At 64.4% G+C, this 110699-nt stretch carries 115 protein-coding genes (1 of these 115 running past the window's edge); 52 read left to right on the top strand and 63 right to left on the bottom strand.

Annotation, left to right across the window (positions count from 1 at the left end; translation table 11 throughout):
• The 3 genes from ASD86_RS10285 to ASD86_RS10275 all read right to left on the bottom strand — a co-directional run.
• A protein-coding gene (locus ASD86_RS10285; protein ID WP_056110690.1) for an SDR family oxidoreductase crosses the window boundary here: on the bottom strand, positions 1 to 357 show its 5' end (the start). The gene continues 447 nt to the left of window position 1, outside the view; the window shows 357 of its 804 coding nt (coding positions 1–357); its start codon is at positions 355 to 357; its stop codon lies beyond the left edge, outside the window.
• Positions 358 to 374: 17 nt separating this feature from the next.
• Complete coding sequence (locus tag ASD86_RS10280; RefSeq protein ID WP_056110047.1) at positions 375 to 1382, bottom strand: bestrophin family ion channel; 1008 nt, start codon at positions 1380 to 1382, stop codon at positions 375 to 377.
• A 125-nt stretch (positions 1383 to 1507) separates the two neighbouring features.
• Positions 1508 to 2125 (bottom strand): glutathione S-transferase N-terminal domain-containing protein, encoded by a 618-nt coding sequence (locus tag ASD86_RS10275; protein WP_056110045.1) that lies wholly within the window; start codon positions 2123 to 2125, stop codon positions 1508 to 1510.
• 546 nt (positions 2126 to 2671) lie between these two features.
• Between ASD86_RS10275 and ASD86_RS10270 the strand changes: the two genes are divergently transcribed.
• Positions 2672 to 4357, top strand: coding sequence for an electron transfer flavoprotein-ubiquinone oxidoreductase (locus tag ASD86_RS10270; protein ID WP_056110042.1), 1686 nt, complete (start codon positions 2672 to 2674; stop codon positions 4355 to 4357).
• An 81-nt stretch (positions 4358 to 4438) separates the two neighbouring features.
• On the opposite strand, the gene ASD86_RS10265 is transcribed toward ASD86_RS10270, so the two are convergent.
• The 3 genes from ASD86_RS10265 to ASD86_RS10255 all read right to left on the bottom strand — a co-directional run bounded on the left by ASD86_RS10265 (position 4439) and on the right by ASD86_RS10255 (position 7133).
• On the bottom strand, positions 4439 to 5662 hold the full coding sequence (locus tag ASD86_RS10265) for a cytochrome b N-terminal domain-containing protein (protein WP_235567736.1): 1224 nt from the start codon (positions 5660 to 5662) through the stop codon (positions 4439 to 4441).
• A gap of 90 nt (positions 5663 to 5752) precedes the next feature.
• A complete protein-coding gene (locus ASD86_RS10260) occupies positions 5753 to 6256 on the bottom strand; it encodes an Ohr family peroxiredoxin (protein ID WP_343123604.1) in 504 nt (167 codons plus the stop codon).
• Between the two features lie 106 nt (positions 6257 to 6362).
• Complete coding sequence (locus ASD86_RS10255; protein WP_056110038.1) at positions 6363 to 7133, bottom strand: SDR family oxidoreductase; 771 nt, start codon at positions 7131 to 7133, stop codon at positions 6363 to 6365.
• Positions 7134 to 7607: 474 nt separating this feature from the next.
• Between ASD86_RS10255 and ASD86_RS10250 the strand changes: the two genes are divergently transcribed.
• A complete protein-coding gene (locus tag ASD86_RS10250) occupies positions 7608 to 8087 on the top strand; it encodes a carboxymuconolactone decarboxylase family protein (RefSeq protein WP_056110036.1) in 480 nt (159 codons plus the stop codon).
• Positions 8088 to 8158: 71 nt separating this feature from the next.
• Complete coding sequence (locus ASD86_RS10245; RefSeq protein ID WP_056110034.1) at positions 8159 to 8584, top strand: cupin domain-containing protein; 426 nt, start codon at positions 8159 to 8161, stop codon at positions 8582 to 8584.
• A gap of 380 nt (positions 8585 to 8964) precedes the next feature.
• On the opposite strand, the gene ASD86_RS10240 is transcribed toward ASD86_RS10245, so the two are convergent.
• Positions 8965 to 10035 carry an alpha/beta hydrolase gene (locus ASD86_RS10240; RefSeq protein ID WP_200957229.1) on the bottom strand — a complete coding sequence of 357 codons (1071 nt, stop codon included), beginning with the start codon at positions 10033 to 10035 and terminating at the stop codon, positions 8965 to 8967.
• 416 nt (positions 10036 to 10451) lie between these two features.
• On the opposite strand from ASD86_RS10240, the gene ASD86_RS10235 reads away from it, so the two are divergent.
• Positions 10452 to 11276: an alpha/beta hydrolase gene (locus tag ASD86_RS10235; RefSeq protein WP_056110683.1), complete on the top strand. Its 825-nt coding sequence runs from the start codon at positions 10452 to 10454 to the stop codon at positions 11274 to 11276.
• Between the two features lie 122 nt (positions 11277 to 11398).
• On the opposite strand, the gene ASD86_RS10230 is transcribed toward ASD86_RS10235, so the two are convergent.
• Complete coding sequence (locus tag ASD86_RS10230; protein ID WP_056110031.1) at positions 11399 to 12025, bottom strand: response regulator transcription factor; 627 nt, start codon at positions 12023 to 12025, stop codon at positions 11399 to 11401.
• Positions 12018 to 15071, bottom strand: coding sequence for a sensor histidine kinase (locus ASD86_RS10225; RefSeq protein ID WP_056110029.1), 3054 nt, complete (start codon positions 15069 to 15071; stop codon positions 12018 to 12020). The genes ASD86_RS10230 and ASD86_RS10225 overlap by 8 nt, the downstream gene beginning before the upstream one ends.
• Positions 15072 to 15208: 137 nt before the next feature.
• Between ASD86_RS10225 and ASD86_RS10220 the strand changes: the two genes are divergently transcribed.
• Both ASD86_RS10220 and ASD86_RS10215 read left to right on the top strand, forming a co-directional pair.
• Positions 15209 to 15604, top strand: a complete 396-nt coding sequence (locus ASD86_RS10220; RefSeq protein ID WP_056110027.1) for a hypothetical protein — start codon at positions 15209 to 15211, stop codon at positions 15602 to 15604.
• Positions 15605 to 15676: 72 nt separating this feature from the next.
• Entirely contained in the window at positions 15677 to 16720 is a 1044-nt protein-coding gene (locus ASD86_RS10215) for a LysR family transcriptional regulator (RefSeq protein ID WP_082578235.1), read from the top strand.
• 238 nt (positions 16721 to 16958) lie between these two features.
• Here ASD86_RS10215 and ASD86_RS10210 read toward each other — a convergent pair whose 3' ends face one another.
• Positions 16959 to 17714, bottom strand: a complete 756-nt coding sequence (locus tag ASD86_RS10210) for an SDR family oxidoreductase (RefSeq protein WP_056110025.1) — start codon at positions 17712 to 17714, stop codon at positions 16959 to 16961.
• Positions 17715 to 17957: 243 nt separating this feature from the next.
• Between ASD86_RS10210 and ASD86_RS10205 the strand changes: the two genes are divergently transcribed.
• A complete protein-coding gene (locus ASD86_RS10205; RefSeq protein WP_056110682.1) occupies positions 17958 to 18851 on the top strand; it encodes an AraC family transcriptional regulator in 894 nt (297 codons plus the stop codon).
• A 160-nt stretch (positions 18852 to 19011) separates the two neighbouring features.
• Here ASD86_RS10205 and ASD86_RS10200 read toward each other — a convergent pair whose 3' ends face one another.
• Entirely contained in the window at positions 19012 to 19491 is a 480-nt protein-coding gene (locus tag ASD86_RS10200; RefSeq protein ID WP_056110023.1) for an SRPBCC family protein, read from the bottom strand.
• A 156-nt stretch (positions 19492 to 19647) separates the two neighbouring features.
• Between ASD86_RS10200 and ASD86_RS10195 the strand changes: the two genes are divergently transcribed.
• Positions 19648 to 19854, top strand: a complete 207-nt coding sequence (locus tag ASD86_RS10195) for a hypothetical protein (protein ID WP_056110022.1) — start codon at positions 19648 to 19650, stop codon at positions 19852 to 19854.
• Positions 19855 to 20167: 313 nt separating this feature from the next.
• On the opposite strand, the gene ASD86_RS10190 is transcribed toward ASD86_RS10195, so the two are convergent.
• The 5 genes from ASD86_RS10190 to ASD86_RS26590 all read right to left on the bottom strand — a co-directional run bounded on the left by ASD86_RS10190 (position 20168) and on the right by ASD86_RS26590 (position 24169).
• Positions 20168 to 20716, bottom strand: a complete 549-nt coding sequence (locus ASD86_RS10190; RefSeq protein ID WP_157476434.1) for a hypothetical protein — start codon at positions 20714 to 20716, stop codon at positions 20168 to 20170.
• Positions 20717 to 21305: 589 nt separating this feature from the next.
• Positions 21306 to 21959 carry a DUF4189 domain-containing protein gene (locus ASD86_RS10180; RefSeq protein WP_157476432.1) on the bottom strand — a complete coding sequence of 218 codons (654 nt, stop codon included), beginning with the start codon at positions 21957 to 21959 and terminating at the stop codon, positions 21306 to 21308.
• Between the two features lie 386 nt (positions 21960 to 22345).
• Positions 22346 to 22792 (bottom strand): hypothetical protein, encoded by a 447-nt coding sequence (locus tag ASD86_RS10175; protein WP_157476430.1) that lies wholly within the window; start codon positions 22790 to 22792, stop codon positions 22346 to 22348.
• Positions 22793 to 23515: 723 nt separating this feature from the next.
• Entirely contained in the window at positions 23516 to 23881 is a 366-nt protein-coding gene (locus ASD86_RS10170) for a pentapeptide repeat-containing protein (protein WP_157476428.1), read from the bottom strand.
• A gap of 36 nt (positions 23882 to 23917) precedes the next feature.
• Positions 23918 to 24169, bottom strand: coding sequence for a hypothetical protein (locus tag ASD86_RS26590; RefSeq protein ID WP_157476426.1), 252 nt, complete (start codon positions 24167 to 24169; stop codon positions 23918 to 23920).
• Between the two features lie 505 nt (positions 24170 to 24674).
• Here ASD86_RS26590 and ASD86_RS10165 point away from each other — a divergent pair.
• The 3 genes from ASD86_RS10165 to ASD86_RS10155 all read left to right on the top strand — a co-directional run bounded on the left by ASD86_RS10165 (position 24675) and on the right by ASD86_RS10155 (position 26192).
• Positions 24675 to 25091 carry a hypothetical protein gene (locus ASD86_RS10165; protein ID WP_056110008.1) on the top strand — a complete coding sequence of 139 codons (417 nt, stop codon included), beginning with the start codon at positions 24675 to 24677 and terminating at the stop codon, positions 25089 to 25091.
• Between the two features lie 200 nt (positions 25092 to 25291).
• Positions 25292 to 25582, top strand: coding sequence for a hypothetical protein (locus ASD86_RS10160; protein WP_056110006.1), 291 nt, complete (start codon positions 25292 to 25294; stop codon positions 25580 to 25582).
• A 79-nt stretch (positions 25583 to 25661) separates the two neighbouring features.
• A complete protein-coding gene (locus ASD86_RS10155; protein ID WP_157476424.1) occupies positions 25662 to 26192 on the top strand; it encodes a hypothetical protein in 531 nt (176 codons plus the stop codon).
• A gap of 355 nt (positions 26193 to 26547) precedes the next feature.
• Here ASD86_RS10155 and ASD86_RS10150 read toward each other — a convergent pair whose 3' ends face one another.
• The 5 genes from ASD86_RS10150 to ASD86_RS10130 all read right to left on the bottom strand — a co-directional run bounded on the left by ASD86_RS10150 (position 26548) and on the right by ASD86_RS10130 (position 32801).
• A complete protein-coding gene (locus ASD86_RS10150; RefSeq protein WP_157476422.1) occupies positions 26548 to 27141 on the bottom strand; it encodes a hypothetical protein in 594 nt (197 codons plus the stop codon).
• Positions 27142 to 27241: 100 nt separating this feature from the next.
• Positions 27242 to 28945, bottom strand: a complete 1704-nt coding sequence (locus ASD86_RS10145) for a GAF domain-containing protein (RefSeq protein ID WP_056110001.1) — start codon at positions 28943 to 28945, stop codon at positions 27242 to 27244.
• On the bottom strand, positions 28942 to 29487 hold the full coding sequence (locus ASD86_RS10140; protein ID WP_157476420.1) for a biliverdin-producing heme oxygenase: 546 nt from the start codon (positions 29485 to 29487) through the stop codon (positions 28942 to 28944). Before ASD86_RS10140 ends, ASD86_RS10145 begins: the two co-directional genes overlap by 4 nt.
• A 657-nt stretch (positions 29488 to 30144) precedes the next feature.
• The gene (locus ASD86_RS10135) at positions 30145 to 32124 is read right to left on the bottom strand and encodes a hypothetical protein (protein ID WP_157476418.1); all 1980 of its coding nucleotides are present in this window, start codon (positions 32122 to 32124) and stop codon (positions 30145 to 30147) included.
• A 248-nt stretch (positions 32125 to 32372) separates the two neighbouring features.
• Positions 32373 to 32801 carry a hypothetical protein gene (locus ASD86_RS10130; RefSeq protein WP_056109995.1) on the bottom strand — a complete coding sequence of 143 codons (429 nt, stop codon included), beginning with the start codon at positions 32799 to 32801 and terminating at the stop codon, positions 32373 to 32375.
• Between the two features lie 424 nt (positions 32802 to 33225).
• Here ASD86_RS10130 and ASD86_RS10125 point away from each other — a divergent pair, with 424 nt between their 5' ends.
• On the top strand, positions 33226 to 33792 hold the full coding sequence (locus tag ASD86_RS10125) for a hypothetical protein (RefSeq protein WP_056109993.1): 567 nt from the start codon (positions 33226 to 33228) through the stop codon (positions 33790 to 33792).
• A 194-nt stretch (positions 33793 to 33986) separates the two neighbouring features.
• Here ASD86_RS10125 and ASD86_RS10120 read toward each other — a convergent pair whose 3' ends face one another.
• Positions 33987 to 34337 (bottom strand): DUF4844 domain-containing protein, encoded by a 351-nt coding sequence (locus tag ASD86_RS10120; RefSeq protein WP_056109991.1) that lies wholly within the window; start codon positions 34335 to 34337, stop codon positions 33987 to 33989.
• A 341-nt stretch (positions 34338 to 34678) separates the two neighbouring features.
• Positions 34679 to 35098, bottom strand: a complete 420-nt coding sequence (locus tag ASD86_RS10115; protein ID WP_056109989.1) for an H-NS histone family protein — start codon at positions 35096 to 35098, stop codon at positions 34679 to 34681.
• A gap of 415 nt (positions 35099 to 35513) precedes the next feature.
• Here ASD86_RS10115 and ASD86_RS10110 point away from each other — a divergent pair, with 415 nt between their 5' ends.
• Entirely contained in the window at positions 35514 to 36263 is a 750-nt protein-coding gene (locus tag ASD86_RS10110; protein ID WP_056109987.1) for a hypothetical protein, read from the top strand.
• 155 nt (positions 36264 to 36418) lie between these two features.
• On the opposite strand, the gene ASD86_RS10105 is transcribed toward ASD86_RS10110, so the two are convergent.
• The gene (locus tag ASD86_RS10105; RefSeq protein WP_056109986.1) at positions 36419 to 36628 is read right to left on the bottom strand and encodes a hypothetical protein; all 210 of its coding nucleotides are present in this window, start codon (positions 36626 to 36628) and stop codon (positions 36419 to 36421) included.
• A gap of 469 nt (positions 36629 to 37097) precedes the next feature.
• On the opposite strand from ASD86_RS10105, the gene ASD86_RS10100 reads away from it, so the two are divergent.
• The 3 genes from ASD86_RS10100 to ASD86_RS10090 all read left to right on the top strand — a co-directional run bounded on the left by ASD86_RS10100 (position 37098) and on the right by ASD86_RS10090 (position 43326).
• Positions 37098 to 41264 (top strand): DUF1592 domain-containing protein, encoded by a 4167-nt coding sequence (locus tag ASD86_RS10100; RefSeq protein ID WP_082578232.1) that lies wholly within the window; start codon positions 37098 to 37100, stop codon positions 41262 to 41264.
• A 2-nt stretch (positions 41265 to 41266) separates the two neighbouring features.
• A complete protein-coding gene (locus ASD86_RS10095) occupies positions 41267 to 42649 on the top strand; it encodes a DUF1552 domain-containing protein (protein ID WP_056109982.1) in 1383 nt (460 codons plus the stop codon).
• Positions 42650 to 42990: 341 nt separating this feature from the next.
• A complete protein-coding gene (locus ASD86_RS10090) occupies positions 42991 to 43326 on the top strand; it encodes a hypothetical protein (RefSeq protein WP_157476414.1) in 336 nt (111 codons plus the stop codon).
• A gap of 15 nt (positions 43327 to 43341) precedes the next feature.
• Here the strand turns inward: ASD86_RS10090 and ASD86_RS10085 are convergent, their stop codons facing one another.
• Positions 43342 to 44601 (bottom strand): hypothetical protein, encoded by a 1260-nt coding sequence (locus tag ASD86_RS10085; protein ID WP_157476412.1) that lies wholly within the window; start codon positions 44599 to 44601, stop codon positions 43342 to 43344.
• Between the two features lie 105 nt (positions 44602 to 44706).
• Positions 44707 to 45231 carry a MarR family transcriptional regulator gene (locus ASD86_RS10080; RefSeq protein ID WP_056109977.1) on the bottom strand — a complete coding sequence of 175 codons (525 nt, stop codon included), beginning with the start codon at positions 45229 to 45231 and terminating at the stop codon, positions 44707 to 44709.
• Between the two features lie 84 nt (positions 45232 to 45315).
• Between ASD86_RS10080 and ASD86_RS10075 the strand changes: the two genes are divergently transcribed.
• Complete coding sequence (locus ASD86_RS10075) at positions 45316 to 46521, top strand: serine hydrolase domain-containing protein (protein ID WP_056109975.1); 1206 nt, start codon at positions 45316 to 45318, stop codon at positions 46519 to 46521.
• 121 nt (positions 46522 to 46642) lie between these two features.
• On the opposite strand, the gene ASD86_RS10070 is transcribed toward ASD86_RS10075, so the two are convergent.
• From ASD86_RS10070 to ASD86_RS10055, 4 genes are all read right to left on the bottom strand, one after another.
• Complete coding sequence (locus ASD86_RS10070; RefSeq protein WP_056109974.1) at positions 46643 to 46837, bottom strand: hypothetical protein; 195 nt, start codon at positions 46835 to 46837, stop codon at positions 46643 to 46645.
• 173 nt (positions 46838 to 47010) lie between these two features.
• A complete protein-coding gene (locus tag ASD86_RS10065) occupies positions 47011 to 48267 on the bottom strand; it encodes an MFS transporter (protein WP_056109972.1) in 1257 nt (418 codons plus the stop codon).
• Positions 48268 to 48310: 43 nt separating this feature from the next.
• Positions 48311 to 49141, bottom strand: coding sequence for a siderophore-interacting protein (locus ASD86_RS10060; RefSeq protein WP_056109970.1), 831 nt, complete (start codon positions 49139 to 49141; stop codon positions 48311 to 48313).
• Between the two features lie 83 nt (positions 49142 to 49224).
• Positions 49225 to 49944 carry a PadR family transcriptional regulator gene (locus tag ASD86_RS10055; protein ID WP_082578231.1) on the bottom strand — a complete coding sequence of 240 codons (720 nt, stop codon included), beginning with the start codon at positions 49942 to 49944 and terminating at the stop codon, positions 49225 to 49227.
• Between the two features lie 314 nt (positions 49945 to 50258).
• Here ASD86_RS10055 and ASD86_RS10050 point away from each other — a divergent pair, with 314 nt between their 5' ends.
• The 3 genes from ASD86_RS10050 to ASD86_RS10040 all read left to right on the top strand — a co-directional run bounded on the left by ASD86_RS10050 (position 50259) and on the right by ASD86_RS10040 (position 52241).
• Complete coding sequence (locus tag ASD86_RS10050; RefSeq protein ID WP_056109968.1) at positions 50259 to 50522, top strand: hypothetical protein; 264 nt, start codon at positions 50259 to 50261, stop codon at positions 50520 to 50522.
• A 278-nt stretch (positions 50523 to 50800) separates the two neighbouring features.
• Complete coding sequence (locus ASD86_RS10045; RefSeq protein ID WP_056109965.1) at positions 50801 to 51205, top strand: hypothetical protein; 405 nt, start codon at positions 50801 to 50803, stop codon at positions 51203 to 51205.
• Between the two features lie 415 nt (positions 51206 to 51620).
• Positions 51621 to 52241, top strand: a complete 621-nt coding sequence (locus ASD86_RS10040) for a hypothetical protein (protein WP_157476410.1) — start codon at positions 51621 to 51623, stop codon at positions 52239 to 52241.
• Between the two features lie 155 nt (positions 52242 to 52396).
• Here ASD86_RS10040 and ASD86_RS25870 read toward each other — a convergent pair whose 3' ends face one another.
• The 3 genes from ASD86_RS25870 to ASD86_RS10030 form a co-directional block, all read right to left on the bottom strand.
• On the bottom strand, positions 52397 to 53005 hold the full coding sequence (locus tag ASD86_RS25870; RefSeq protein WP_082578296.1) for a barstar family protein: 609 nt from the start codon (positions 53003 to 53005) through the stop codon (positions 52397 to 52399).
• 178 nt (positions 53006 to 53183) lie between these two features.
• Positions 53184 to 53360 carry a hypothetical protein gene (locus ASD86_RS26585; RefSeq protein WP_157476408.1) on the bottom strand — a complete coding sequence of 59 codons (177 nt, stop codon included), beginning with the start codon at positions 53358 to 53360 and terminating at the stop codon, positions 53184 to 53186.
• 182 nt (positions 53361 to 53542) lie between these two features.
• Complete coding sequence (locus ASD86_RS10030; protein ID WP_056109961.1) at positions 53543 to 54160, bottom strand: TetR/AcrR family transcriptional regulator; 618 nt, start codon at positions 54158 to 54160, stop codon at positions 53543 to 53545.
• Between the two features lie 85 nt (positions 54161 to 54245).
• Between ASD86_RS10030 and ASD86_RS10025 the strand changes: the two genes are divergently transcribed.
• The 3 genes from ASD86_RS10025 to ASD86_RS10015 all read left to right on the top strand — a co-directional run bounded on the left by ASD86_RS10025 (position 54246) and on the right by ASD86_RS10015 (position 56085).
• Positions 54246 to 55415, top strand: a complete 1170-nt coding sequence (locus tag ASD86_RS10025) for an MBL fold metallo-hydrolase (RefSeq protein ID WP_082578230.1) — start codon at positions 54246 to 54248, stop codon at positions 55413 to 55415.
• A complete protein-coding gene (locus ASD86_RS10020; protein WP_056109958.1) occupies positions 55412 to 55660 on the top strand; it encodes a hypothetical protein in 249 nt (82 codons plus the stop codon). Before ASD86_RS10025 ends, ASD86_RS10020 begins: the two co-directional genes overlap by 4 nt.
• 143 nt (positions 55661 to 55803) lie before the next feature.
• Positions 55804 to 56085 carry a hypothetical protein gene (locus ASD86_RS10015; RefSeq protein WP_148650654.1) on the top strand — a complete coding sequence of 94 codons (282 nt, stop codon included), beginning with the start codon at positions 55804 to 55806 and terminating at the stop codon, positions 56083 to 56085.
• A 143-nt stretch (positions 56086 to 56228) separates the two neighbouring features.
• Here the strand turns inward: ASD86_RS10015 and ASD86_RS10010 are convergent, their stop codons facing one another.
• Positions 56229 to 56705 carry an SgcJ/EcaC family oxidoreductase gene (locus tag ASD86_RS10010; protein WP_082578229.1) on the bottom strand — a complete coding sequence of 159 codons (477 nt, stop codon included), beginning with the start codon at positions 56703 to 56705 and terminating at the stop codon, positions 56229 to 56231.
• A gap of 619 nt (positions 56706 to 57324) precedes the next feature.
• On the opposite strand from ASD86_RS10010, the gene ASD86_RS10005 reads away from it, so the two are divergent.
• From ASD86_RS10005 to ASD86_RS09995, 3 genes are all read left to right on the top strand, one after another.
• Positions 57325 to 57783 (top strand): hypothetical protein, encoded by a 459-nt coding sequence (locus ASD86_RS10005; RefSeq protein ID WP_157476406.1) that lies wholly within the window; start codon positions 57325 to 57327, stop codon positions 57781 to 57783.
• Positions 57780 to 58133, top strand: a complete 354-nt coding sequence (locus ASD86_RS10000; RefSeq protein ID WP_056109953.1) for a hypothetical protein — start codon at positions 57780 to 57782, stop codon at positions 58131 to 58133. Before ASD86_RS10005 ends, ASD86_RS10000 begins: the two co-directional genes overlap by 4 nt.
• Positions 58134 to 58377: 244 nt before the next feature.
• Positions 58378 to 58692, top strand: coding sequence for a hypothetical protein (locus tag ASD86_RS09995; protein ID WP_056109951.1), 315 nt, complete (start codon positions 58378 to 58380; stop codon positions 58690 to 58692).
• Between the two features lie 157 nt (positions 58693 to 58849).
• Here the strand turns inward: ASD86_RS09995 and ASD86_RS09990 are convergent, their stop codons facing one another.
• On the bottom strand, positions 58850 to 59857 hold the full coding sequence (locus ASD86_RS09990; protein WP_082578228.1) for a glycoside hydrolase family 16 protein: 1008 nt from the start codon (positions 59855 to 59857) through the stop codon (positions 58850 to 58852).
• A 325-nt stretch (positions 59858 to 60182) separates the two neighbouring features.
• Positions 60183 to 61349: a M23 family metallopeptidase gene (locus ASD86_RS09985; RefSeq protein ID WP_162253647.1), complete on the bottom strand. Its 1167-nt coding sequence runs from the start codon at positions 61347 to 61349 to the stop codon at positions 60183 to 60185.
• A gap of 414 nt (positions 61350 to 61763) precedes the next feature.
• Between ASD86_RS09985 and ASD86_RS09980 the strand changes: the two genes are divergently transcribed.
• Positions 61764 to 62534, top strand: coding sequence for a class I SAM-dependent methyltransferase (locus tag ASD86_RS09980; protein WP_056109947.1), 771 nt, complete (start codon positions 61764 to 61766; stop codon positions 62532 to 62534).
• Positions 62535 to 62639: 105 nt separating this feature from the next.
• Here ASD86_RS09980 and ASD86_RS09975 read toward each other — a convergent pair whose 3' ends face one another.
• Complete coding sequence (locus ASD86_RS09975) at positions 62640 to 63020, bottom strand: helix-turn-helix domain-containing protein (protein ID WP_056109945.1); 381 nt, start codon at positions 63018 to 63020, stop codon at positions 62640 to 62642.
• 123 nt (positions 63021 to 63143) lie between these two features.
• Between ASD86_RS09975 and ASD86_RS09970 the strand changes: the two genes are divergently transcribed.
• Both ASD86_RS09970 and ASD86_RS09965 read left to right on the top strand, forming a co-directional pair.
• Complete coding sequence (locus ASD86_RS09970) at positions 63144 to 63746, top strand: NAD(P)H-dependent oxidoreductase (RefSeq protein ID WP_056109943.1); 603 nt, start codon at positions 63144 to 63146, stop codon at positions 63744 to 63746.
• Between the two features lie 262 nt (positions 63747 to 64008).
• Positions 64009 to 64425, top strand: a complete 417-nt coding sequence (locus ASD86_RS09965; protein WP_056109941.1) for a nuclear transport factor 2 family protein — start codon at positions 64009 to 64011, stop codon at positions 64423 to 64425.
• An 81-nt stretch (positions 64426 to 64506) separates the two neighbouring features.
• On the opposite strand, the gene ASD86_RS09960 is transcribed toward ASD86_RS09965, so the two are convergent.
• Positions 64507 to 65379, bottom strand: coding sequence for an MBL fold metallo-hydrolase (locus ASD86_RS09960; RefSeq protein WP_056109939.1), 873 nt, complete (start codon positions 65377 to 65379; stop codon positions 64507 to 64509).
• Between the two features lie 258 nt (positions 65380 to 65637).
• Here ASD86_RS09960 and ASD86_RS09955 point away from each other — a divergent pair, with 258 nt between their 5' ends.
• The 3 genes from ASD86_RS09955 (at position 65638) to ASD86_RS09945 (ending at position 67699) form a co-directional block, all read left to right on the top strand.
• Complete coding sequence (locus ASD86_RS09955; protein ID WP_200957228.1) at positions 65638 to 66084, top strand: thioesterase family protein; 447 nt, start codon at positions 65638 to 65640, stop codon at positions 66082 to 66084.
• Positions 66085 to 66279: 195 nt separating this feature from the next.
• Positions 66280 to 66756: a hypothetical protein gene (locus ASD86_RS09950; protein WP_056109935.1), complete on the top strand. Its 477-nt coding sequence runs from the start codon at positions 66280 to 66282 to the stop codon at positions 66754 to 66756.
• Positions 66757 to 67369: 613 nt separating this feature from the next.
• Complete coding sequence (locus ASD86_RS09945) at positions 67370 to 67699, top strand: hypothetical protein (protein WP_056110679.1); 330 nt, start codon at positions 67370 to 67372, stop codon at positions 67697 to 67699.
• 33 nt (positions 67700 to 67732) lie between these two features.
• Here ASD86_RS09945 and ASD86_RS09940 read toward each other — a convergent pair whose 3' ends face one another.
• Both ASD86_RS09940 and ASD86_RS09935 read right to left on the bottom strand, forming a co-directional pair.
• A complete protein-coding gene (locus ASD86_RS09940) occupies positions 67733 to 68095 on the bottom strand; it encodes a nuclear transport factor 2 family protein (protein WP_056109933.1) in 363 nt (120 codons plus the stop codon).
• 212 nt (positions 68096 to 68307) lie between these two features.
• Positions 68308 to 68826: a helix-turn-helix transcriptional regulator gene (locus ASD86_RS09935; RefSeq protein WP_056109931.1), complete on the bottom strand. Its 519-nt coding sequence runs from the start codon at positions 68824 to 68826 to the stop codon at positions 68308 to 68310.
• 267 nt (positions 68827 to 69093) lie between these two features.
• On the opposite strand from ASD86_RS09935, the gene ASD86_RS09930 reads away from it, so the two are divergent.
• Complete coding sequence (locus tag ASD86_RS09930; RefSeq protein WP_157476402.1) at positions 69094 to 69471, top strand: hypothetical protein; 378 nt, start codon at positions 69094 to 69096, stop codon at positions 69469 to 69471.
• 210 nt (positions 69472 to 69681) lie between these two features.
• Here ASD86_RS09930 and ASD86_RS09925 read toward each other — a convergent pair whose 3' ends face one another.
• Both ASD86_RS09925 and ASD86_RS09920 read right to left on the bottom strand, forming a co-directional pair.
• Positions 69682 to 69891, bottom strand: a complete 210-nt coding sequence (locus ASD86_RS09925; protein ID WP_036105397.1) for a hypothetical protein — start codon at positions 69889 to 69891, stop codon at positions 69682 to 69684.
• Positions 69892 to 70194: 303 nt separating this feature from the next.
• On the bottom strand, positions 70195 to 70476 hold the full coding sequence (locus tag ASD86_RS09920) for a hypothetical protein (RefSeq protein WP_056109927.1): 282 nt from the start codon (positions 70474 to 70476) through the stop codon (positions 70195 to 70197).
• An 864-nt stretch (positions 70477 to 71340) separates the two neighbouring features.
• Between ASD86_RS09920 and ASD86_RS09915 the strand changes: the two genes are divergently transcribed.
• Complete coding sequence (locus ASD86_RS09915; protein WP_056109925.1) at positions 71341 to 71712, top strand: helix-turn-helix domain-containing protein; 372 nt, start codon at positions 71341 to 71343, stop codon at positions 71710 to 71712.
• 232 nt (positions 71713 to 71944) lie between these two features.
• Positions 71945 to 72241: a hypothetical protein gene (locus tag ASD86_RS09910; RefSeq protein WP_056109922.1), complete on the top strand. Its 297-nt coding sequence runs from the start codon at positions 71945 to 71947 to the stop codon at positions 72239 to 72241.
• Between the two features lie 198 nt (positions 72242 to 72439).
• Here the strand turns inward: ASD86_RS09910 and ASD86_RS09905 are convergent, their stop codons facing one another.
• The 3 genes from ASD86_RS09905 to ASD86_RS09895 form a co-directional block, all read right to left on the bottom strand.
• Complete coding sequence (locus tag ASD86_RS09905) at positions 72440 to 72736, bottom strand: hypothetical protein (protein ID WP_157476400.1); 297 nt, start codon at positions 72734 to 72736, stop codon at positions 72440 to 72442.
• Positions 72737 to 72880: 144 nt separating this feature from the next.
• Positions 72881 to 73333: a hypothetical protein gene (locus ASD86_RS09900; RefSeq protein ID WP_056109918.1), complete on the bottom strand. Its 453-nt coding sequence runs from the start codon at positions 73331 to 73333 to the stop codon at positions 72881 to 72883.
• A 252-nt stretch (positions 73334 to 73585) separates the two neighbouring features.
• Positions 73586 to 74014: a VOC family protein gene (locus ASD86_RS09895; protein ID WP_056109916.1), complete on the bottom strand. Its 429-nt coding sequence runs from the start codon at positions 74012 to 74014 to the stop codon at positions 73586 to 73588.
• Between the two features lie 147 nt (positions 74015 to 74161).
• Between ASD86_RS09895 and ASD86_RS09890 the strand changes: the two genes are divergently transcribed.
• The 3 genes from ASD86_RS09890 to ASD86_RS09880 are packed head-to-tail and all read left to right on the top strand — an operon-like array spanning position 74162 to position 77755.
• On the top strand, positions 74162 to 74566 hold the full coding sequence (locus ASD86_RS09890) for a response regulator (protein ID WP_056109914.1): 405 nt from the start codon (positions 74162 to 74164) through the stop codon (positions 74564 to 74566).
• A gap of 2 nt (positions 74567 to 74568) precedes the next feature.
• The gene (locus tag ASD86_RS09885; protein WP_235567712.1) at positions 74569 to 76089 is read left to right on the top strand and encodes an ATPase domain-containing protein; all 1521 of its coding nucleotides are present in this window, start codon (positions 74569 to 74571) and stop codon (positions 76087 to 76089) included.
• Between the two features lie 7 nt (positions 76090 to 76096).
• Positions 76097 to 77755, top strand: a complete 1659-nt coding sequence (locus ASD86_RS09880; protein WP_056109910.1) for an ATP-binding protein — start codon at positions 76097 to 76099, stop codon at positions 77753 to 77755.
• A gap of 203 nt (positions 77756 to 77958) precedes the next feature.
• Here the strand turns inward: ASD86_RS09880 and ASD86_RS09875 are convergent, their stop codons facing one another.
• Positions 77959 to 79263 carry a beta-1,3-glucanase family protein gene (locus ASD86_RS09875; RefSeq protein WP_056109907.1) on the bottom strand — a complete coding sequence of 435 codons (1305 nt, stop codon included), beginning with the start codon at positions 79261 to 79263 and terminating at the stop codon, positions 77959 to 77961.
• A 669-nt stretch (positions 79264 to 79932) separates the two neighbouring features.
• Here ASD86_RS09875 and ASD86_RS09870 point away from each other — a divergent pair.
• Positions 79933 to 81516 (top strand): Na+/H+ antiporter, encoded by a 1584-nt coding sequence (locus tag ASD86_RS09870; protein ID WP_056110677.1) that lies wholly within the window; start codon positions 79933 to 79935, stop codon positions 81514 to 81516.
• A gap of 57 nt (positions 81517 to 81573) precedes the next feature.
• The gene (locus ASD86_RS09865) at positions 81574 to 82095 is read left to right on the top strand and encodes a hypothetical protein (protein WP_056109905.1); all 522 of its coding nucleotides are present in this window, start codon (positions 81574 to 81576) and stop codon (positions 82093 to 82095) included.
• Positions 82096 to 82118: 23 nt separating this feature from the next.
• Here ASD86_RS09865 and ASD86_RS09860 read toward each other — a convergent pair whose 3' ends face one another.
• The gene (locus tag ASD86_RS09860; protein WP_056109903.1) at positions 82119 to 82667 is read right to left on the bottom strand and encodes an AAA family ATPase; all 549 of its coding nucleotides are present in this window, start codon (positions 82665 to 82667) and stop codon (positions 82119 to 82121) included.
• A 378-nt stretch (positions 82668 to 83045) separates the two neighbouring features.
• Between ASD86_RS09860 and ASD86_RS09855 the strand changes: the two genes are divergently transcribed.
• On the top strand, positions 83046 to 83717 hold the full coding sequence (locus tag ASD86_RS09855; protein ID WP_056109901.1) for a glutathione S-transferase family protein: 672 nt from the start codon (positions 83046 to 83048) through the stop codon (positions 83715 to 83717).
• A 77-nt stretch (positions 83718 to 83794) separates the two neighbouring features.
• Here ASD86_RS09855 and ASD86_RS09850 read toward each other — a convergent pair whose 3' ends face one another.
• From ASD86_RS09850 to ASD86_RS09830, 5 genes are all read right to left on the bottom strand, one after another.
• Positions 83795 to 84400, bottom strand: coding sequence for a TetR/AcrR family transcriptional regulator (locus ASD86_RS09850; protein ID WP_056109898.1), 606 nt, complete (start codon positions 84398 to 84400; stop codon positions 83795 to 83797).
• Positions 84400 to 84894: a hypothetical protein gene (locus ASD86_RS09845; protein WP_056109896.1), complete on the bottom strand. Its 495-nt coding sequence runs from the start codon at positions 84892 to 84894 to the stop codon at positions 84400 to 84402. Before ASD86_RS09845 ends, ASD86_RS09850 begins: the two co-directional genes overlap by 1 nt.
• A 370-nt stretch (positions 84895 to 85264) precedes the next feature.
• Positions 85265 to 85906, bottom strand: coding sequence for a GNAT family N-acetyltransferase (locus tag ASD86_RS09840; RefSeq protein ID WP_056109895.1), 642 nt, complete (start codon positions 85904 to 85906; stop codon positions 85265 to 85267).
• A 140-nt stretch (positions 85907 to 86046) separates the two neighbouring features.
• The gene (locus tag ASD86_RS09835; protein WP_162253646.1) at positions 86047 to 87570 is read right to left on the bottom strand and encodes an amidase; all 1524 of its coding nucleotides are present in this window, start codon (positions 87568 to 87570) and stop codon (positions 86047 to 86049) included.
• Between the two features lie 213 nt (positions 87571 to 87783).
• Positions 87784 to 88227: a GNAT family N-acetyltransferase gene (locus tag ASD86_RS09830; RefSeq protein ID WP_200957226.1), complete on the bottom strand. Its 444-nt coding sequence runs from the start codon at positions 88225 to 88227 to the stop codon at positions 87784 to 87786.
• 313 nt (positions 88228 to 88540) lie between these two features.
• On the opposite strand from ASD86_RS09830, the gene ASD86_RS09825 reads away from it, so the two are divergent.
• Positions 88541 to 88765 carry a hypothetical protein gene (locus tag ASD86_RS09825; protein ID WP_056109889.1) on the top strand — a complete coding sequence of 75 codons (225 nt, stop codon included), beginning with the start codon at positions 88541 to 88543 and terminating at the stop codon, positions 88763 to 88765.
• 184 nt (positions 88766 to 88949) lie between these two features.
• Here ASD86_RS09825 and ASD86_RS09820 read toward each other — a convergent pair whose 3' ends face one another.
• A complete protein-coding gene (locus ASD86_RS09820) occupies positions 88950 to 89897 on the bottom strand; it encodes a hypothetical protein (protein WP_235567711.1) in 948 nt (315 codons plus the stop codon).
• Positions 89898 to 89907: 10 nt separating this feature from the next.
• Positions 89908 to 90984 carry a hypothetical protein gene (locus ASD86_RS09815; RefSeq protein ID WP_056109886.1) on the bottom strand — a complete coding sequence of 359 codons (1077 nt, stop codon included), beginning with the start codon at positions 90982 to 90984 and terminating at the stop codon, positions 89908 to 89910.
• A gap of 108 nt (positions 90985 to 91092) precedes the next feature.
• Here ASD86_RS09815 and ASD86_RS09810 point away from each other — a divergent pair, with 108 nt between their 5' ends.
• The 3 genes from ASD86_RS09810 to ASD86_RS26580 all read left to right on the top strand — a co-directional run bounded on the left by ASD86_RS09810 (position 91093) and on the right by ASD86_RS26580 (position 94827).
• Positions 91093 to 92004 carry a LysR substrate-binding domain-containing protein gene (locus ASD86_RS09810; RefSeq protein WP_235567710.1) on the top strand — a complete coding sequence of 304 codons (912 nt, stop codon included), beginning with the start codon at positions 91093 to 91095 and terminating at the stop codon, positions 92002 to 92004.
• 223 nt (positions 92005 to 92227) lie between these two features.
• A complete protein-coding gene (locus ASD86_RS09805; RefSeq protein ID WP_082578223.1) occupies positions 92228 to 94456 on the top strand; it encodes a TonB-dependent siderophore receptor in 2229 nt (742 codons plus the stop codon).
• A gap of 137 nt (positions 94457 to 94593) precedes the next feature.
• On the top strand, positions 94594 to 94827 hold the full coding sequence (locus ASD86_RS26580; RefSeq protein WP_157476398.1) for a hypothetical protein: 234 nt from the start codon (positions 94594 to 94596) through the stop codon (positions 94825 to 94827).
• Between the two features lie 144 nt (positions 94828 to 94971).
• Here ASD86_RS26580 and ASD86_RS09800 read toward each other — a convergent pair whose 3' ends face one another.
• The 4 genes from ASD86_RS09800 to gcvA form a co-directional block, all read right to left on the bottom strand.
• Positions 94972 to 95184, bottom strand: a complete 213-nt coding sequence (locus tag ASD86_RS09800) for a hypothetical protein (protein WP_056109881.1) — start codon at positions 95182 to 95184, stop codon at positions 94972 to 94974.
• 302 nt (positions 95185 to 95486) lie between these two features.
• The gene (locus ASD86_RS09795) at positions 95487 to 96437 is read right to left on the bottom strand and encodes a DUF2268 domain-containing putative Zn-dependent protease (protein WP_056109878.1); all 951 of its coding nucleotides are present in this window, start codon (positions 96435 to 96437) and stop codon (positions 95487 to 95489) included.
• A gap of 137 nt (positions 96438 to 96574) precedes the next feature.
• A complete protein-coding gene (locus ASD86_RS09790) occupies positions 96575 to 97381 on the bottom strand; it encodes a thioesterase family protein (RefSeq protein ID WP_056109876.1) in 807 nt (268 codons plus the stop codon).
• A gap of 156 nt (positions 97382 to 97537) precedes the next feature.
• Entirely contained in the window at positions 97538 to 98443 is a 906-nt protein-coding gene (gene gcvA, locus ASD86_RS09785) for a transcriptional regulator GcvA (RefSeq protein WP_056109874.1), read from the bottom strand.
• A gap of 137 nt (positions 98444 to 98580) precedes the next feature.
• Here gcvA and ASD86_RS09780 point away from each other — a divergent pair, with 137 nt between their 5' ends.
• From ASD86_RS09780 to ASD86_RS09770, 3 genes are all read left to right on the top strand, one after another.
• Entirely contained in the window at positions 98581 to 99405 is an 825-nt protein-coding gene (locus ASD86_RS09780; protein WP_056109872.1) for an MBL fold metallo-hydrolase, read from the top strand.
• Positions 99402 to 100268, top strand: coding sequence for an MBL fold metallo-hydrolase (locus tag ASD86_RS09775; RefSeq protein ID WP_056109870.1), 867 nt, complete (start codon positions 99402 to 99404; stop codon positions 100266 to 100268). Before ASD86_RS09780 ends, ASD86_RS09775 begins: the two co-directional genes overlap by 4 nt.
• A gap of 201 nt (positions 100269 to 100469) precedes the next feature.
• Entirely contained in the window at positions 100470 to 102140 is a 1671-nt protein-coding gene (locus tag ASD86_RS09770) for a serine hydrolase (RefSeq protein ID WP_056109868.1), read from the top strand.
• A gap of 264 nt (positions 102141 to 102404) precedes the next feature.
• Here ASD86_RS09770 and pgm read toward each other — a convergent pair whose 3' ends face one another.
• Together pgm and ASD86_RS09760 are read right to left on the bottom strand one after the other, a co-directional pair.
• Entirely contained in the window at positions 102405 to 104051 is a 1647-nt protein-coding gene (gene pgm, locus ASD86_RS09765; protein WP_056109866.1) for a phosphoglucomutase (alpha-D-glucose-1,6-bisphosphate-dependent), read from the bottom strand.
• Between the two features lie 51 nt (positions 104052 to 104102).
• Positions 104103 to 104435 (bottom strand): helix-turn-helix transcriptional regulator, encoded by a 333-nt coding sequence (locus tag ASD86_RS09760; RefSeq protein ID WP_056109865.1) that lies wholly within the window; start codon positions 104433 to 104435, stop codon positions 104103 to 104105.
• 41 nt (positions 104436 to 104476) lie between these two features.
• Here ASD86_RS09760 and arsH point away from each other — a divergent pair, with 41 nt between their 5' ends.
• Together arsH and arsC are read left to right on the top strand one after the other, a co-directional pair.
• On the top strand, positions 104477 to 105295 hold the full coding sequence (arsH, locus tag ASD86_RS09755; RefSeq protein WP_056109863.1) for an arsenical resistance protein ArsH: 819 nt from the start codon (positions 104477 to 104479) through the stop codon (positions 105293 to 105295).
• A 23-nt stretch (positions 105296 to 105318) separates the two neighbouring features.
• A complete protein-coding gene (gene arsC / locus ASD86_RS09750) occupies positions 105319 to 105750 on the top strand; it encodes an arsenate reductase (glutaredoxin) (protein ID WP_056109861.1) in 432 nt (143 codons plus the stop codon).
• Positions 105751 to 105844: 94 nt separating this feature from the next.
• On the opposite strand, the gene ASD86_RS09745 is transcribed toward arsC, so the two are convergent.
• Positions 105845 to 106270: a nuclear transport factor 2 family protein gene (locus tag ASD86_RS09745; RefSeq protein ID WP_056109859.1), complete on the bottom strand. Its 426-nt coding sequence runs from the start codon at positions 106268 to 106270 to the stop codon at positions 105845 to 105847.
• 141 nt (positions 106271 to 106411) lie between these two features.
• On the opposite strand from ASD86_RS09745, the gene ASD86_RS09740 reads away from it, so the two are divergent.
• Positions 106412 to 106807: a bleomycin resistance family protein gene (locus ASD86_RS09740; protein ID WP_200957225.1), complete on the top strand. Its 396-nt coding sequence runs from the start codon at positions 106412 to 106414 to the stop codon at positions 106805 to 106807.
• A 23-nt stretch (positions 106808 to 106830) separates the two neighbouring features.
• Here ASD86_RS09740 and ASD86_RS09735 read toward each other — a convergent pair whose 3' ends face one another.
• The gene (locus tag ASD86_RS09735; RefSeq protein ID WP_056109854.1) at positions 106831 to 107322 is read right to left on the bottom strand and encodes a MarR family winged helix-turn-helix transcriptional regulator; all 492 of its coding nucleotides are present in this window, start codon (positions 107320 to 107322) and stop codon (positions 106831 to 106833) included.
• A 115-nt stretch (positions 107323 to 107437) separates the two neighbouring features.
• On the opposite strand from ASD86_RS09735, the gene ASD86_RS09730 reads away from it, so the two are divergent.
• Positions 107438 to 108760 (top strand): alpha/beta hydrolase, encoded by a 1323-nt coding sequence (locus ASD86_RS09730; RefSeq protein WP_056109852.1) that lies wholly within the window; start codon positions 107438 to 107440, stop codon positions 108758 to 108760.
• Positions 108761 to 108778: 18 nt separating this feature from the next.
• On the opposite strand, the gene ASD86_RS09725 is transcribed toward ASD86_RS09730, so the two are convergent.
• Positions 108779 to 110380, bottom strand: a complete 1602-nt coding sequence (locus ASD86_RS09725; protein ID WP_162253645.1) for a serine hydrolase domain-containing protein — start codon at positions 110378 to 110380, stop codon at positions 108779 to 108781.
• Positions 110381 to 110699: the final 319 nt, after the last annotated feature.

Raw genomic sequence — 110699 nt, 5'->3', positions numbered from 1 at the left:
TCTCACCAGGCTTTCCTGTATTTCCTTCGCACGGAAATACGCGCTTGTCCGCAGGCGCTGCGTTCCGACCACCGAAAGCGCCAGATGATGGGAAACGCCGGCGCGTCCGCCGGCAGCGAGCAGATTCTCAGTCGATCGTCGAAAGAAGTCCGACACCTCCGGATCGACGAATGAAGACGCATTGGACACGTCCACAACGGTGTGCACGTCCCTCAATGCTTCATTCAAGCCCTCGCCCGTAATGGTATTCACGCCGGATCTGCGGGACGCGGCAATCACCTCGTGCCCACGCAATCTCAGTCGCGCCACGAGCTTGGATCCGATGAGGCCGTTTCCACCGATTACTGCAATCTTCATGTCTTGGCCTCGCCTGATCACATCACGATAGGACTGGTCGGGCCGGCGTCGATCGGCATGCCGTTCTCGCCCAGCAACTGCCTCAGATCGATTTCGATCGACGCGCATATTTGCGAGATGGGTACATCATTCGCCCCGCCCTCGAACGGATTGGCGCTGCTCTCCCCGACCTGATCCAGCGCGGCATACATCCACGAGATCAGAACGCTCAGTGGCACCGCCAGCCAGACCATGTGACCGGCCATCACGCCGTCGACGAACTGATTCAGTCGCTCGAGCTCGCTTATTATTCCGAGCGGCAGCAGGACGCAAAGTATCCTGACGAATATCGAATTGATGATGGCGTACTGCCTCGGATACGGATAATTCTTGATCCGCTCGCTCTTTGCCTGAAGGTCCTGAAATTCCTTGAGCAGCTTCTGCAACTCGAAGAAGACATTGGCCGGAATGACCCCCGAGCCGAACATTGTCCTGAGCGCTTCGCTTTGCAGGCTGATGACCTGCGTCGCTTTGCTAGCGACCATCAGGATCCGGCCCCTTTCTTCGAGCGAAACGTATTTCGCGATCTCCGCTTCCAAGGCGCTGGATTTTTCCGGGACGCCGTATTTTTCCAGGTACTCCGCGTTGGGCTCCTTCTTGAGGGTTTCCCACGCCTTGCTGTCGCGCATCTGATAGCGCAGCGCCGTCAGCCACGCCAGATGGCGATAAACCAGGCGTCTGGAATCGTTGTCGACCGTCAACAAGTCCCTGCTCATCGTGCCCCAGACACGGCTCGTGCCGGCGATGGACGCCCAGACCTGCTGCGCTTCCCAGGTCCTGTTGTAGGTCTGGGTGCTCTTGAAGCCCGCCATGAGCGCGACTGCCGTTCCCAGCATGAACGCAACTCCCCACGGAATGGCCAGCCACTTGAGACCAACGACCTGATAGAGAACAACGAGCACGATGTTGAATGCAGTCAGTGCGTAGAGCGAGCGTCTGGTCCAGAAGATGAACTCTGCAAATTTGTATGCGCGACCGGCATGCATGACGATTGATCTCCTTCGGATGGAAGGCCCCGCTGTTGACACAGCGAAAGCGAATGAACGCGGCCGATTACCGGCGATGGCGATGCCTGGTCTTCGTAGGAAAACCGGAAGCCACGAACGGTCCGCTATTCCATTTCGTCTTCTTCGACGGCGATCGCCGCGAATACGCCCGCATCGACGAACATCCGTTCCAGAAAGCGCAGCAGGTTACCGAATTCGTCCAGCGCGATGTTCTTGCGGATGGCCCAGCGCAATATGACGAATAAGTAGGGATCGGCAATTGATCGGCTTCCGACCAGCCAGTCCCTGCCCTGCAATTGCGCATCCAGTCGCCTCAGGTGAGCACTCACCTGAATTCGCGCCTGGTCGGCCAGCGCCGGTGCCTGCGCTTCATCGGGAAGGAATCGCGACGGAGTGAAGATGGGCTTGAACGCCATATGGACGTCGGAGTTCAGGTAGGCGAGCCAACGCATCACTTCCGCGCGACCCCGCGCGCTGCCGTCGCCCAGCAACGCCGCATCCGGGTGCTGTTCGGCGATGTATCCAAGGATCGCCACGTTCTCGGTCAAGACGAAGTCGTCGTGCAGCAACAGCGGCACGGTGCCGGCCGGATTGATCCGCAGATACTCGTCCGACTTGATCCCATCCGGGCTCATTCGTATGGTTTCATGCGCGATGCCGGTCCACTGCAGGACGATATGGTCCGCCAGCGAACATGCGCCGGGAAAGTAATAGAGCTTCATTGGCTAGGTTCCGGTGATTGATCTTCGACCATGACGCGCTGGATTCCAGGCGCTTCTTGTCCGCCGTTTCGCCGTGCGACTGATCGGAATTTCGCGGGGACACCGCGCCGACGTGGGTTGTCCCATGCACGAACGGATGGAAAGTGCATGCCCGTTACAGCCATCTCGACGAGCTGACATCCGTCTTCTTCGTTACGACGGACAAGAAGCATTTGAAGCTTGGAAGCGGCGCGTCACTACGCTCGCGGTGACTGCGCGGAGAAATGCGCAAGCACTGTGGAGTGGTTGAGCGCAGGTTAGGCCTGCCCTCGGTGCGGCGAAAGACATGGTCAGGGACGCAGCGTGTTGTTCATCGCGCAACAATGCGCCGTGGCATCGGAACCCCGGCTCGATTGGTGATTTTCCGACAACATGGTGAACCGTTTCGAACAACTATTCGCCACAGCGACGACACCTACCATGGCGATACCCGTCCGTCGCTCCAGTCGCGTCAACCTCAAGCGGCGGGCATTCCCGATTTCTTGATGCGCGCCGAGGATTGAGCTCATGACTGCCGAAGATTGGTTATCCACCTACGGCCCACGCGAGGTGATGGATTACGACGTTGTTGTTGTCGGCGCGGGTCCGGGAGGACTGGCGACGGCGATCCGGCTAAAACAGCTGGCCGCGGAAATGGCTCGCGATCTGAGCGTGTGCGTGCTGGAGAAAGGCTCCGAGCCGGGCGCGCACATCGTGTCCGGCGCGATCATGGACCCTCGAGCGTTGAGCGAGTTGATACCCGACTGGAAGGCGCGTGGCGCGCCGCTGAATCAGAGCGTCACGCGCGATGAGTTTCTTTTCCTCGGCAAGTCGGGCGCCATGGCCACCCCGGCCTGGCTGCTGCCGGAGTGCTTCCGCAACACGGGCAATTACGTGGTCCGTCTGGGCGCCGTCGTGCGCTGGCTGGCGCGGCAGGCCGAGGCGTTGGGCGTGGAGATCTTTGCCGGCTTCGCCGCCGACGAGGTGCTGTACGACGAACATGGGGCGGTCAAGGGTGTGACGACCGGCAACCTGGGTGTCGGCAAGGACGGACAGCCGACCGCGCAGTTCGAACTCGGCATGGAACTGCATGCGAAGTACACCGTCTTCGCGGAAGGCGCGCGCGGCCATCTCGGCCGCCAGCTGATCGCGACGTACGCGCTGGACGCAGGCAAGGATCCACAGAGCCATGCCATCGGCATCAAGGAACTGTGGCAAGCCGATCCGGCGCGGCATCAACCCGGGCTGGTGCTGCATACCGCTGGCTGGCCCCTGGACACGGACACCTATGGCGGCTCGTTCCTGTATCACGCCGAGGACGGCAAGATCGCGATCGGCTTCGTCCTGGGCCTGGACTACAAGAATCCGTGGCTCAGCCCGTTCGAGGAGTTCCAACGTTTCAAGACGCATCCGGCGATCCGCAACCACCTGGAGGGTGGGCAACGCGTCGGGTATGGCGCCCGTGCGATCACCGCGGGCGGCTTGCTGTCATTGCCCAAGCTGGTGTTCCCGGGCGGCGCGCTGGTCGGCTGCGATGCCGGCACGCTCAACGCCAGCAGGATCAAGGGCAGCCACGCGGCGATCAAGACCGGCATGTTGGCGGCGGATGCCATTGTCGCGGCGCTGGCGGCGGGCCGTATGCGCGACGAACTGGCGGAGTATCCGCGAGCCTTCGAAAACAGCTGGCTGCACGCCGAACTGATGCGATCGAAGAACTTCAAGCAATGGTTCAAGCATGGCCGCACGTACGCCACATTGATGACGGGTGTCGAACAGTGGCTTCTGCCGAAGCTGGGCATCCGCAATCCGCCGTGGACCATCCATCACCGCGTTCCCGACCACGCCTGTCTGCAGCCTGCGTCCCGACACCCGCCGATCGCATACCCAAAACCCGACGGCGTGCTGACCTTCGATCGACTGAGCTCGGTGTTTTTATCCAGCACCCATCACGATGAAAACCAGGCTTCGCATCTGACCTTGAAGGACGACAGCGTGCCGACCGAGGTGAACCTGGCGCGCTACGCCGGACCGGAAGCGCGCTACTGCCCCGCGGCGGTGTACGAATTCGTCGGCGTGGAGGAGAACGCGCCTCGGCTGCAGATCAACGCCGGCAACTGCGTGCATTGCAAGACCTGCGACATCAAGGACCCTACTCAGAACATCGTCTGGGTCCCGCCGCGCGGTGGCGATGGCCCCAACTATGCTGGCATGTAGCACACGGGTATCAATGGGTGTTCGATCGTCGACCACTTCGTCTAGCCGCCGCATTCCGGCATCCGTAATCGGTGGCGCTTGCTAGGTAACGCGCTCTGGAACCGGCCGTGTGCGCTCAATACCGAAGCGGGTGTACACCCACACGAATGCGAAGAACCCGAAGTAGCCGCCCAACAGTACGCGGCCGATCCAGTTCTCCACCTGATTGACGTCGACGCCGGGGCCGAGCAGCCGAGGCAGTACGTCCGCGATCGCGCCGATGCCGATCAGTCCCAGCAGTACGAACGATACGACGAAGACACCCAATGCGACCTGGTAGCCGCGACCCCGATAGCGAATCGACTTGACCTTGCCGCGGTCCAGCCATGGCAGCAGGAAGAGCGCCACAATGGCCAGCAGCATGGTCACGATGCCGAGGACCTTGTCCGGCACCACGCGCAACATCGCGTAGTACGGCGTGAAATACCACACCGGCTTGATGTGCTCCGGCGTTACCAGCGGATTGGCTTCGATGAAGTTGTCGTGCTCCAGAAACAGTCCGCCCACGGTGGGAGCGAAGAAGATCAGGAATGCGGCCACCAACAGAAATACCACGGTGCTGAGAAAGTCCTCGACCGAATAGTACGGATGGAAAGGAATACCATCCAGCGGCTTGCCGTCGCGTCCCAGCTTGTCGTGTATTTCGATGCCATCGGGATTGTTCGATCCCACTTCGTGCAGCGCCAGGATATGCACGGTCACCAGCAGCAACAGCACGAGCGGCAGCGCCACCACATGCAGCGCGAAGAACCGATTGAGCGTGGCGTCACCGGGGACATAGTCGCCCATGATCCAATGCGAGAGACTTTCGCCGATCACCGGTATCGCACCGAACAGCGAAATGATCACCTTCGCTCCCCAGAACGACATCTGGCCCCAAGGCAATACATAGCCCACGAAGGCTTCGGCCATCAGGACCAGGTAAATCGCCATGCCGAGCAGCCACACCAGTTCGCGCGGCCGCTTGTATGACCCGTACATCAGACCGCGCAGCATGTGGCAATAGATCACCACGAAGAACAATGACGCGCCGGTGGAGTGCATGTAGCGGATAAGCCAGCCCCACTCCACGTCGCGCATGATGTATTCGACGGATGCAAAGGCATCCGCTGACGACGGCTTGAAGTGCATCGCCAGAAAGATGCCGGTCACCAGCTGGTTGACCAGCGTCACCAGTGCGAGCACGCCGAAGTAGTACCAAACGTTGAAGTTCTTCGGCGCGTAGTAGCGGCTGGTGTGGGCGGCGACGAACGAAATCAGCGGCAGCCGGTCCTCGGCCCAGGCGAGCAGCCGGTTACGGGGATGGATACGAACGATCTTCAGGGCCATGACAGGTCACCTCGCCGCATGCCGCGGTCAGGAAGGGTCTTCATCGCCGATACGGGGCGACGATGGTTCGGTGGCGACCGCCACGACGTGATCGATGCCGCGACGGAACATCTTCGCGTACGGGCAGATTCGCTCGGTGTTGCGCACCAGTTCCGCCGCCAGGGTTCGATCCAGGCCGGGGAGATTGACGCTGATCTCGGCCGACAACAGAAACAGTCCATCCACCGGGTCGCGGGCGAAGGTCACCGCGGCTTCCACGGTCAGTTCACTGATCTCCACGCCGGAGCGGGACGCGAGCAAGGTCAGTGCGCCGTGGAAGCAGGCGGCGTAGCCGGCCGCGAGCAGTTGTTCCGGGTTGCTGCCGCCACCGGGACCGCCCAATTCCGTCGGCAGTCGCAGGTTCACATCGAGCGCGCCATCGTCCGATCTCGCGATGCCCGATGCGCGCCCATGCGCCGCCTCGCCGCCCGTCACGCGTACCCGACCAATGTAGAGCGCGTGAGCTTCTTCGCCGTAATACTTGTCGAGCATGCTGGTCGGTGGCGGCTGGAGCGGCGTCATTGGGCTTGTGGTGTCCTGACTGTGATGGTCCCGTCCGGCGGCAACGCGGCGGCGCGGCGGCCGGTCGCCGCATGGGTTACTTGCCCGGTGCGTTGCGGGCGAACTCGGACTGTTCCAGCCAGCGTTCGAAGTTCATCGTGCCCTGCCACGCGTCGCCCTTGGGAATCAGGGTGTCGGTCTTGAGCTCGGCGCCGAAATAGCGCGCATGCACGTCGCTGACCACTTCGCGCGGGTCCTGAATGACGCTCATGAAGCGCCGCGCCAGATCGGACAACGGCTCGCGTTCCGGCCCGGATATTTCGACGGTGCCGTTGACCGGTGCCTGCAACGCGATGCGCGTCACCGCGTCGGCCACATCCTCGGATGCGATCGGCTGCACGAGCGCCGGCGACAGGCGCACTGGACCGTCGCTGCCCGCCGACTTGATGATGCCGGGCAGGAATTCGAAGAACTGAGTCGAGTGGATGATGGTGTACGCCGCGCCCGAAGCGCGGATCAGGTCTTCCTGCGCGATCTTCCCGCGGAAGTAGCCGCTGTCGGTCAGCAGGTCGGTGCCGACCACGGAAAGCGCCACGTGGTGGCCCACGCCGGCCTTGGCTTCGGCGTCCAGCACATTGCGGCCGGCGGTCCGGAAGAAGTCCAGCACCGCGGCGTCCTCGAACGACGGCGAATTGGCCAGGTCCACCACGACTTGCGTGCCGCTCATGGCGGCGTCGAGTCCTTCGCCCGAGAGGATGTCGATGCCCGTCGACGGCGCCGCGACGACCACCTCGTGCCCTCGGTCGCGCAGGCGCGACACCACCTTGCTTCCGATCAATCCGGTACCGCCGATGACTACGACTTTCATGCTCCACCTCTTCGAATGGGTCGGGGGTGCCGGCCTTATGAACGCGGGGCCGGCATGGGTGATGACGATGCTAGGAGCGTGGCGTCGCCGACAGTAGCCACCGGCCTGGATGCACGATGTTTCCTGTTGGACACCAATCGCCCGCCTCTCAAGCCGGCATGCAGGCCGACCGGCTACCCAGGGCGCCCCCAAACCGGATGCGGGCTTGCCGTGCATGCAAGCCGCGGCGATGACTCGGTCAATCCACGCCAAATGCGAATACGGATGCGATGCATCCGGTCTTCAGGTGTCGTCACACACCGAGGCCAGAAAACGCGACCGAACCTGAGACGGCTCTCGATGCGTGCGTATTGGTGCATCGCACTCAACACCGCGCGTCCCTGGGACGATCTACACACGCCGCATCGCGCCGCCTAGTTTGAGCGCAGACCACGGGCACCCTGTCTTGCGGTCTCCTAACTGAAGGAGTTTGTCATGAGCCAACGCGTCGATTACCAGCAGCAATCCCCCGAGCTGTTCAAGAAGTTCGTCGAGTTCAACCTGCTGGCGAAGGATTCGGCCATCGAGGAGCCGATCCGCGATCTCGTTTCCATTCGCGCATCGCAAATCAACGGCTGCGCGTTCTGCCTGGACATGCACGTCAAGCAGGCCACCATTCACGGTGAGCGCCCGCTTCGCTTGCACCATCTTGCGTCCTGGCGCGAGTCGCAGTTGTTCATTCCCCGCGAACGCGCCGCGCTGGCCTGGACCGAAGCGTTGACCCAGCTGTCGCCGCTGGGCGTACCGGACGAAATCTACGACCGCGTGCGTACGCAGCTGTCGGAGAAAGAGATCTCGGACCTGACCTTCGTGGTGATGGCGATCAACGCCTGGAACCGCGTCAATGTCGGCTTCCGTACCGTGCCGGGCACCTACGACAAGGCGTTCGGGCTGGAAAAGGCCAAGCTGTCCTGAGATCGACCGTCGAATGCCCGCACGGCATTCGACGCCCCGTCCGCAACAACGGCCGCTATAGGAGTTACCCGATGCACATTCTCCGTTCTCTCAGCCTGCTCATCCTGCTGGGCTCGGGCGCCGCCATGGCTCACGGCCCGACGCACGGTCCTGCAGGCAGCGACGCGCCCCCCGCCGTCGTAGCCCATGTCATGACCCAGGCGCTCTCCGACTATCCCGGCAAGGAGGCAATGATGATCACGGTCGACTACCCGCCCGGTGGCGCCGATCCGGTGCATCGTCACGATGCTCACGCTTTCGTCTATGTGCTCGAGGGTTCGATCGTGATGGGCGTGGCGGGCGGCAAGGAAGTCACGCTGACGCCGGGCCAGAGCTTCTACGAAGGTCCCAACGACTTGCATACGGTCGGCCGAAACGCCAGCAAGGACAAGCCGGCGAAGTTTCTTGTGCTGCTTTTGAAGGATGCCGGCAAGCCGGTGGTCATCCCTGTACCTTGAACGGGTTGCGATGACGCTCGGCGAGCCAGCGCGCTCGCCGGGCGTCGTTCGCGTCGCAAGACCATGCATCCTGCTCCGAACAGATGTTCGCGCCTCAGCTTGACGGCGCGTGGGACGATAAACGTCGCGGACCGGCTAAATCGTGCAGCGATGCGGATAGGGTCAGCAGTTCGTGATCGCGCGAAATCCCATTGTGTTTTTTCGATCAGGCGTATCACGCGAGTGATCGATACCAGCCAGAACGTTGCCGGTAATCTCGAAGGTTCGCTTTGGCGACGATGTATCCGCAGTGGCAACCCTTCCGGTGACGCCTGCACAAACAGATCTGTAGGGATGCCGCCATTGACGGCTTGTCTCCCGATGGCATGCCGGCACCTCACTCAGCCGGTCGCGGCGACCAGATCCAGCACCGCTCGAACGAACGCCTCAGGCGCCTCCTGAGGCAGGTTATGACCTGCGCCAGGCACGATACGGTGCGCGAGCCGCTGGCTAAAGTGCTTGGCCTGCGCGCTACCGTCGGTGGCCGCGACGACGCCGTCGGCATCGCCGTCCAACGTGATCGTCGGCGCCGCGATCACCGGCAACGCCGCCAGGCGACGCTCAATATCGGCGTACCGCGCGATGCCATCGGCCGCGCCCAACCGGTGCCGGTAGGAGTGGATGACGACGTCGACGAAATCCGGATGATCGAACGCGCTCGCGCTGCGCTCGAAAGTCTGCTCGTCGAAGGCCCAGGTGGGTGAGTTGCGCTCCCACAGGATACGTGCGATGTCGCGTCGATTCTCGACGAGACCACGGCGCCCGCGCTCGCTCTGGAAGTAATGCTGGTACCACAGCCCCCACTCCACGCGCGCCGCCGCGGGCTGCGCGGCGGCGGCGATGTTCTGGATCAGATAGCCGTTCACCGACACCAATCCGCGACAGCGTTGCGGCCACAGCGCCGCGACCACGCAGGCCGCGCGGCCACCCCAGTCGTATCCGGCGAGAATTGCGTCGGGCATCTGCAGCGCATCCATCAGCGCGATCACGTCGGCGCCTATCGCGCCCTGCTGACCCGAGCGCGGCTCGGACGGGTCAACGAAGTGGGTGGCTCGGTGCCCACGCAGATAAGGCACCACCACCCGGCAGCCACGTGCGGCGAGCATCGGCGCGACGTCCTGGTAGCTGTGCACATCGTAGGGAAAGCCGTGCAGCAAAATCACCGGCGTGCCGTCGCGCGGGCCGAGGTCGTGATAAGCCACGTCCAGCGGCTCGGCACGTACATGCTGAAGAGGGCCCAATCCACGACCGGGCGTCGTGGCTTGCGCCGCATGTCCCGGCGTGGCGACCAAAGGACCGATCGACACGAGCACGCCGCGCGATGCAAAGCCAAACACCGCGCTCGTCATGATTTCCCTGCGTTTTTCGTCGATGCATTTTTCGTCAATGCGCTTGTCGTCGATGCGATTCATCGTGACGCTCCAACCGTGCGAAAGGTGGCAGCGTATGGCGCGTTGCATCGCGGCTGCTAGGTTCGATGCGGGCTCCATGATGTTTCCCGTTTGGAATCAATGTGCGGCCAGACGCGCCGCGCGTGCATTGATGCATCGAGGTCAACATCGTGCGGCCTCGCCCACGTCTACCGTCATTGAGGCGGGCTTTCTATCGTGCCCTCGTCGTTCCGCTCTCCCGAGGCATCGTGCTTATGCGCAAGTTCTTTTCCGTCAGGCGTGCCGGCCGAGCCATGGCCGACGTTCCGCCCTTCAACGCCCATCGCCGCCATCTGCTCGCATCGGGCCTGAGCGCCGCGGCGATCACCTTCATCCCCTTATCCGCCACCCGCGCCGCGATCCGCGGCACGCCCGCTACCTTCACGAGGAACAGCGACATGCAATCGATCACCACCAAAGACGGCACCGATATCTTCTACAAGGACTGGGGCTCCGGCCAGCCCGTCGTGTTCCATCACGGCTGGCCGCTTTCAAGCGACGACTGGGATACGCAGATGCTGTTCTTCCTCGCTCACGGCTACCGCGTGATCGCCCACGACCGACGTGGGCATGGCCGTTCCAGCCAGACAGCGAACGGCAACGACATGGATACCTATGCCGCCGATGTCGCGGCGTTGGCCGCGCATCTGGATCTGCGCGACGCCATCCACGTCGGCCACTCCACCGGCGGCGGCGAAGCGGCGCGTTACGTCGCCCGTCACGGCGCTGGCCGCGTCGCCAAGCTGGTATTGATCGGCGCGGTACCGCCATTGATGCTGAAGACCGACGCCAATCCGGGCGGCCTGCCGCGGGAGGTGTTCGACGGCATGCGCAAGAACCTGGCCGCCAGCCGCTCCAGTTTCTATTGGGACTTCCCGGTGCCTTTCTACGGATTCAATCGTCCCGGCCAGCCGCTGTCCGAGCCGCTGCGGATGAACTGGTGGCGCCAAGGCATGCAGGGCGGCGCCAAGGCGCAGTACGACTGCATCGAGGCGTTCTCGGAAACGGATTTCACCGAAGACCTCAAGCGCATCGATACGCCGACACTGGTGATGCACGGCGACGACGACCAGATCGTGCCGATCGCGGATTCGGCGATGCTCTCAAGCAAGTTGCTGCGCAACGCCACGCTGAAGGTCTACAAAGGCCTCCCGCATGGCATGTGCGCGACCCACGCCGACATCGTCAATCGCGATCTGCTCGCGTTCTTCCGCGGAACTTGAGCCTTCGGGCGGGTTTTCGCGGCGTCGATCATCGCTTGTCGCATGCGTCCGCGTGGCGCATGCGGCAGGTGCTTGCGCCGTGGCGGTCGGGCAATCACTCACGACAAAATCTGCGCGACGGGTCAAAGCTCGATAATGCCCCGTCGCGCCGCGACCGTAACCGCGTGAGTCCGGTCGGTGACGCCCAACTTCGAGAATATGCTCTTCAGATGACCTTTGACCGTCTCTTCCGACAAGCCGAGCTCCGCGGCCACTTGCTTGTTCGCCTTGCCGACAGACACCAGGCGAAGAACCGCGATTTCACGCTCGGTCAAGGCCTCGTCGACCACATGAAGCGCGATTTCGCCGGCGACATCGCGATGAACATGCCGCTGGCCACGGTGGACATCGTGAATCGCATCGATCAACTCGGTTCGCAAACTGCTCTTCAACAGATACCCGACCGCACCAGCCTTCAAGGCGCGAACCGCCTGCACATCGCCGGTGTAAGTCGTGAGCACGATGATCCTGGCGCCAGGATGTTCGCAGCGAAGCGCGACGATCGCATCGACACCGTTCATGCCCGGCATCTGCAGGTCCATGAGCGTCACATCCGGACGCAGCACGCGAAAGCGCTCGATGGCTTCGCTGCCGTTGCGTGCCTCGCCAACCATCGTCATGTCGGCCTGGTTCTCCAGGACGGCGGCGACGCCGGCGCGCAGCATGGGATGGTCGTCGACCACGAGCACGCGAATCTTGGGGTCACTCATCGGCCGAATTCCTTCGCAGCAAGCGGGAAAGCCAGGCTCGTCGACCAGACCTGCGTTTCGCTAACGCCAATTCGGTCGGCAAGGTCAATGCAACTTCGGTGCCCCCGCCGGGACCGCTGCTGATCGCGAGGGTGCCGCCGATTTTCTGCGCGCGTTCACGCATGCCGATCATGCCGAAATGGCCGTCCTTTTTACCATGCGCCAGGACGTTCTCGGGAACGCCGACGCCGTCATCTCGCACGTGTATGGCCAGATACTTCGCTTCGAAGCTGATCACGATCTCGACCGACGAAGCGCGCGCGTGATGGGCGATGTTGAACAGCGCTTCGCGCACGATCCTGGTGATTTCCGCGGCGACGGCCGGATGCAAGTCCTGCATCCTTCCCTCGGCGACGATGCGAACCAGGATCGGCGGATCGAACGGAATGGCGGCCACGAGTTGTTCGACGATCGTGCACAGGTCGCCGGCTTCTTCCTTGCCGCGCAAGTCATGCACGCGGTCGCGGGCCTCCATTACCACATCGTCGGCCGCCATCAGCGCCGCCTCGAGCTGCGCTCGCGACTTGTCTTCGTTCGGAATTCGATCCGCGACCGCCTGAAAACGCAGAATCAGGCCCTGAACGCCTTGCAGCAACGTGTCGTGAAGCTCGCGCGCGATCCGTTCCCGCTCCGCTATGCGATCCTCCAGACGGCTGCGGATGCGCTCGGCGATCTGCGCCACGCGCAGCTGATAAAGAAACCATAGCGAGGCAATGGTCAGCACCGCGCAGAGCAGAAGAAACCACACCGATTGAACGAAGGTAGGCGGGATCTCGAAGTCCAGCACCGCGCCGGTCGGGTTCCACACGCCATCGTTGTTGGCGGCGATCACGCGGAACTTGTACTTCCCTGGCGGCAGATTGGTGTAGAACGCTTGCCGCCGTATGCCCGGATCGATCCAGTCCCGGTCGAATCCTTCGAGCATATAGCGGGCACGTACCCGATCGGGATCGGCGAAACTCAGCGCCGCGAAGTCGATTTCTATATTGGCCGTCGCGGCCGGAAACTTCAGTCTCGTTGGATCTCGGTACACGCGGCCATCGCCATTTATCGACTTGATCGCGAGGATCGGCGGCAGCGCGTTGTGGACGACGCGCGCGGGGTCCATCCACAGCGTTCCGGTCTCGGTCGCGATCCACAGTCGCCCCTCGCCGCCGCGCACCATCGAGCGCTGTGAGTGCGAGTGAGGCCGGCTCACCAGGCCGTCGCCGAGCCCGAGCGACAGCATCGGCGCCGGAAGCGATTTGCTGGAAAAGGCGCGTTCCAGTTCTTGCGCTCCGATCCGGACCAGTGACTTCGGATAGGCAAGCCAGATGTCGCCTTGCGGCGTGCGCACGATCCCGTTGATACGGCTGTTCTGAAACGGCCCGGTGCTCCACGCGGTATCGACGCGTCCCGCGCGATACCGGGACAGGCCGAAGGCGCCGGCGGCGAATATCTGGTTGCCCGCGGAGTAAAGCGTGAGCACCTTGATCTGACTTGCTCCGAAGTCGAAGCGTGTGGATGTCTGCGCGGAGTCTTCAATCCAGACCAACCTGTTTCCCGATTGGACGACCACGCCACCTTGAGGCGTCCTGATCATCGTTGTCGGATAGAAATCGGCCTTGTTTCCGGGCTCCAGGATCGTTTCCCATTGCCCGCGCCGGTATCGATGCAGGCCGCTTCCGGCCGCGGAAATCCAATAATCGTTGTGCGCGTCAAAGGCGCAGTCATAGATCGTGTTGTGATTGGCGCCCTTGTCGGGACGTTCAATCCTCTGGCGAACGCCGCCGCTCGCCCAGACGAGAATATGGGTTGGGAAACCAATCCAGATCGCGCCATCGGGTGCTTCGCACAGGCTCTCGGGTTCGACCACATCGCGCAGGATCGGCTCCGGCGCGCCGCCGGGTCTGACCCGATACACGGTTCGCGCTTGACCGATATAGACGCTTCCATCGGACGCATCCAGAAGTTTGTCGCCGAAGGCGGCGGGCGATGTCAGCGCGGGTTCGGCGATCAACGTGGCGGGACGGAATTTGTCCAGGCCGGCCTCGGTGCCGACCCAGATGTTGCCTTCGCGGTCTTCCAGCACCTGGCTTGTCACGTCCGAGGACAATCCATCGCGGCTGGTGAAGGATTCCGCCTCGGTGCCGCCACTGCCGGCAGTAGCGCTGGGCGACGCAAGACGCTTCACGCCGTTGTAGCGTGTGGCGATCCAAAGATTTCCCTCTCGATCGAACAGCGGTCCGCCCCGAATCTCCAGGTTGCCGGTGCGATAAGGCGTACGCAACGAGACGGGGGAGCCTCGCCCACCCGGCCCTGTGATGGGGCGGCTTCCCTCTCGCTCGGAGAGCCATATGCGACCAGCCGAGTCTTGAGACAACTTGGCGCGGGGCGTGTGCTGGTGAATTTCGAACCGCTCGCCCCCTGGCGGCAAACGTGCGATCGCGGTGCTGCACGCGATCCAGACCGCGCCATCGGCCGCCACTAGCATGTTTGCGGAATTGCTTTTCGGAAGGCCATCGGCCGCATTGAAGGTTCGCCAATGTCCGTTATGAAAACGAAGCACCTCGGCATCGTAATTGGCCGTCAGCGCCCATATCGCGCCATCCGCCCCTTCCGCCATCGCGGCGATTCGACTGGGAGCCGCCGGCTCATCCAGAATTTTCAATGCACCGCGACGGTAGACCGCGAAGCGCCGCGAGGTCTCGAAGTTGGTCCAGACCTCGCCGCTCCTCGTCACCAACAGCGCGCTCGGCAGGCCGTGTTTTTGGCCGCCGTCTTCGGCGTTTATCGGTTCAAAGCGACTGCCGTCGAATCGAAACAACCCTTCACCCGTCGCGAGCCACAGGAAACCGTCGCGCCCTTGCGCCATCGCGACCACGGGTGTCGGCGCCTGGCTTCTTTCGATCAAGCGCTGGTGCGAGTAATCGGCAAGACGGCGTGGCTCCGCCGCGCAGGTCGCCGCGGGCAGGACCGTCGATGCGATAACCAGCAGGATTCTCAGTAGCCACACGTTCGCGCTCATCCGTTTCTGGGCTTCGGCCGACGCGCCGCTTCGCAGTTTGCCGCCTGAAGCTGAACATCCTACCCCCCGATAGAGGGGGCGCGGCATCCCCCCGATCGGGGCTTAGCGACGGGGAGGTCGGGCGATATCGTTGGCCGATGACCAGGTACGCTTCCCGTTACCCCGATGGCGCCGTCGGGATTGCCTTGCTGTTGCTTCGCATCTGCTATGCATTTGTTGCCTTTGGCGTCTCGGCGGCGTTGACGGCGATTCCGTCGGGCGCCGGCTATCTGCTTCCGGCCGCGGCGCTGATCGCAGTGTTCTTGGTGATCGGCTTTGCAACCCGGTGGGTCGCCGTGCTTCTCGCCATGGCGGTGGTCGTTGTCCTGGCGATGTCCGGTCCGGCGCAACAGTTGCTCCTTGCCGGTCATGTCGGCGGCTGCGCGACGATCGCGTTGATGGGCGCCGGCGCCTTCTCCATCGACGCTCGTCGCCACGGACGCCGCGTCATTCAACTGCAAACGAACGTCCCGGATCGAGGGGCCGGCGACTGACCTGTCCTGGGCTGCCGTATCCCCGGTGTGGCGGGCAACCTCGGCGGACCGCGCTGACATTACGAGGGCATCATGTCGACTATCACGCAAACCAAGGATTCGGTCGATCATCGCGATCGCCTGACGTCCAGCTTGTCGGCCAGCTATGCCGGCGTGGTCGCATTCATTGCCGTGGCCAACGAAGGCAGCTTCTCCAAAGCGGCCGACCGGCTGGGCATCGGCCGTTCCGCGGTAAGTCGCAGCGTACAGAAACTGGAAGGGCAGCTCGGCGCACGCCTGTTTCTGCGCACGACGCGCAGCACCACCATCACCCGCGAAGGCGAGCTGTTTTACGAAAATTGCCGCCCTGGGGTCGAGCGGATCCTGCAAGCCATGGAGGAAATGCGCGACTTGCGCGAGGGACCGCCGCAGGGACAGCTGAAGATCAGCGCTCCTCACGGATTCGGTCGCAAAGTCGTCGCGCCGCTGCTGGCGGAGTTCCGCGCGCGTTATCCGACCGTGGCGCTGGAGCTGCTATTGGAGGAGCGCGCGGTTGATCTGGTAACCGACCGGATCGATGTCGCCTTTCGCGATGGCCGCCTGGAAGACAGCCAAGTTATCGCCAAGCAACTGATCCCGATGCGGATGCAGGTTTGCGCATCGCCCGATTACGCTCGTCGGCGCGGCCTGCCGGGCTCCATCGACGATTTAGCCGCGCACGCCTGCGTCAACCAACGCCTGCCGAGCGGCCGTTTGCAATCGTGGGACTTCAAGGTTGACGGCCATGCGCGCAGCATCACCCCGAGCGCGGACATCGTCGTCAACGATCCGTCGTTGGTGATGCAGACGGTGCTCGACGGCCAAGGACTGGCCCAGCTGGCGGCGTACCAGGTCTGCGACGCATTGCGCGCCGGCGCGCTGGTGACCTGCCTCGCCCACGTCGCCCCCGATGACCGCGGACATTACCTGTGCTATCTCAGTCGTCAGCAGTTGCCCAAGCGGATCCGGGCGTTCATCGACTTCATGACCACCCGGATACGCGCCCTGGATCTCGACTACTCCCTCATGGAACGAGGCGCAACAAGCGATTCCGCACTGATTCCGGCGCTCGTTAACGAGATTGGCGTTGCGGCCTGAGCGGGAGAAACCGGAGTCCGACGTGCGTGAGCCCGTCGCGGCGACACGATAACGAACCCCATGTAACAACGAGCGGCAGCGTTCGCGCCGAAGCGGACGCAGCGACGTCGCACGAAGATCATCCGCAAGCGCCCTCTCGCCAACCTCAAGGCGCCTGGCTCAAGGATCCTGCGTCAGCGCTATCGCTTGCGCCACGCACTCAACCGGACAACGCAGGGCTGCCTGCAGTGCGGCGAGCTCAGATGACTTGGCCGCCGGAGACCTCGATGCGCTGAGCGGTGATCCAGCGGTTGTCTGGTCCCAGCAGGCTGGCGATCATCGGGCCGATGTCATCGGGTACGCCGACCCGACCCAGAGCGGTCATGCCGGCAAACTGCTGGTTGAGCTCAGGCATGTCGCGTACCGCACCGCCCAAAAAGTCAGTCTCGATCGCGCCCGGCGCCACGGTGTTGACGGTAATGCCGCGGCTGGCCAGTTCCTTGGCCATGCAAACGCTGAGAGTCTCGACCGCGCCCTTGACGGTGGAGTAGGCGGAGAAGCCGGGACTGGTCACCCGAGTGAGGCCGGAAGACAAGTTGATGATGCGCCCTGCATCGGCCAGTAGCGGCAGCAGCGCCTGGGTCAGGAAGAACACGCCTTTGACGTGGACATTGAACAAGGCGTCGAACTGCGCTTCGGTCGTCTCGGCGAAAGCCGCCACGTGGCCATGGCCCGCGTTGTTGACCAAGTGGTCAAAGGTATCGCGACCCCAGACATCCTTGAGCATCGCGTCGACGCTCGCGGTGAAGCCAGCGAAGGTCGAGACGTCACTGACATTCAATGGCAGCGCGACCGCCTTACGGCCCAGAGTCTGGATCTCGTTGACGACCTCGCGCGCTTCGGCTTCTCCGCTGCGGAAGGTCAGGATTACATCGCCGCCGCGACGCGCAATGCTGAGTGCGGTGTTGCGGCCCAGGCCGCGGCTGGCACCGGTGACGATCGAAATGGTGGACATGTGGGCTCCCGTGAAGTGGTGTCGATCCGACAAGGGCAGTGTCTGGCCAGGGCCCGGGAGCCGGTTGCCGGTTCCTGTGATCTTTTTGCCTATTTCTGCGGCCAAGGTGGCGGCCGTCGGAGGCTGAATCTGGATTCTCGTACGACATGGAAGCCAATCGCCGCGAGTAATTGCGTCCGGTAGTTCTTGCCTGATCCTCCGTTCACGGTTGCGTCCCGGGCCGCCCCGGACTACCGTCCGCGCATGGACGAAACCCTGCTCACCGCCGTGCGTCGCCATGCCGAGTTTCACTCCGACGCGCACGGCGTCGCGGACACCCCAATCGCGGGACTGGCGACGATTCGCGCCACCCACGTCAGCGAACTCCAATACGCCATCTCACGTCCGTTGATCGCGCTTGTCGTACAAGGTAGCAAGCGCGTGATGATGGGCAATCGCACATTTGATTTCGGAGCCGGTGACTCGCTGCTCATCACTGCCGATGTGCCCACGGTGAGCCAGATCACCCGAGCCAACGTCAGCACACCGTACTACTCGCTGGTGTTTGAGCTGGACCCGGCGATCATCGAAGCGCTCGCGCTTGAGATGGATATTGCACGGGAAGCGATCGGCGCTCCGGTTAGGGTAGAGCCAACCGAAAGCGAAGTCGCCAATGCCGCGCTGCGCCTGATGCGCCTGCTCGATCGCCCCGCGGCTGTTCCCGTTCTGAAAGCGCAGTTGATGCGGGAGATGCACTTCTGGCTCATGACCGGCCGCCACGGCCCGGCGATCCGCAACTTGGGAATGACCGAGGGCAGCGCCCATCGCGTGGCCCGGGCGGTAGCGATCATCCGATCCGACTATGCGCGCCCTCTGCGGATCGAACACCTTGCCGAGGCCGCAGGCATGAGCCCATCCACTTTCCATCAGCACTTTCGCTCTGTTACCACCTTGTCTCCCCTGCAGTTCCAAAAACAACTGCGCTTGATCGAGGCGCGGAGAATGATGCTGTCGGAGGGCGCGTCGGCCAGCAATGCCGCTTACGCCGTGGGTTACGAAAGCGTTCCGCAATTCACTCGCGAATACGGCCGCATGTTCGGAGCTTCCCCGGTGCGCGACATCAAGATCGCTCAAGCCAAGGTCTACGCTTGCGCTTGAACAAAAATCCGCAGGTGCATCGCTGGGGTTCTGTAAACATGCTCGACTCACGCGAAAGCCGAAGCCGCTTCGCGGCTCGGCGCCGAAAGGGACGGGGCATCGCGTTTGTACGTGTAGCCCCTGAATCGGCGCACGAGCGCACTACGTTGGCAGCTGATGCCTACGTACCTTCCAGGTAGTGTGCTTTCTGCGCCGGATAGTAGTCGTCGAATGATGGGGACGGCTTGCCTTCGCGAGCAGCAACCAGCATGTCCAGGTAGTACTCCCAGCCCGGGCCTACATCTCCAGCCAATTTCCGATCACTCAGGGGCTGCACGAAGCGCAGCTCCGTTGCGCTTCCAACCTGTGACAACGTCAGCTCGATCCGCCAATCGCCGTAATCATCCTTCATCGTGACAACCAAGCGACGCGGCGCTTCGCATGCTTCGATCTTGACGTTGGACCACGGCTGGCCTTTTTCATGAATCAGTTGCAGCCGTATGACGTTGCCAGGGCCAGCTTCGCCTTCCCAACCTCCGAACCAGAGCGCGGTCTTCTCGGGCTTCGTTACGCTTGCCCAAACGTCATGGACGGTCGCTTGAAATAAGCGCGTGATAATCAAATCGTTGCCATGAAGGTGGCCGGTGGGCTTGGGGCTCATCTTGTCTCCTCGTTGCCATGGAGTTGAAAGATCGATTGGAGTGCTGCTAAATGGCAGTGGGGTCTTCTCGCGGACAAATCCCCTTTTTGTAGCTGATCTTGCCGAAGCCGCTTCGCGGCTCGGCTCAATCGTGCATTGAGCGAAAGGAAGAGAGCAATGGCACTGATGGATATCTTTGAGATCGGGGATGTGTTCTTGTCGTGGCGATTCTATGTCGGCATTGCCGTCACCGCCGCGCTATGCTGGCTCGTTTTCACCAACATCTCGAATGAGACTGTGGCGTGGTTCATCGCAACGCCTCTTGGCATCGCGGGATTGGGCTTGAGCTTCTGGTGGCAAGTACGGGCGGACTTCGGTAAGTGATCAACGGCCTCGTTTTCGTTGCGGCCAGCAGATTGCTCGGTTCAACCGTCTGACATGCGACTGATGCGCGAGTACACGCTAAAACGCAGTCGACACGTGCGGCAGTCGCTGCCTTCAAGGCGCTCGGTGTCTGCAGGCGGCGCGGCGCGGCTGGTGGGCCGCCTGCCGCTGCCGCTGGCGCTGGAATTGCCGCGACGCGCGCCAGCGCAATGACTGCGGTAACCCTAAGTCGCGCTGGTCGCCGCCAAGGTCGACTACGATCGCGGCGAACGCGAAGCCTGCGAACGGCGGTTGAAGGAGCGGTGCCGAGGCGTTACGAGCCTGTGTATTTCCGCTCGCCCCGGTACCAAGCTCCATCGGGCCTGAGATGCCAATTCGGTGTTTGCACGGACCCCAAGGCACCGGGCCCGCTGCGGGTATCGTCGATGAAGCTGATCCGATCGATATTCACCGTTCGGTCCTCATCGTAAGTGCTGTTGTGCAGCACGAGCGTGCGCTTATCCCAGTTGATGCTCTTCAACACTCCCTGCTCGATCGTCGGGTTGGTCGAGCTGCCATGCCTGCCCCAGATCATCAGGTACTTGCCGATCGGATATTGCTTGAGATCAGCGTCGAACGTGGGTGGATTCTTTGGAGCAGCACCAAACTTGCTGATGGTGTCGACGTCGCCGAACTTGCACTCGACAAGGTCCTCGCGTTCGACTTTTCCGTCGAACCCGATGTAGACAGCGACTCGAATAACGAAGCAGTCTCGCGCCAGATCGATTTTCGACAGATAGCCTTGCAGCGTCTGTCCGTTCGTCTTCAGGATCACCACGGCATCATTCTGGGCAAAGCCCTTGACCATCTCATTCTTGTCCACGTTGTGTCTCCGTCGCTCATGGATGCAAGCCGGCAATGAGCGCGTTGTAGTCGGGCTCAAGCGGGCGTCCTAGTATATTTTTCATGTCGCCGGCAACGGCCGGAGCCATCAAAAGCATCAAGCAACATTCTTGTCGATTACGCCGCAATGCTAGACGACAGCGCCACTTCCATTTGGGACTCGCGCCGCGTTCCGAGAATTGAGCGTCGGCGTGTTCCGAATTACGATCTCCCGCTGTTTCCAGGCGAGCTTGCCGCGCAGGTATCCAGCGGCGTCTATCTCGTCTTTCGGAATGCACCGCGAATGCGGCTTGTCCGACTTGCTCGCTAGCGACAATTCCATTTCGCTTCAACACAGCATGGTCTTATCCGCCGCTTCGTCCGCGTTGATCAGCGAGCATGTGGACTCGCGAGACCGCATGGTCGTGCTCGTCTCCCTTACCTCCTGGCAGACATTGAATTCGACCGTCTGTCGTTTGAACTGAAGCGGGCCGCGACGAAACGGCTGTCCTCTCCACCTGCCTCGCCGGCCGCGCACCGCCTGCCGACCTGCGAGCGACTTGGTAGCGAACCGAAGGTGATCGGCAACACTAATCCTTCGTGCTGAAATCCTTGGCGCAGTCGGCCCAACCAGGCGCGCATTGCGCCGACTCCGCCATGCATAGCGCTTGGCTGGCGCGCTGGGCATCAATCTTGCTTGCGCCACGACCGACATAAGTGCGTCCACCGTACAGGGCGCCGGCAGCCGTCGCGGCATCCGTCGTGCGGGCGCCGGCCACGCCGGTTCCGATCATGAACGCCGCACATTCATTGTGATAATTGGCAATGATCTTGCAGTTCTTGCCGCCACCCTTTTCCTCGCATCGATCAAGCGCGGCGCGTTCGGCGCTACGTTTGCTTATGTGCTCGACCGTCGCGACCCCGTCCTGCGATGGAAGCTGCCAGCGCAAATCGTTGCTGTGGCCGATCGCGCCCGTGTCGGGCGCATAGGCAAAGGCGCCGTAGGCCTTGAGCACAAAGTCGCGAGGCGGTGGCGGCGGCGACGGGATGGCGGGCGTCGCCGGCCCAGGCTGGTTCTGCGGCCAAGCGTTGGGCGGGATACAGCCGGGATTATTGGGAATGCCCGCGGGGCATTGCGCCATCGCGGTATTTCCGCAGTGCAAGGCGATAATTCCGGTCAACGTCAGGGTGCGCGCCAGTGTCCAGCCGTTCCGCCTGCGGCTCATCCGATCATCGAATCTCACTGTATATCCTGGGTCTGTTCTGGCGAATCGAGGGCGGCGCCGCGCGTGTTCGAAGGACGATGCCGCGAGGGCCGGCAGGTATCTGGCATTACGAAAGCTCTAGATGCGATTTGATGGACTTCAGATCGCGCTGAGCTGCGTTGGTGCTCGTCTGAACTGGTGGCCGTCCACATGACACGGAATCACTCGCCGGCTATGCCCAGTTCCAGTTGCCGACGATAGGGCGGCGACGCAAGCGGACAGATGCCAGTCGAAAATACTGCGGGGCTCACGTCTATCTCCAGGCGCAAGGTAGCGAGCAAGATTGCCCGTTCAACCATGTACGCTCGACTGCCTACGGTGAATGGCGCACTTACCGCGGATCGCAATCGAAACATCGACCAGGTTCAGTCGCGCTGCGGCGCTGGCTTAAGGAACACAGCATTCAAAGCGATCAGGACGGCCAATGTCAGCAGCATGAGCGTCTTCGGGGTGGTAATGCCGTACATGGAATAACGAAGGAACTGAGCGAACAGGAACAGTCCCCACAATGCCGTAAAGCTGCGGGCAACCAAGCAGGCCAGAGAGTTCGTAACCCAAAAACGCACAGCCAACGCCAACAGGAACGGCCATGCCATGAACAGTACGCCGCCGAAGCTGCCCTGGTTTCTGCCGGAGAACGAAAGGACGACCGATACCGCAAGGCCCGCCAGGTTCCAGGCGATGAGCCACCGCTCAAAAAAATCGCCTACAGACATTTTGCGGTGACGTCGCGGGTTGATGGGTCGAGCAGAAGCCGGACGATCCGGACGCACGGGATCAGGCAGGCCATTCGAATTATAGGGATCGCTCATGGCGGAGTCGCAGTTTTATATTTGAATCAATTTTAACGACAAAGATCGCACAACATGCACGTATCGGAAACAACAGATCATGCAACCTGACCTGCTGCCGGGTGCTCGCAATCAGCGGAGGCAACGAACAGCGCGCGATTCCCAGCGACCGCCGACCTGGGTCGACTATGGCTACCGAAGCGACACGCAATGCATAGGGTGACCAATGCGGATGCGAAAAGAGGTCGCCCTTAAGACGCCGGGCGCTCGTCCCACGGTCAGGTGGACTTTACTTACACACGTAGCAGAGTTCGCAATCGAGGCGCCGAGTCGTGCACAGGTTGCGCCGAACCGGTGCGCGGCCTTGGCAAGGCGCGCTGGGTGTAGCCGCGAGTCCGTGCGAGAAACAGAGGTCCGGAATCAGGGATCAGGGTGCACTTTCAAGGACGCGCCCCTGAAACGCGGCAGCTATCGAAATACCAAGCCGATGCCGCTTCGCGGCTCGGTCGTCGGGTTGCTGTCCCGTCGTCCGAATACCGGTTTTGAGATAACCGGAAGGTAAGGCCGAACGCCCCACTTGTTCCAAGGGCGATGCAGGACTGCTCTGGCACAGGGGCTTCATAACAGTAGTCTCCGCGTCGGAAGCTACATCTTGGTCAAAGCCAATCGACCATCGATCAAATGATCTTGCCCCAGCCAAATCAAAGTTGAGTGAGCTGGCGCCAATGATCGAGAGCTTCTTTTCTATTCTTCATCCAATCCGTCGACAAATACGGCATGCGGCGCCATCGCCGAAGCCAGTTGCTCATCATTCGGCCTGACGCCCACAAACCGCGCATGGGCCCAAGCTGCGTTGCCGATCTTCGCATCGGTGAAAGAACAATTCACGAAATGGGTACGGAGCCAAGATGCGTCTACCAAATTGGCCGCATCGAAGCGGCAATCCGTGAATCGCACTTCGGCGGCGCGCGTGTGGGACAGGTCCGCGCCGGTGAAGTCGCAAGCGATGAATTCGCCGGCCAGCGAGGAATGCGACAGTTTGGCGCGGTGGAACCTGCAGCGCACGAATGACTTGCCGCAGTTGGTCTCCATCGCGACGCGGTCGAACAAGCAGTCGACCCAGGTCGCCTGTCCCAACTGACCACGTCATGCATCGGTGGCGCCGGTCAGGTCCACGCGTTCGAAAGTGCGATAGGCCGGGATCTCGCCCAACGGCAGGCAACGGAAGTCCAGTCGTCCTTCATGCTCGCCAAACGGCGATACCAGCGGAAACGGTGGCGGCCTGCCCTGATAAGCCGCCACCGGGTCCATGCGCTTGAACGCCCGGTCTGCCGCCTGCAACGCGCCCTGCGCCTCCCAGCGCGCGCACAACGCGGCGAGTTCTTTTCTTGAGTCCACGGCGCGCTACCCGCTCAGGAAGGAAGCGCCGAAGTTTACAGTGGCGAGTTCCCGCATGGGTAGAACAGGGATCAGAGTGGACTTTCAAATGCCTGACCCCGAAGCTATATCGGGCGAACTACCAAGCCGAGGCCGCTTCGCGGCTCGACCCGAGCGTAAGCCGTCATAACCAATAGCCTTCAGATGAATAACCTTGCCCATGTCGGCTGATCTCCGTAACCCGCTGCCGGATACCGAGCCACGTCAGTGCGAAAATCCAGACCTCAGACGCATTGAAGGGAATTGAGTCGAAAGCGAGAGTAAAAGTGGACTCTCATGCCTGCTCCTATTCCGCCATAGCGGACAAAGCATTCGACCCAAACCGGTTCGCCGCTCAGCCTAGGCCGACGAGGTCGTCTGCGGAATTCGATGGACCCAACGCGTCTGAGATCTAGCCAGCCTCTGACTCACACCAGGACGTCGCGCCGCTAGCGCTATCCATCACGACAGGTCCAACATCCATTCTATGTTTAGCCAACTCGATGTCGAACTAAATAAAGACGCCAACCTAGGCTATTGGTCCGAGCTAGGAATCAATGATTGCGTCGATATCCTGCGCGCCTTCAAGGCACGGGACTGGATCGAACTCGAAGGCGCGACAGCCAGCCGATCGACGGACTGGCTCGTCCGATGCGCCGAAGCATTAGGCGATATACCGACGAAGGACTCGCTCGACTGGCTGATGAAGACTGCGGTAGGCCACGGCAACGAGGTAGCGGAGGCGGCGCTGGAATCGATTAATTCCATCATATTCAACGACCCACTCATCCACGCCCATAAGCCGACTCTGATCGCATGGATCGAGGGCCTTCGCCCAACGGCTACTCGTCCTTATCTACTTGCACTGGCCGCCCTGGAGGCTAATTTAAAGCAGCGAGGCTGAGCTGCCTTGATCCTAGAGCCTTGGCCGAACAAAACTGCATGCGGTTCCAGGCGCCTGCCTCTATGCTCAACCCGGGCCTAGGAAAAGGTAGAACAGGGGTCAGAGTGGACTTTCAAAGTCACCGATGAGGCGTTATAGCTTTCAATGTACCGGACCGAGGCCGCTTCGCGGCTCGGCTCATTCATTAGCTGGGGCGCCAAATGTTTGAGATCGTAGTTTCCTGCGCGGGCGTCTCCGAACAAGTTGCCTTAGCTGGCGTCAGCGATATTTTGGCGGAGTTCGCCGAGCGGCCTTGGCATTCGACTGTGAGCTGTCACTGGAATGGCAGCCGCATCTTGTTGCAGGCACGCAACGACTACGACTCGACGGGGCTCGCGCTCCTTGATGAGTTCTCCGATGCCATTTGCGCTTGTTTGCCCATCGAGGATTCAACTATCAGCTTCACGGTGGAGTCCGTGCTGACAGTGCCGGATGCGATATCCGATCCTTAGTTCATGCCGAAGCCGCTTCGCTGCTCGGCAACGCACCTCATATATTGCTTCCCAAAAAATTCGGCCCGCACGAATACGCATGATTAAATCTACATTCCGGTTGCCGATATTGCTTGTGACAAGCGTTGTCGCCGGTTGCATGCACGCGCCTGCACATCTGCGAGAAGCGAGCCCTTCGGCCGGCCCCGAAGAATCGTCATTCAGCGACGGGCTGTTGGCGCGGTCTTTGCAGCTCGACGACGAGATGCTTGGCAAAGCGGATCGAGCGCTCGATGCGTTCAACGCGTTGCAGATACCCGGATCTTCCAGTCTTGTCTGGCTCGATGAGAGCCGCTCCATGTTCGCGGTGCGCGAGGGATTTGGTTTTCCCTTATGTCAGTACGAGGCAGTGACAGGGACGTCGGACCGTGGAGACGGCGGGAACAGAGTGCTGATCGCCTTGGCGGACTCATCCGTCTCCGCCAGAGGCGAACGGGGCTACCTTCAAGCCCTTCCGAGCTACGAACGCGCAAGTATCGGGGAATGCGGCATCGTGGTCACTCCAGTCACCCGCGTTGACGGAGCTTGGCTGGTGTTCGTGGTCGGATCACGATCCTCTCACGTGCCCTGAAGTGCTCGACAAATAGATTCTCCAGCCGAGCCGCTTCGCGGCTCGGCCCCGTTGGCCGGGGATCGCCGGAAAGAATCTTGCGGGACGAACCTTGTTTGCATGCGTCGCCGCTACTAAAAGAGATCGGAAGATTGAAAGGCGTAGCTTTCTCCTTGATGCTCTGGAGTTTCGCCTGTGCTACTCCCGGCGCGGGCCGCGAACCGGCTTCGGCCGAGAAGAGTTCTTCGATTATCGTGCTTGGTCTTGGTCGAGTTGAGATCGGCCGCCAGTGTTCCGGCAAGAATCCGGACTCATCCGAATCGACGAAGCGATTGCGTTAGCCCCGGCGATAAAGCGCCCGCACCAACATACCCGACTATTTTTCCGAACCGCTTTTCCAGCCAGCGGCACGCAATGCGTCCAAAGCCGCGTTCGAGGCGATGCGGCTCGTTTCCCGGAAGGGGGCCGGCTCGCCTGATTCATTCTCGTAGCCGGTCACCCGGCATTCGTCCACTTCCGCTGATCGGTTTGGGGCCGAGACGTCGGAGGATGCTACCGCGATGACCTCCGGTTGCCGGTACTCGTCCCTCGTCCCAAACTGGGGTCGCAAATCGCCCCAAGCTTTTCCTACCAATTTCCCGCGAAGTTTGAAGGTGATTTCCACTTTGCCTCTCGGGGTCGGCATGAACTGCGACTCCGAAACCGCCAGGACGCTCGCATTGGTTCCGCGCACACCGCCGTAGTGCTGACTGTCGCAGAAGAGCACCTCGATCAGGACTGGGCCGGGCTCGGTCGCCCTGTGCTCTTCCGCTCCACCGCAAGCTGTCAGGACGGCGCTACAAGCAGCCATGGCAAGCCAATGCCACACAGACATATCGTTCTTCCAATATTTATTCGTGGACGATATCCAAATGGAGCACCCATCGCCAGCGGATGAGCAGCTTGCGGTTGCACGGCTGAAGTATTCCATGCCATGTCTTCTCGACGAGCATTGTCGTCAATTCGATCCTGGGCGATGAGCTGATTCGACTCAGACTCAACCAGCGCGCCCGACAGGATCGCTATTGCCATCACCCCGTCGCCTGTTGATGGTCGGACTGCGCCGACGCCGTCAACAGCGATTCCATTTCGGTGAGCAGATCGTTGAAGCGCTGGCGTTGCTCGACGCCCAGATGATCTCCCGCATCGCCCAGCAGATTGGCCATTCGGTTGAGGCGGCGGCGGTGACCGTAGACGTCCAGCCGGACCAGGCGGCCGGCGGGGTCGACGCGCGGACTGATCGCGTCTTCGTCGGCATGCATGGCGCGAAGCAACAGCAAACGCATGCGCTCGACCCGCTCGATATCCTCGTCGCTCCAGGGCTCGGACGTGCCGCGCACGGTTTCGCTCCATTCCTCGAAGCTGGTGCGCGGGCCGATCGTCAGGCTGCCCGCATCGAGCTGATAGGCATCGGACGGCGATCCGGCCCAGCGGACGTATTCGACTTGCTCGTGACGGAACAGCAACAACCATCCCAGCGATCCGCCATTCAACGCAATCGCGAACAATCCGGCGGGGCCGTCTTCTACCGAAGTCCAATCGTCGCGCTCGACGGTGCCTTCCGCCGCATGCGACGCGTGAGACCGAGCCCACTCCAGGGCTTGTTCGATCGTGCGTTCGTCCAGAACCGCGCCGCCTTGCACGACCTGGCCCTTGGCGACCAGGGCGAAACTGTCCGCAGGCAACGCGCCCAGCACGTCCGCCGACTCGCGGCGCAGTATCTCCAGCGGCGAGGACGAGTCCGACAACAACCGCTCCAGGCGATCGCGATGCATGCGGGCCTGCGCTTCTCTGGTTCCGATCTGCTTGAGGTTGCGCGTGCTCAACAGCAGGGACACATAGCGGCCGAACACGTCCGCGGCGATGCGTTGCCGGGCGCTGACCGGCTTGGGCTGATGGTGGTGGCAGGCGATCAGACCCCACAGGCGCCCATCGACGATGATGGAGATGGACATGGACGCGTTGACGCCCATGTTACGCAGGTAGTGCAGGTGGATCGGCGATACGCTGCGCAGCACGTCGAAACTCATGTCCAGCGGCGTGGCGCTTTGCGCGGTCGCGACCGGGACCGGCGTGTATCCAACGTCGGGGATCACGCGCACGCGGTTGGACAGATACAGGGCGCGCGCCTGCGGCGGAATGTCCGATGCCGGAAAACGCAGACCCATGTAAGAGCTCAGCTGGCCACCCAAGGCCTCGGCCACCACTTCGCCGGAATGGTCGTGACGGAACACGTAAACCATCACCCGGTCGTAGCCGGTCAGTTCATGCACCTGTTCGGCCACCGCCTGAAAAAACGGCGCCGACTTTTCTCCGCTTTCGAGCTTGGCGATCATCGCGTGCGCGTCGACCGGCTCTTCCCGTTCGCGCACGACCGGCTCCAGCTCGATATGGATCAGTTGGTTCCACACGTGCACGGACAGATGATGCAGCTCGCCCCATTCGCCGGCGTTGATGACGCCGGCCAGCCGCGGGAAATCGCCCGGCTGGGACGCCATCGCATGCGATTGGATGAGGTGCATCGCGTGGGCGTCGAACAATTCCCCGATCGGCTGCCCAAGCAGCGCCTCGCCCGTCGTTCCGAACAGGCCCTCGGCATTTGTCGACGCCGCCACGATCCGGCCGCTGCGCGGTGCGTACGCCAGCAGGACGCCATGCGGCTGAATCGCGCCGCTCAAATGGATGGGCTCTTTCGCGCAGGCGTCGTAGGCGGCTTGAAGTTTGGGGTCGGTCATGCGGTCTCCTCGCAAGTCAGGGCTTGCTCCACCAGCGCAAACGCATGCCGAGCGCCGGCTTGCGCGTCGCTGCGCATCGATCCGTCCACGCTTGCCAGCGCCATCAGGAAGCGCGGCCAGCGATCGCTCCGCTGCGCATGGTGCTGCAAGAATTCCAGTGGAATGCCCGGATCGTTCTCGCGCATGCGAGCGGCATCGCGCAACAGAAGGCGCGCGCCCAACGCCGAGCCTTCCAGGACGTAATTCGCTCCCATCCACCACGTCGGCGACGGCAAGCGCGTATCAGTGCAATCGATGGATGCATCGAGTTTTCTGAGGTCGTCGCGCAGAAATTTCAAGCGTTGCCGATCGAACCACATCGCCCACGACTCTCGCGCCGCGGCGTCGGAGGGGGCGTGCGCCAACGCCTCGACGAGGCGGTGCATGCCGAGAAGGTAACGTGTGTATATGCGGCGGTCCGCGAGGCCGTTGGCCATCAACGCATCCACGCGCTCGTGTTGCTCAGCGGTTGCCGCTTTTAATCCGAGATGGAGTTTGTCCAAGCAGATTCGTTCGAGGCGAAAGCGTGCAAGTTTACTTAATTCACTTTCGCGCGCCAGGGCCGTCGAATATTGCGTTCATTTTATGAATTATTCATTTTATTTAAACCGTCGCCGCGCGCTGAAAATTCATCCGCCCGCGATAAATCACGTCGCGTTCAAGCGTCATCGTATGGGTCGACGGGTTATTCGCCAGACTTTGCAAACGGCGTTGCCGTGCGATGCGACTGGCGAAAACCGTAGTCAGTGCGCATGTTCGAAACCCCTTTTAGTGCAATGCCATCGAAGCACCAAGCCGACGCCGCTTCGCGGCTCAACTCGAGCGCCGTGGTTGACGATGGGATTTGACGAACTCGCTACCACCGGGCTCGAAATTCCATGCATGCGAGGGAATATTCCGCGATGGAATCGTTCGCTCCACATGCGCCGCCGGCATGCCCTGAAGGTTTCCGCCGCAGATAGGTCGCCGCGATCATGCGCGACAACTTCACAGAACGATGCGGCTCGAAGCCAAGCCGATGTTCCGCGCCGGTTTCGACGATGCCCAGGTCGAACGCATGGCATCGTCGAAGCCGGCTTCCAACCGCGGTCCGCGAATCTGGCGGCGGTCGTCCTGCACCGCCGCTCGCTTGCGGCCTGCGCCATCGGCATTAACGTGTTTCATGCGCGCCGGATCGTAGGCGCGGTCTCGGCTTGCGCGACCTGCGTATTCTGATCCGCGGGGTTGGGCGTCGCTTGCTCTTTGGCGCGCCTGTCGTGTTCGGCGATGGTGGCCGAGGCGCCTTCGCGCAATTGTCCGCCGTCGGCCGCCGCCAGCGCGGCCAGATCCTGGCGATAGGCCCCGCGGTCACCGTTGCGCATGGCCGCGCTCAGGCGGTCGACCGCATCCAGCTCGGCCAACCGCGCCGGCGCTTCGATCCCGCGAGTCGCGGCATCCGCGCTCTTGCCGCGCGCCATATTCCGATCCCTGTCGATGCCGCTCATTTCCTGGTCGTAGGCCTTGCCGAACGTATCCGAGGTGAGCCCGGCCTGATTGCGCTTGTTGGCCAGGTCCTCGACCAGGCCGGCGTAGTAGCGGTTCAACGCACCGGCGATCTCCACGTTGGGCGCATTGGGGTTGTTGACGAAGGCATGGCTCAGCGTGTCGATCGCGCGCTTGGTGGCCTCCTCGCCGATCTCCTGGACTACGCCGCCGCCGGGCAGTACGCCCAGGCCTTTGCCGACCAAGTCCATGAAGCCCTTGCGCGATTCCTCGTTGGCCTGGATCTCGTCTTTATAGGCATCCCAGGCCATCAACGCGCCGCCGGTGACGGCCGCGCCCAACCGCGCCAGCTTGGTCAGCTCGCGCTCCTGTTCGCGCGACGGCCCGTCCTGTCCGACCCGGTCGGACACATCGGCGCCAGCGATGCGGTCGGCGGCCGCCTGCTTGAGCACATCGCCGACCGCGCTGGGCAAGTCCTTGGAGACCGTGGTTCCGTCGGCGCCCTTGACCTGGACTGTCATGTCCTTGCCATCGGGGTTGTACAGCGTCTGGCTGAGGAATTTGGCCAGCGGCGTGGTGCTGCCCGGCACCGTGGTGTAGGCATCGATCAGTTCGGGACCGTGCTTCGCGAACAAGGTGGCCGCCGCCTCGAGCGCCTGGCGCTTCATCTGGCTGGCCTCGGGCTCGTCCATCTTCGCGTACGGCGCCTGCTCGTTGAACGCGACCAGGGCCTCGAAGGCTTGGCGCCGCTCTTCAGGCGTGCCCAGCTTGCCCTCGCCCAATTTCGGATCGGACATGTAGGCGATCGTCGCGACCGCCGCGGCATTGCCATAGTCCGGCTCGCTTCTGTTCTGCCACAACGCGTCGGCGTATTTCTCCACGCCGCTGCCCGGGCCGCCACCGCCTTCCTGCAACAGCGACAGCAAGCGCTGTTGGCCGTTCGGGCCGCCGCCGGCGGCGATCTTCCGCAGGTCGTCCGAGTCGACCGATGGGTCGCGTATCGCCACATCCAGCGCCTTGCCGACGTTGTTGCGATCGATCCGGATCTGCTCGTCGCTCCTGAAATCGATGAAGGATTTCTCGGGCGGGAACAGTATCCCCGGTTCTTTACGCGCCAAGTCCTTCACCAGTTGCACGCGTTCGTCCTGCGTGAAGCTGTCGTTGGTGATCGCCGAGACGATATCGGTGCGGGCGAGATCGAATAGCAGCTGCTCGCGGCTGTCGTACCCGTGCGGCAGGTAACCTGGCGGAAACGAGGGTTGGCGGGGATCGGCCATGATTGATTGCTCCATCGAAAGGGAACCGCGCCGCCGGATGAGCCGATGGGAACCGGCCAGGAAGCCCGCGGTCTCGCGGGCGCCGTGCGAATTCCGTTCGCGCATGCGATGCCTCGAGCGGATCGATGAAACGGTAGCTAGGTCCGCTATCGTCCGGCGCCTTTCTGCGAGGCTAGTTACAACGCGAAGGCTTGTCCACCTGGGAAAATCCCTGGGTGTAGAAAATGATGAATCATCCGTGCATGGCCACGAGCTTGAACGCAAAGCTCGATGTTGCGGTACGAACGCAACGTCGCATCCTGTCGTGTCGTGTCGTGTCGTGTCGTGTCGATTGCCGATAGTCGGCCGCGCGTCATGCGCCGAGGAAGACAGCATCGCCATGACGCCAGCAACACCTCATGCGCAAGTCAACCATCGCACGGTTCAGTCGGAAAAGCGGGCTCTGCGCACTTTCGCAGGCCCGCCTCCTAGAGGCCATGCCGTCGAAACACCAAGCCGAGGCCGTCTCGCGGCCCGGCCCGGCGCTCGGAGGTTTGACCCGATCCGAGCGCGCTTCTACGCGATCGCGCTGCACGCGATCCCTTTTAACGCGAGGTTCGCGTGCAGCTTGCCGATGCGTCGACGATCGATCAGTTGTATCCGTCGTTGTAGAACGCGGTCGCCTGCGCGTTCGTGCTCGCACCGGTGTCCAGATCGGTAATCGTCACCCGCAGCGTGGCTTCGCCATCATTGCGGGTTTCGGTGCTGATCGACTTGCGGCAAGAGCTTTGATTGCCGCAGCCGGCCGGTACCGTGTTGGTTTCCATGTCGCGCCAGGCATAGGAATAGTTACCCGTGCCCAGGCCCACGACCTGGAAATACGCACCGGTTGGATTCAGCGCCGTGCCCGGGGTCCACGTCGAGAAGCAGGTATAGGCTTCGGGAACGTCCAGCGCGAAGGTATCGACGTAACAGGTAAGCACCGCATTGCTCAGGTCGCCCGCCCGCGCCGGCTGTCCGGGCGCCATGGCCAGCACCGAAAGCATCGCACCCAGGGCCCACATCTTGTTGGCTTGCATACTCACCCTCCATTGGTCTGAATGACGCGGGTCGCGATTGACCCGCGCGAGTTAGGAAGCGACTGTTCTCAGCGGCTTCCCGCGCGAGTCTAGAAGGCCCACGCCTTGCGGATACGCCGGCGCGCACATGCTCGCGCCGGACTGTGATGGGACAGGCAATTTCGTTGGCACGCCGTGTCGTTCCCGATGCTTCGCTGCGATGCAGCACATCGAAACGCAGCTGCGCGGGATCTGGAGGCCGTCTATCCCCGCCATGAGGAATGCGCTATTCAGGCCAAACCGCTTGGCAAGAACGCGGGTCAAATCAGCCTTGCAAAGGCCTGCCGCCGTAAGGCTCGCCATAGCGGATAGAGTATTCAAACCGAAGCCGCTCGCGGCTCGGCATAACTCAGGCCCAGGCCACGCGCGCAGGGAGCCGACGTAGATGTTCTGGCGCGATCTGACAAAGCTGATCGTTGTTGCGATCTTCCTTGCCGCGTGTCTTTACATGCTGGCGGACGTCATCGGCTTCAGCTCGCCCTGGCTTGGTTTGCTGATGATGTTCAACTTCATGGGCTTGGCGAAAGTGGCCGAACCGCTGTTCGTTCTGCGCATGCCTCGCGCGCTGCGAACGGTTGATCCATCGACGCTGAATAGTCGCCTGTATCGTTGGCTGGGCGTGCGCGGTTTCGGCGACCTTCTGCGCAACACGCCGCTTCGGTACCTCAACAACTCGGTCTATCGTCTGGGCGGCAGGCACAGCCTCGCGAAACTGCAACGTCAAGCGGAGTCCGCCGAGGCGACCCACTTCTGGGCCGCGATACTGTTCACTCCATACATCGCCTACGTCGGCTCGCGTGGGTTCGTTGTGGAGTGCGCCGTGTTCACTGCCGCGCAGATCGTGTTCAACGTGTACCCGATCTTGCACCTGCGCATCGTTCGCGCACGGCTTGGCAGGGTTGCGCGATTTGACGGCTTGCGGAAGAGTGGCTTGGGAACGGGCGCAGCCTGAAACTTCGTTAGAACCGAAGCTACGTGACGGCCCGCAAACGCGGCTCAACCCTGCTCTTCAATCGCGCTGCTTCGCTTAACGCACGCAGTTATCGCCCGATGTTCGGACCACCCACTTCGCTTGTGAGAAGCGCCGTCCGGCCATTGGTGTCGCGCGCTTGCACCGTCCGCGATCGACGGATGCGATTGCGACGACTACGGATCAAATCCGTACAGCCAGCGGTTGAGCATCCCTTCGGAGCTTTCGATGCCGAGGCAGTCCATGGCCATCTCGAAACATTCGGCGACCCGCTCGGCATCTTCGGTATCGAGTTCGACGCGTGCGAAGCCGGCCAGGTGTCGCTCGATCAGATCCAGACAGGCGCGAGGTGTCGCGCCATCCCGCGCGGCATCGCGCAAGGCCGCCAACGCGCGGTCGAACCGGGCGTTCATGGCGACGCGCTCGCGCGGGTCGTGGACGCCGGTGTAGATCGTCGCCGGATCGCCGGCGAAATGATCCTGACCGATCAGGCGCGACAGGCATTCGGAGGCGGCTTGGCGCGGCATTTCAATCCCTTCCTGCGTGGGTTCCATCAAGAACACGGCTCACTTGGCCTTGCGGGCCTGTCCCCGGATCGCAGGCCAGAGCGGACGAAGCGTTCGAGCCGATGCCGCTTCGCGACTGGGTTTGTTTCAGGCGTTCGCTGAAGTCCGCTTGCGCCGGACAGCGAATCCGAAGCAAGTGCCGCGGCGGGATTCAAGACATCTGCAGATCGCGGTTACCGGCCAACGGCCAGCCATGGCGAACTACCGTTATTGCGCGCAGCCGCGTCGGACTAATCACCTGTCGAGGCGTAAGCGGCCGAACGGAGTCCGCGCGGCCTTCTTCGCGCATCAAGGGTTGCGCGTCAACCCTGCTTGAAGACGGTTTTTTTGCCGATGGAACTGCTCTTGCGCGCGGTGGGTTTTGCCAGGCCGGGGATCAGGAAGTCGGCGACGCTACGGCCATGCTTGGTCTTCCGCGCCAGCCACACCGGCATGCGCCCACGACCCGACCAGGTGTTGCGCTTGTTATCCGGGTCGCGGTACTTGGCGGCGACCTTGCTCGGCTTGCGTCGCGGCGTCCGCTTCTTGCCGGCGATCTCGGCTGGCGGCCGATCGCCATAAAGTTCGTCGATCGTATAGCCGCCTTGGGCGGCGAGCGCGATCACTTTCCGGCGTACCAAGGCAATGGGGCGACGGCTGGAGATCAGCTTCTTGCGCCGCTCCGCGGCGGTCAGAAGGGATTTCAGCTCGCTCAGGCTAAGCTTGTCGATATCGATATTCATGCCGCCAAGGGTCCAGCCATATCCATCGGCCTGTCAAGCAACCCGCCCCATGGCGGCGGCGGGAAACGCGGATTCAGGCGATACGGGGCGGAACGCATTTCCAAAGCCAACGCCAAGTCCCCGGCGTGGCGATGCGCCGGCCTGCCGACTCAGGCGAACCCGCGGCGCTTGTTGATGCTCGCCGTCATGGCGGGCGGCGGCGAGGCGGGGCAGTAGTTTTTCACTCGACCGCTGGCGTGGATTCCCAAGCTGCAAGGCGTTCGGCACCAAGTCGCGGCGTGATACTTGATCGAGCCTATCGGAGCACCGCTGCGTGCTGCCGGATCGCTCGGGGATCGTGGACAATGCGCGGAAAACGCCTTCGCGCCGAACCGGCCGGGCGGGTCGGTTTACTTCAAGCCTGGGAGGGCAGGATATGGATCATCGCAACGCAGGCATCGGGCAAGGACCGCGCGGTATGCGGATGCTGGCAATCCTGTCTTTCATATCCCTGTCGCTGCCGTTCGAGGCGGCGGCCTGCCCGACCGGCATGCTGTACGACGGCAACGGTTGCAGCCCGCCGTATCAGTACAGCATGGACGACTGGATCCGCGAGAAGAACGATTATCTCGATTCCCTGGAGCCCCGGGAACGCCCGCCGGCGCGCGTTCTGAGTCCGGAAGAACTCGAAAACCTCAAGAGACTTCAAGCCGAGAAAGACGCGAGGGACGCGATCATCGCTCGGGAAGTCGCGAACGGCATCTGGTTTTCCGCTTCCAGCAGCACGCCCGAAGGCAAGCTGTGCACCGCGTCGTTCGCCAAATTGACCAGCCAGGACAATGGCAAGAGCGGCGGCATCGTCAGCATCATGGGGTTTCAAAAACCCAAGCCGGATGCGTGGCTGATTTTCTACGGCACCGGGCTTCCCAAGCCGAACAAGGTCAAGAAGATCAAGATATCGCTGCAGCAGGACGATGAGCCCGCGCAGACCGTCCAGGTATTCAACTACCGCTATCAAGGAAGAGCCGGAGCGATTGCGTTTTCCGTGCCCGGGCTGACCGCGGCCCTGGATGGCATGCGCGACCGGCAAAGCTTCAAGTTGTCGATCGATGGAAACGCCGCGATGGTGCTGCAGTGGACCGACGCCGCGCCGATTATCGAGCAACTCAGACAGTGCGCGAAGTAACGCGCTGTGAGCGCAGAACCTCAAGTCGTTGATGAGCTCGGCCGCTACCGAACCGTGCACGTGAACGACAGCGTGCTCTGTCCCGCGGACAGCGCACCCAGGACGAAGCCCTCGCCGATGAGGTTGCCGACGGTGAGCGCACCCGTGGGCACGCCTTAACCCGAGAAGCGCGCCACCGCATTGCCGGGCGGACAAACGATGCCCGCGACCGGTGCGTCCCTGACGATCGCGCCGTTGCGCAGCCCGGTGACGTTAAATTCTTCGATGGCCTGGGCGAAGCTCGGCCCGGCATACAGATCGTCGTGCGCATACGCCGGCGAACCGGTTCGAACAACGACCTCGGCGCGATCCGTGCATGCACGCACGCGTGATCGAGCGATGCGAACATTCGCCGCGCGGCGCTGAAGTGCTTCGTTCTCGCTTGCAGTGAGCGAGCGTGAGGGTGCGACTGGAACGGATATCTCGGACTTGATCGCGGCGCCAAAGCGAGGATCGACTCAGCAGATCGATTTGGCCACGACTGGGCCACGACTTGGCTGATTCGGATGCCCGCAAGATCCGTTCGCCGAGCTTTTCCCGAGGATGAGCCGCGCTTGCCCCAATCGCGCGATCGCCTCGTTGACATGGAGTCGCCGCATGACCCTCGCATGCTCAACCGGCTCCACACGCAGCGGCGATCTGACGGCCAAGGCCCGCGTCGCTTGCGCCGAACCTTCGCCGCGACGACGACGATCCGCTATCCAGCACCCGAAGTAATGAAATCGGCGCGGCTTGGCGCCGCCGCTGTTGGGCTGTCGGGTCCGCACGCTCTGACGAGCAAAGGCGAGGACGCGCATGAATGCCAGTGCATTTGTTTCCGCCGGTCGGCGCCTGGGTTTCATCATCGCGATGGCGCTGTCGCTGATCGTCGCGTCCGGTTGCGATCGCGTCGGTAAGACCGACGCCGACGCCGCGCGCAAGACCACCGGCGCGCTGCAGTGCGATGCCCCGCCCTATCTCGCCGGTACTTCCTATGTGCAAGGCGACCGCGTGCAGAACAAAGGCCAGTTGTACGAATGCTGGCGCGACGAGGACGGCCCGCCGCTCGGGCCCGGCAGCTGGCACTGGTGCGCGCAGTCGCCTTACGAACCGGGCGGGCCGAATCCCGATTGGTGGCCCAACGCATGGAGGCACATCGATTCCTGCGAGGGCGGCGGCGGCGAAGGCAATCAACTGATACTGCGCTTCGCCATGGCCAGCGATACCGTGCTCAATCATCGCCGCGACGCCGCGGCGGCGCCGCCCGCGTCGACGCCGGTGACCGGCACTTTGCGATGCGAGGGCGAACAGACAGCGGTCAGCGGCACCTGGGGCGCGGGCATCCAGCTCGACGGGCTCAAGCGCTGCGATTACCACCTCACCTTGAATGCGATCGACGGGCGCCTGCCGCTGACATCGCCCGCGAAGGTGACGTTCGCGCAGGACGCCGGCGACCGCCGCGATCTGCTGATGGAGTACCGGCCCGCGCTGGCGATCGACAAACTGCGGACGATTCCGGGCATGAAGATCGAGGTGTTCGCCCAGGGCATGCGCCAGCCGCGGCAGATGGCCATGGGCAAGGGCGTGCTGTATGTGGGATCGAGCGCGATTCCGTCGTACGCCTACAAGGGCATCGCCGGTTTCGTGTATGCGCTGCCGCTGGATGCGGCCGGTCGCCCGACCGGCGCCGTCCACCTCATCGCCACGTCGCTGGAAGAACCGATGGGCGTGGCCTATCGCGACGGCGATCTCTACTACTCCACGACCGGCGCCCTGCATCGCGTTCGCAATGTCGATGCCACTTACCAAAATGCGCAATCCGAGCAGGTGCTCAAGTTCCCGGCCGACGACACGCTGTTTCCGTTGCCCGCGCTGGAAACCGGATCGCAGACCCGCATCTGGCACATGAAGCATCCGCTGCATTTCAATCCGCGCGATGCCGACGACGACGGCCTGTACACCGCGATCGGCGTTCCCTGCAATCTGTGCATGGTGCCGGCCGATCCGCGCTACGGGACGTTGCTGCGCTACGACCTGAGCACCGGCAAGGCCACGGTCATCGCCAAGGGCGTGCGCAACTCGGTCGGATTCGACTGGCATCCCGATACCCGGCAGATCTGGTTCAGCGACAACAATCGACAAGGCTTCACCAATCCCGAGGAGATCAACCGGTTGGCGACGGACGGCCAGCATTTCGGCCGGCCGTATGTGTTCGGCCGCAATACGCCTGGTTTCACCCAGGACGAGTACGACAAGCCCGCGCAGGAGATCGTGCCGAATCTGATAAGCGGCGCGATCGTTTCCGACCAGCCGCTCGCCTCGATCGATCCGAAACACTACGTGCCGCCTGCGTTGGAGCTGGCCAGCAACACCTCGCCGTCGGGACTCAAGTTCTGGAACGGCGTCGCCGGGCCGGACGGCACGCGCCGCTTCCTGGTCGCGCAACATGGCCTGGGCAAGCAAGCCGCGCGACCGGGCATGAATCTGCTGATGGTCACCGTGGCGAGCGATTCGCGGGTGCTGCAGGAAATCCCGGTGATCGACGGCTGGATCCAGGACTTCGACAAGGTCGACGCCTATTGCCTGACCACGGCCTGCGTGGGACGTCCGACCGACCTGCTGGTCCTCGACGAGCGCAACGTCCTGTTGTCGGACGACGTGGCCGGCGTGATCTACAAGCTCAGCTACGATCCGTCCGGCCTGCGCGATACCTCGCTCACGCTGCGGGCGGGCGAGCCGCCGTCGCAAAGCATCGCCGGCGACATGATCGGCGGAACCCTGACCGATCCGCAGGGCCACAATCGCTATTTCCAGCTGGCGTGGAACGCACCGCCGATCGTCTTGAACGGCCTCGCCGACGGCGACTACAACGTGCTGCTGGCCGATATAGAGACCGACGACGGCATCACCTGGATTCCGCTGGTCCGCAGTCAGAAGGTCGCGATCGATGCGGGCAACAAGCATGCGGTCGTGCAGTTGGGCTATCGCGAGCGCCCGGACGATATCGCGGTCGAGGTGCGGGTGCGCGCGCCGGCCAAACCGGCGTCGGTCGCCGACGCGCAATGGCATGTCGATATCCGCACCGGCAAGGACAGCCGTCGTCAGACGATCGCATGGGGCGGCACCGCGACGATCACCCTGGCCTACGGCGAACACGACATCGTCTATCCGTACTATCCCGGCACGCTGCCGCAGCCGAGTCTGCAGCATGTGCCGGTCAACGAGGAAAGCGAGGACTTCGATCTGGCCGCGATGAGTTATCGTGCGGTCGCCAACCTCGGCGAGGTGGTGCTGGCCGAAACCTGCATCAACTGCCATTCGCCGGAGTTCTTCGACGACCCGCGCAAGGCCAATACCTGGGACGTGGCGGGCAAGCCGGCGCTGATCGCCCGGATCAAGGCGATGCCGGTGTCCGGGCATTGCGACGACACCTGCGCCGGCGCGGTGTCGTCGCATCTCATCGACACGGTGTGGGCGCCGTACTTGAATCCGACCGAATCGTTCGGCGCGCGCCAGCTGCGATTGCTGGCCACGCACGAATACCTCAACAGTGTGGCCGACCTGTTCCAGGTAACGGTCAACCCGGCGAAGTTGCCCACGGTGGAATCGGACCGCGAATTCAAATACCCGGGCCAGGCCGACCTGGGCGTGCTGTCGGCCGAAGCGGTCAGGAAGTACTTCGACATGGCGGTGGATATCGCCGCCAAGGTCGACCTCGCCGCGTTGGGTTATCACGCCGGCGGCGATGCGCGGGCCTTCGTGTCCAAGACCGGGCGCAAGGTGTTCCGGCGGCCGCTGAGCGACGCCGAGATCGGCCGCTACGCCGCGCTCGCGACCGACGAACAAGGCGCGCGCGACGCGCTGGCGGCGATGCTGGTCTCGCCCTACTTCCTGTATCGCAGCGAATTGGGCGCGCCCGGCCGCGACGGCGCGAGCCGGTTGACTGCGGAAGAACTGGCCACCGCCTTGTCGTTCTCCTTCCTCGGCACGACCCCCGACGAGGCGCTGCTCGACCGCGCCTTGAGCGGCGGCCTGGAGACGCCGCAGGCGATCGGCGCCGAAGTCGACCGGATGATGCAGTCCGACGCCGGCATCGCCCAGTTCGCGCGCTTCATCCGCTACTACACCAACACCCCGCGCGAGATTCAGCGCAAGCCCGGCCTCGACGAAGACACCATCCAGGCGATGCGCGAGGAACAGCGGCTGTTCGTCAGCGACCTGTTCAAGAACGGCGGCGCGACCATGGATGAGTTGTTCAATCCCGCCTACACCTACTTAAACGACAAGCTGGCCACGCATTACGGCATCGGCGGCGTGTCGGGCGGCGAGTTCCGCAGGATCGAGGTCGACGACAAACGCGGCGGCCTTCTGCATCAGGGCATCACCCAGGTGGCGACCTCGGACTACGAGGCCACCGCGCTGGTCCGGCGCGGCATCATGATCCGCGAGAACATGTTCTGCCATGCGTTCGGCGCGCCGGTGGAAGCCGATCCCGACGAGCCCGAATATCCCGACCGGCCGATCAGCACGCGCGAGCGCTGGGATGCGATCAACGGCCAGCACGCATCGGATGGGCGGTGCTGGCAATGCCATCAATTCATGAACGATACCGGCGCGTCGATGGAGCACTACGACTCGGCCGGGCGCTATCGCGAACTCGAGCGCGCCTACAACTTCGATCACTACGACGAGATGGTGCGCATCGATGCGGCGGGGCCGCTGCTCGACGGAACCGGTTCGTTCGATCTGGGACCGGTCGAGAACGTCCGCGGCATCGCCAGGATCCTGCCCAAGGACCCGAGCGCGCAGGCCTGCATGGCCGACAGCTATTTCCGCTACGCCTTCGGCAACAAGGCCGACCGGCAAAGCATCGGCGCGGTGCGGCGGATGAGCGGCGTGCTGAAGGACGGCGGCTCGCTGCGCGACATGCTCAGGACGATGGCGCTGTCGCAGGCCTATCTCTACAAGAAGGACAGGGACTGACCATGACCCACCTCTACGCACGCCGCGTTTTTCTGCGCAACCTCGTGGTCGCCGCTTCGGCGGCATCGCTCGGATTGCCCTTGTTCGGCTGCGGCGGCGGCGCGCGCATGAGCGCGTTGGCCACGGCGGCGAAACTCAAGGTCGTGTTCTTCGTGGTACCCGATGGCCTGGCCGTGGACTCGTGGACCGGCGGCGGCTTTGGCGACGGCCTGGGCCTGTGGCATCCCACCGCGAACAGCGGCGACAGCAGCGACTTCGAACTGCGCGAAGTCAGCGCGGAACTGACCGCCCATCGCGCCAAGTCGCTGTACCTGCGCGGCCTGATGCTCGGCGAGGGCAACTCGGGCCACAACGGCTGGAACCTGGTGCTGCGCGATCGCGCCGCGCAGTTGCCCAGCATCGACGTGATTCTCGGACGCGACCCGGCGATGACCGGCCTCAACCCGACCTTTCGATCGCTGTTCTCCGGGCCGCACGCCGGCATCGACGGCTCGCCGTGGTTCGTGTCCTGGGCCGACGCGAAGACCATCCGCACGCCGGAGCGCGATCCGGTACTGCTGCACGAAGCGGTGTTCGGCCTGGCCAGCCGCGCGGTGCGGGCCGCGCAGACCCGAGGCAAGCATATTTTCGAACCCGCGCTGGCGGACATCCACGAATTGCGGCAACGCCTGTCGGGTTCGCAGAAGCAGAAACTCGAGACCCAACTGGACTCGATCGAACAAGTCATGGCCGACATGGAAGGCGAGCTGCCCACGCCGGGAGAATGCAGCGTCGGCAACGCGCCGGACACCCATCCGATCGCGTCCGCCGAATTCCGCACCCGGGTCCAGGCCGCGCACGAACGGGTCGTCGCCAACGCCCTGGCCTGCGGCATCACCCGGGTGGCGACGATACAGATCGCGCGTTCGGCCGAGCAATTGAACATTCTCGACGTCACCAGCGCGAAGAACCCGCACGACTGCGCGCATCGCTACGCGGGAACGCAGGAATGGAGCGGGACGAGAAAGTGGTACGCGCAACGCGCCAAGCTGTTCATGGACGAACTGGCCCGTTACGACGATCCCGATGTCGACGGCGACAAGCTGATCGACCACACCCTGGTCGTTGTGACCAGCGAGATGGCCGACGGCGCGCCCGAGCACCAGATCGATATGCCGCTGCTGATGATGGGCGGCGCCTCCGGCCTGCTGCGCAACGGCGACGGCAACGGCCGTTGCTTCAGCATCGCCTCGCAGGCCGACCGCGATCACCACACCGGCAACCCGGTCATCGGCAAGCGCTTCGTCGACATGCCGCGGATCTGGAACACGGTGGCCGCGGCCTGCGGCGTCGAGCCGCCTTATCCGGGCGGCGTGGTGAACGGGATTTTCAGTAATGTCGGCTAGCGCATAAGAAGGCGGGCGTAACCTGCCTGCCTTCGATTCGACTGCATGGTCGATCTGGGTTGCTTGCCATGGACAGGACCCGACGCGAGTCGGCATGCGCAGATCCGAATCGAGTTCGGCGGAACCTGGCGTCGGCCGTGCTTGCGACCAACCATCGGCCGGAATCTCACGCAATCGCCGCGAAACTACGTGCAATCTGCTCGGCCGGTTTGGCCGGACGAACGCATCGTCGCCGTTGTAATGACTGAGCGCAGCCGCCCTGCGCGCCGCCGCGGAACAACCCGGCGCGCGAATCAAGCGCCTCCCCCGATCCGTTGTCGCTGTCTCAGGAGACTTCAATCATGTTCTTCGCCACTGCCCTTCGTGCTTCCCTATTCGTCCTGCTCGCCGGTGCCTCCGCGTGCGCCATGGCGGCCGATCAATCCAAGTCCGGCAACAGCGGCCCCGCGGCCGCGTCGCCGAAGACCTTGAGCGCGCCGGCGCCGCGCCCGACCCACGCGGAGGGCAGGCTGGTGTGCGACAAGAAGTCTTACCGGCTTTCCACCGGCACCAACAGCGGTACCTGCGTGTCGGGCGTCGGCAACGGCGATTGCCAGGACGGCGCCAACTCCTCCGCGGCCACTTGCAAGAACGGCTGCGGCAAGAGCACCGGCAAAGGCAGCTGCCGGGAAGAGTGATTCACGCGCGCGGACTTACTCGGGCTTGCGCTCGATATCGCCCAGGAAGTCGGCAGTCCAGTAGCCGCGCAGCTGCCTCGCCTGTCGGGGCTTGAGCTGCGTGGCTACGGCCTCTTGCAATGCGTCGGCTTGCTGGCGCTTGCCTTGGCGATGCAGTTCGCGCGCCTGCTCGATAATGGCGCGCTGGGCGATGCTCAGATTGCCGAAGGGATCGAAGTACGAATCGAGCCGGTCCCGGTCAAGCACGCCGGTCCACGTGAACTTCGCATCGCCGGCGCTGTTCGCGATCACCGCGTAACGCGCTTGCGCCTGATCGGAATCGATCGATCCATCGAGGCGGGCCAGCCGCGTCGTCAACAATTGAACCTCGGCATCGTCGCGCTGCGCCGACAATCGCGCCAGCGTGTCGCGCATCCATTCGAAATCGACGTTGCCGGTGCGCGACTGCATGCCGAGCAGATTGAAGCTCGCTATCGCCAGCAACTGCGCTCGATTGGTATGCCGGGCGATCTCGTCGTCGCTCGGCGGGCCCAGGCTCGATGGCTGGCGCAGATCGATGCGCGGATCGGTCTTGAGGATGGATTCGATATCGTGCTTGTGAAATTCGCCCACGACCACCACCAGCGTCTTGCCCGGCCGGGCGTGCGCGGCACGGGCGATGGCCTGGGCCTGCATGAAGGTTCGATACAGGAACATGCGCCGGGGCAGATCGCGCGCGGCCGACGTCGCCGGGGTCAGCGCCCATTGCTTGACCTTGTCGAGATTGGCGGCGTCGTCGGCATGATAAAGCGTGCGCCGCAGGCTCGCGGATTCGGGGAACGTCAGGAACTGCTGGAAACCCCGGTAAGGGCGAAGTTCCGGCGGCGCGCCGGGGTTCATGCCGAAACCCAGCAGCTCGTCCTCGCGCGAAGGCATCCAGTCGATCGGGCACAGCTCGACCCTGGCCGCGCGCGCGTACGGCACGACCACGTCCTGCACTTCATAGGTGAACTCATAGAAGTCGTCGCGGGCGAACGCGTCCGCGGTCCGCTCCACGCAGATCGCATCCGCGCGGCTGCGCGCGAGAAAGGCTTCGAGCATCGCCGGACTGTCGTGCTTCGCCACCAACTGGGCCGCATGATCGACGCCCAGCACATAGACGCGGGTGGCGGCGGTATCGGCTTGCGGTTGCTTGGTTTGCGCCTGCGCCAGCGCAAACCAGAGCATCAGTATCAGGGTGACCGCGGGCCGGAATGCTGACGGGCGCATCGTGCGTACCTTGCTGGGAGCCGACATGCTCGCGCTCCGGCTCGCGGCCCCACATGTGCTGAAGGTACCGCCGCGGGGATGCGGCGCGCATCCGACGCCATCGCGGGCCGCGATGGCGTCACGCCCGTTGTTTCAGGACGATCGACCGGCCTTGCGCGCGGGTTTGAGTCCTTGCGCGGTCAACGCCGGCGCCGCTTCGACGATGCGCTCGAACAGCGACTGCCGGCTCAAGGCATCGTCGAGGCGGTCGAGCGATTCGATCAGGCCATCGACCTCCGCGACGATGTTCGCCGCGGCCTGGTCCAGCACCTGCCACAACGGCGTCAGCCGCTCGATCAGCTGCCGTCCCTTGCGCGTCAGTTGCAATTGCCTGCGGCGCGCATCATCGGGATCGGTCTGCGACCGCACCAGGCCGGCCTTTTCCAGCGAGCTGCGAGTCTGACTGATGGACGCATGGGTGATGCCCAGGGTCGTCGCCAGTTCGCCGACCGTGGCCGGGCCGTTCAAGGTCAGTTGGTTCAGCACGCCGAACCAGCGCTGCTCGAACTCGAGACCGGCCTCGGCGTAGATCCGCGCCACGTCGCCGTCGATGCGCTCGGACAGGCGCCGAAGACGCGCGCCTATCGCCGCTCCGCCCAGATGCCTCGGGTAGTCCATGAATCGTCTCCTGTTGCGCCTGCTTGACATTATGTAGGCGCCTACGGATATCCTGCAAGCCGGTCGTTCAGCGAACTCAAGGGCATGAAGACGAACAAACCTCACGATGCCTCACCCGGCCGTCGGCGCTTCCTCGCCGCCGGACTCGCATTCGCGTCCGCCCCCGTCTTCGGCCTGGTCCGCGGCGCGACGCCAGCCGACTTGGCATCGTGCGAATTCGACGCCTTCGTGCTCGAACAGATGCGCCAGGCGCGCATCCCCGGCCTGGCGGTGGGATGGGCGCGCGACGGCGCGACGCGTTTCGCCCGAGGCTTCGGCTACGCCGACATCGAGTCGCGGCGCATGGTCGACGCCGACACGGTGTTCCACCTCGCCTCGATCACCAAGACCGTCACCGCCACCGCGATCGCATGGCTGCACGAACAGGGCCGACTGGATCTGGACGAACCGGTCGCGCCTCACCTGAATTTTCCGCTGCGCCACCAGCGCCATCGCGCCGCGACGATCACCGCGCGCCAATTGCTGATGCACACCTCCGGCATCAGCGACGCGAACTATTACCGCATCGATTTCCGCACGCCCGGCCGCGATGCCGACATGCCCTTGCAAGATTTTCTGCGCGACTACCTGGTGCCGGGCGGAAAGGCGTATTCGGCCGAAGGCAGTTTTTTCGCTCACGCGCCCGGCGCGGCCTGGGGCTACAGCAACGTCGGTTACGCCGTGCTCGGCGAGTTGGCCGCGCGCGTGAGCGGCGAGGACATGCGCGAGCTGACCCGGCGCGAAGTATTCGCCCCGCTGGGCATGACCAGCACGTTCTGGACGCTGGCCGAGACCCCCGCCGAACGCAGCGCGACGCCGTACCTGATGGCCGGCAGCGCGTACGTGCGCCAACGCCCGATCGGCGCGCCCGATTGGCCGGGCTCGATGCTGCGCAGTTCGATCGCCGACCTCACCCGCTACGTCGCCGCCGCCGCCAACGGCGGCGCGGCCGGCGACGCGCGCATGCTGCGACCGCAGAACATGGCGGAGCTGCTGCTGATGCGGCAGCCGGCGCAACTGCCGGAATGGCTCACCGGCCAGGGGCTTGGCTGGATGCAGGGACGGCTCGGCGATCGCATCGTGGCCAATCACTGGGGCGGCGATCCGGGGGTATTCACCGCCGCTTACCTCGATCCGGACACGCGCTGCGGCGTCGCGATCCTAAGCAATGCCAGCGCCAGCGATGCCAGCAAGGCCGCGATCAAGAACATCGCCATGCGGCTGCTGGCGCGGCCGGATGAGGCGCACTGAACGCGCGCGCCGACGACCGCGATCTTCTCTCGCGGTTCGAACGGGCCGTCACGCCACACCGGGCGGCCACGGTCGAGTCGTTCGCGCGCGCCCCGTTTGCTATCGAGGCCGAGGCCGCCGATTACCCGCAACTGTAGCGACGCAGGCAGCGGTCGAGTTGCGCCTTGCATGTCGTGCCGCCGACCTGCAGACATCCCGCGTAGGCCTTCCAGCAGCCGTCGCAGGGATCGGCGGCATGACTGGCGGTGCCGATCAATGCAAACCCGAACACGAACGCGGACGTCGCGGCGACGAAACGCTTGGACAATCGGATCATGGTGCTCTCCTGGCCGAAGATGCAGCCGCATCGGGCTGCCGCTCGCACGATTGCGCGCGCGCCGAAACTAATGCCGTTTCGGCGCGTCGACCCGGACGCGCGGCGGGAATCGCGGCAAGCCGCAGTCCGTGCACATGCAAAAGCATCCGGTCGGACAGCGCGCCTGACTTCCGTCAGGCCGCGCCGCTGCGCTGTTCGCCGCTCGCCGGTTCCGCGACCGGTTGTATATCCGCCGAGCTCACCCGCCCCACCCACAAGGCCGAGCACAGCGCCAGGCCCGCCGCGATCCAGCCGACCGCGCCATAACCGGCGATATGTCCGCTGGCGTCGGTGGTCAGCATCAGGCCGCCCAGCCATGCGCCCAGGCCCGTGCCCAGCGACATCACCGCGCTGTTCGCGCTGAGGTAAGCGCCGCGCTGCTCCGGTTGCGGCACCGTGGTCTGCAACGCCTGCAACGGCACCATGCGCCCGTTCATCGTCACCATGAAGAACGGGAAGAACAGCAGCATCGCGAGGAAGCCGACCGCCGGCAGATGGGTGATGAACAACACCGGCACCAGCGAAACCACCACCGCGACGCGATACACCAGCTGCTTGCCGTAACGGTCGGCCAGGCGCCCGATGTAGCGCGATGTGAAGAACGCCGCCACGCCGCCGGCCATGTACATCCACGACAATTGCGACGGTTCGATGCCGTGGTTGGAGACCAGCATCGGCGAGATGAAGGGAATCACCAGCATCTGCGAGGTGGTCAGCATCAGCGTCAGCGCGAACGCGTTGAGATGCCGCGGGTTCGCGAACAGCTTGAACAGGTTCGGAAATGCCCGGCTCAGCGGCACGCGTTCGCGCGACAGATGCTGGTCCAGCGGCGGCACGATCCGCGAACCGCCCACCCACACCAGCAGCGACAGCGCCACCAGCAGCCAGAACGGCGCCGACCAGTGGAAATGCGCGCCGAGCAGAACACCGACCGGAACGCCGATCACCGAGGCGATCGCGAACGAGGTCATGACCGTGCCGGTGGCGGCGCCGCGGCGTTGCGCCGGAATCACGTCGGCGATGATCGCCATGATGATGGAGCCGAGCACGCCGCCGCTGATGCCCGCGAACGCGCGCGAGGCCAGCAACAAGGCGTAACTGTCGGCCAGCGCGCAGGCCAGGTTGGACACGGCGAACAATGCGTACATCGCCAGCAGCAGCTTGCGCCGATCAAAACGATCGATGTAGGTGGCGGCGAGCAGGCCGGACAGGCCGCCGCAGATCGAATAGGCCGATACGGCGGCGGCGAATTGCGCCGGCGAGATATGCAGGGCGTGCATGATCTGCGGGCCCAGCGGCATCATCACCATGAAGTCCATGATGAGAGTGAACTGGGTCAGCATGAGCAGCCACAGCAGGCGTCGCTCGAGCGCTTGGGTAATCGAATACATGGGAGTCCTTGCGGTCGCTACGACCGCGGCTAGGGATTGAAACTCAGTCGTCCAGCGATTCGTGCACGCCCTGTGCGCCGCGCTTCCAGTAACCGGCCGCGTGCAGCCGCGACTTGTCGACGCCGCGCTCGGCCAGCAGATGCTGGCGCACCGCGCGGATCGCGCTCGATTCGCCCGCGGCCCAGACATAGCCTTCGCCGTCGCTCTCGCCTTGCGGCCAGCGCAGTTCGCGCACAGCGCGCAGCAACGGCGGATCGCCGTCCGGATCGGAACCATTGCGATAGCACCAATGCACGTCGAGCGTGGCGGCGGCGACGAAATCGATGCGCGCGCTCGGATCTTCCACTTCCACCACGACGATGGCGCGCGCCGTCGCCGGCAGCTCGCGCAGGCGCCGCGCGATCGCCGGCAAGGCGGTGTCGTCGCCGATCAGCACATGCCAGTCGAATCCGGCCGGTATCACCCGCGAGCCGCGCGGGCCACCGATGCCGAGGTAATGGCCGACCTGCGCCTGCCTGGCCCAGTCGCTAGCCGGGCCGGCGTCGTGCAGGGCGAACTCGAGTTCGAGTTCGCGCGCATCGGGATCGAAATGGCGCGGAGTGAAATCGCGTACGACGGGACGCGTCGTGCCATCGGCGAAAACGAAGCCATTCGGCCCGATGGTCGGCATGTTCGGTCGATCCTGACCGGGCTCGGGGAACAGCACCTTAACGTGATCGTCGAACGAAGCCGAAACGAAATCGGCCAGCGCCTCGCCGCCGAGGACGATGCGGCGCAGATGCGGCGTCACCGATTCGACCCGGGTCACGCGCAACAGCCGCACTTTTAACGGATGGCGGACGCGTATGACCGCCAGATCGTTGAGTTCTTGCATGGGAAGTCCTGTTTTACCATCTGCATCGTGGGGGATGCGTTGTTCGCGAATGCGGCGGTGGTTCGGCGTTGACTCGGAGCCGATCAGTCGCCGCGGTCTTCGATCTCATCGGCGGCGCGTCGCAGGATCGCGGCGATGCGGCGCTGTTCGTCGACGGACATTTCGTCGCGGCGATACAGCGCGGTCTTGATCGCGCGCCGCGCCTGGATCAGCTCCGGCAGCCAGCCGCCTTCGGACGGATCGGCCGGTTCTTCGCCGGCCAGCGCGCGCCGCACCGAATCCATCTTGCGGGCGATGTGGTTCAACTTGGCGAGCATCATGTCGACGCGTTCGCGGTTCGCGGCCAGATGCGCGCTGCCGAGCTCGGCCAGTTCGTAGCGCTTGCGGTTGCCCTCCAGCTCGACGGTCACGTAACCCAGCTCCTCCAGATAGGTCAGCGCCGGATACACCATGCCCGGGCTGGGGCTGTAGAAACCGTTCGAACGCGTGTCCAGCGCCTTGATCAATTCGTAGCCATGGCTCGGCTTGTCCTCGATCAGCGCCAGCAACAGCAGTTGCAGGTCGTCGGAACTGAACTTGCGGCCGCGCGAGAAGCCTTCGCTGTCGTCGAAGCCGCCGGGGAAACCTCCCGGGAAACCCGCGCCGCCCGGTCCGCCGGGATAGCCGCCGCCCCGGCGTCCGCCCCGACCGCCACGCGGATGACCGCCGGCGTGGGAGAACGGATGGCAGGAAAACAGCTCGAAGCGGGAAAAGTCGTCGTGGCCGAAGGCTCGGCCAGGGTCTTGGATGAAGGGACGGCGCATGATGCTCACTCAACATATCGTAAGATACGTCTTACGATATAGATCGTAAGATACAAAATCAAGTGTCGCTCCGCCGGCCCGCCAACGGTCTCGGCCGCCGGACAGGCTGGACTGCGCTACTGGGTCTTAAGCCCTCCGCCGGATCCGTTCCGGCCATTCGAGGGCGCCTGTTCGAGCCCTCTCAAGGCCGAGCAAAACAGGGGCCGACCTACGCCCTGCCCTCTTCTGTCCGATACCTTGGCGGAAACACCAAGCCTCGAATCCGAGAATCGGATTCGAGGCCGAAACCCATCTTCCGCTTCAGTGAGAAAACCATGACCCCGCAAGCCGAGCTGCTGAGTCCGCCGACCAACTACGCCGTCGTGCAATTGCCGGGAAGAAAGTATCCCGGCGTCGTCTTTCAAGGCGATTCGCTGCACATACTGAAAACACGGGCGGAACGGCTGGGACGATTGCTCGGCGCGATGGCGCTGGAGGAACTGGCGGACGAAATCGAATATCTGAGCGAGCAATTGTCCGAAGTGCAGCGTCACTACGAGCGAGTTTGCGCCGAGCGACATATCGCCTTGCCGTACTGACAACGCCGTGCGGTTCGTAGACGGCATGCGCCGCGTCGATGGCGCCTGTCGGATTCGAACGTCGACACTCCCAAGGTTGCAAAAATCGCCGGCACTCGCCGCGTTGCGGCAGCGACGCGTGCTTGCGACCTGCGATGGCCGCCACAGCGCCCGCGCGACGCAGCGCCCATCCCGCGAAGTCGGCATGCGCCGCGGGATCGGCGTGATTGTGACCGCCGCCGAGGCGTGCTGGAGTGCGCCGCATGCCTCCACTCCGGAGGTTTTCAAGGAGGAATACGATGAAGCTCGCGACTCTTGCGGCGATGGCCGCGACGATGCTGTCGATGGTGTGCGCGACGGCCGTGGCCGGCGAAAAGGTCGAGGTGCCGGTGACGCTGGAGATCAACGGACTGGGCCAGGTGACCCGCGCTTACGGCATGGCCGGCACGGCGCGCAACAGCGCCGATTCCCAGCAATTGATCGCGTGCTTCGTCAGCGCGACCACCGCCAGCGCGCAAGGCGGCTGCGAAGCGAGGAACGCGGCGGGCGTGTCCACCCTGTGCCTCACCTCCAACGCCAGCCTGCTGACGGCGGTGCAATCGGTGCGTACCGATTCCTACATCGACTTCTCGCGCAGCGCCGCCGGTCAGTGCACCGGGATCTACGTGACCAACGGCTCACCGAACGCGGTCAAACAGCCTTGAGCCGAGTGCCGGCGTCGCGTCCCGACGCCGGCTCGATCGAATGAAAGCCGCCGCCCGGAGCCCACGCCCCGTCGCAGCCATTTCACTTTTGTTTGAACTTCGCTGGTGAAGATGGAGGCATCTTGCTTGGTTGCTTGGTGAGGGCGGTCGATGCGTAGCCTGCCCATCCGGTGGGCTGTGGTATCGATGCCGATGCATTGGGTTATGAATCACGCTATCGTTCGACGCGGCCGCGGGTGAGTTTGTCTCACACCAGAGCATGCCGCGCGCTCGATCGGCTGCAAACGTCGTCTACCATCGGGGTAACTGATCCATGCACAAGTTGGCGGCGAGCCTGGCCTGCACGTTGGTGATCGCATGTACGATCGGCTCCGCCCACGCCATTAGCGAAGCGGAAGCCGCGCATGCGCGGGCGATGAACGACATCGCCGCGACGCCTCCGTGTTGCCACGGCGGCGACGACGACGAATGGCAGGGATACGAACCCAACTTCTCCGCCGCCGAGCTGGAGGAGATGCTTCGCCAGTCGCAGATCGAAGAGGCGGAAAGTCGGCGCCAGCACGAAGCGCGCATGGCGCGCGATCCGGAGTATCGATCGTTCTTCGATGGCTTCTGGAATTTCAGGCCGGCGCCGGAGAACGCACCGGGACAGCACTGCGCCGCGCGTTTTTATCGCGAGGGCAGCGGCATGATGATTCTCGGCCCCTCGCAGGAATCGCCATCGGCCTATCTGGCGCTGTACGGTCCGGGGGTTCCGGTGCCCAAGTCGGCCAGGAAAATAACCGTGCAGCTGTTCCAGACCGGAGAACAGCGCCAGACCGTCGAAGTATTCAACCTGCCGATGGCGGGCACCGGCGGAAACGGCATGTTGCTGATGGCGGTCGAGAACGCCGGCTTGTTGCTGGACGGGATGCTCGACAAGCATCGCTTCGAAGTGTTCGACCGCAAGCAGAAGAACGCGCTTTACATCCTCGAGTGGACCGGGGGCTTCGCCGCGCGCGATCAACTGCGCTCATGCATCAATGCGAAGCAGTAGCGCGCGCGTCGGATCGGCGCTCGCGCATCGGTTGCTTGCGACGCGCGACGGATCGTTCGACGGCGGCGCCGCCCGAAGCGCGCCGATCGTGTTGCGCGGAAGACCCGACGCACTCGCGGCATGCGCCGGGCCGGACGATCCGGCGCAATCCAGGATTACTCCGCGGGCAAAATGATGCCGCAAGCCGGACGGCAGTAGCTGTAGTCGGCCGTATAGCACGCCTCGGCCTCCCCTTCGGCGGCGAGCAACAGGCATTGCGCGATCGCGGCCCGCTTGCATTCGGTTACGCAATCCCTGGCGAACGCGGCGCTGGCGAAGCTCAGGCCGAACACGAAAGCGCACAGCGTCAACAGTCTGGTGGAACCGATCATGTCTCTCTCCTTAGAGGCTAAGAACCGGGCACATCGACGCTGGCGAACCGACTCGCGACCCGCGGTCGCCGATCCTTTCAGCGCGTGTCTATCGTGATACGGCATCGGCGAGCACGGGCGGCCTTGGCTCCGCGATTTATTTCTCCGATTTGTGATTCGAATCCGGATACCGCCAGGCCCATGGGACGAATGGGCGGCGCGCGCCGTCGCATGCACCGCGGTCATTCCGGCGTCGGGATCGTCCAGGCTGGTGAGGCAGTCGATCCAGGCATTCATGTTGCGCCCGTAGAAGTCCGGAAATCCGAACGCGGAGGCGAATACCGCGTGGAACGAGTCCGCGTCGGTGATTTCGTAGGCATTGATCGTTACCGTTACCGCGCTGTCCGATGCCATCGAATTCGTATCCCAGTGGGTCGGAGCATCAGGCCGGCTGGAGTAATCTTTCGCTATCGCGACAATTACGCGAAAGTGTTCCATGGCGGTAGCAGGGTCGACCAAACGCGATGCGTCCCCGCAACAACATTGACTTCATCCGTCACCAACCGTCGCGCGGCTCGGCTTAACCCACAGGTCAGCCATCAAAGATGAAATCTCTTCGCCACCACCGACGCTCGCTGTTGATCTGTGTGGCCTTGCTGTCCGCATGCGCATTTCCCGTCAGGGAAAAAGTGACTCGCCCGAGCGCCTCGGAACAAGAGATCGCACAGAACTGCGAATTGGCAAAAGAGCGGCAGAACCAGTTGGCCATCGATCACTGGTGCCGAGAGTCGAAGTAAGCAAACCGATCCGACGGCCGGGCAACGTGCTCATGCCGAAGCCGCGTCGCGGCTCGATGGTCGCTGATGCTTCGGCCCGGAGCGTAATCGCCGGTCAGGAACGTCGTGCCGCTCGCACCACGACGGGCTGCGCTGCGCCATCGACGAGCACCCACTACGCCGACGTGAAGTAGCCCAGAAACATGTCGGTGACGGTCTGCGCTACCTCATCGCGCCGCGCCTGCGTCAGCATCGGCTGGCCCAGGGCGATCTGCGGCCAGAACGCGAAGCCCTTGATCATGCCCTGCAGCAGCATCGAGGCGAACAGCGGGTCTTGCGTCTTCAAGCGGCCATCCGCGGCTGCCGCGCGGATCCACACGGTCAGACCTTCTTCCTTGTCGCCAATGCGCGTGAACATTTCCTGCGCGCGTTCGGGCGATGGAATGACCGCGGCGATGGCCACCCGCACCAGGTCGATGAAATCCTCGTCGTGCAGCAACTGCAGCTTTTGCTGCACCAGTTCGAACAACTGCGGGCGCAACGGCCGATCGGGCCGGTAGGCCAGTTCCGGCGACGCCCCGCCGCGCTGCATCAACTGCTGGAGGATGTGCCCGAACAGCACTTCCTTGCTCGGGAAGTGGTTGTAGACGGTGCGCTTGGACACACCGGCGCTGGCCGCGACGCGGTCCATGCTGGTGGCGTCGTAGCCGGCCTGGCGGAACTCGGCCGCGGCCGCCTCGAGGATGGCGGCGCGCTTGCGGTCGGTCAGGCGGGCGGGGGCTGGAGCGGTCATGGCGACAGGTTACACCGCCGGGTTTACTTTTTCAAAAAGTACACTACACTGGGTAGTGTAACTATTCAGACAGCCGGCCCGGCCCATGCCTCGACTTTCCCGCCTCCGCCGACTCAGCCTGCTAACCGGAGCCCTGATCGTGAGTACCTGCCTGTTTTCCGCCGCCAAGACCAACCTGCCGCTGAGCGACCGCGCGAACTCGCCGCAGTTCAGCGACGGCCGCTTCCGCAACCAGGACCCGCGCCCGGCCACGGGCGTGCGCAAGACGTTCCGGATCATCGGCGACATGCTGTGGAACAAGCCCGCCGACGCCGTGCCGGCCACCGTGCCGACGGTGCTGGCGCTGACCCCGCAACAGCTGGCGCAGGCACCGGACCACAGCCTGTTCCGGCTGGGGCACTCGACCCTGCTGATCAAGCTGCGCGGCGGTTGGTGGATCACCGACCCGGTGTTCGCCGAGCGCGCCTCGCCGGTGCAGTGGATCGGGCCCAAGCGTTTCCACGCGCCGCCGATCGCGCTCGCCGACCTGCCGCCGTTGCGCGGGGTGATCCTGTCGCACGATCACTTCGACCATCTCGACTACGACACCGTGCGCCAGCTCGCGAACACGGCCGGCGTGTTTCTCACCCCGCTGGGCGTCGGCGACCGGCTGATCGCCTGGGGCGTCGACCCGGCCAAGGTACGCCAGTTCGATTGGTGGGAAGGCACCAGCATCGACGGCGTGCGCTTCGTCGCCACGCCGGCGCAGCACTTCTCCGGCCGCGGCCTGTTCGACAGCGACAAGACCCTGTGGGCGTCGTGGACGATCATCGACGAAGCGCAAGGCGAGCCATCGCTGCGATTGTTCTTCAGCGGCGACACCGGCTACTTCGACGGCTTCAAGGAAATCGGACGCCGCTTCGGCCCGTTCGACGTGACGATGCTGGAGACCGGCGCGTACAACGCCAACTGGCCGCACGTGCACATGCAACCCGAGCAGACCGTGCAGGCGCATATCGATCTTCGCGGCCGCTGGTTGCTGCCGATCCACAACGGCACTTTCGACCTGGCGATGCATCCGTGGACCGAGCCGTTCGAGCGCGTGTCCGCGCTCGCGACCGAACGCGAGGTCGCGCTGACCACGCCGCGCATGGGCGAGCGCATCGACCTGCATGCGCCGCAGGCGACCACGCCGTGGTGGCGCGAAGTCGACGAATCCGAATCCAGACCCGCGACCGCGTCCGCGGCCGCATTGACCCAGGCGAGCGTGCGATGAAACTGAGACTGCAGAACGTACTGGACCGCGATGCCATGCGCGAGATCACCGCGGCGGTGCTGCGCGCCGACCTGGGCAGCCGGATCAACTTCGAGCGCGATCTCGAACACGATGCGCCGATCGTGCGGGTCGAGAACTGGCTGACGGTGGCCGAAACGGTCGAGGCGATCACCCGTTACGGTTACACCGTCGCCGCGATCGTAGATGCGTCCAACGAGGTGCCGCGATCGGTTTCGACGCGCTAGGGCGCGGACGTTGACAATCAGAACGTCATCGCCCGCTGATGACCACGAACGTTGACGCGGGTCGCGTTTTGTCATCCGCGCTCAACGCAGGCTTCATCGTCGGTCGGCATTGTGCGGATACGACCCAAGGCATGGAGCATGCGATGAAGATGAGCAAGCGTTACCTTTCCGTGGCAGCGTTCGCGCTGCTGACCGCGTTCAGCGCCGCGGCCGTGGCGGATCAATATCACTACCAAGTGATCGGCGAGGGCTACGGACACACCCGCGATCAGGCCTACGAGGCCGCATCGTATTACGCCAGCAACCGATGCTATTTGAACTGGGGCCGTTCCACCCAGGAGCAGACGATCCTGGTCGAGGAGTTTCAGCCCGCCACCGGCTACTGGTACGTCAAGCTGAGCGAAGGCTGCATTTCGGAGGACTGAGCCGAGGCCTCGCGGCGATCGAGCCGCTTTCGCGGCGGCTCGACCCGCACGCCCATCGCGCCCGCGGTTTACGAATCACGAGCCGCGACCATCGTCCATGCATTGCGCATGCCCGCGCGCGACGGGCACGCCGCCGGCCTCGATCAGGGATTGGCGATCGGCGTGGTCGTATCCGCGCTCAACCGCCATTGACCGCGCACCCGTGCCCAGTTGGCGACGTCGATCGCGTGCAGGGTGATGCCCGCGGACGGAATCGTGAACTCGATGCGATCGACGACCACGGCGCTGGAGCATTGACTGATCGTCTGCGCCAGCAGGGTGCGCTTGAAAATGTATTCGTTGGCCATCACCGCGCGATAGAACGCCGTGATCGCCGGCTTGCCGTTGAGCACCTGGCCCAGGCTGTTGACCTGGACCGCATCCTCGGCGAAGCCGGCCATGAAACGATTGAGATCACGCCGGGCGAAAGCGTCGCCGAGCGCCTCGGAGGTGCGTTCGAACTCGCGTTCGCAATGACGGTGCTGTGCCGCCATCGGATCCTGCGCCGCCGCCGCGAGCGGGATCAATCCGGACAACGCCAGCGCCATGCACGCGGCAACCGTGGAAATTCGCGTCTTCATGTTCGGTCCTTGTTGGAAGATCGGAAGCCGAACGTTATCGAACCCGGTCGCCGGGTGATGTACCAAGGTCGCGAAAAGAACTGTCCGAATCGATCAATGCGGTTGGCGAGCGATGGCATCGAGATCGGTCGCGGCGAAGTCGCGATGCGTGCTTGATCCGTGCTCGATCCGATGCACGGGATGCACGACGATCCGCGATGCTTTGCGCGCCGCACCGCGCGCACGCGAACGCCTTGTCGAGCCACCCGCTGGATAGTCGCGAACCGAGGCATCCGCCGGTGAGCGCGGCATCAATGAAAATACTGGCCGATTCCGTCCGCTCGGTGTCGCGCTCGGGCATGTAGGGGAGTTACCTGTGCCGCGCGCGATGAGGCGCTGCCGTCGTCAGCGGCGCGGTCGCCGACGGCAACGCGCCGAACCTGCTGCGTCTCCTCGCGCGCTACTGATCGACCGCCGGCCTGCGTCGGTTGCCGGTGTTTCCGATCGCCTGCGCCGTCGCGCCTGTACGAATCGGCGATTCGGCCATAATCTGCGGCAACGGCGCCGACGGTCGGCGCCCGCCGCGTCATCGAGTCGGGTCACCGCGACCATCGAGTCTTCAAGTCGAAAGGATTTCAGTTTGAACGATCGTTCTACGCACCTCACACGGATCGTGGCGCTTTGGCTCGGCTTCATGGCGTGCATCGGCCCGGCCCAGGCGCAATTCGGCGCGACCGGCACCAGCGATCTGCCGATGTGGTTCGTGCTCGGCCCCTGGTTCGTCCTGCTGGTGCTGTTGCCGATCGCATGGTGGTTGCGCCCCGCCTGGCGACCGCGGCTTTGCAAAGCAGTGCGTCGCGGCGTGATCGCCTACCTGCTGATCGAGTTCGTGCCGGTCGTGACGTGCATGTTCGTGATCGCCCTGTTCGACGTGGGAAGAAACGCCGGCCTGATGTTCTGGGCGATGTCGCTGATGGGGGTGATCTTTTCCGGGCTGGTGCTGCTGACGTTCATAACGGTGGCGCTTATGCTGGACTGGCTCGTTTCGTTATTTCGAAGAACCAAAGCCGTGCACCCACCCGGCGAGTCCGCGCCATGAGCCCCGAAACGCCGAACGCATCGACCGCGCCGCCCGTGGATGCGAAGCTCGCGGGCCGTCATCGCAGCGCGCGCATCTGCGCCATCGCCTGCCTGGTGCTGGTGCTACTGCTGGCGGTCGCCTCGGTCGTCTTCATCAGCACCGATCGCTTCGGTTGTTGGGGCGGCGCTTATCTGTTCCTGGCCAGCGTTTTGATCCTGGGCGTTCCGATCCTGATCCTGCTGGCGGCGACGGCCTGGCTCAGGGCGTATGAGCTGCTGTGGCTGGCCGCCGCGATCGGGCTGACCTATTTCGCCGTCGAAGTGATCACGAGCGTGCTGCCGCCCGTGCTTTGCAGCGGCTCGGGCTGACGTCGTCGAGCGTCGCGTATGCGATGCCGCGATCGCGGGGATCAGTCGACTCAGCGCGCCTCTAATACGATCGTGTGATCGCGGTCGAACATTCCACTCGAGCTCAGCCGGTGGGTATGCAAGGCTTCTCAGGATTCGGCGTAGGCCGACTGTTCCGTGGGCATGCCGTCGCCTTCGGAGAAATCCACCAAGTGATAATCTCGCCGAGCCGAATGACTCGGCGCAATCCATGGGAAGGATCGTCATGCTCAAGTCTTACTTGCTGACACCACTATTGCTCGGATCGATCACCGTCGTCGCCTCGCTGCTGCCTGTTTCCAGTGCGCATGCGGCTTGCAGCGATTGCGATTGGATCTATGTGCGCTGCATGAACCGCGCGGACACACCCGAAAAGGTGCAATTCTGCGAGGAAAGCCTCGTCAGCTGCCAACAGGAATTCTGCCCGGTTCCACCGATCGCCTCGATCGTTCCGCTTCAACCCGCGACCGCTACGCCGACCTCCCAGCCGACCGAGATCGATTCATCGCGCGACGCGCAACCTGGGCGCGCCGCACCATAAGCCTTGCTTGCTTGTGAACTCCGACGGCGGCCGTCACATTCGGCCGCCGTCGGCACCCTGTAGTGGCGGGCAAGGCCGCGCGCGCATGACCACCCTTCGCCGTGCGCGAGCCAGCCGCGACTGGCTGCGCGCTACCGATATCAGCGAGCAGCGGCGCTCAAAGCCCGCAGGGCGACGGCAATACCGGATTCTGTTCCTTCACGTTGTCGACGTGCGCCACTTTCTTGCCGCGCAGATCGGCGACCTGCGCTTCCACCTCGGCGGTGGCCAGCGCCACGCCTTCCTGGAAGAACACCCAGTCGATGTCTTCCTGATACTCACGCATCTCGGGGGAATCCACGGGCCCCTGCGAACCGTCCGCGCCCTTGGGCATGAACCACAGGTTGAAGTTGATCGACATGAAGTCTTCCGGATACACCGCGCTGGTGTGCTCGGAGAACAACTTACCGTCGACGTAATAGATCAACCTCTTGTCGGTGACGGTCAGCAGCAGGGTATGCCAGCCGGCGTAGCTGCCTTCCTTGCGTGAGAACTCATTGACCTTGGTCCACGGCTCCAGTTGGAAGGTGTCCCAACTGGTGGTCCACATCGCCGGCTTCGCGTTTTCGCCCCAGCCGCCGTTCGGCAGGTATTCGAAATCGGTCTCGCTGTAGTTCTTGTCCATCGGCGCCTTGAGCGGACTGATGGCGTAGAACGTCTGGATGACCTCATCGCCGTCGGGCCCCGAGTTCGGCTCGTCGCGGAAAAAAATCCGCGCGGCGTAGGTGCCTTCGCGGTATTTGCGCGCATGGCAGAACTGGGTCTGACGGGTCTTCTCGCCGGTGCCGTTGGTGACCGAGGTCATCCTGACCGCGCCGGCCTGGGTATCGGGAATGTCGGAATGAAACGACAACCCTTCCGCCGACCAGGTCGCGCCCTTGATGCCGGGATGACCGGTCTGCGTTCTCGCCTTCCAGCCGTTGGCTTGAAACGCGGCGATATCGCGATAGCTGAAGTCGTCGAAAAACACCGGCGCCGTCGTTGCGGCGGCCGGAGCCGGCTGCGCCGCTTCGGTTTCCGCGGGCTTGGCGGCCTGCCCGGTGGCCGAGCCGGTTTTCGAATCGCAACCGGCGCAGATCACCGATGCGGCCAGAATGCTGGCGAGAAGAACGCGATGCTGCCCCATGAGCTTGTCCCTTGTGCGTGGCCGAGCCTGCGCCGTCGATTGCAGGCGCTGAATCTCTCGCACAATAGACAACGTTGTCAAATGGGTCGGCCGGGATGGCCCGCTGGCGATCACGCCCGCGCGTCCATCCACCTTGATCGCGGTCATGGCCACGCGTACGGAGCCGCTGGAAATCAGCCGCCGCACGCTTGCCTGATGCGTCGACCGACTGGCCGAGTCGAACATCGCCCTGATCGCATTGTCCGCAAGACATTCCTGCAACACAGCACCGGCGAACACCCCAGTGGTCGCCGGTGCTGTGAGCTCACCGAGCAGTCGCCCCGGCTTACGGCGAGACGGTGAAGTTCTTGCTGTACGTCTGGCCGTTGTAGGCGACTTCGAAGCGCCAGGTGCCCGACGGGCCGGTGGGCGCGAAGCTGCTCCAGTTCCAATACCACCACGAGGATGAGTAGTGCGCGGCGGGACTGTTGTGGGTCCACGACGCGAACACCGTTCCGTTCGGCCGCAGGATGCGGTACTGGCTTTGCTGACTGTTGAGCTGGTCGCGGTAGAAGGTGCTGAAGTTTGCCGGTTGGCCGTAGTGGATCGACGTATTTTCGTTGGGGCTTTCCGCATTCGGACAGGTCGAGAACGCCGGCGGCGTGGTGCCCACGATCAGCTTGTTGATCGCCGAATCGTAATAGGCGCGTTGCGACGCCCACGCCGTCTGCAGGTTCAGGCCATTGCAGGAACCGGCATAGGGATCGATGAGGTTGCTGTTGGCGTCGTACACCTCGAAGTGCAGATGCGGCTCGGTCGAACTGCCGGAGCTGCCGACGATGCCGAGGAATTCGCCCTGCGCCACGCTCGCGCCGATGCCCTTGGCGGTGAGCGAACCGTTCTTCATGTGCCCGTACCAGGCGACCGAGCCGTCGCTGTGCTGCACGTAGATCGCGTTCCAGTTGTTGCTGTTCATCGAGCAACTGCGATCGAAATTGCCGTCCGAGCGCGCGACGATGGTGCCGGCTGCCGCGGCGATCACTTTCACTTGGTTGTTGTCCATCTTGTACCAGGAGAACGGCCACAGGTAGTAATCGGTGCCGCGATGCCCGTTGTAACTGCGCGCGCCGCAGTTGTAGTCCAGCACCTGGCTGTTGGAGGCCTGGTCGACGAAGTTGGAAATCGCGTGATAGCCCGGGTCGGCCAGGCCGTTGCCGGCGAGCGGCCAGGCGAACGTCACGCCGAGCAATTTCGATGATCCTTGCAATGCGGTCGCAAGCCCCAGCTTGCGCGCGTTGCGTCGTATCTCGTTCCAGACCTGCTGGCGCAGCGCTGGCGACAGATGTTCGCCGGCTTGGGCTGTGGTGTTCTCGGCGCTGACGTACTCGCCGCCGCCGCTTGCGTCGGCGACGACGCCTTGCGCGTTGCCGCCTCGCGTCTCGTCCGCCGCCGCGCAAAGCGGCAGCAACACGGCGCTCGATGCCATGGCCAGGACGAGAGCGGATCGGACCATGCGGGAAATCGATTCATTCGACATATGCGTTCCTTCGATGATGGTTGCGCGCCGAGCGTGCAAGCGGCCGATGGGCCGGCGCGAGGTCCTCACTTCCCTGATTCGGAGGCCGTGGCACGCCCCCTGTATACGCTCAAACCGCCGCGGCACTGTGCGCACCAGCACAGCCTCGCGGCTCGCCGACGGGCGGCGGATGGAATGAGACCGCCATCGAACAAAGGTTTCAGCTGACTGCGCGCCCGCGTGCTTCGCGGGTTTGTTTTCATCGGCCTTGGGACGCCGTAGTCTTGGTCGCAGACACGAGCGTCGGCCGCTTGCCGCTCGAGGCAGCTCGAAGCCGTGCGTCATCGAGCTGAGGCGATTCGCTCCATTCGCTTCCGCGTCAGAGCGGAAGCAAGACCCAGGACCCTGCGAATGCTCGACTACGATCTCGAACTGCAACAGCACAACCTCGCGCTGCGGCGTGCATATGCGATCAATGCCACCGATCAGGTGCTCGATATCGGCTGCGGGACCGGGCAGACCACGCGTGAGGCGGCGCAATTCGCGAGCGCCGGATCGGTGTTCGGGATCGACCATTCCAACGAGATGATCGAGCGCGCGAAGCGGCTCACTCGCGAGGCCAAACTCGACAACGTCGAATACGTCTGCGCGGATGCCGGGCGATATGAGCCACCGCGCGAGCGCTTCGACGTGGCGATCAGCAGATTCGGCACGATGTTCTTCGCCGATCCGGTCGCCGCCTTCGTCAACCTGCGAAACGCGCTGCGTCCGGACGGGCGCCTGCTGATGATGGTGTGGCAAAGCCGCGATCGTAACGAGTGGGCCACATCGATAGAACACGCGCTTACGCCCGACGACACCGCAGCCATCGACGCCCTCGCCGTTCCGCCTGCCTTCTCTCTGGGCGACCAGAACGTCGTCAGTCGCCTCCTCGACAGCACCGGCTTCACCGCGCCGGCGTTTGAAGAAGTACATGCGCCGGTGTTCTACGGACGCGACGTCGAGGCCGCGTTCGACTTCGTCTCCGGGTTCTCCACCGTCAGCGGCAGGCTCGCACGCCTCGATGCCCAGGAACGTGCGAACGCGGTGGCTCGTCTGCGCTACCTGTTGGTCGAACACCAACGCAACGACGGCGTGTGGTTCGACTCGCGCGCATGGATCGTGACTGCGCATCGCAGGTAGCGAATCGCGCCTCGGAAGCGCGCGGTGCTAAGGTCGTTGCAAAGGCGACGGTAGCGACCTGGAATCGCACTTCGTCCGCGAACGACCTTCAGCCCGCATCAAAGCTTAAGCCGCGGCGTCCTCGACAGCGCGTTCGCCATCGCCGCGAGCATGCGACCACATCAGGATCGCCTCGAACACCGGCTTGAGCCGACGCGCGTCCTCGGTGATCTGATACTCCACGCGCGGCGGGATTTCGGGATACACCGTTCTGCGCACCATGCCGTCGCTCTCCAGCTCACGCAATTGCTGAGTGAGCATGTGCTGGGTAACTCCGGGAATCGCGCGTCGCAGCTCGTTGAAACGATGCACGCGCTGGATCAGCAGCCACAGGATCTCCAGCTTCCATTTTCCAGCAAACACCGCGCAGGCCGCGCGGATTTCCGCGTGGGCTTCGTCGATGCCTTCGGGGTTGGCGGCGCAGGATTCGACGGTATGGTCGGGCATACTTAGTCCGGAAAATCATCCTTCTTGTGACGATCACTATACGCCAATAGATTGCAGGGCAAGCAAAAACGCCTGCGATTGCAGGGGTTTTCGCCTCATCCCCTTTCTTCTGGCGAACCGTCCATGAATATCCTGCACATCGATTCGAGCATCCTCGAAGACCAATCCGTCAGCCGTAAATTGTCCGCGGCGGTCGTCGCCAAGCTCACCGCGCTGGAGCCTGGCGCGAGCGTGGTGTATCGCGATCTAAGCCGCTCCCCCCTGCCGCAATTGTCCACCGCCAACGCGGCGGCGCTGGATCCGGCCACGCCGAGCGAAACCGACGAAGTTCGCGCGCTTCAACTGGCGGTGGCGCAGGTGCTGGATGCCGACACTCTCGTGATCGGCGCGCCGATGTACAACTTCAGCGTGCCGGCGCAGCTCAAATCCTGGCTGGACGCACTGGCCGTTCCGGGCAAGACCTTCAGTTACGAGACCGGCGTACCGCAGGGCCTGCTCGGCGCGAAGCGCGTGATCATCGCTTCCAGCCGCGGCGGCGTTTATTCGCCTGAATCGCCGATGGCGGCGTTGGAGCACCACGAAAGCTACCTGCGAGCGTTCTTCGGTTTCCTCGGCGTGACCCGTCTGGAATTCGTGCGCGCCGAGGGCATGAAGATGGGCGTCGAACAGGCCGAGAACGCCGTCGCTGGCGCGCTGGAGCAAGTCGCGCAGTTGCGCGCCGCGTAATCCAGGCGCGCGGTGGCGGCCCGTTCCGGACCCTGACGGTCCGGAACGATCGCTTTATCCCGGTGGCATTCGAACGATGCGCTAAATGGCCGTTGCGCCGTTAGCGCATGGGCGGCACCGTGGCCGCTCATCCGGATTCGTCTACGACAATAGCTTGGCGAACAGCGCGCCTGGCCTGCGCAGCCGCGCACGCTGTGCGCCGGATTATCCGTCGACGACAAGCGCGTTCTAGTTCCGCCTCGGCCCACACACGGAGTCAGCCATGAAGCTTGTGCTTTTCCTTGCGTTGTTTAGCGCGCCTGCGTTCGCGGCCGAGCTTCCGCCCGATCTCGCCAAGGCCGTCGCGGACTACGATCGGGCGCAAGTCGGCAATGATGTCGCTGCGCTCGCGCGCCTGGTCGATGACGACTACGTGTTGGTGAACTCCAACGCCTCGGTGGAGAACAAGCAGCAGTTTCTCGCCGATTTCAATCTGCCCGGATTCAAGATCGATCCGTACGTACTCAAAGAGCGGATCCAGAAGGTCTGGGGCGACGGCGCCGTGATCGGCGGCCTGCTCGATCTGAGCTGGACGCAGGACGGCAGGCATCAGACTCGCAGATTGCGGGTGTCCTATATATGGGCGAAGCGCAACGGACGATGGATGGCCACCTACGGGCAAGTTACCCGCGTCCCATAGCGAACCGGCGAAACAATGACCGCCCCGGCGAGCGACGCGCTTGAAGACCGCCTCGTCGCTTAGTCCGAGCGTCGTCAATCGCTACACGCCCATAGCTATCTCGAGAAGAACGCGCCATGCGTTCATCGGCAGCCACTGCGCGTAGCCATCCCAGGCCTCGTACTGCGGAAGTTTCACCGTGTCCGGGATCCGCATGAAGGGCGTGCCCTTCTTGAGCTCGGCATCGATCGCGGCCCTGAGGTCGCGTAGATACCGCAGCTGATCGGCGACGCTTGACCTCGGACCGACCGGCGCGTTGTGGGCGTACATCACCCGATCGAAGTCGAGCGTGTCCATTTCGGCAAGCGTCCTCTCCCACTCGCGCGGCGAAAAATCGGGTAGGTAGGCGAAGCCCACCCGATGCGGCACGACGAGATCGACGGTGTAGATGACGCGCTCGTTCGGGAACTGGAACACGGTCATGCCCTCGCCGTGGTTCGCGCCGAAGTAGACGAGATTTATCGCGCCGCCGCCGAGCCTCAATTCCGATTTCGCTCCCGACCAGGTCTGATCGGGCATGACGACATCCGCGCTGGGGTGGCGCTTGAGCCAATCAGCGGTCGCTTGGTGACTGAGTATCGTCGCCCCTTCGGCCTTGAACACCTCACCGCCGCTGATGTGGTCGTAATGGTTGTGCGAATAGATCAGGTATCTGATCGGCTTGTCGGTCAACTTGCGTATCGCCTCGAGCGATTCCTTGGCGAATTCCTTGTCGAAACTGTCCATGACGATCACGCCCTCGTCGGTAATCATGAACGCGTTGAAGGCAAGCCCGCCGCCGAAGCTGTAGAGCCCGGGCGCCACCTGGGTGGTCGTGTAGGCGGCACGCGCACTCACGGCCGGACTGAACGCGGCGAGCCCGAGGAATATCGCCATGCCGACCAGCAGCGTGCGCAAGAAATGGTTGCCAAGCATGGTTCGCGACCTCCAATCACGGAACTTCGACGGATTGCGGCGCGCGGCGTGGTTCCGGGCGACCGTGTGCGCAGGCAGTATTGAAACCGGCATGCACTCACGCCAGGGCCATTAAGCCGGGCCGTCGAATGCCAGCGGCTTCGATGCCTTGAGAAAACCGCGCGCGCGATGCACATTCGGCTGCCGGCTTCGGGCCGCCGACTATGACGGCCGAGAAGCCGCGCTGAGCTTATCCGGCGGTGCGGTCGCGCCTCGCGCGTGGGCCCGCCGCACACTTACGGAGAACGATCGATGTCTTTCCGAACCAGCCGGGTCATTTTGTTCGGCGACTGCGATCCGGGCGGAGTCGTCTACACGCCGCGTATCGCCCACTTCGTCGTGGAGGCATGCCTGGATTTCCTGTCGCATGCGCTCGGCGGCCCCGCGGCCAGGCGATTGTTCGCGATGGGCATCCTTCCGCCCGCGCGAGCGCTTTCGATCGAGTTTCTGCATCCCATGGTCTGGGACGAGGTCATCGATATCGAAGTGCTGGTCGAACGATTGGGCGAGCATTCCTTTACCCTCGCGGTCGGCGCCGCCAACGCCGAGGGAACCGCCACGTTCCGCGCCAGCATCACCCAGGTCACGATATCGCCCGAGACCAGGCGGCCGGTAACGCTGCCGCTTGAATTGCGCACCGCGCTCGAGACAACGCGAAGCGGCTGATTCCGCCAGCGGCCGCATGGGCACCAACGGGCTCGCACCGAACTGGGACGGCCACGACCTCGTTCATCGAAGTCCGATGGCTGAACGTCCCGTCGGCGCGCCGACGCGCGCGAAGCTGGTTTAATGCATACCATGCCCGATACCTGTCAGGCGCCGCGGCCGCGCGGCCGGAATGGACTCAAGGAGCCAGGACGCATGCAAGGATTTTCGCGAATCAACCTTCTGATCGCGGCGGCATTGGCGGCCGCGTGTTCTCCGGTCGATCGTTCCGCGACCGCCACTCCGGCCGTCGCCGCGAGCCCAACGGCAAGCGTCAAGCCGCCGACTACCGGCAATCCGCTGCTCGACGAGTTGTCGATGCTCACCGGTCCGGGTGCCCGCGAATGCGGACTGGTCGCGCTCGGACAAGATCCAACCGCGGCGTGGCAATGCGCGCGCGACGCCGATTCGCAACGCATTCCCTACTGGTTCGCGATCGAACACCGCGGCATCGATTCCAAAGTGTGGATCGCCGCGCTGCGAACGCCCAATGGGCAGCGCTACATGCTCCATTACGACTCGAATTACATGGGCGGTCCGGGGTTGTTGCCGCGCTTCACCAGAAATGCCTGCACCGGCTTTTCGACGCTGGTTCCGAACTCGCCCGAAAACCTCGAATGCTTGTACCGGTAGGCGCCGGGTTTTCGCCTCAAGCGAAGGCGAGGCGGTAGACGCCTAGCCTCGTCCGCCATGGCCGACCGGTGGGTCTATTCCACCGCGGCTTACGCGCCGCGTGCCAGGCACGCGACAAGGCGCTGCCATGGCCGAGATCGCATTGGTGCATGCGCGCGGCGAAATCGAACGATTCGACCACTCGACCAAGAACTCCTGCGGGGTCGCCACGCCGTCCTCGTCGCTGTCTAGCGATTCGTAACCCGACTTTGCTGCTTCGGCCGCTTCAGCGACCGCGACATCCGCATCCGAATACGCCCGCGACTTCGCAAGGGCCATCAGCGCGATCGCCGGACCGCGCGCACCAAGCGGCCATGGGGCTAATCCGCCCGAGGCGGCGACTGCGCCCATCGCAGGCCCATGCCGGGCTGGCGCACGTTCAATCGGCGTGAGCGGCGCATTACCAAAAATTCAGGTGACGCAGGCGCGCGGTTTGCGGACCATTCGGCGATCCGCTCGATGTCATCGGCCGCGATGCTCGGGCGTTGATGCCACGGTGAGCATCCACTTCGCGGACCGCGACCGACGCCATCGCGGGGACCGCCCCTTCGAGCGCCACACCGAGGACCCGGCCATGCAGCAGACACCCGAGCAACGCAATCAACTCGACGAACAGACCTGCCGGATGATCTGCCCGATCTCCGCGGCGATGGTCGGCGTATGCTTGACCGGCATCGGCCTGTTGCGCGTGGTGGCCGCGGTCGAACGCACCGCGACCCTGGCCGACGACCTGCTGGCGCTCGATGCGATCCTGTTCCTGGTCGCGACCCTGGTGTCGTATTTCGCCTTGCGCGTGCCCATGCGCCTGCACCGGCTGGAACGCATCGCCGACGCCGCCTTCATCGCCTCGATGACCTTGCTGACCGCGGTCTGCTTCTTCATCACCTACAGCGTCCAGACTTAGCGCGAATGCGGCCCACGGCGCACGATGCTTGCGCTAGGCGCCTTGGTCGTCCGACTCGACCACGAACGCCCTCAACTGCGCCATCTTTCCGTCGCGAAAACGCCAGACATCGCAGTACGCGCTATGCGCCAACCGCCCATGTGCATCCTTGATCGCGATTGCACCGATCGCGGTGACCAGATCGGCTTCCGCGACCATGTCGGTCACGGTGAATTGGGGCGGCTGCGCGTACGCCTTCTTCATCCATTGACGAACCGCGTCCTTCCCTTCGATGGTCTCCTTGCCGACCGTCGTCCATTCGATGTCGTGGGTGCAAAACGACAGGAATCCCTCGATGTCGCCCGCGCTGATGGCCTTGTTGGCCGTTTCCAGAACCGATTTGTTTGCCTTGAGCATTCGAACCCCCATCGCCATGGACGAGCACCGAACTTCAGGTGCGTCACCCTAGGACACGCAACGATTCGGATCGGTGAAGATGCGCGCGGCCCGAAGACACTCCGCAGAGCAAGCTTGGCCGGAAGATACGAAGCATGAGCGGCGCCATCGGCGCCGATCCGTCGCGAGCATTCGGACGTCGTCGCGGTCCGCGTCGACGAGGCGAGCTGGAATTATTTTCGACCCGGCGCGGCCTTGGCGCGGACCGTTTTCTTGCTGGCGGCCTTCTTGCCTGTCTTGTTCGTCGTCTTCGCCGCGCTGTGCTGTTCCAGCAACGCCGCGACCTGCGCCTTGCTCAAGCCACGAATCAGCGCGATCTTGTCGAGAAATTCCTGACGCGGGCGCGTGTCGGTGTGTTCCCAGTTGTACACCGCCTGCGGACTCGCGCCGATCAGAGGGGCGAACGCATCGCGGGACAGGTCCAGCCGCTCGCGCAATTTGCGCAGCAGCGCGCCGGAATAGCGCGATTGCCTGCCGGCTGAGCCCGAATCGGTTTTGGCCTGCGCGGCCTTCGGCGTGCCCTTGGCCAACTTCGCGATATCGCGTTGCAGCCCCGCTACTTCCTGCTTGAGCGCCGAGATCGCCTTGCGCTGCGCCAGCACCTGGGCCCGCAGCGGATCGGTGTGTTGCCGAAGTTCCTTGCGCGCCAGGCGCGCGATCTCTTCTTTCAGGACAGTAGCGATATTCGGCATGCGGTTTCCTTATGTTGAAGCGTTCAGGGTAAACGATCGCGCCGGCAGCGGCCAATCGCGGCACCCGGTCCGAGGCCCGCGCGAGCACGACGTCCTTGCCGGGCAGATGACGCGGTCATCGCCGATCGACGCGATTGCGCGGCTCGAATTGCTGCATCTGCGCCGCTGGAAGCTGACTTATTCAGCTTCTTTTTTGACTTCGCTAGGCAGTGCCCGGCGTGGATGTTCATATACGCCACCTCGTCACTTCGGCGTTCAAAGGGGGCCATGAAGGCGCACGTCCGCATTACCCAGTTCAACCCTGTTGTTCTTGTGTGCGACTCCGGCGCCCTGGGACTGCCGCCCCTGGTCGGCAAGGTCCCGATCCAGGCGACCGATACCTGCATCGCGATTCGCAATGCCACGGCGAACGGCTTGGTGACCCGGCTCATCGTCAGCGACGAGTTCGTGGCCCGGCCCGGCGAACTCGTCTGCACGCGCCGGATCTCGACGCCGAGCGGCGTCCTGGTCGTTACCTCCGTGCTGCTGGAAACGTTCGCGTCCGTGCTGACGCGGCGCGGCGATTGCGTCGTCCGCGTCTACACCAACGATCCCCTGGTTCCGGATCGGGTGGTCGTCATCGTCGGCGAACATTCGGGGCTTTAGCCAAGCCGCGGGAGCGATGCAACGACTCGGCATCGCGTCGCGTTGTCGCGCGCGGTCCGCACCGGCTCGTCGCAGAAGCGAGTCCGCGGCAGAAGCCCCGCGGCATTGGGGCATTGATCGCGATTCGTCGCGGATGCCGCATGCGAACCGGCGCCCGTTTCTTTCAGATGCCTCATCCTCCCGGATGAGGCATCGTCCGCCGCGATGAAACTAAGGAATGATGTTGCTGCATTGATAGTAGCAATGATCGAAATTGACGTAGTTGCACTCATCGCCGCCACCGGCGGCCCGGCATTTGTCGATCTCGGTCTGCTGGCAACTGGACAGGCAAATCAAGTCGTAGTCCGTCGATGCCGTGGCCGAGAAACTCAGGCCGAACACGAAAGCGCACAGCATCGTCAACTTGGTGGCGCGGATCATATCTCTCTCTCCTTGAGACCCGGATTCGGGCCGTCGCAGGCTAGCATCCGTGCTGCATCGCGGAATCGGACGCCGCGGCAGGTTTCGCCATTGCAAGGATGCAACGATGGCGCCATCCGGGAAGAACAGATCGCCGATCCGGCCATGAGTATCGAACCGGCCGGTGGAAGATGTTTCGAAACTGATTAATTGCGACCGGCACTTGCTTCAGCAATAGGCATCGCAGGCTCGATCAATTGGGTGCACGCTCGACGACGACGGCCACCTAGGATCGTTCGGCCGGCTGCCGATGCAACGCAACGGTCAGCGGCCACTGGCAACGTCGGGATCGGGCGGCTCCGACACCTCGATCAATTGCAAGCTCACCCACGTCAGACCGAAGTGGCTCAATCGGTCTTCCACGACCGAGGCGAGTCGGTCGGCGGCTACAAGGAAGGACACCTCGGCCTCCGATGGCGAATGGCGGACGATCCGTATATCCCGTACCCCGGGGATCTCGCTGATCGCCGCGGTCGCCAACTCCCCGATGGGAATGGTGGCCAGGCCGTGTCCGGTGCGCTGCACGGTGACGAGATATCGCTGCATGGGCTTCGGCGTCGCTTCGGGCGGTCGTCGCCGGGGAGCTTAGTCGACACTTTGTTACATCCGTCGCGATGGGACGGACTTTTCTCGGGAACGGCCAAATAACTCGACCAGCCCGGCCGTGATGCGGAACTCATGACTTCCTTCGCACACAGGATCTCAGCCGGCTCTAAGGATTGTGGTTTACGAATCCTTCCCGGCCTCGGCCTTCGGTACACGCAATTCGGCGTCACCGCAGGACACTCGGTAAGCGGACCTCGACGGCGGCTGTTTGCGAATCCGTTGCGCCGAGGTAACGGCATGCGCTTCCGTGGCCGTCGCATTCCTTCTCTATGAATTTGCGAATTGCGCTATGGATCCGAGCTGCTAACTGCATCCGCCCTGCTCCGGTCAAAACTCCTTTCGTGTCCGGAGCCATCAATCGAGCGGGCGATGCCGCCATCGGTTGCGCCCGCACGCGTACCCACCTCAAGCCGAGCCTCGAACAGATGCACCGATGCAACAACGAGAACGAGCGTGAGCACGCGATCGCCCTGGCAGTTTCCGACCTTGGCTAACGTTTACTAACACCCGCTACCCGCGGCACTGCTCGATACCAGCACGAACACGTCCATGACCACGCAGCGAAGCATCGTGAGCAATGCGATACAGCGTGCGGGAACGCCGCGTTTCCACGGAAATCGCCGAGCAAAAACAGCCACATACGAACCGGCAGGTTTCGGAAAGGCGGCGGGGCCAAGCCGCAGGCACCGTGATATGGACGGATCACCGACGATCCGCGCGACTCCCGCAGTCTGTCGAACCATCGCGCCACGCGACGGCGGCCATGCAGGACATTTCGGCACGCCCTACCCCGCGAGGCTCTCCATGGACGACCCCACCCCACTCGACCGCATCGCAGCACCGGAGCTGGACAGCGCATCCGTCCTGACCGGCGCCAGCCACCATGACGATCCGTCCACCACCGCGATCGACCGTCGCGTCGTGTCGCTGGACCGTGGCAAGGTCGTGCTCGATGGCGCGCTGCTGCGCCGGCTGCGTCAGGACCGGCTGCTGAGCCAGCAGGACCTCGCCGACGAATGCTGGCGGCGAAACATCCGCGTCTCCATCGCCACCATCAAGCGCGTCGAAGCCGGCCGCGCCGTTCGCTTTCGCATCGCCCACGAACTGGCGCGCTGCTTCGAAGTCCCGGTCATGCAGATCGTTCGCACCACGACACCGTGCTTCGCCGGTGCCTGAGCACCGGCTGTTCGCGAGTGCAACCGAACTGATCCGCGCTTGAGTCGGCAATGACGCTGTTTATCCAAGCGGCCGCGCGAATACTGCGATGGCGGCGCGGACATCCATTCGATGTCCACGCTCGCGACACCGCCCCATCGAATCGCTCCGCCGGACCGGCGACCGCGTTCCTTGCGGGCTGATCGCATCGTTCATTCGCGCAACTTCATCTACGTCGGAAAAGGATTCTCCAATGGCCACGCCCATCAAAGTCACCGCCTGCGACAACGAACTGATCATCATCGCCTCCACGCCCGCCGGCTCGTCCGAAATCTGCCATATCAGCTCCGGCAACAACGATCCGGTGAGCTATGCCGTCAACCTGGGCTCGGTGCTGCCGCCCGGCAAGTACAGCCTGACCCTGGTCGGGATCAACTGGGGCGGCCCGAGCGCGTTCAACGTGACCGTCGGCTCGACGCCGCTCACCTTCAGCAATCCGAACGCCCCGGTCGGCGTGGTCTGGACTCAGACGGTGGCCGTCACCGTCTGATCCGACGGAACGCCAATCGGATGAATACCAACGCAGCCGGCCAGGCAATGGGCCGGCTGCGTTGCGTTGCGGCGATGGGTTATTGAAAATCGCGGTGCGGGTACGGCCACTAGGCTGAAATCGCGTAAACGACCGAGCCGAACCGGAATCGCTTCGACGCCGGCTAGCTCAGCTGGGCGCCGCCTTGTTCAGCGACCGCTACGCCGCGTCGCGCGCGAGTTCTTCCTGGATCAACCCGCCGTGACGGTCGAGCCAACGCGCGACCCATCCCGCGGCCGCTGCGGTCGTTCGAAACGGTCGGTCGATATGGTTGGCGCGCGCCTTGTGTCGCCGGATGGTGGCGATGCAGCTGTCGCCGTCGCCGCCGATGGAGGCCAGCCATACCGCCGGCGCGGCGTCGGGTACGGCGACCAGATGCTTGGTCGGCGCCGCGCCCTGCACTTCCCAATGAAAGCCCATCGGAAACGGCGCATGTTGACTGCTGACAGTGTCCATGCCGGCACGCTAGTCGCGGCGTGTCTCACAGGCTGCGACGCTGTCGCGCCGCTCGCTTCGCTGACTGCGGCCACGGCCACACCGTAAAAAGAATGGGGCGCCCGGTTGGAGCCCCATTCTCGATTCGTTTCGGCTTGCGACAGCTTATTTTGCCTTGACGATTTCGAAGCCGCTCACGTCGACGCCGAGATTGAAGCCGCGACCGGTGCCGTTGACCGCCAGCGAGACTTCGCCCTTGGTCATGGCCAATCCCTCGGCGCTCTTGACCACGCCCGCATTCGCGCCGGCGGTGGCATAGGTGCCGTAGATCTCGTCGAGGTTCTTGAGTTTGGTGAACTCGCCCTTGCCGTTGTCGATACTGTACTTGCCCGCGGTCAATCCGGCGCCGCGGATGTGGATGCGCACGTCGGCGCTCTGGCCGTTGTCGCAACTGACATGCCCGCTGCCGTCGATGTGCTTGTAGATGACGGCCCAGCCCGAGGTCTTGAAGGTCATGTGGCATTTGGTCTCGGCGCTGGCCGCGCTCGCAGGCTGCAGAGCGGAGGCTCCGGCCATGGCGACGACGAGAACGGCCAAACCAGCGATACGCGTAATCATGTCGTTTCTCCTGGATGAAGTTGCGAAGGCCCGCGATCTCGGCGTTATTCGTGACCTTCGGTATTGCCGTTCAAAATTGAGGCGCTCGACGTTAGCGCGGCGCGAAGTGTTGGCTCGTTAAGTTCAAGAACCGTCGAATGGCGGACATCGCGTTAGCGAAAATTCAGCTCGGCCCTCACCACCCATTCACGGCCACACCGCAACTGCGATGTCGATCGACGGCGCCGCCATCACGCACCGCCAAGCGCATCGTCAAAACACGATCTTGACCGAAGCCGCGCTGCGCTCGGCTTCGCCGTGATACACCGCCTCGATGTTGTTGCCGTCGGGATCCAGCGCGAACGCCGCGTAGTAACCGGGGTGGTAAGGCCGCTCGCCCGGCGCGCCGTGATCGCGGCCGCCGTGGGCCAACGCCGCGCGATGAAACGCTTCGACCATCGCGCGGTCGCGCGCCTGGAAGGCCAGATGGTGGCGCCCGGTCAATTCGCCTTGCGCGGCCTCGCTGTCGGCGGTGGACACGAACAACTCGTCGGCCCAGAAGTGGTCGTCGCCGTCGCCGGCGATGGGCACCTGCAGCGCTTCGAACACGGCCGTGTAGAAGCGTCGGCTCGCCTCGATATCGCGCACCACCAACTGGACATGGTCGATCAGACGGCCGCGGTGCAATTCCTGCGTTTCCATGCTGAGCTCCTGTCGGAAGGAGCCTGTCATCCTAGGGCGGGGCGGTCGAGACGACGTGATGCGCGGTCGAATCCGCCGCGGCATGCCGCGACGATTCAGGCTTAACAATCGACCCAGCACAATGCAGCTCCGGAATTTGGATACCCCATGGCCAACTCCTTGCTTGGGAAAAAGCTGCTGATCGTCGAGGACGAAGAGCTGCTCGCGATGGCGGTCGAAGACGGCGTGCTGTACGCGGGCGCCGCCTCGGTCGAAATCGCTGGCACCGTCGGCCAGGCCCTCGATGCGCTGTCCGAACATGCGTTCGACCTGGCGATCGTGGACGTCAGCCTGAAAGGCCAGCACTCGTGGCCGGTGGCCGAAGAGCTGCGCCGCCGCAACGTGCCCTATCTGACCGTGACCGGTTACGGCGACATGGTCGATCATGAACTGGTCAACAAGCTGCTCACCAAGCCGTATTCGATCGACGGCTTGCTCGAAGCGCTGGCCGATCTGCAGACGGACGCGCCGTCGCCTCCCAACCCCGCCCATCCCGCCAACCCGGGTCCTTGATGATGAATGCTGACGCTGACGACACCCAATCGCGCATCTCCACCGGCAACTCGGGACTCGACGACATCCTAGGCGGCGGCCTCGACGCCAACCGGATGTATCTGTACGAGGGACGGCCGGGCACCGGCAAAACCACGCTGGCCATCGAGTTCCTGCTCGAAGGCGCGCGCAACGGCGAGAAGACGCTGTACATCACCCTGTCGGAAACCGAGCGCGAGCTCGCGCTGGTGGCGTCGCGGCACGGCTGGAGCCTGGACCAGATCGATGTGTTCGAACTGGTGCCGCCGGAAACCACGCTCGATCCGGGCCGCGAAATCACCGTGTTGCATCCGGTCGAGGTCGAACTGGGCGAAACCACCAAGCTGATCCTGGACCGCGTGGCCGCGCTCAATCCCAGCCGGGTGGTGATCGACAGTCTGTCCGAGCTGCGGCTGCTCGCGCAGAGTTCGTTGCGCTATCGCCGCCAGGTGCTCGCGCTCAAGCATTTCTTCGCGAGCCGGCGCTGCACCGTGGTGCTGCTGGACGATATGACCTCGCAGCAGAACGACCTGCAGTTGCATTCGATCTCCCACGGCGTGGTGTTGCTTGAGCAACTGGCCATCGAGTACGGCGCCGAACGCCGGCGGGTGCGGGTGGTGAAGATGCGCGGCATCAGCTTCCGCGGCGGCTTTCACGACCTGACCATCCGCAAGGGCGGTCTGGAAATCTATCCGCGCCTGGTCGCCGCCGAACACCACGTCAGTTTCACCGGCGACTTCACCCCCAGCGGCAACGCCGAACTGGACAAGCTGCTCGGCGGCGGGCTGGAGCGCGGCACCAACGCGCTGCTGATCGGCGCGGCCGGTGTGGGCAAGTCGTCGATGGCGTTGACCTATGCCATCGCCGCGGCCGAACGCGGCGAGAAAAGCGTGTTCTTCGCCTTCGATGAAGGCCGCGGCACGGTCGAGGCGCGCGCCAAGACCTTGGGTCTCAAGTTCGGGCCGGCGCTGGAATCGGGGATGATCCGCTTCCAGCAGATCGATCCGGCGGAAATGTCGCCGGGCGAATTCGCGTCGATCGTGCGCAAGAGCGTGCAGCAGGACGGCGCGCGGCTGGTCATCATCGACAGCCTCAACGGCTACTTGAACGCCATGCCCGACGGGCGCTTTCTCATCTTGCAGATGCACGAGCTGCTGAGCTTCCTGTCGCAGCAAGGCGTGTTGACCATTCTGGTGCTGGCCCAGCACGGTCTGGTCGGCCCGATGGAAACGCCGCTGGACATCAGCTACCTCAGCGATGCGGTGCTGATGCTGCGCTACTTCGAATACGGCGGCACCGTGCGTCGCGCGCTGTCGGTGGTCAAGAAACGCAGCGGCGATCACGAACACACCATCCGCGAATTCCGCCTGACCCAGAACGGAATTTCGCTGGGCCCGCCGCTGCGGCAATTCAGTGGCATCTTCTCCGGCACGCCCTCCTACACCGGCACCAGCGACCCCTTGCTGGGCGATGGCCAGAGCATGAGCGACGGCATCGAGCACTGAGCCGACAATGCATCAGCGCGTACTGGTGTTCGCCCCGATCGGACGCGACGCCCCCGCCACCATCGACCTGCTCGCCCGCGCGGAGATTCCCGCGACGCGTTGCCGCGACTACGGGCAATTGCTGGAGGAAATGGAGGCGGGCATCGACGCCGCGTTCGTGGCCGAAGAAGCGTTGTTCGGTCAGGATCTCGACCTGCTCGCGCAATGGGTGACGCGTCAGCCCACCTGGTCGGACCTGCCGTTCGTCGTGCTCACCAGCCGCCATGACGAACCGCGGGTCACCCGCTGGCGGCAGGAACTGGTACGTGGCCTGCGCAATGTGGCGCTGCTCGAGCGCCCGGTCCAGCCGATCACCCTGATCAGCGTGATGCAGGCGGCGCTACGTGCGCGCCTGCGCCAGCACGAGGTGCGCTCGCTGCTGGCCGCGCGCGAACACGCCGCGGCCGAACTGGAATCGCTGGTCGCGCAGCGCACCGAGCAGTTGCAACAGGTGAACTCGCAACTGCGCACCGAGATGGCCGAACGCGCGCGCATCGAGGAGAGTCTGCGTCATGCCCAGAAGCTCGAAGCGCTTGGCCAACTCACCGGCGGCGTGGCCCACGACTTCAATAATCTGCTGATGGTCATCACCGCCGGCCTGGACATGATGGAGCGCAACCAGGACCCGGCGCGGCGGGCTCGCATGTTGCAGGGCATGCGCCAGGCCGCGCAGCGCGGCGCCAGCCTTACCCGGCAATTGCTGGCGTTCTCGCGCAGTCATGCGTTGCGTCCGGAAACCGTTGATCTGGCGCGGCATCTGCAGGACATGAAGGAACTGCTGGATCGCAGCCTCGGCGGTGATGTGCAGGTCGACGTCCGGCTCAGACCCGATCTGTGGTCGGTGCAGGTCGACCCCGGCGAGCTCGAACTGGTGTTGCTCAATCTGGCGGTCAATGCCCGCGACGCGATGGCGCGCGGTGGCATCATCACCATCGAAGGCGAGAACCTGCCGGATTGGCAAGGCCCGAATGGGCGTGGAGATTTCGTCAGCCTGTGCGTGCGCGACAACGGCGCGGGCATGTCGGACGAAGTCAAATCGCATGTGTTCGAGCCGTTCTTCACCACCAAGGACGTCGGCAAGGGCTCCGGCCTCGGCCTCGCGCAGGTGTACGGATTCGCGCAGCAGTCCGGCGGCACCACCGACATTCAATCCGAACAGGGCGTGGGGACCGCGATCACGCTGTACCTGCCTCGATCGCAGCACGACCCGGCCCATGTCGCCGCGGTCAATCCCGCCGTCGCGGCGGCGGCGGCCACGTCCCACGGCAGCGTGCTGATGGTGGAGGACGATGTCGAAGTCGCGGCGCTGGTGCGCGACATGCTGAGCGATATCGGCTACGACGTGATCCATGTGTCCAACCCGGACGCCGCGCTCGGCGCGCTCGCCAACGCGCGTCATCTGGATCTGGTGTTCTCCGACATCATGATGCCCGGCGGCAAGAGCGGCATCGACTTGGCCCGCGAGTTGCGCCAGCGCAGGCCGGACCTTCCGGTGTTGCTTACCAGCGGCTATATCGAACGCAATCGCGACGAGGCCGTGGCGATGGGCATCCAGGTGTTGCCCAAGCCTTATGGCCTGGAAGATCTTCGGCTGGCGATCGCGGCGGTTCTGGAAACTCCGCATTGATGGCATGGCGTGGCGAGTGTCGGTCTAGCGCCTGCCCTCACCCCGGCCCTCTCCCGTAAACGGGAGAGGGAGCAATGGGTCTGGCGAGTTGCACAAGACCTGTTTGATCTTCCCTTCTCCCGCTAGCGGGAGAAGGTGCCCGCAGGGCGGATGAGGGCGCACGGCCCTGAACGCCAATGCCCCGCATCGCAACGGCGATTACCTCAGCTGTAGAACTTCCCCAGCACCACACTCACCTGCGTAGCCCCATTGAGCTGCACAGTCGGACTCTGTTCGCACACGTCGTCGTACGGAAATCCATAGGCCAGGCCGTTGCGATTGGCCGCATGCATCTGCGCGGCCCAGGCGTTCCAGGTGCCGCCGACGGGATAGTACGTACCGGCGGCGCTGCGGCCGATGCTGTCGTCGAACAGATAGCCGGGCACGCCGCGGGTGAATGCCGCGGCGACATTCTTGCCGACGTTCAACTGCGCGGCGCTGCCGGTGGCCAGGGCGTTGTCGCATTGCCATACATCGAGCGAGCCGACCTGCACCGTCGACGGCGCGGCGCCGGTCAAGGCGAACGCGAGCGCCGGCGCCGCGGCTTTCCACTCAGCGAGCGTCGGATACTGGCCCTGATAGAAGTTCAACACGCCGGTGTCCGGATCGACCACGCCGGTGTAATACCCGGTCGCGCGATCGTTGACCACCAGCGGCGTGGTTTTCCAATTGCCGTACCAGGTCGATATGGTCGCGTTGAAATAGTCGGTCAGCGCGCCGCTGTAGGTCGGCAGCGCGGTCAGAGTCTTCGGCGATTGCGCGCGCAGGGTGGCGACGTTGGCCGGATACGCCGCGGCCGCCGCGGGGTTCGCCGCGATCAGGCTCGGCGCACCGACGAACGGACCGGGCAAGTTCTGGACGTTCGCCAGCAAGGTATCGCGCGCGATGCCGAGCACGCCTTGCAGACTGCCGCCGGGCGCGCCGTCCAGGCTCAGGCCAAAGCCGAACTGATCGACCTGGGTGGTGTTGCCGTTGAAGTTGCCTTCGCTGTCGTACGAAAACTCGACCCAGTCGAACAAGCACTGGCTGCCGGGCCCCGGATACGGCACCGGCGCGGCATAGCCCGCGGCCTGCGGCGTGAACGGCAAGCGCGGCACGCCGACCGAAATATAGATGCGACCGCTGAAGGCGCTGGTGCCGGTGCCCAGCCCGGGGACCGTGCTGGTGTTGATCTGCGACAGGTCCAGTTGCGTCGCCGGCGCGGTGCGCGACAGCGGGATCGAGTAATCGGCCCACACGGTCGGGTAGTTCGATGCCAGCGCGGCGATCGCGGCGGCGTCGAGCGCACCCGAGCCAGGAAAGCTGCCGGCGGCCTGGGTGTTGTCGGCCTGCGACATCGCATGCGGCACGCCGGACGCGTCGAGGCGGTAATACATGCCCGCGACCAATCCGACGATGTAGGCATACACCGCGACATCGGCGGCGAGATCGGTCTGGGTGGCGTCGAGCGTGAGCGGCACTGCGGTCATGGACGATTCCTCGGTGGCGGGTAGACGCGGTTATCGAACGCGAAGCCGCGGCGCGACCGGACAGGCGGTCGTGGTATCGAGGCGAGGCATCGGAGGGAAACGCGGCAAGCGCCAGGTTGTGAATCCATATCAATCCGCGCGCACCCGCAATGCAGCAGACCCATCGCCGATATCGCGTCGCCCGGCCGCTAGCGTGTCCGACCCCAGCCATCGTATGTCGCCTCCAGCTCTCGCCCGACGAGACGATGCCGCCGAGCAAGGCACGCCTCGCCCAATCGCTCATTCGTCCGGGCAGCCGCTCGCTTCCCATAACTTCCGCAGGTCATATCCCGCTGGGACGATCGTCGCGGTCTGCCTATCCTTCGAGTCGTACACATTCGAGGGGAAGCCATATGCGGTATCGCGACATAGTTCGGGCCGATTTTCCCGGTCTCCCATGACATCGACCGGATCGATCCCCTGCTCGCTGGCCGTCGTCGATGGTTGAAACCTCCGTCGTCGTTTGTACACACGCGGCCTAGCCAAACGCATGCAGTCGGCTTGCGTCACGGCGGTGCATCGAGCGCGCTCACCTCGACGCTACCGCTCATCCCGCCGCGATTGCGTTTCAGCCGCACGTGCCGTGAAATGAGGCTCAGCGCGGCCAGCGCTGCGTCGAAGCAGAGCCTTATGCACCCGACCCAGTTATTCGAGTTGGTGATCGTGATGTTTCTGGCGATCATCGCTCTGCACTATGCGGCCCATCGGCTTGGATTGCCGCCGTCGGTGGGACTGCTCGCCGGAGGCGCGGCGCTCGCCTTCATCCCGGGCCTGCCCACCATCGCGGTGGATCCCGAACTGGTGCTGGTCATTTTCCTGCCGCCGCTGTTGATGGACGGGGCATGGTCGATCGCGCTGGCGCGGCTGCGCCGCCATCTGATCGGGATCGGCTCGCTGGCGGTCGGCGCGGTGCTGTTCACCTGCGTGGTCGTGGCGGTGGTGACCCATCTGCTGTTTCCGTCGTTGCCGTGGGCCGCCTGCGCGGCGCTCGGCGCGATCGTCTCGCCGCCCGACGCGGTGTCCGCGCGCGCCGTGCTGCAACGGGTCAAGCTGCCGCGTCGCCTGCAGATCCTGCTAGAAGGCGAAAGTCTGCTCAACGACGCCAGCGGCCTGGTGCTGTTTCGCTTCGCCGTCGCCGCCGGCGTCACCGGTGCCTTCAGCGCGACCGATGCGGTCGGGAATTTCTTCCTGCTGGCGCTTGGCGGCGTGCTGGTCGGCGCGGCGGTCGGCACGACCTGGGTGCTGTTGGTGCGCCGCCTCGGCGATGAGTATCTGATCATCGCGGCCACGGTGCTGCTGTCGTGGAGCTCGTACCTGCTCGGCGAAATGCTGCACGTGTCTGGCGTCATCGCCACCGTGACCACGGGCCTGATCGCGAGCTGGCACCAGAGCAATGTGCTGTCGGCATCCACCCGCATGCGCGGCACCTCCTTCTGGGAAGTGCTGGTGTTCCTGATGGAGGCGTCGGTGTTCATCCTGATCGGGCTGTCGCTGCGCGGCGTGGTCGAACGCGGCGGCGGCTTCGGCGTGGTGGTGTCGACGATGGGATGGGACATCCTCGCGATCCTCGCCGCGCTCACCCTCGCGCGCTTCGCCTGGGTGTTCGGCTCCGACGCGGCGATCAAGCTTTGCAACGGGTTGGGGCTGCGACGCTACAAGCCCATCGGCGCGCGCGGCTCGACCGTGCTGAGTTGGGCGGGCGTTCGCGGCGTGGTCACCCTGGCGCTGGCGCTGAGCATTCCGCAAGGCTTTCCCGGCCGCGATTTCATCCTGGTCACCTCGTTCGCGGTCATTCTCGTTACCGTGCTGGTGCAGGGCACGACCTTGGGATGGGTGATCCGGTGGGCGAAACTCACCGAGCCGGACGCGGAAAAACCGCGCCTGACCATGAGCCAGGCCGAGGCCGCGATGGCCCAGGTGCAGTTCGCGATCGTCCAGACCCTGGCCTACGACAGCGAAGGCGAACTCATCCATCCCAAACTGCTGGAAAAGTACCAGCGCAAGGCGGTGGCGATCGTCGACTACGCCGAACGCACCGAACACTACGCCCCGTTGATTCATGCCCACTTCGATGTCGTCCTCGAAGCCGTCGCCTGCGGACGCCGCGAACTCATTCGCCTGCATCGCGCCGGCGACATCGACGACGAGACCCTGCACGAACTCGAACGCGATCTGGATCTCGAAGAACTTAGCGCGATGTCGGCCAAGGCCTGACGTCCCGCCAGGATCGTCTGAACGTCCCACCACTCAGCCACCGAACAAGGGCCATCGATGTCTCGCTCCGCCGAATTCGAAGGACGCATCGTTCTCGGCATGATCCAGCACGGCACCGCTGTGTCGGCGCATTTGACCGAGCACGAGCTGATTTTGAGCAAGATCGGAGGACAGCGCGAGACATTGAGTATCTTCCTCCGCCCTTTCAGCCCATCGATGATCCTCGATCTGGATCCGCAACGGATCACGGACGGAGTCTTCTTCGAAGTCAAAGGCACGAAAGTCGGCTCCATCACCCATGGCCCGCTCGGGCATCCGGGCGACGGAGAGTTCGATTTTCGCGACGTGACGTCTTATCGGCTGGACATGAAGTATTTTTTCGAGCGGATCAATGTCGAAATCGGCGGCGCGACCGCGGCTGGAATCGACTGCCTGGACGGCCGGACATGGCGGCCGCCGATGGAATTTTCAGTGCGCTTCGACATTCCAAGGCAAGACATTGCCGAGTTCTTCAAGCTGACCGACCTCGCACGCGACCGCCTGTTGAAGGCGCTCGATCTGGCCGCCAGCGACAGATAGGTTTTGCGGGCTCCGACGGCATGTCAGGTATCGGCGTTCACCGCATCCAGAACGAATGCCAGTCGCTCCCGCACCGACAGTTTGGGGATGGTGCGCAGGTGGTATCCGTCCTCGGCGTACGCGGCCACCGTGGGTTCGAACGACCGCGCCGCGCGCTCGAACGGCGCACGACGCCAGCGATCGCAGACATAGATCTCCGGCCACGGCTCGGCGACAAACACGGAGCCGGCGTAGCGACGGCGCGCCGCTTCAACCGCAAGATCGTTATTGATCTCCAGACCCAGCAGTCGCATATGCGCCTGGCATTCGGGCAGGCCGCGATCGAAGAACACCGGCGGGCGCATCGCTTGCGCCGAATCATGGGCCTGGATATTTCGTACGAGCACTTGCTCCATGAACGCCTGCAGATCGGTCCATGGAAAGAGATTTCCGCCGCACCGCTCTTGTTCTTGCACGATCGTCAAGGCGATTTCGGGGACCACGGAGTAGCCCAGCTCGCCGAGCGCGTTCACGAGCGTCGACTTGCCGGCTCCGGAAGCACCTGTGATTACGTAGAAGCGCTGATCGTCCAAGCTGCCGTCTCTTCGTCTGTTGGGTCTGTAGTCCGCTCTGGCCGCGGACAGCACGGCGACCCGCGATTGTTTCATGGCGCAACCGCGCCAGGATCGGAAGCGCGCCGCGCCAGCTCGCGATCCGGGTCGACGGCGCCCGCCGACGGACGGGTTAGCGCCGGTGACCAGTCAAGTGAAGGATCGCCGTCGATCATGGCCAGACCGCAACCGGCGGAAATAGAGTGGCGGACTCTTGTCGATTCCGAGTCCGGCCATTCGTCGATATAAGCAAGGCAGGCCAGTGTGCCCGCCAACCATTACGCGAAAGACCCGCCCTGTTCGCCAGCGCCCAGCACACCTGTCGCGCGGCCACGACCTCGAATCAACCGGAGACCCCAGATGACCCCGACCATCACCGCATTCGAATCCTCGCCCGACCGCGGCAAGGGACTGGCGCGCGACATGCGCATTCGCTGGACGCTCGAGGAACTCGGGCAGCCTTACCAGGTGCGCACGCTTTCTTTCAGCGACATGAAGCAACCGGCGCATCTGGCGCTGCATCCGTTCGGGCAGATCCCGACCTACGAGGACGGCGATCTGGCGCTGTTCGAATCGGGCGCGATCGTGCTGCATCTCGCCGAGCGCCACCCGGGCCTGCTGCCGAGCGACGCGAACGCGCGCATGCGCGCGATCGCCTGGATGTTCGCCGCGCTCAATACCGTCGAGCCGCCCATCGTCGAACGTTCCATGGCCTGGATTTTAGAGCGCGAGCAGCCCTGGTACGCGCAGCGTCAGGCGATGCTGGACGAGCGCGTGCGCCGGCGGCTCGGCGAGCTTTCCCGCCGCCTCGGCGATGCCGACTGGCTCGACGGCGCTTTCAGCGCGGGCGACCTGTTGATGGTGTCGGTCCTGCTGCGGCTGCAAAGTACCGACATGGTCGCCGAATACCCCAACCTCGCCGCCTTCGTCGCCCGCGCCACCGCGCGGCCGGCCTACCAACGCGCGTTCGAAGCGCAGTTGGCGGTATTCCTGCAGGCGCAGGCCGCGGATGGATCATCGCCGGCGCGTTAATCGTCTCGACAGACGGGACGTCGCGACGACGAGGACAGGTTGTCCCGATATCTCGCCCGCATCGCGTCGATGGGCGGCTAGACCTTTCTTAGACGATCGGTCGCCAGCTTCGCGATCTGCCAGAACACCGACGCATCGCCGACCGCCCGCGCGGACAGCATCGCGCCGTGGATCGACGCCATGAACATCGACGCTTCGGCCGACGGACTGTCGGCCAAGCGCATCGCGCCCTTCGCCTGTCCTTCCAGCATGCTCGACGCGATCCAGGCATGCAGGTCGGTGAAGTGCGCTTTGACTTCATCGGCGACTTCGGCCGGAATCGACGGCAATTCCGCCGCCAGCAGCGCGCAGATGCAGATCGGCGGATTCGAGGCCTGGATGCATTCCGCCCAGAACCGGCTGTAGGCGACGAGGCGCTCGAGCGGATCGATGTCGAGCAGACTCAGCGATTGCAGGCCATTGCGCGTCGCCTCGCGATGAAGCACGACCGTTGCCTTGACCAGATCCGCCTTGGTGGGGAAATGATGGTGGATGCTGGCCTTTCTTACATCGACCAACTCGGCGATGTCGGCGTAGCTGAAGCCGTTGTACCCGCCCTTGGCCAGCAGCTCATTCGTTCGTTGAATGATCTCCAGGGCTTTCGGCGAGTACGGCGCTTGCGGCTGCGATCTGGACGTCGGCATCAACGCTCTGCCTTGGGTTGAACGGATTTTCGCCGGCGCAGCGCGCGTATCTGCAACGCAGCGCCGACGATCAGCGCCAAGAATAGAGCGCCCTGCACGCCGAGCAACAGCGGATCCTTCAGATCGGTCACCAGCGGCTTGCCGACAGGCAGCCTGCGCAGGCTTTCGCTTACCGTCGGGATCATCAGCAGGAACACGCTGAGGCTGAGCGAAGCCGTCTCGACGTACTGGCCGAATCGCCGCGCCACGGACCATTTCGAGATGGCGTAACCCACCAGCAGCGCCACCAGGGTGACGGTCGCGATGATCGAGCTTATGGGCTGATGCGCGATCGGATACACCGTGAGCACGCCCAACAGCATGAACCAGAAATAGGCGCGCCCGGGCCGGCTCTCGGGAACGATCCGCCCGTGCTTGACCAACATATAAACGGCGAGCGGGATGGCGGGGAGGCTTCCAAGGGTGTGGAGCCAGCCGATAGGAGAGATGCCCATGGAGTCGTATCAACGGAAGGAGCGTTAAATCTACCTACCAATAGGTAGGCTGTCAATCGACCCGGCGATAACCGGGTTATCCCGGCTTTAAGGCAAGCAGGTTGGCGTGTCCGGCCCGGGCTTCGCTCGCACGATCCGCTTGCGGGGCGTTCGTCGCCGATCCGAATCCGGCTGCTTCGACGCCCTGTGCCGGGCTGGCAGCGGAGCTTTGAGACTGGATGAGGGAGCTATTCGACCTCATGGCGCAAGCCATGAATGACGGCCGTAACGCAGGAGTGACCGTCCGCTCAAAGTTGAGCGCTGTGCGAGGCGTCCAATGGTTCCAGCGAAAGCGAACACGCTCCGACTTCGGGATCGGCCGCGCGCCGATTCAACTTTCGGGAATGGTGGCCGCGGACAACGGCGCGAGCACGGTCCACCCAAGATTCGCATAGAGGTTGCGACCGTCTTCCGTCGCGACCAGAAGCTGCACAGTCGCAAGCGATTTCCTCGACGCGCCCAGAACGCTCATGACCGCGGCGCCCAAGCCTTTGCGCCGATGCGGCTGCGCGGTTTCGATTCGATCGTAAATAAAGACGTCGGCCGTTTCCGCCGCGCATCCGTTGGCGGCCACATCGCCATCGGGCGCGATGACGCAGGCGCGGGTGACGGCGCCGGTACGATGCAACTCCATCGCATACCCGTCCGGAAGAGACGCCGTGCCAAGACTCGCCACCGACGCGCCCATGAAATAGTTCGCGGGCTGAATCTCCCAGCGTGCCGGCAACGCGCTTCGCAACTCCTCATCGGAGCCGCACAGCTTCAAGTAATGCCGCGGCGCCGTAATGGCGTGTGCGATCTCACGCAAGCCATCGCATGGCTGGGGAAATACCCAGCGCTTCACTTCCTTCTCCGAATGGGTGTCCACTCGGAAGCCACCGCGGTCGAGCACCGGCGGCGGGGAGTTCCGGGCGATGGAGTGGGCCGCCTGCCAGGCGAAAACGAGCTTTGGATCGATGCGGGACTGAGTCATGGCTGATCGTGTACGGCGCTCATATACAACGTAGGGTGCTGCGGCTGCACGTGGCGTGCCGTGACGCCAGACCGCAAACATCGATGACTTCGAACTGGAACATTGCGCCGTATCAAAAGCTGAGACGATGGCCGCGGAGGTTAAGCCCCGAAACCCGGCGGCGCCTGAAAACCGCCAAGCTTCAGTGCGATGAGCCGGGCTACTTCGATGGTGGTCCGATCGCCATATTCCGGACCGATGATCTGCAGGCCGATGGGCAGCCCATCGCGAGACAATCCGGTGGGAAACGCGGTGCTCGGCAAATAGGCGACGGTCGCCAGGCCTACCCAGAAATAATGCTCGTAATGCGAAGTCCGCGCGGTGTCGACAGCGAGAACTCTCTCCAACCTGGGCCGATGATCGTGTTGGCAGGCCGTTGTCGCCGAAATCGGGCAGATCACCACATCCCAATCGTCGAAGAAGGCGCGCCAGCGCAGCCGGTTGGCGGTACGCGCTTCATCGTAATCGCACCAGCTTCGATGATCCAGAACGCGGGCACGCGTCACCACCGCCAACGGCGACTCATCGTTCGCGTCGAGCTTCGCGGCCTCCGCCTGGATGGCGCGATAGTAGTCATCGGGAAGGTTGACGAGTCCGGCCGACCCCAACAGGCTCAGATAGGTGCTGTGCGATTGCCGCGGAGAGATTTCGGGGCGCGCCTGATCGCAGACTACCGCGCCGGCCCAAGCAAGAACGTCTCCGACTTCCTGCACGCGATCGGATATCTCGACACTGAGGGGAACGAAATCCTCCCTCGGCCAGATCGCAACGCGCAAGCCTCGTAACGTGCGCGTCTTCGGCGGTGGAAGCACCAGTTTCCAGGCCGGTGACCGGAACCGGTCAGGACCCGCTACGACGTCCAGCGCCAGCTGCAAGTCTTCCGCGCTTCGGCCCATTGGCCCGACCACATTCAGATCCGGCGCGGATACGACGCCAAGCGGATTGTGGCCGAGCGTAGGAACGATTCCATACGTGGGCTTGTGTCCATACACACCACACAAGTGCGACGGATTGCGGATCGATCCACCGATATCGGAAGCAAATTCCAGGCCGGTCAAGCCGGCCGCGAGCGCGGCGGCCGATCCGCCCGAGGATCCGCCCGGCGACCGCTGCGTGTCCCAGGGGCTGTTGGTGGTTCCGTAGATGTCGTTGTAGCTCTGCCAGTCCGCGAGTCGCAGCGGGACGTTGGTTTTGCCCATGAAATGAGCGCCGGCGGCCTTCAGTTGCTCGACCACCGTCGCGTCGTTCACGGCGAGGTGGTCGCGTTGCTCCGGCACGCCCCAGGTAGTCGGCAATCCGGAAACGTCGAAGGCTTCCTTGATCGTCATCGGCACGCCGTGCAGCGATCCCAGCCGGTGCCCCCGGGCCAGCGACTCATCCGCCGACTTCGCCGCTTCCAGTGCGCGTTCGAAATCCCTCACCACGACCGCATTGAGCGTCTTATCGAAGTGCTCGATGCGCTGGATGTAGTACTGGGTGAGTTCGAGCGAGCTGATTTGTTTTCGCTGAATCAGTTGCGCCAGGTCGGTCGCCGACGAGAAAGCCAGCTCTCCGGAAGGGGCGCGCAATGAAGCTGCCGGGCCGCCTGACGCCCCAGGAAGCTCACGCCTGGAAATCGGATTCATGATGGCCCTGGCTGTAGGTCGGCGGTCTTCCATCAAGGGGGGGCGCGCTTGATTCTTGCTGGTCCTGCGACACCGGAATTCTAGTGGAAATACGAGTGGCCGCCATCGGCCGCAAGCAGGCATCGACAGCACGGCAGCGACCGCCAATCAAAGCCCGTTACTCGATGCCCGGATCAAGCCACGCAGCGCAACCGCATGGACGTGAGTGAACGTTCAGACACCACTCGCCAACTCCGATTCGATATACCCGTTCGCGAACGCCCACTGCGGATCGTCGTACTTCGCCATCGCGGTGGTCATCGGGCGATATCCCAGGCGCGCATAGAAATCCTCTTTTCCGGGCACCGACTGCAGCATGACATTGCGCGCTCCCGCTCCGGACGCGAGCGCCTCGACCATCATTTTTCCCAGGCCCTTGCCTTGGCAATCCGGATCGACGACCACATCGAAGATGATTGTCCAGCTGACTTTGTCGGTGAGTGCGCGTCCGGCGGCCACCAGCCGATCGCCGTCGTAGGCGAACAACGCGATCTGGCTGTTGCGGAAGACCTGTTCGAGTGTGGCGGCGCTGCGTGCGCCGAGGGGCGCGCGGACGAACAGATCTTCAAGGCCGGTCCAGTCGACCGACTCGATTGATTGGGAGATCGAAATAGCCAATAGCGGCTCCATCACGGATTGGATCGGGTCGCCTAGCTGCGAGGCGGCGACGGTGATGCGTATTGTCGCAGACACGAATCCGGCGATGCCGATAGATTCAGGCGTCGATCGGCGCCGGACGCATGGAGGGCGAACGGCAATCGTCGAGGCGGGTTTGCCTGGATGATGGAAGCCAAATCGAAACCATGTCGGCTTTCGTGAGGCCGGTCGCCTTTCGCGGGGTCTGCATGGTGCGCCGCGTAATGCAAACGCGCGGTGGAAGCATCACCCTCGCTTGGTCGACGATGAGTCGACGACATCGAAGGAGAGATGCATGAACAGCAAGAAGCTGGGTCTGGCGGCGCTCATGTTCATTGCCGTCGCGAGCGGACCGATATCCGCGAAAGGAGGCTATCTGCCGGCTCCTGGCGAAGTACGCACCTATTACCAGAACGGGGTCGAAGTCGGCCGAGCCGTCCACAACCCATGCACCGGCCAGATCAGCATCCAGGGCACGGTAACGCCCGATTACATCGGCTCGTTCACCGTCAGCTGCTGATGCTGTGACGGTTTGGGTGAGGCCAGGCCCGCGGAACGGCCGCGGGTATCGCTGTCGCCATGCTCATTGCGCTGCTGCACGCCGACAAGGGTGCAGCAGTGCAACCTCATCTAGACCGGATAGAAACAAGATCGCGCCAGCGGACGTCTTCCCGCAGCGGACTCGACCTCGACGACACGCTCGGCTACCGCTTCGATTTATCCGTAGCCGCAACCGCATCGAGCGCGTAGTCGACCAGATACAAGCCCATTTCAGCCGCGCCGTCGCGTCGGGTGGAAACGGTGAAGCGTCCACGTTGCGACCAATCCAACATCGGGCCATAGGTATCGTGTTCGCGATTGTTCACCGTGTCGGGCAAACGCTCGCCGGTATCGTAACGGCCGTTGCGCACGCGGCTGACGAACAGATCTGCGCGATCCTTGCTGAAATCCTTGGCGCGGCCGAATACCACGGTGGCGCCGTCGGCGAGAAAGGTCGGATCGAATTCGTGGCCCGCGGTATTGAGCAGGCCCGGCAGAGGTTGCGCGACGCCGAAGCCGGCATCGCCGCGCTCGGCCAGGTACAGATCCTGACCGCCGGCACCGCCGCTGCGATCGCTGGAAAACAGCAGCCGGGTTCCGTCGGGCGACAGCATCGGCGCGAATTCCTTGCCGGCGCTGTTGACCGCGGCGCCGAGGTGCTCGACCGCGCCGAAGCCCTGCGCGGTCACCGCCACACGATAGACATCGTCGTCGCCCACGCCGCCGGGCCGATTGGAACTGAAATACACATAGCGGCCATCGGCCGAGAATGCTGGATCGAAATCGCGGTCGGGCGTGTTGAACGACACCGGCGTCGAGTCGGTCCAGCGCGCGCCGTCGCGTCGCGACATCCAGATGTCGTAGCTGCCCGCGCCGCCCGGCCGGTTGCGGCTGAACCACAGCGCGGTGTTGCCGTCCGGGCTCAGGGTCAGGCGGATCCTGGCGAACTGGCCCGGCGCGATGGCCGGCGCGAACGGTGTCGCCTCGCCGAGGATTCGCAAGCCACCGGCATGTGATCGCGCGCCGTCCGCCGCGGCGCAATCCCAGATCGAAGTCGCCGCCATCAACGCGATGACGAACGCGGAACAATGCGGCAAGTACGAACGTGACATGGCCGGTCTCCTAGTCGATACGCTCAAAGGTGCTGATCCAGTTGGTTTCCCAGGTCGCGCCGCCATCCGCGGAGGCGGCCTGTTCCCAGCGCGCCGAGCGCGCGGTGATCTGCGACCACACCACGCGGGTAATGATGGCCTTGCCGTCGTGCGTATCCTCACCGAGCAAGGTACCGACGCCGTCGACGAAACGCCCACGCAGCGGTGCGCCGATGCGGGTGGGATCGCGGCCATCGAGCCACCAGCTCAGCCACTGCCGGCTGTCGGGATCGTACTGGCGCAGGCCGATGCCGCGCACCTCGCCGCCCGGAAACCGCATCAGGTTGTCGCCGACATTGCCGTGGCCGCCCAGCACCGGCCAGTTCGCCAGCGTGCCGTCGAAAACGTCCCAATCGTCGCTGCCGATCAGGCGCTTGCGCAGCCGCCGATGCTGCACCTGCCAGCGGCCGACCAGAAACGCCCAGTCGTCCGGCGCATCCGCGAGCGGCGGCAACGGCTTGGGCGTCGCGTCGGTGCGGGTGAACCAGTTGCGCCAGTTGACCTCCCAGGTGGCGCCGTCGTCCGCGGAAAACGCCTGCTCCCACCACGGACGCCGGCCGTGGATCGCGCGCCAGGTGAAGCGCATGACGATCGGCTTGCCGCGCAGCGTGTCGCGGCCGGAAAAGCGGCCGCTGTCGCCGTCGAACTTGCCGCGCACCGGCGGATCGATGTGGCCGGGCTTGCGTCCGTCCAGCCACCAGATCGCCCACGTGTCGCTCGCCGCATCGAAGGCGCGGATGCCCAGACCGCGGTAGCGATCGCCGGGCAAGTCGACGAGGTTGTCGTCGATGGTGCCCAGCCCGCCCAGGGTCGACCAGACCGCGCTGTTGCCGCCGAACTCCTGCCAGTCGTCGCTGCCGGCCAGGCGCTCGCGCAGGCGGCGGTGGCGCACGTCCCAACTGCCGATCAGCCAGTCCCAATCGTGCGCGCGGCTTGCGGGCCGGTGCGCGGGATCGATCGGGGTACGGGCCAGCACGGCCGACAGCGGCAACGCGGCCGCCGCCGCTCCGCTCCATAGATACCAGCGCAGAAAATCACGTCGCAGCATGTTCGCAGTCCCGATGGGCGGTAGCCGATGGTGGCAAACCGCCGCGGCGGTTGACCATCCGATTGCGAGCCCGCAGGCTAAGCCACGCTTATGGTCGACACCCCTCGCATGCCGTCCCTGATCGCGATCCGCGCCTTCGAAGCGGCGGCGCGCCTGGGCAGTTTCGCCAAGGCCGCGCAGGAGCTCGACACCACCTCCGCGTCGGTCAGCTATCACGTGCGCCGGCTCGAGGATCAGGTCGGCGTGCGGCTGTTCGTGCGTCACCCGCAGCGGGTGACCTTGACCGCGCCGGGCGAGGTCATGGCCGCGGAAGCGACCAAGGCGTTCGCCGCGTTGCGCGCCAGTTTCATCCGCGCGGTCGAGACCGATCGCTCGCAACTGAGCCTGACCGCGCTGCCGAGCTTCGGCACCAGTTGGCTGACGCCGCGATTGGGACGCTTCCGCGCGCGCCATCCGGACATCTCGTTGGAGCTGGATCTGTCGGCCGAGGCGCAGGACCTCAGCGCGGGCAAGTTCGACGCCGCCATCCGCAACGGTCACGGCCAATGGGCCGGGCTGCACACCGCCGAGCTGTTTCCGAGCGTGTTCATGCCGCTGTGCGCGCCGGCCTTGCGCGCGGCCGCGGCCGCCATCGCCGATCCGCGCGAACCCTTGCGCGTGCCGCTGCTGGGCCGGTCCGACTGGTGGCAGCTGTGGTATCAGGCGCGCGGCTTTGCGAACGTCGATCTGCACGGCCGGTTCGGCACTCATCTTTCCGCCGAATATCTCGACATCGCCGCCGCCATCGCCGGCCACGGCATCGCGATCGGCTCGCCGATCCTGTTCCATCACGCGCTGCAATCCGGCGAACTCGTCCCCGCCCACGACTTCGTCGCCAGCGACGGCCGCGCGTTCTGGTTCACCTGCCCGGCCGGTCGCCAGCACAGCGCGAAGATCGTCAAATTCCGCGAATGGGTCGGCGATGAGGCGGCCGCGGCACGACATGCGGCGCGGCATTTTCTGGCTGCGTTGCATCGGTGATGCGCGCGTCGCCAACACCGTCGCCGGCAACGGTGTAGCCGCCAGATCGCCTTCGATGCACGCGCTCCGGATGCACGCGCCGCGCCCTGTCCCGCCCGGCTTCGGTTTGAGAACCTCCGCCAGCGCCCTATAATCGCCGCTCGCCGGGCCACACGCCGCGCGACCACCACCGCACCCTCAAGCCGACGCCAGAGGAATTCACCCCTTTCTGGAAGCGCTTGTCATGCCGGTTTCTATTGCTCCGCGGTTGTCCCATCCCCTGTCCGCGTCCCAGCCGAACGGCCTGGGTTTGACCCGGCTCACTCTGTGCCGCGCGCTTGCGATCGGCCTGTTGGGATGGGGCGGCATCGGTGGCGCCAGCGCGCAGACGAAGCCCGATAGCAAAACCTCGCCGCAAACTTCGCGCGATCCGCAGACGCTGGAAACCGTCGAGGTCACCGCCAACCAGCTCGGCACCGTCACCGAAGGCAGCGGCGCCTACACGCCCGGCACGATCGCCACGGCCACGCGCCTGGTGCTGACGCCGCGGCAGACCCCGCAGTCGATCAGCGTGATCACCCGCCAGGAGATGGACGACTTCGGCCTGACCGGGATCGACGACGTCATGCGCGTCACCCCGGGCCTGAGCATCGTCACCTACGACAGCGAACGCACCGAGTACTACGCGCGCGGCTTCGCGGTGCAGAACTTCCAGTACGACGGCATCCCGATGCAACGCGATTCGGCCTATTCGGCCGGCAACACGCTGAGCGACATGGCGATCTACGACCGCGTCGAAGTGCTCAAGGGCGCGACCGGGCTGCTGACCGGCATGGGCGATCCCGGCGCGACCATCAACCTGATTCGCAAGAAGCCCTCGCGCGACGCCGTGCGCGGCAGCGCCACGCTCGGCGCCGGCTCGTGGGACGACTACCGCGCCGAGATCGACGTCGGCGGCCCGCTGAGCGACGACGGCCGCGTGCGCGGCCGCGCGGTCGCCGCGTTCCAGGACGGACACACCCACAGCGATCATTACCAGCGCAGCACCCAGGTGCTGTACGGCATCATCGAGGCCGACCTGGGCGAATCCACCTTGCTGACCGTCGGCGCCGACGCGCAGGACAGCGATCCGAAGGGCTCGAGCTGGGGCGGGATCCCGCTGCTCGACAGCAACGGCGACTTCAACGACAAGCCGCGTTCGTTCAACAACGGCGCGCGCTGGAGCCATTGGCGCCAGTACACGCGCACCGGTTTCGCGACCCTGGAGCATCGGTTCGGCAACGACTGGATCGCCAAGCTGCAACTCAACCATCAGGTCAACGGCTACGACGCCGCGCTCGGCGCCGCCGCGTCCGGCAATCCCGATCCGGTCACCGGCGCGGGCGTCGGCCTGTGGCTCGGCCAGTACATCGGCAAGACCGTCAGCAACGCCGCCGACGTGTACGTCAGCGGCCGCTTCGGCTGGTTCGGCCGCGAGCACGAACTGGTGGTCGGCGGCAGCCTGTCGCGCAAGCGCTGGACCAACACCGGTTACTTCGCGCCGGCCGACTATCCGACCGACGTGCCCGATTACCGCGCATGGAACGGCGATATCCCCGAGCCGGCCTGGCAACGCGGCTTCGGCGACAACGTGGTAACCCGCGAGAACGGCGCCTACATCGTCGGCCGTTTCGATCTGGCCGACCCGCTCAAGCTCATCGTCGGCAGCCGCATCGCCAGCTACAAGTCGCTCGACATCGACAAGAGCGGCGTGGTGGTTCCGTACGCCGGCGTGGTCTACGACTTGAACCGGAATTTCTCCGCGTTCGCCAGCTACAGCACCATCTTCAAGCCGCAGAGCTATCAGGACGAACGCGGCCGCGTCCTGGATCCGCTGGAAGGACAGAACTACGAAGTCGGGCTGAAGGGCGAGTTCTATGATGGCCGCCTCAACGCCAGTGCGGCGGTGTTCCAGCTCGATCAGGACAACTACCCTGATCCGACCGGCGGACGCACGCCGTCGGGCGGCATCGCCTACCGCGCCCTGCCCGGCGTGCGCACCAAGGGCTACGAGCTGGAAGTCTCCGGCCAGTTGCTGCCGGGTTGGCAGATCCAGGCCGGTTACGCGCATAAACTCGCGCGCCAGGCCGGCGCCAAGGTGTCGACCCTGGAACCGGAAGACCAATTCAGCATTCACACCAGCTACCGCCTGCGCGGCGGCCTCGAAGGTTGGACCGTCGGCGGCGGCGCGCGCTGGCAGAACCAGACCTTCGGCCCGATCCCGCATCCGCTGCTCGGCACCGTCGAACATCGCACCCAGCCGTACTGGTTGCTCGACCTGATGACCCGCTACGAGATCAACGACAAGCTGTCGGCGACGCTCAACGTCAGCAACCTGCTCGACAAGCGCTACTACACGATCTTCAGCTACTACAGCACCTACACCTGGGGCGAGCCGCGCAATGTGCGCGTGGCACTGACCTATCGGTTCTGACGAAGTTCGCGGCGAAATCTATCGAAGATCATCGGGAAGCAGCCGGAACTTTCCCGCAACCCCGTCACTCCGACTTGTACCAGGCCCCTGCCGCTGCAACCGCGGCAGATCGGCTGAACACAGCAGGAGCCAAGGATGTGAGCGAGCGAACGACCACTAAGCGGATCTGGTTTACGGCATCGGGCATCAGCCGCGATGGCTCGGTGAAACATTTTGCGGTGTCGCGCAAGGCAGGCGCGATCTACATCCGCGACTTCAGCGGCAAGGAGCATCGCTGCAACCTGCCCACCCCCAGCATCGCCGCTGTTCGGCGCCTGATCGCCTCGCTGTTCAACGTGAGAATCAGCGGCGTGGTGATGCAGCCGGCGTAGACGTCGCGCCGAGGCATACGTTGCTGACGACCGCGCCGTCACAGGCTTGCATTTGCGGCGGGCACCGATCCGAACGCCGAAACCAAAGCGCCCCATCCGTTCGGATGAGGCGCGTGCGTCGGCTACTGCAGTGGCGATCGGCGATCAGGGAATGATGCAGCCGCAATTGCGATAGCAGTGGTAGTACGTAACGTCCGTATAGCATTCGTCGCCGCCGCCGTTGGCGAGGCACTGATTGATCGCATTGGTCTGGCAGCGCGAGAAACAGCCGGAATTGCAGGCCGCGAACGCGGTGGTGGCGAAGCTCAGGCCGAATACGAACGCGCACAGCGTCATCAGCTTGGTGGTGCGGATCATGCGTCTCTCTCCTTGAGGCCCAGGATCGGGCGCAGGCAGCCTAGCATCGGTGCTGCGTCGCGCAAGAAAGCGATTCCGCACCTGCGTCGCAAAAAAACCGGTTGCGTGTTCGCACTAACGCGATCGAAGCGTCTCGTCGACGATCATGGCGGCGACACGATCGATCAACCGCGCCGGCCCGTCATCGAAATCCGGAACCGCCACCTACATCGGTATGGACTACCGCGATGGCACGCGGATCAAGGCTTCGCGCAGCCGTCGAATGCCCACTCACCGCGCGCCGCCATCGATCCTGTCGCGGTTCAATCCGCGGCGTCGATGGTCTCCGGCAACGTCATGCCCGGCGTCCAGCCGCTTTTCGCCAGGAAGGCCTTCGGATCGTCGAGTTCGATGATGTCCTTCAGCGCGGCCTTGCGATCCTTCGCCTGCAGGTAATACGCCTTGACGATGCGATAGCCGACCCAGTAACCCATGTCGTAGGGCTCGTCCGAACCGATGTGGTAGTCGTAGAACCAAGCGGTCAGATCGGTGCCGTCCATGGCGCGCACGAACGCGGATTCGATCTCGAGTTCCTTGCCGCGCGTCCACCCCGCATGCTTCGCGTTGGCGACCTTGCCGGAGATCAATTCGCCGATGAATTCAGCGGCGCCTTCGGCCAGCGCGAACCGCAGCACGGTGCCCCTCGGATCGCCCTTCTCGAACTCGGTGTCGATCGTCTGCTGGATGTGGGCGTATTCGTGGGCGATGACATGGACGAAACGGTCTTCCACGTCCGGATTCATGAACTCCGCGGCGCACAGGGCTTCCAGGCCGATGGTGACGCCGGCCGGGTTGGTGATGCCGACCGGCCGGCCGCGACCGACCACGATCGCGACCGGTGGGAACCGCGCCTGCGGGTACAAGGCCGCGAGCCGGTCGAACGATACGACGAGGCGTTTTTTAACCGCCGGCAGCGCCGCGAGGCAGTCCTTGGCTTTCGCGTACATGGCCGGATCGCTGGCCAGGCGATCGGCGATGCGCTGCGCGGTGACACGGCGGAGCTTGGCGAATTCGTGCAGGCTCTGGGTGCCGCCGGCGAGATAGTCCTGCTCGATCTGCTGCACGCTCGGCTTGCCCTCGGTGGCGTCGTACAGCGCGTAGAAACGGGTGACATCGTCGATGCGGATGTCCGGGCCTTGCACTTTGCCCGCATGGGCGGCGGCGCAAGCCGCAAGTGCGGCGAGGAAAATCGTCAGACGCAACAGTGTCGGCATGGTGTCGAACCTGGAGTGGATGGGGTGGCGGCGCATGGGTCGCGATACCGTGGAAACTGACGGCCCGGCTACATCACGCGATGCCGGCATGAGGATTTCGTTTTTGACTTGCATCCGCCGCGAAACAGAATCTGGGCTTACCGGCCGCGAGGCCGGAGGGTGAGGCATTGCGACATCGCGCCGATCGGGCCATGGCTGTCGTGAAGAATGCTGTGAGTCAGGCCGATGCCGTTGGCGCCGAAACTGACGCTGGTATCGAGTCCCAGCCACTCGCCGCGCGGCGGTGCGAACATATGCGCGGTGAGATCGAGGTTCGGAAACACCACTTCGTCGGTCGAGGCGCGCGGGGTGATGCCGTTGGCGATATCGATCATGCCCAGCACGCGCGCGCTGGCGCTGACCTGCTCGCCCGCGATCAGTGAACACGCGGTGCGCAGCCAATACGCCGCGCGTCCGGGTTCGATCTGGGCGCGACGCACCTCGACGCTGCGGACGAAGCCGCCCGGCCATACGCTGCCCGGTTCCCATACCGGCATGGTCTCGACCGGCGCGATCCGCGGCAGCGTGCTGCCGGCCCAGGCCGCGGTGTCGTAGTCCTGCATCAACCACGCCCGCAGGATCACCGCGACCCGGCCCGCGTGGCTCAGGCGCGCTTCGACCAGTTCGATGGTGCGGCCGGGCCGCAGCACGGCCACGTCGATATCGACGACATCGATCGGCAGAACCCCGAGGATGTCGTAGGACAGGCGCGCGAGCCGCAGCCCGTCGTCGCGTCGCGCATCGCGATCGGCCTCGACCGCGTGGGCGAGCAAGCCGAATGCGGGCGCGATGTGCTGCTCGGCGGGGTTCCAGCCGCCGCCGACCTGTTCGGTCGCGCGGAAACTGTTGGTATCGACTCGCTCGAAATACGCCGCCGTTGACGGCTGGCCTTGCGGATGCGGCATCTGCGGTTCTCTGCTGCGGGGCGACGTGGCGCGCGCTTATCGGGATGGTACCGATTCGGGCGCGGCTTGCTGTTTTTTTTCGTCACCGGCGCGGCGCAGTGCGAGCGCGATCGGCCTTTCTTGGAAATACGCAGCGTGGCCGCGCGCGACCGACGCTCAGCCTGCGGACGCCTCGCTGCGCAACCAGCGACAAAACGCCTCGACCGCCGGCGACGTATCGTCGCTTTGCCGGCGCACGATCCAGAAGCCGTAAGCGTTCGCCAGCACGGGCTCGAAGGGCTTGATCAGGCGGCCGCGGCGCAGATCGTCCTCGACCAGCGGCGCGACGCCGAGCGCGATGCCGTGTCCGGCGACCGCCGCTTCCTGGGCCAGATAGATGCTCGCGAACACCGGTCCGCGCGCCGCGTCCACCTCGTCCACGCCGCAGGCCTGCAGCCAGGCCGCCCAATCCGGCACACCGGCGCGGCCGGCGGCGCTTTCGTCGTGCAGCAGCGTGTGCTGGCGCAGATCCTCGGGCGTCGACGGCGGCGGCTGGCCGTCGGCCAACGCGGGCGCGCATACCGGGAACACCGGCGCGTCCAGGAATCGCTCGGCCCGCACGCCGTTGTAGCCGCCCGGTCCGTAGCGGATGGCCACGTCGATGCCGTCGCGGACGAAGTCGGCGGGCTCGTTGCCGGTCTCGATTCGCAGTTTGAGATCGGGGCAGTCGCGATGGAACCGATGCAACCTCGGCGCCAGCCACTTCGCCGCGAACGACTCCATCGTGCTCACGCGCAGGTGCGCGGCGGTGGGCGCGATGGCCCGGTCCAGGGCCAGATCGAGCGAAGCGAACCACTCGCCCAACGACGCGGCCAGCGCATCGCCCTCGGCGGTCAGCTCGACCGCGCGATGGCCGCGGTGGAACAACTTCACGCCCAGGTAAGCCTCCAGACGCTTGACTTGATGGCTGACCGCGGCCGGAGTGACGAACAACTGCTCGGCCGCGGCCTGGAAACTCAGGCATCGCGCGGCCGCTTCGAAAGCCCGCAAGGCATTGAGCGGAACAGGATGGCGGGGCTTCACGAGGAACCTCGAACGCGCGGGTGCCGGGTTCGCATCCTATCAAGTTAGTTTTTCTAAGGCGTGCGCGAAAACATCTCGTTTGTCGGCGACTCCGCTGGCGGAAATGATGCGGCCATCGAAAACCGTGGGCACGCAGCATGCGACTGGAATCATTGGACGACGATGTGATGATGTTCGTAGGCGACGAGCACGAGTCGGTCGCCTGCGCATTCTTCGACGGCGACGACGCGCTGCTGGTCGATACGCTCGGCAGCCTCGACGACGCGCACTGGCTGCGCCGCGTGCTGTGCGAGGAGCTGGGCAAGACCGTGCGCGCGATCGTATCGACCCACTTCATGAGCGACCACATCGCCGGCCTGTCGCTGTTCCCCGACGCGCTGACGATCGCGCATCGGCATTACCGTCATTGCTTCCTGTCGCAGAATCGGCGGGTCGACGGGTTCTATCGCGAACCGCGGGTGCTGTTCGACAACGCGATGACGCTGCGATGGGGCCGGCACGAACTGCGCCTGATCCACAATCCCGGCAAGACCATGGATCACATCAGCGTCGACGTCCCCAGCGCCGACCTGGTCTGCGCCGGCGACAACATCGTCGGCAACATCGTCTATCTGTCCAAGGCCGACCCCGCGATGATCCGCGCCGCGATCGGACGGATGCGGCAATTCGGCCGCGGCAGCGTCGTCGGCGGGCATATCGGCCGGTTCCCCGCCGCCGCGCTCGACAACGCGATCCATTACCTGGATCAATTGCAGCAAGCGGTCGTGCGCATCCGCGTGGCCGCGACCTCGCAGGCCGCCGACGATCGCATCGCCGCGATTCCGATCGAGGCCTGCCTGGCGCCGCGGGTCGAACCGACCGGCTTCGAACGCGAATGGCATCGACGCAATCTGGGCGTCATCCTCGCCCAGTCGGTGTTCGCGCTCGACGCCGCGCTCGCGCCGAAGGCGGTGCAGGCATGAGCCACGATGACCTGCTGTTCCGCCGCCGCATTCGCCGGCGTGAGTTTCTCGCTGGCGGTATCGGTCTCACCGCCGCGGCCTTGCTTCCCGGCGCTCGCGCCTTCGCGGCCGTCAGCAGCGACGAACTGCGCATCCAGCGACTGGCGTGGGCGGGCATCCGTCTGCAACTGCCGCAGGCGACCTTGTTGATCGATCCGCTGATCAATCCCGATGCATGGGGCGCCGCGCTCAAGGACCCGCTGATTCGCGTCGACGACAGCGTCGGCGACACCAGCGTGCTGATCACTCACGCGCACCCCGACCATTTCGATGCGATGGCCGCGGCGCAGGCGCTTAACCAAGGCGGCACGTTGGCGTATCCATCGGGAACCAACCCGCTGCCCATGCCGGCGAAGGCGCGCGCCCGGCCGAGCGCGCCGTGGGAGCCGCAATTGCTCGGCGACTTCACCGCCACCGCTGTGCCCGCTTCGGACGGTTACGGCGATCCGCAGGTGTCGTGGGTGGTGTCGGCCGGCGATCGCCGTATCTTCCACGGCGGCGACACCCTCTGGCATGGGCACTGGTGGCGGATCGGCCACCAGTTCGGCCCGTTCGACGCGGCCTTCCTGCCGGTCAACGGCGCGCGCTTCGGCTGGCGCAAACCGGTCAGCGGCCTGCCCGGCGTGCTGACCCCGGAGCAGGCGGTCGCAGCCGCGACCATCCTGCGCGCGCGCCGTCTGATTCCCATTCACTACGGCGTGACCGGCATGGACGATTACGTCGAAGTCGACGATCCGATCGGCCGCTTGCGCGAGGCGGCGCGCGACAAGCCTGTCGTCATCCAGCCGATGGCTCCGGGGACGTGGCTGGACTGGACGTCCTGAAACGTCGGGACGACGAGGCACTTGCCGCTGCGCTTCGCAGCGAAGCCCACACTTCCGGCCGCCATGGATCGGTGGCGCCATGGCCGCGGCCATCGGGCCAATCGCGTATTGCTCGCAACGACAGCGCGGTTCATCGCAAACTACGGCGGCCGGCGATCAGGCTCGCACAGCTGAGGCCACGTCCACTACAGGAGTTCGCGCATGGCTCGCCCGCTGTCGTTCGTCCCCGCACTCGCATTGACCACGCTCGCGCCGCTCACCTTCGCGCACGCCGCCACCCCAGCCAATGCGAGCGCGGACGAAAATTACGCCTTGCAACAGGCCGTGCATGCGCGACTCGACGGCGACCGCACCGGCGCCTGTTGGGCGGCCGCGTTGATCGACGGCGCGCGGGTGCAGCGCGCGTTCGTCTGCGCCGATCCGGCCCAGTTCACGCGCATCGGGGCCGATACCGCGTTCGAGATCGGCTCGATCAGCAAGACCATGACCGCCGCGTTGCTCGCCGAGTTGATCGGCGCGGGCAAGGCCTCGCTCGATGACCCGCTCGCGGCCTATCTGCCCGCCGGGACCGTGTTGCCGAGTTTCGAAGGCCAGCCGATCCTGCTGCGCCATCTCGTCGCTCACACCTCGGGACTGCCGGCGTTGCCGCCCGGCATCGCGCTGGACCCGCTCGATCCCTACGCCAGGCTCGACCCCAAGCAACTGCTCGACGCGCTCGCCCGGGTCAAGCTCAGCCACGCGCCGGGCCGCGAGTTCGCGTACTCCAACTACGCCTCGATGCTGCTGTCCTACGCGGTCGCGCGCCGCGCCGGACAGGACTACGAAACCCTGATCCACGAGCGCCTGTTCGAACCGCTGGGCATGCGCCACGCCTACATCGCGCGCAAACCGCAAGACGTGCGGACCGCCAGCGGGCATCTGCCAAATCACCAGGTCGTGCCGGCGTGGAATTTCGGCGCGGACCTGGCCGGGGTCGGCGGCGTGCGCGCCACGCTCGACGACATGGTGCGTTACCTGCAGGCGCAGCTGGGCCAGATCGAATCGCCGATCGCGCCCGCGTTGACGATGACCCAACAACGCTTGCCGGGCGCCACGCCGATCGCGATGAACTGGATGCTGCTTGAGCACGACGGCCGCACCTTTCATCAACATGCCGGCGGCACCGGCGGTTTCTCCGCATTCGCAGCCTTCGACCGCAGCCGATCGCGCGGCGTGGTGCTGCTGTCGGACACCGCGCTGACCTCGACCGGCGGCTTCGCCGAGTTCGGACTGCATCTGCTTGATCGCGAATTCCCCACGGTCAAACCGCGCAAGGCCGTGCCGGCCGCGCCGGCCTTGCTCGATGCGCTGGCCGGCGACTACGACATGGCAGGCATGCGGGTGACACTGACCCGCCGCGACACCGCGCTGGCGATACAAGCCGGCGGACAACCGGAGCTGCGCATGGGCCATGACGATCATGGCGATTTCTACCCGCTACAGCTCGATGCCCTGCTGACGCCGGTGCGCGGCGCCGACGGACGTTACGGTTTCGTCTGGCAACAGGGCGGCGGCAGCACTCAGGCGCGGCCGGTGTCGGCGCCGGCCGCATCCAGACCGGCGTTGCCGCGATTGTCTGCGCAGGCGCTACGTGCGTTCGCCGGCGAGTACCCGCTGACCCCGGCCTTCGTGCTGACCATCAGCGAACGCGACGGCGAGTTGTACGCGCAGGCGACCGGCCAAGGCGCGCTGCGTCTGGTCGCGGTCGCCGCCGACGTCTTCGCCGGCGACGCGGTGGCGTTGGAAATCCACTTCGAACGCGACGCCGACGGCCGAGTCACCGGCCTGGCCCTGCATCAGAACGGTCGCATCATCCACGCGGTTCGTCGCTGAGGCAACGACATCGGCCGGTGCGTCGCTGGACCGGCCGTTGCCAGTGGCCGTTCGGATCGACGATCGCTCGTTCCGCGATCGCTATCGGCGCAATGCGGTGTTCAGCCGATCGCGGCCGTTTGAGCGCTGCAAGTTGTTCGCGTTGATCGCCACGCCGATGGGATCATCGACGGTGATCGGCATGTACGCGTTGACCCGGGTTGAGCGCGGTCGGATCGAATCCGAACCGCGCCTGGTGCGATCAATCAATCGCGCGCGTCACCGTCACGCCAACGCCGCATCCACGATCTGCTGCGCCTCTTGCAACAACCGCCGCAGATGATCCTCGCTCTTGAAGCTTTCGGCGTAGATCTTGTAGATCGCCTCGGTGCCCGACGGGCGCGCAGCGAACCAGCCGTCCGCGGCCACGACCTTGATCCCGCCGATCGCCTCGCCGTTGCCGGGCGCCGTGCTGAGCACCTGTTCGATGGCGTCGCCGGCCAGACGATCGGTGCGCAATTGTTCGGGCGACAGCTTCGACAGCCTGGCTTTCTGCGCCGGAGTCGCGGCCGCGTCGACGCGGCTGGCGAACGGCTTACCAAGTTCGTCGGTCAATTGCGCATACGCCTCGCCCGGGTCGCGGCCGCGGCGCGCGGTAATCTCGGCCGACAGCAACGCCGGCACCAGGCCGTCCTTGTCGGTCGACCACGCCGTGCCGTCGCGCCGTAGCAACGAAGCCCCGGCGCTTTCTTCGCAACCGAAGCCGAGCGAGCCGTCGAGCAGGCCGTCGGAAAACCATTTGAAACCCACCGGCACTTCGAACAGCCTGCGGCCCAGACGCTCGACCACCCGATCGATCAGCGCAGTGCTCACCACGGTCTTGCCGACCGCGGCTTGATCGCTCCACTGCGGTCGATGCCGGAACAGGTAATCGATCAGCACCGACAGATAATGGTTCGGCTCCATCAGCCCGCCGCTACGGGTGACCACGCCGTGGCGGTCGTGATCCGGATCGCAGGCGAAGGCGACGTCGTACTGGTCCTTCAATCCGATCAACCGCTGCATCGCGTAGTTCGACGACGGGTCCATGCGGATCTTGCCGTCCCAGTCCGCGGTCATGAACGCGAATTGCGGATCGACCGTGTCGCTGACCACGGTGAGGTCGAGCCGGTAACGCTCGGCGATCGCCGACCAATAGCGCACACCGGCGCCACCCAGGGGATCGACGCCCATGTGGACGCCGGCGCCGCGGATCAGGTCGAAGTCGACGATGTTCGCCAGATCGGCGACGTAGTTGTTGAGGTAATCGTGCTCGCGGACGCATGAGGCCGCGCGCGCCTGCGCGTACGGCATACGCTCGACGCCTTTCAGCCCGGCCTCGATCAATTCGTTCGCGCGATTTTGCACCCACGCGGTGATCTCGGTGCCGGCCGGGCCGCCGTTGATCGCGTTGTACTTGAAGCCGCCGTTATCGGGCGGATTGTGCGACGGAGTGATGACGATGCCGTCGGCCAGGCCGCGGGTGCGGCCGCGGTTATGGGCCACGATCGCGTGCGATATCGCCGGTGTCGGCGTGAATTCGCCGCCGCGGGCGATCATCGTGTCCACGCCGTTGGCGGCGAGCACCTCCAGCGCGGTTTCGAACGCCGGCTGCGACAGCGCATGCGTGTCCAGGCCGATGAACAACGGCCCGTCGATGCCCTGGCGCTTGCGGTAATCGCAGATCGCCTGACTGATCGCGAGGATATGCCAGGCATTGAAACTGCGATCGAGCGAATTGCCGCGATGGCCGGACGTACCGAACGCGACGCGCTGCGCCGCGACCGAGGCATCGGGCCGCAGCTCGGCATAGGCGGCCAGCAACGCCGGGACGTCGGCCAGGATCGAGGCCGGCGCCGGCTTTCCGGCCAATGGACTGATGATCTGGCTCATGGCTGCGATCGCATGTTGAAGAGCTCCTGCCGGCGTATGCCGTCGGTCACTCTACAAAGCGCTGGGTGAGCATGGCGGCACCGGCCCGCATGCCGCGGCGTCGCCGGCGCAGCAGTTGCGGGTCAGGAACGCGATCAACCCGTTCATCGCCTCGAAGTCCGCGCGGTAGTTGACGTAACGCCCGCGCGCTTCGCCGTGGATCAGGCCGGCGGCCATCAATTCCTTCAGGTGGAAGGACAAGGTCGCGCCCGGCAGCGACAGCGCCTGCGCCAGTTCGCCGGCCATGCGGCCGCCATGTCCGGCCTCGACCAACTGGCGGAAGATCGCCAGCCGCGAAGCGTGGCCCAACGCGGCCAGGGATTGAGTTGCTTCTATCATTTCCATTAATCTAGAATAATCGAATAGACAGCCGCGAGCAACCCGCAATGACCTTGTCCCCATCCCTCGCCGACCTGCCGCATATCGACGCGGCGGCACTGCAGACGCCAGATCCCTCGCGGCTCGGCGCCGCGAGCCATCGGCCACGCATCCTGATTCTGTACGGCTCGCTGCGTCCGCAATCCTTCAGCCGCAAGCTGGCGCTGGAAGCCGAACGCGTGCTCCAGCACTTCGGCGCCGACACCCGCGTGTTCGATCCGCACGACTTGCCGATGCTCGACAGCGTCGCCGCCACGCATCCCAAGGTGCAGGAGCTGCGCGCGCTGTCGCTGTGGTCGGAAGGCCAGGTCTGGGTCAGTCCTGAGCGACACGGCGGGGTGACCGCGGTGTTCAAGAACCAGATCGACTGGCTGCCGCTGGAAGAAGGCAGCGTGCGCCCGACCCAGGGCCGCACCCTCGCGGTGATGCAGGTCTGCGGCGGCTCGCAGTCGTTCAACGTGGTCAACGCCCTGCGCCTGCTCGGCCGCTGGATGCGCATGATCACGATCCCGAATCAGTCGTCGGTGGCCAAGGCCTGGCAGGAGTTCGACGAACAAGGCCGGATGAAACCGTCCGCGTACTACGACCGCGTGGTCGATGTGATGGAAGAACTGGTCAAGTTCACCCTGCTGACCCGCGCACACAGCGACTATCTCACCAGTCGCTACAGCGAACGCAAGGGCGATCTGGCCTCGCAGCGGCTCGCGGTGGCGTCCGCGGCTATCGCGACTGCCGTCGAGAGCGCCGTGAAGCCCAGCGCCGAAACCGCCGCCGCGCCGATAGCCGTTGCAACGCCCGCGCCGTGTTGCGGGGTCGCCTGCTCCTGAAACCACGCGTTCCCGAGGCCGCCATGCACGCCGTCATCTATCACAACCCGCTTTGCGCGACCTCGCGCAATACGCTGGCACTGATCCGTCACGCCGGCATCGAACCGCGGGTCATCGAGTACCTGCAGCATCCGCCCAGCCGCGAGCGCCTGATCGAATTGATCGCCGCCGCCGGCTTGAGCGTTCGCGATGCGATGCGCCAAAGCGGAACGCCGTATCTCGAACTGGGCCTGGACGATCCGCAACTCGGTGATGGCGCCTTGCTGGATGCGATGCTGCGCACGCCCGTGCTGATCAACCGCCCGTTCGTGCAGACCCAGCTCGGCGTGCGGCTGTGCCGGCCGTCGGAGCGGGTGCTGGATATCCTGCCGCCGATCAGCGCAGCGTTCGCTAAGGAAGACGGCGAAGTGGTGATCGACGAGAACGGACGGCGGAAGCCATCGCCACCACCATGAACGGCGGCCGCTGAACGCCTGGCCGCACCGCATGCCTGCATCGTTTCGATCACTACGTTCGCAAGCGCGGTGTCGGCCCCCATCTCGACCGATATCAATGACCCGGCGCAGCCGCGCTTTCGGTGTGCATCACGCAGCGCCATCGATCGTCCAGCTTGACCCAGGTCGAGGTGTCGTACACCTCCATCTCAATGGGTTTTCCGTTCTGCTCGAACTTCTGATTGACGTGGTAACTGGCGACCGCCACATCGTCGCGCGGAAACACCACGTCCATCCCGGATATCTCGTAGGCGGTCAGTTTGTACCTGCCGTCCTTCGCCATCCGGGTGTAGGCCGCATGGTCGAACTTGTTGGCGCCATGCCCGCTCACCATGACGGCCGGCTCGGTCAGCATCGCGGTGGCGACCTCGGGGGCGCCGTCCATGATCGATTTCCAGAATTCGTTCTCAAGCCGTTCGATCTCGCCTTGCTGCTTGCTCAGATTCATGACGGTGATCCTCTCCAGGATGATCAAGCTCATGCATAAGCGCCGCGGCGTTATCATCCGGTGAGAGAAGTTTCAGCGGCGCCTAACAATCCGTCCCGACCCCGGCCGCTTCGCGGCTGGCTCGAATTCAGCCACTACCCATCGAACCGGAGGCCGACGATGTACGCGAAAGCGATGACGCCCATCCTGAACGTCTCGGACATGCAGCGCAGTTTCGCGTGGTTCGAAAAACTCGGCTGGAAGAAATGCTGGGACTGGGGCACGCCGCCGACCTTCGGCAGTGTCGGCTCGGGCGAATGCGAAATCTTCCTGTGCCTCAATGGGCAAGGCGGTCGCGGCGGAAACGAAGACCGGCCGACCTTCGGCCCGGGCTCGGACGAGGCGGCGGAAACCGGCGTGTGGATCTCGGTGTGGGTCGACGACGTCGATGCCGTCCACCAACGTTGCCTTGAACAGGGCATTGAAATCACCTGGGCGCCGACCGACATGCCCTGGGGCGTGCGCGAGATGCATGTGCGCCATCCCGACGGGCATGTGCTGCGGATCGGCCGCGGCATCGAGCACGCCTAGCGCGCCGACGATGGCGGCCGCAGTCAGTCGCCGCGTTCCGCCGCGTGCTGGCGCAGACGTTCGATAAAGGGTTTCTCGCGCAGGCTGCGTTCGATCGCCCACAGCACCGCCAACGCGGCCTCGCTGTCGGGCCCGAGCAATTCGGCCGAGGCGCTCGCCATCGTCGTCAGCGCCGCGCGGATGTTGACCAGTTGCTTGCGCCCCTTGGGCGTCAGCACGATCACGGTGCGGCGTCCGTCGGCCGGATCGGATTTCGAGCGCACCAACGACAGGCGGGTGAGCTCGCGTATCCACACGATCACCAGCGAATGCGATTGCCGCAGCACGCCGGCGAGCTCGGTCACCCCGAGCGGGCCGTGATCGTCCAGTGCGAGCAGGGTCGAAATCGTGCGCGGCGGCGCATCGACGCCGACGCTGGGATACCAGTCCTTCGCCCCCTGCACCAGTTCGTCGGCCAACCGCCGCAACAAATGGGCCAGGAACGCGGGGCCCTGCTGGTGGATGAAGTCGTTCATGCGCCTGGCCCTTGCACGGATGTAGCCGATCCTGCGACGAAACCATATTGCCGGCGTCGAAGATATATGTCAACGTTTACGTAAATCGGAACGTATCCGACCGGAGAACGTCGCCATGATGCTGCTGCGACATGCACAAATCGCCCTGCTGCTGAGCTGGGCGGGCGCCACCTTGCCGATCATGAGCGCCGCGCAAGCCTCGGCGGCGAACTCGGCCCCGACGCCGCGCTGCGAAATCGGCAGCTATCGCATGGCCGACGGCAGCGCGCTCGACATCGGTCCGGGCGAGCCGGGTCAACTGCGCTGGCGACATACCGACGGACGCACCGGCGCCCTCACCGCCACCGGCGAAGGCCGCTGGACCAGCCGCTACGGTTGGACCGATCGATCCGACGGCCACGTGGTCGTCATCGCCGACTGCGGAAAGCGCGGCATCCGCTTCGACAATGTCGCCGGCCGACGCGAAGCGCTGATTCAAGTGGACACCCGATTCCGCAGCAACGGCGTCGAACTCGCAGGGCGCCTGACCCTGCCGCCCGGCGACGCGCGGGTGCCGATCGTGGTGTTGATCCACGGCGCCGAACACAGCTCGGCGCTGGAGGATTACTCACTGCAACGCCAATTCGCCAGCGCCGGCATCGGCGTGTTCGCCTACGACAAACGCGGCACCGGCGTGTCGGCCGGGCGCTACACCCAGGACTACTTGCTGCTGGCGGTCGACGCCGTGCAGGCCGCGCGCGAAGCGCGTCGTCTCGCCGCGGGCCGCGCGGGCCGCATCGGCTATCAGGGCGGCAGCCAGGGCGGCTGGGTCGCGCCCTTGGCCGCGCGCATCGAGCCGGTGGATTTCGTCATAGTCAGCTTCGGCCTGGCGGTCTCGCCGTTCGAGGAAGATCGCGAGGCGATCGAATTCGACCTCAAGCGCGCGGGTTTCGGCGCCGACGCCGTGGCCCCGGCGATGGAAGTGGCGGACGCGACCGCGATGGTGGTCGAAAGCGATTTTCGCGAAGGCTTTGAACGGCTCGACGAGGTGAAGCGCAAATACGGCAAGCAGCCGTGGTTCCCATCGATACGCGGCAACTACAGCGGCTTCGTGCTGGGTGCATCGGAACAGGTATTGCGCAAGGACGCACCCGGCATGGTCGAAGGCATCCCGGTGCGCTACGACCCGATGCCGGTGCTGACCAATCTGCAAGTGCCGCAGTTGTGGCTGCTGGGCGGCCAGGATCGCGATGCGCCCCCGACGGAAACCCTGCGCCGCCTGGCGACCTTGAAGCAGGCCGGCCGGCCGATCCGCTGGGTCGTATTCGCCGACGCCGATCACGGCATGTACGAATTCGAAACGCGCGCGAACGGCGAGCGCGTCTCCACCCGCCAGCCGGAAAACTATTTCTCGCTGATGCGCGACTTCATCGTCGGCGGATCCGCGGCGGCACCGTAGCGCGGTGCGGACGCGCGCTCAGCGCTTGCCGCAATGCGTATCGGCGCAGGCGTTCGGCGACGGCAGGCGCACGAAGGTGTCGTCGTTCCAGCGCAGCGAATCGGCGGCCTCGTCATAGCGAAACGGCTCCGGCGCATCCAGTACTGATTTGCTGGCGCCGAACAGATCCGGGCTGGCCGGTAGCAAGCTCAGTTGCATAGCGCCCAGTTGCGCCTGCAGTCCGTTGCGACCTTGCACGACTTCGAGACGTCCGAGCCGTTCGCTTTGGAAGCTGCCCAAGTATCGCCGGGTTTGCGCGCGCGACGGCGACCATGCCCAGCCGTTCCATGCGCTGTCGGCGCGGACCTTCTGCACCGCATCGCGACGCTTGCCGACGGTACGGGCCAGACGCTCGGGATAGCCATCGATCAGCGCGCGCAGGCGCTCGCGCTCGCCGCCCTGCTCCGTCGCCAGGCCGATAAACACTTTCATCAGTTCCAGCTGCACGCCTTCCATCGCACTGTCGCTGTTGACCACCAGCGATAAACCGGTGTCCATCGTCGGCAACAACAGCGTGACCGACACCACGCCGACGTATCCGCCCGGATGCATCAACACTTGCTGGTTCTTATATGCGCATGAGTACCAACCGAGGCTGTAGCCATCGCAGACGAACTCGCCATCGGACAACTCGGCCTTCGCGCGCGGACCTTGTGCGATCGCGAAACTTGCGGCCGACGGCGCGCCGGTCGGCGAATGCCGGCGCAGGTTGGCCCGCATCCACGCGGCCATGTCGTCCGACGACGCCAGCAGACCGCCGGCTGCATGCATGAGTGCATCGGGTTTGGGCGGATAGGCGATCCAGGCCTGACCGTCCCAGCGATGGTTCCATGTCAGCCGGCGCGCGGGCGCGCGCGAGCTTTGGCTGTAGACGTGATCGAGCCGCAAGGGGCTCAGCACTTCGTGTTTCAGCCACGCCTGCCACGGCCGGCCGGTGCGCGTTTCCAGCGCGGCGCCGTAGATCAGATCGCCGAGGTTGGCGTAACGGAAGCCTTCGCTGCGCGCTTGCGTGTAACGCGCGAGCATCTCGGGGTAGTCGGCCGCGGGCACCTCGCGAACGTAGGCGGTCAAGAAGTTCAAGGTGTCGGTCTTGAGATTTTCTTGGTGCGACAACAGGTCGGCCATCATGATCCTGGCCGGGTCGGCCGGCGCCGGCAGTTTCAGCTGCGGCCAGATCTGCGCGAGCGTGGTATCGAGCGGCAGCACGCCGGTTTCGTCCAGACGCGCCGCAAGCAGCGCGAGGAAGGACTTGGTCTGCGAGGCGATGTAGAACAGCGACCTGTGATCGACGCTACCCGAATGGCCCACGCGCGCGGTTCCCTGCACGAACAGCAGCGGCGTGGCATCGCCCTGCACGACCACCGCCGACACCGCGGGAAATGCGCCGGGGATCCGGTGCATTTCAGCGAGCGCCTGGCGGATTTCGTCGCTTGCCTTGCGTACGTGTTGCGTGGCCAGCGCGTCGGTGTCGGCGCGCGGCGGTTGCGCGGCGGCGCTGGAGGCGATGAACGCCAGCGCGATGCCGCCGAGACCGCATCGCAACGCGGCCATGCCGGGGGCTTGGGTCATTTGTGTATGCATGCCGATCTCCATCGTCCGCTGTCGGGTTCTCGCGTGGGTAGCGAGGGGTTACAGCGCATGGATACGTTGGGGGGCGTTGTGGTTGCGGCGTGGCCGTTTTTGGAGGGGAGGCCTGCGGTCGTAGCGATGCGGGCGCGGTGTAGTTTCGCGGTTGTCGTTGTGACGCGGGCGCGGCTTGCGCCGCTCCTACAGGTAGGCCATGCGGCTTTCGCCTCATTTCAGATATCACTGCCAGCGCTGCGAGGCTTGTAACTCGCGTTAGCAACAGCACACCCGAAGGGCGGCGCACATGGATGTGCGCCGTGCGCCACCGGGACAG

The organism is Lysobacter sp. Root690 (assembly GCF_001427785.1).
Taxonomy (GTDB): Bacteria; Pseudomonadota; Gammaproteobacteria; order Xanthomonadales; family Xanthomonadaceae; genus Lysobacter.
This window is presented reverse-complemented; position numbering and strand designations above follow the sequence as displayed.

Excerpts from the sequence above, each read along its gene's own strand:
- ASD86_RS09935 (WP_056109931.1), bottom strand. The coding sequence starts at position 68,826 with ATGCCGAATATCGCTACTGTCCTGAAAGAAGAGATCGCGCGCCTGGCG.
- ASD86_RS09990 (WP_082578228.1), bottom strand. The coding sequence starts at position 59,857 with ATGGGGCAGCATCGCGTTCTTCTCGCCAGCATTCTGGCCGCATCGGTG.
- ASD86_RS09910 (WP_056109922.1), top strand. The coding sequence starts at position 71,945 with ATGGCCACGCCCATCAAAGTCACCGCCTGCGACAACGAACTGATCATC.
- ASD86_RS09790 (WP_056109876.1), bottom strand. The coding sequence starts at position 97,381 with ATGCCGCATCCGCAAGGCCAGCCGTCAACGGCGGCGTATTTCGAGCGA.
- ASD86_RS09745 (WP_056109859.1), bottom strand. The coding sequence starts at position 106,270 with ATGAGCTTGATCATCCTGGAGAGGATCACCGTCATGAATCTGAGCAAG.
- ASD86_RS10135 (WP_157476418.1), bottom strand. The coding sequence starts at position 32,124 with ATGGCGATGCTGTCTTCCTCGGCGCATGACGCGCGGCCGACTATCGGC.
- ASD86_RS10060 (WP_056109970.1), bottom strand. The coding sequence starts at position 49,141 with ATGCAAGAACTCAACGATCTGGCGGTCATACGCGTCCGCCATCCGTTA.
- ASD86_RS10155 (WP_157476424.1), top strand. The coding sequence starts at position 25,662 with ATGATTAAATCTACATTCCGGTTGCCGATATTGCTTGTGACAAGCGTT.
- ASD86_RS09875 (WP_056109907.1), bottom strand. The coding sequence starts at position 79,263 with ATGACCGCAGTGCCGCTCACGCTCGACGCCACCCAGACCGATCTCGCC.
- ASD86_RS09850 (WP_056109898.1), bottom strand. The coding sequence starts at position 84,400 with ATGCCGACGTCCAGATCGCAGCCGCAAGCGCCGTACTCGCCGAAAGCC.
- ASD86_RS10160 (WP_056110006.1), top strand. The coding sequence starts at position 25,292 with ATGTTTGAGATCGTAGTTTCCTGCGCGGGCGTCTCCGAACAAGTTGCC.
- ASD86_RS09895 (WP_056109916.1), bottom strand. The coding sequence starts at position 74,014 with ATGGAAACGCAGGAATTGCACCGCGGCCGTCTGATCGACCATGTCCAG.
- ASD86_RS09775 (WP_056109870.1), top strand. The coding sequence starts at position 99,402 with ATGAGCCACGATGACCTGCTGTTCCGCCGCCGCATTCGCCGGCGTGAG.
- ASD86_RS09965 (WP_056109941.1), top strand. The coding sequence starts at position 64,009 with ATGAAGCTTGTGCTTTTCCTTGCGTTGTTTAGCGCGCCTGCGTTCGCG.
- ASD86_RS09810 (WP_235567710.1), top strand. The coding sequence starts at position 91,093 with ATGCCGTCCCTGATCGCGATCCGCGCCTTCGAAGCGGCGGCGCGCCTG.
- ASD86_RS09760 (WP_056109865.1), bottom strand. The coding sequence starts at position 104,435 with ATGGAAATGATAGAAGCAACTCAATCCCTGGCCGCGTTGGGCCACGCT.
- ASD86_RS10055 (WP_082578231.1), bottom strand. The coding sequence starts at position 49,944 with ATGCGCCGTCCCTTCATCCAAGACCCTGGCCGAGCCTTCGGCCACGAC.
- ASD86_RS10120 (WP_056109991.1), bottom strand. The coding sequence starts at position 34,337 with ATGCCGCGCCAAGCCGCCTCCGAATGCCTGTCGCGCCTGATCGGTCAG.
- ASD86_RS10050 (WP_056109968.1), top strand. The coding sequence starts at position 50,259 with ATGACCCCGCAAGCCGAGCTGCTGAGTCCGCCGACCAACTACGCCGTC.
- ASD86_RS10200 (WP_056110023.1), bottom strand. The coding sequence starts at position 19,491 with ATGAGCCCCAAGCCCACCGGCCACCTTCATGGCAACGATTTGATTATC.
- ASD86_RS10145 (WP_056110001.1), bottom strand. The coding sequence starts at position 28,945 with ATGACCGACCCCAAACTTCAAGCCGCCTACGACGCCTGCGCGAAAGAG.
- ASD86_RS09890 (WP_056109914.1), top strand. The coding sequence starts at position 74,162 with ATGGCCAACTCCTTGCTTGGGAAAAAGCTGCTGATCGTCGAGGACGAA.
- ASD86_RS10210 (WP_056110025.1), bottom strand. The coding sequence starts at position 17,714 with ATGTCCACCATTTCGATCGTCACCGGTGCCAGCCGCGGCCTGGGCCGC.
- ASD86_RS09930 (WP_157476402.1), top strand. The coding sequence starts at position 69,094 with ATGAAGGCGCACGTCCGCATTACCCAGTTCAACCCTGTTGTTCTTGTG.
- ASD86_RS10205 (WP_056110682.1), top strand. The coding sequence starts at position 17,958 with ATGGACGAAACCCTGCTCACCGCCGTGCGTCGCCATGCCGAGTTTCAC.
- ASD86_RS10150 (WP_157476422.1), bottom strand. The coding sequence starts at position 27,141 with ATGGAATACTTCAGCCGTGCAACCGCAAGCTGCTCATCCGCTGGCGAT.
- ASD86_RS09855 (WP_056109901.1), top strand. The coding sequence starts at position 83,046 with ATGACCCCGACCATCACCGCATTCGAATCCTCGCCCGACCGCGGCAAG.
- ASD86_RS09740 (WP_200957225.1), top strand. The coding sequence starts at position 106,412 with ATGACGCCCATCCTGAACGTCTCGGACATGCAGCGCAGTTTCGCGTGG.
- ASD86_RS10080 (WP_056109977.1), bottom strand. The coding sequence starts at position 45,231 with ATGGACTACCCGAGGCATCTGGGCGGAGCGGCGATAGGCGCGCGTCTT.
- ASD86_RS09970 (WP_056109943.1), top strand. The coding sequence starts at position 63,144 with ATGAATATCCTGCACATCGATTCGAGCATCCTCGAAGACCAATCCGTC.
- ASD86_RS10125 (WP_056109993.1), top strand. The coding sequence starts at position 33,226 with ATGTTCTGGCGCGATCTGACAAAGCTGATCGTTGTTGCGATCTTCCTT.
- ASD86_RS09805 (WP_082578223.1), top strand. The coding sequence starts at position 92,228 with ATGCCGGTTTCTATTGCTCCGCGGTTGTCCCATCCCCTGTCCGCGTCC.
- ASD86_RS10220 (WP_056110027.1), top strand. The coding sequence starts at position 15,209 with ATGACCAGGTACGCTTCCCGTTACCCCGATGGCGCCGTCGGGATTGCC.
- ASD86_RS10085 (WP_157476412.1), bottom strand. The coding sequence starts at position 44,601 with ATGTCGGCTCCCAGCAAGGTACGCACGATGCGCCCGTCAGCATTCCGG.
- arsC (WP_056109861.1), top strand. The coding sequence starts at position 105,319 with ATGCACGCCGTCATCTATCACAACCCGCTTTGCGCGACCTCGCGCAAT.
- ASD86_RS09900 (WP_056109918.1), bottom strand. The coding sequence starts at position 73,333 with ATGATTACGCGTATCGCTGGTTTGGCCGTTCTCGTCGTCGCCATGGCC.
- ASD86_RS10260 (WP_343123604.1), bottom strand. The coding sequence starts at position 6,256 with ATGCTCGACAAGTATTACGGCGAAGAAGCTCACGCGCTCTACATTGGT.
- ASD86_RS10225 (WP_056110029.1), bottom strand. The coding sequence starts at position 15,071 with ATGAGCGCGAACGTGTGGCTACTGAGAATCCTGCTGGTTATCGCATCG.
- ASD86_RS10045 (WP_056109965.1), top strand. The coding sequence starts at position 50,801 with ATGAAGCTCGCGACTCTTGCGGCGATGGCCGCGACGATGCTGTCGATG.
- ASD86_RS09730 (WP_056109852.1), top strand. The coding sequence starts at position 107,438 with ATGATGCTGCTGCGACATGCACAAATCGCCCTGCTGCTGAGCTGGGCG.
- ASD86_RS09980 (WP_056109947.1), top strand. The coding sequence starts at position 61,764 with ATGCTCGACTACGATCTCGAACTGCAACAGCACAACCTCGCGCTGCGG.
- ASD86_RS10130 (WP_056109995.1), bottom strand. The coding sequence starts at position 32,801 with ATGCAAGCCAACAAGATGTGGGCCCTGGGTGCGATGCTTTCGGTGCTG.
- ASD86_RS10115 (WP_056109989.1), bottom strand. The coding sequence starts at position 35,098 with ATGAATATCGATATCGACAAGCTTAGCCTGAGCGAGCTGAAATCCCTT.
- ASD86_RS09845 (WP_056109896.1), bottom strand. The coding sequence starts at position 84,894 with ATGGGCATCTCTCCTATCGGCTGGCTCCACACCCTTGGAAGCCTCCCC.
- ASD86_RS26585 (WP_157476408.1), bottom strand. The coding sequence starts at position 53,360 with ATGGCCAACTGGTTCTGCCGCTCTTTTGCCAATTCGCAGTTCTGTGCG.
- ASD86_RS09960 (WP_056109939.1), bottom strand. The coding sequence starts at position 65,379 with ATGCTTGGCAACCATTTCTTGCGCACGCTGCTGGTCGGCATGGCGATA.
- ASD86_RS10025 (WP_082578230.1), top strand. The coding sequence starts at position 54,246 with ATGCCTCGACTTTCCCGCCTCCGCCGACTCAGCCTGCTAACCGGAGCC.
- ASD86_RS10040 (WP_157476410.1), top strand. The coding sequence starts at position 51,621 with ATGAACGACATCGCCGCGACGCCTCCGTGTTGCCACGGCGGCGACGAC.
- ASD86_RS10030 (WP_056109961.1), bottom strand. The coding sequence starts at position 54,160 with ATGACCGCTCCAGCCCCCGCCCGCCTGACCGACCGCAAGCGCGCCGCC.
- ASD86_RS09870 (WP_056110677.1), top strand. The coding sequence starts at position 79,933 with ATGCACCCGACCCAGTTATTCGAGTTGGTGATCGTGATGTTTCTGGCG.
- ASD86_RS10065 (WP_056109972.1), bottom strand. The coding sequence starts at position 48,267 with ATGTATTCGATTACCCAAGCGCTCGAGCGACGCCTGCTGTGGCTGCTC.
- ASD86_RS09820 (WP_235567711.1), bottom strand. The coding sequence starts at position 89,897 with ATGTCACGTTCGTACTTGCCGCATTGTTCCGCGTTCGTCATCGCGTTG.
- ASD86_RS09770 (WP_056109868.1), top strand. The coding sequence starts at position 100,470 with ATGGCTCGCCCGCTGTCGTTCGTCCCCGCACTCGCATTGACCACGCTC.
- ASD86_RS09835 (WP_162253646.1), bottom strand. The coding sequence starts at position 87,570 with ATGAATCCGATTTCCAGGCGTGAGCTTCCTGGGGCGTCAGGCGGCCCG.
- ASD86_RS10250 (WP_056110036.1), top strand. The coding sequence starts at position 7,608 with ATGAGCCAACGCGTCGATTACCAGCAGCAATCCCCCGAGCTGTTCAAG.
- ASD86_RS10240 (WP_200957229.1), bottom strand. The coding sequence starts at position 10,035 with ATGAATCGCATCGACGACAAGCGCATTGACGAAAAATGCATCGACGAA.
- arsH (WP_056109863.1), top strand. The coding sequence starts at position 104,477 with ATGACCTTGTCCCCATCCCTCGCCGACCTGCCGCATATCGACGCGGCG.
- ASD86_RS09840 (WP_056109895.1), bottom strand. The coding sequence starts at position 85,906 with ATGACTCAGTCCCGCATCGATCCAAAGCTCGTTTTCGCCTGGCAGGCG.
- ASD86_RS10015 (WP_148650654.1), top strand. The coding sequence starts at position 55,804 with ATGAAGATGAGCAAGCGTTACCTTTCCGTGGCAGCGTTCGCGCTGCTG.
- ASD86_RS10280 (WP_056110047.1), bottom strand. The coding sequence starts at position 1,382 with ATGCATGCCGGTCGCGCATACAAATTTGCAGAGTTCATCTTCTGGACC.
- ASD86_RS09825 (WP_056109889.1), top strand. The coding sequence starts at position 88,541 with ATGAACAGCAAGAAGCTGGGTCTGGCGGCGCTCATGTTCATTGCCGTC.
- pgm (WP_056109866.1), bottom strand. The coding sequence starts at position 104,051 with ATGAGCCAGATCATCAGTCCATTGGCCGGAAAGCCGGCGCCGGCCTCG.
- ASD86_RS10175 (WP_157476430.1), bottom strand. The coding sequence starts at position 22,792 with ATGAGCGATCCCTATAATTCGAATGGCCTGCCTGATCCCGTGCGTCCG.
- ASD86_RS09885 (WP_235567712.1), top strand. The coding sequence starts at position 74,569 with ATGAATGCTGACGCTGACGACACCCAATCGCGCATCTCCACCGGCAAC.
- ASD86_RS09725 (WP_162253645.1), bottom strand. The coding sequence starts at position 110,380 with ATGCATACACAAATGACCCAAGCCCCCGGCATGGCCGCGTTGCGATGC.
- ASD86_RS10235 (WP_056110683.1), top strand. The coding sequence starts at position 10,452 with ATGCAATCGATCACCACCAAAGACGGCACCGATATCTTCTACAAGGAC.
- ASD86_RS09800 (WP_056109881.1), bottom strand. The coding sequence starts at position 95,184 with ATGATCCGCACCACCAAGCTGATGACGCTGTGCGCGTTCGTATTCGGC.
- ASD86_RS09905 (WP_157476400.1), bottom strand. The coding sequence starts at position 72,736 with ATGGACACTGTCAGCAGTCAACATGCGCCGTTTCCGATGGGCTTTCAT.
- ASD86_RS09950 (WP_056109935.1), top strand. The coding sequence starts at position 66,280 with ATGCAAGGATTTTCGCGAATCAACCTTCTGATCGCGGCGGCATTGGCG.
- ASD86_RS10095 (WP_056109982.1), top strand. The coding sequence starts at position 41,267 with ATGACCCACCTCTACGCACGCCGCGTTTTTCTGCGCAACCTCGTGGTC.
- ASD86_RS10010 (WP_082578229.1), bottom strand. The coding sequence starts at position 56,705 with ATGAAGACGCGAATTTCCACGGTTGCCGCGTGCATGGCGCTGGCGTTG.
- ASD86_RS10000 (WP_056109953.1), top strand. The coding sequence starts at position 57,780 with ATGAGCCCCGAAACGCCGAACGCATCGACCGCGCCGCCCGTGGATGCG.
- ASD86_RS09940 (WP_056109933.1), bottom strand. The coding sequence starts at position 68,095 with ATGCTCAAGGCAAACAAATCGGTTCTGGAAACGGCCAACAAGGCCATC.
- ASD86_RS25870 (WP_082578296.1), bottom strand. The coding sequence starts at position 53,005 with ATGGCATCGGACAGCGCGGTAACGGTAACGATCAATGCCTACGAAATC.
- ASD86_RS09780 (WP_056109872.1), top strand. The coding sequence starts at position 98,581 with ATGCGACTGGAATCATTGGACGACGATGTGATGATGTTCGTAGGCGAC.
- ASD86_RS10110 (WP_056109987.1), top strand. The coding sequence starts at position 35,514 with ATGGATCATCGCAACGCAGGCATCGGGCAAGGACCGCGCGGTATGCGG.
- ASD86_RS09925 (WP_036105397.1), bottom strand. The coding sequence starts at position 69,891 with ATGATCCGCGCCACCAAGTTGACGATGCTGTGCGCTTTCGTGTTCGGC.
- ASD86_RS10100 (WP_082578232.1), top strand. The coding sequence starts at position 37,098 with ATGAATGCCAGTGCATTTGTTTCCGCCGGTCGGCGCCTGGGTTTCATC.
- ASD86_RS10195 (WP_056110022.1), top strand. The coding sequence starts at position 19,648 with ATGGCACTGATGGATATCTTTGAGATCGGGGATGTGTTCTTGTCGTGG.
- ASD86_RS10215 (WP_082578235.1), top strand. The coding sequence starts at position 15,677 with ATGTCGACTATCACGCAAACCAAGGATTCGGTCGATCATCGCGATCGC.
- ASD86_RS10165 (WP_056110008.1), top strand. The coding sequence starts at position 24,675 with ATGTTTAGCCAACTCGATGTCGAACTAAATAAAGACGCCAACCTAGGC.
- ASD86_RS09985 (WP_162253647.1), bottom strand. The coding sequence starts at position 61,349 with ATGGTCCGATCCGCTCTCGTCCTGGCCATGGCATCGAGCGCCGTGTTG.
- ASD86_RS09880 (WP_056109910.1), top strand. The coding sequence starts at position 76,097 with ATGCATCAGCGCGTACTGGTGTTCGCCCCGATCGGACGCGACGCCCCC.
- ASD86_RS09915 (WP_056109925.1), top strand. The coding sequence starts at position 71,341 with ATGGACGACCCCACCCCACTCGACCGCATCGCAGCACCGGAGCTGGAC.
- ASD86_RS09735 (WP_056109854.1), bottom strand. The coding sequence starts at position 107,322 with ATGAACGACTTCATCCACCAGCAGGGCCCCGCGTTCCTGGCCCATTTG.
- ASD86_RS10020 (WP_056109958.1), top strand. The coding sequence starts at position 55,412 with ATGAAACTGAGACTGCAGAACGTACTGGACCGCGATGCCATGCGCGAG.
- ASD86_RS09920 (WP_056109927.1), bottom strand. The coding sequence starts at position 70,476 with ATGCAGCGATATCTCGTCACCGTGCAGCGCACCGGACACGGCCTGGCC.
- ASD86_RS10075 (WP_056109975.1), top strand. The coding sequence starts at position 45,316 with ATGAAGACGAACAAACCTCACGATGCCTCACCCGGCCGTCGGCGCTTC.
- ASD86_RS09795 (WP_056109878.1), bottom strand. The coding sequence starts at position 96,437 with ATGCCGACACTGTTGCGTCTGACGATTTTCCTCGCCGCACTTGCGGCT.
- ASD86_RS09995 (WP_056109951.1), top strand. The coding sequence starts at position 58,378 with ATGCTCAAGTCTTACTTGCTGACACCACTATTGCTCGGATCGATCACC.
- ASD86_RS10270 (WP_056110042.1), top strand. The coding sequence starts at position 2,672 with ATGACTGCCGAAGATTGGTTATCCACCTACGGCCCACGCGAGGTGATG.
- ASD86_RS09975 (WP_056109945.1), bottom strand. The coding sequence starts at position 63,020 with ATGCCCGACCATACCGTCGAATCCTGCGCCGCCAACCCCGAAGGCATC.
- ASD86_RS10230 (WP_056110031.1), bottom strand. The coding sequence starts at position 12,025 with ATGAGTGACCCCAAGATTCGCGTGCTCGTGGTCGACGACCATCCCATG.
- ASD86_RS09865 (WP_056109905.1), top strand. The coding sequence starts at position 81,574 with ATGTCTCGCTCCGCCGAATTCGAAGGACGCATCGTTCTCGGCATGATC.
- ASD86_RS10090 (WP_157476414.1), top strand. The coding sequence starts at position 42,991 with ATGTTCTTCGCCACTGCCCTTCGTGCTTCCCTATTCGTCCTGCTCGCC.
- ASD86_RS09815 (WP_056109886.1), bottom strand. The coding sequence starts at position 90,984 with ATGCTGCGACGTGATTTTCTGCGCTGGTATCTATGGAGCGGAGCGGCG.
- ASD86_RS10275 (WP_056110045.1), bottom strand. The coding sequence starts at position 2,125 with ATGAAGCTCTATTACTTTCCCGGCGCATGTTCGCTGGCGGACCATATC.
- ASD86_RS10255 (WP_056110038.1), bottom strand. The coding sequence starts at position 7,133 with ATGAAAGTCGTAGTCATCGGCGGTACCGGATTGATCGGAAGCAAGGTG.
- ASD86_RS09945 (WP_056110679.1), top strand. The coding sequence starts at position 67,370 with ATGCAGCAGACACCCGAGCAACGCAATCAACTCGACGAACAGACCTGC.
- ASD86_RS10070 (WP_056109974.1), bottom strand. The coding sequence starts at position 46,837 with ATGATCCGATTGTCCAAGCGTTTCGTCGCCGCGACGTCCGCGTTCGTG.
- ASD86_RS10245 (WP_056110034.1), top strand. The coding sequence starts at position 8,159 with ATGCACATTCTCCGTTCTCTCAGCCTGCTCATCCTGCTGGGCTCGGGC.